Origin of the sequence: Haloferax elongans ATCC BAA-1513 (assembly GCF_000336755.1) — an archaeon.
GTDB lineage: Archaea > Halobacteriota > Halobacteria > Halobacteriales > Haloferacaceae > Haloferax > Haloferax elongans.
Window position 1 is genome coordinate 57,672 of record NZ_AOLK01000023.1, and the last position, 115,343, is coordinate 173,014.

108 protein-coding genes and 1 tRNA gene (1 of these 109 only partly in view) are annotated in these 115,343 nt (G+C 58.6%); 48 read left to right on the top strand and 61 right to left on the bottom strand.

The window, feature by feature from the left end; translation table 11 throughout:
• Window positions 1-56: 56 nt before the first annotated feature.
• From C453_RS16915 to C453_RS16925, 3 genes are all read left to right on the top strand, one after another.
• Window positions 57-332 (top strand): hypothetical protein, encoded by a 276-nt coding sequence (locus C453_RS16915; RefSeq protein WP_008326403.1) that lies wholly within the window; start codon window positions 57-59, stop codon window positions 330-332.
• Window positions 333-334: 2 nt separating this feature from the next.
• On the top strand, window positions 335-1,933 hold the full coding sequence (locus C453_RS16920; RefSeq protein WP_008326406.1) for a methyl-accepting chemotaxis protein: 1,599 nt from the start codon (window positions 335-337) through the stop codon (window positions 1,931-1,933).
• Between the two features lie 114 nt (window positions 1,934-2,047).
• Window positions 2,048-2,527: a cupin domain-containing protein gene (locus tag C453_RS16925; RefSeq protein ID WP_008326407.1), complete on the top strand. Its 480-nt coding sequence runs from the start codon at window positions 2,048-2,050 to the stop codon at window positions 2,525-2,527.
• Between the two features lie 16 nt (window positions 2,528-2,543).
• Here C453_RS16925 and C453_RS16930 read toward each other — a convergent pair whose 3' ends face one another.
• From C453_RS16930 to C453_RS16955, 6 genes are all read right to left on the bottom strand, one after another.
• Entirely contained in the window at window positions 2,544-3,317 is a 774-nt protein-coding gene (locus C453_RS16930; RefSeq protein WP_008326409.1) for a CPBP family intramembrane glutamic endopeptidase, read from the bottom strand.
• Window positions 3,318-3,398: 81 nt separating this feature from the next.
• A complete protein-coding gene (locus tag C453_RS16935; RefSeq protein ID WP_008326410.1) occupies window positions 3,399-3,947 on the bottom strand; it encodes an NUDIX hydrolase in 549 nt (182 codons plus the stop codon).
• Window positions 3,948-4,086: 139 nt separating this feature from the next.
• Entirely contained in the window at window positions 4,087-5,355 is a 1,269-nt protein-coding gene (locus C453_RS16940; protein ID WP_049907828.1) for an aryl-sulfate sulfotransferase, read from the bottom strand.
• 103 nt (window positions 5,356-5,458) lie between these two features.
• On the bottom strand, window positions 5,459-6,190 hold the full coding sequence (locus C453_RS16945) for a hypothetical protein (RefSeq protein ID WP_008326413.1): 732 nt from the start codon (window positions 6,188-6,190) through the stop codon (window positions 5,459-5,461).
• A gap of 112 nt (window positions 6,191-6,302) precedes the next feature.
• On the bottom strand, window positions 6,303-6,806 hold the full coding sequence (locus tag C453_RS16950; RefSeq protein ID WP_008326415.1) for a hypothetical protein: 504 nt from the start codon (window positions 6,804-6,806) through the stop codon (window positions 6,303-6,305).
• A 41-nt stretch (window positions 6,807-6,847) separates the two neighbouring features.
• Window positions 6,848-7,315 (bottom strand): hypothetical protein, encoded by a 468-nt coding sequence (locus tag C453_RS16955; protein WP_241430787.1) that lies wholly within the window; start codon window positions 7,313-7,315, stop codon window positions 6,848-6,850.
• A gap of 397 nt (window positions 7,316-7,712) precedes the next feature.
• Between C453_RS16955 and C453_RS16960 the strand changes: the two genes are divergently transcribed.
• Both C453_RS16960 and C453_RS16965 read left to right on the top strand, forming a co-directional pair.
• Window positions 7,713-8,012, top strand: a complete 300-nt coding sequence (locus tag C453_RS16960) for a hypothetical protein (RefSeq protein ID WP_008326419.1) — start codon at window positions 7,713-7,715, stop codon at window positions 8,010-8,012.
• A 612-nt stretch (window positions 8,013-8,624) separates the two neighbouring features.
• Entirely contained in the window at window positions 8,625-9,644 is a 1,020-nt protein-coding gene (locus C453_RS16965) for a tyrosine-type recombinase/integrase (RefSeq protein WP_008326423.1), read from the top strand.
• Between the two features lie 98 nt (window positions 9,645-9,742).
• Here C453_RS16965 and C453_RS16970 read toward each other — a convergent pair whose 3' ends face one another.
• Window positions 9,743-10,333, bottom strand: a complete 591-nt coding sequence (locus C453_RS16970; RefSeq protein WP_008326425.1) for a hypothetical protein — start codon at window positions 10,331-10,333, stop codon at window positions 9,743-9,745.
• A 392-nt stretch (window positions 10,334-10,725) separates the two neighbouring features.
• Here C453_RS16970 and C453_RS16975 point away from each other — a divergent pair, with 392 nt between their 5' ends.
• Entirely contained in the window at window positions 10,726-11,148 is a 423-nt protein-coding gene (locus C453_RS16975) for a DUF1643 domain-containing protein (RefSeq protein WP_049907830.1), read from the top strand.
• 167 nt (window positions 11,149-11,315) lie between these two features.
• Here the strand turns inward: C453_RS16975 and C453_RS20045 are convergent, their stop codons facing one another.
• Both C453_RS20045 and C453_RS16985 read right to left on the bottom strand, forming a co-directional pair.
• Window positions 11,316-11,759: a hypothetical protein gene (locus tag C453_RS20045; protein WP_152418089.1), complete on the bottom strand. Its 444-nt coding sequence runs from the start codon at window positions 11,757-11,759 to the stop codon at window positions 11,316-11,318.
• Window positions 11,760-11,816: 57 nt separating this feature from the next.
• Window positions 11,817-12,377 (bottom strand): hypothetical protein, encoded by a 561-nt coding sequence (locus C453_RS16985; protein WP_008326436.1) that lies wholly within the window; start codon window positions 12,375-12,377, stop codon window positions 11,817-11,819.
• An 841-nt stretch (window positions 12,378-13,218) separates the two neighbouring features.
• On the opposite strand from C453_RS16985, the gene C453_RS16990 reads away from it, so the two are divergent.
• Window positions 13,219-14,154 (top strand): hypothetical protein, encoded by a 936-nt coding sequence (locus C453_RS16990; RefSeq protein ID WP_008326437.1) that lies wholly within the window; start codon window positions 13,219-13,221, stop codon window positions 14,152-14,154.
• A gap of 14 nt (window positions 14,155-14,168) precedes the next feature.
• On the opposite strand, the gene C453_RS21140 is transcribed toward C453_RS16990, so the two are convergent.
• Window positions 14,169-14,585: a DUF7344 domain-containing protein gene (locus C453_RS21140; protein ID WP_449404893.1), complete on the bottom strand. Its 417-nt coding sequence runs from the start codon at window positions 14,583-14,585 to the stop codon at window positions 14,169-14,171.
• A gap of 174 nt (window positions 14,586-14,759) precedes the next feature.
• Here C453_RS21140 and C453_RS16995 point away from each other — a divergent pair, with 174 nt between their 5' ends.
• The 6 genes from C453_RS16995 (at window position 14,760) to C453_RS17025 (ending at window position 25,697) form a co-directional block, all read left to right on the top strand.
• Window positions 14,760-15,920: a metallophosphoesterase family protein gene (locus C453_RS16995; RefSeq protein WP_008326438.1), complete on the top strand. Its 1,161-nt coding sequence runs from the start codon at window positions 14,760-14,762 to the stop codon at window positions 15,918-15,920.
• Complete coding sequence (locus tag C453_RS17000) at window positions 15,917-19,189, top strand: AAA family ATPase (protein ID WP_083881627.1); 3,273 nt, start codon at window positions 15,917-15,919, stop codon at window positions 19,187-19,189. Before C453_RS16995 ends, C453_RS17000 begins: the two co-directional genes overlap by 4 nt.
• Window positions 19,190-19,191: 2 nt before the next feature.
• Window positions 19,192-20,469, top strand: coding sequence for a DNA double-strand break repair nuclease NurA (locus C453_RS17005; protein ID WP_008326441.1), 1,278 nt, complete (start codon window positions 19,192-19,194; stop codon window positions 20,467-20,469).
• The gene (locus C453_RS17010; protein ID WP_008326442.1) at window positions 20,466-22,352 is read left to right on the top strand and encodes an ATP-binding protein; all 1,887 of its coding nucleotides are present in this window, start codon (window positions 20,466-20,468) and stop codon (window positions 22,350-22,352) included. Before C453_RS17005 ends, C453_RS17010 begins: the two co-directional genes overlap by 4 nt.
• Window positions 22,353-23,531: 1,179 nt before the next feature.
• Window positions 23,532-24,170, top strand: coding sequence for a tyrosine-type recombinase/integrase (locus C453_RS17020; RefSeq protein ID WP_008326444.1), 639 nt, complete (start codon window positions 23,532-23,534; stop codon window positions 24,168-24,170).
• A 471-nt stretch (window positions 24,171-24,641) separates the two neighbouring features.
• Window positions 24,642-25,697 carry a hypothetical protein gene (locus C453_RS17025; protein ID WP_008326445.1) on the top strand — a complete coding sequence of 352 codons (1,056 nt, stop codon included), beginning with the start codon at window positions 24,642-24,644 and terminating at the stop codon, window positions 25,695-25,697.
• A 744-nt stretch (window positions 25,698-26,441) separates the two neighbouring features.
• Here the strand turns inward: C453_RS17025 and C453_RS17035 are convergent.
• The 8 genes from C453_RS17035 to C453_RS17080 all read right to left on the bottom strand — a co-directional run bounded on the left by C453_RS17035 (window position 26,442) and on the right by C453_RS17080 (window position 39,045).
• Window positions 26,442-26,822, bottom strand: coding sequence for a hypothetical protein (locus tag C453_RS17035; protein ID WP_008326446.1), 381 nt, complete (start codon window positions 26,820-26,822; stop codon window positions 26,442-26,444).
• Window positions 26,819-28,780 (bottom strand): AAA family ATPase, encoded by a 1,962-nt coding sequence (locus C453_RS17040; protein WP_008326447.1) that lies wholly within the window; start codon window positions 28,778-28,780, stop codon window positions 26,819-26,821. The genes C453_RS17035 and C453_RS17040 overlap by 4 nt, the downstream gene beginning before the upstream one ends.
• A 181-nt stretch (window positions 28,781-28,961) precedes the next feature.
• Window positions 28,962-31,049 (bottom strand): DEAD/DEAH box helicase family protein, encoded by a 2,088-nt coding sequence (locus C453_RS17050; protein ID WP_008326448.1) that lies wholly within the window; start codon window positions 31,047-31,049, stop codon window positions 28,962-28,964.
• A 200-nt stretch (window positions 31,050-31,249) separates the two neighbouring features.
• Window positions 31,250-32,071 (bottom strand): hypothetical protein, encoded by an 822-nt coding sequence (locus C453_RS17055; protein ID WP_008326449.1) that lies wholly within the window; start codon window positions 32,069-32,071, stop codon window positions 31,250-31,252.
• A 6-nt stretch (window positions 32,072-32,077) separates the two neighbouring features.
• Window positions 32,078-33,166 (bottom strand): hypothetical protein, encoded by a 1,089-nt coding sequence (locus C453_RS17060; RefSeq protein ID WP_008326450.1) that lies wholly within the window; start codon window positions 33,164-33,166, stop codon window positions 32,078-32,080.
• Window positions 33,163-35,427, bottom strand: a complete 2,265-nt coding sequence (locus C453_RS19675; RefSeq protein WP_083881629.1) for an ATP-binding protein — start codon at window positions 35,425-35,427, stop codon at window positions 33,163-33,165. Before C453_RS19675 ends, C453_RS17060 begins: the two co-directional genes overlap by 4 nt.
• 384 nt (window positions 35,428-35,811) lie before the next feature.
• Window positions 35,812-37,944 carry an N-6 DNA methylase gene (locus C453_RS17070; RefSeq protein WP_008326452.1) on the bottom strand — a complete coding sequence of 711 codons (2,133 nt, stop codon included), beginning with the start codon at window positions 37,942-37,944 and terminating at the stop codon, window positions 35,812-35,814.
• Window positions 37,945-38,583: 639 nt separating this feature from the next.
• Complete coding sequence (locus C453_RS17080) at window positions 38,584-39,045, bottom strand: hypothetical protein (RefSeq protein ID WP_049907841.1); 462 nt, start codon at window positions 39,043-39,045, stop codon at window positions 38,584-38,586.
• 682 nt (window positions 39,046-39,727) lie between these two features.
• Here C453_RS17080 and C453_RS17085 point away from each other — a divergent pair.
• Window positions 39,728-41,233 (top strand): hypothetical protein, encoded by a 1,506-nt coding sequence (locus C453_RS17085; RefSeq protein WP_152418091.1) that lies wholly within the window; start codon window positions 39,728-39,730, stop codon window positions 41,231-41,233.
• Between the two features lie 315 nt (window positions 41,234-41,548).
• Here the strand turns inward: C453_RS17085 and C453_RS17090 are convergent, their stop codons facing one another.
• From C453_RS17090 to C453_RS17125, 7 genes are all read right to left on the bottom strand, one after another.
• Entirely contained in the window at window positions 41,549-43,285 is a 1,737-nt protein-coding gene (locus tag C453_RS17090) for a DUF262 domain-containing protein (protein ID WP_152418092.1), read from the bottom strand.
• 474 nt (window positions 43,286-43,759) lie between these two features.
• Window positions 43,760-44,110, bottom strand: coding sequence for a hypothetical protein (locus C453_RS17095; protein WP_008326456.1), 351 nt, complete (start codon window positions 44,108-44,110; stop codon window positions 43,760-43,762).
• A 547-nt stretch (window positions 44,111-44,657) separates the two neighbouring features.
• Complete coding sequence (locus tag C453_RS19680; RefSeq protein ID WP_008326458.1) at window positions 44,658-45,650, bottom strand: restriction endonuclease; 993 nt, start codon at window positions 45,648-45,650, stop codon at window positions 44,658-44,660.
• Between the two features lie 700 nt (window positions 45,651-46,350).
• On the bottom strand, window positions 46,351-46,968 hold the full coding sequence (locus tag C453_RS17110) for a hypothetical protein (protein ID WP_008326460.1): 618 nt from the start codon (window positions 46,966-46,968) through the stop codon (window positions 46,351-46,353).
• Window positions 46,969-47,081: 113 nt separating this feature from the next.
• Window positions 47,082-47,567: a hypothetical protein gene (locus C453_RS17115; protein ID WP_008326461.1), complete on the bottom strand. Its 486-nt coding sequence runs from the start codon at window positions 47,565-47,567 to the stop codon at window positions 47,082-47,084.
• A gap of 333 nt (window positions 47,568-47,900) precedes the next feature.
• Window positions 47,901-48,902, bottom strand: coding sequence for a hypothetical protein (locus C453_RS17120; protein WP_008326462.1), 1,002 nt, complete (start codon window positions 48,900-48,902; stop codon window positions 47,901-47,903).
• Window positions 48,903-49,595: 693 nt separating this feature from the next.
• Window positions 49,596-50,168 carry a metal-dependent hydrolase gene (locus C453_RS17125; RefSeq protein ID WP_008326463.1) on the bottom strand — a complete coding sequence of 191 codons (573 nt, stop codon included), beginning with the start codon at window positions 50,166-50,168 and terminating at the stop codon, window positions 49,596-49,598.
• 308 nt (window positions 50,169-50,476) lie between these two features.
• Between C453_RS17125 and C453_RS21145 the strand changes: the two genes are divergently transcribed.
• A complete protein-coding gene (locus C453_RS21145) occupies window positions 50,477-50,641 on the top strand; it encodes a DUF7344 domain-containing protein (protein WP_449404894.1) in 165 nt (54 codons plus the stop codon).
• A 375-nt stretch (window positions 50,642-51,016) separates the two neighbouring features.
• On the opposite strand, the gene C453_RS17130 is transcribed toward C453_RS21145, so the two are convergent.
• Together C453_RS17130 and trmY are read right to left on the bottom strand one after the other, a co-directional pair.
• Window positions 51,017-51,089, bottom strand: a tRNA-Pro gene (locus tag C453_RS17130).
• 75 nt (window positions 51,090-51,164) lie between these two features.
• Window positions 51,165-51,761 (bottom strand): tRNA (pseudouridine(54)-N(1))-methyltransferase TrmY, encoded by a 597-nt coding sequence (gene trmY, locus C453_RS17135; protein WP_008326464.1) that lies wholly within the window; start codon window positions 51,759-51,761, stop codon window positions 51,165-51,167.
• A 142-nt stretch (window positions 51,762-51,903) separates the two neighbouring features.
• On the opposite strand from trmY, the gene C453_RS17140 reads away from it, so the two are divergent.
• Window positions 51,904-53,787, top strand: a complete 1,884-nt coding sequence (locus C453_RS17140; protein ID WP_008326465.1) for an ABC transporter ATP-binding protein — start codon at window positions 51,904-51,906, stop codon at window positions 53,785-53,787.
• Between the two features lie 94 nt (window positions 53,788-53,881).
• Here C453_RS17140 and C453_RS17145 read toward each other — a convergent pair whose 3' ends face one another.
• The 4 genes from C453_RS17145 to C453_RS17160 all read right to left on the bottom strand — a co-directional run bounded on the left by C453_RS17145 (window position 53,882) and on the right by C453_RS17160 (window position 57,627).
• Window positions 53,882-54,874, bottom strand: a complete 993-nt coding sequence (locus C453_RS17145) for a DUF4350 domain-containing protein (RefSeq protein ID WP_008326466.1) — start codon at window positions 54,872-54,874, stop codon at window positions 53,882-53,884.
• Window positions 54,861-55,757: a S49 family peptidase gene (locus C453_RS17150; RefSeq protein ID WP_008326467.1), complete on the bottom strand. Its 897-nt coding sequence runs from the start codon at window positions 55,755-55,757 to the stop codon at window positions 54,861-54,863. Before C453_RS17150 ends, C453_RS17145 begins: the two co-directional genes overlap by 14 nt.
• 143 nt (window positions 55,758-55,900) lie before the next feature.
• Window positions 55,901-56,677 (bottom strand): ABC transporter permease, encoded by a 777-nt coding sequence (locus tag C453_RS17155; RefSeq protein WP_008326468.1) that lies wholly within the window; start codon window positions 56,675-56,677, stop codon window positions 55,901-55,903.
• Window positions 56,674-57,627 carry an ABC transporter ATP-binding protein gene (locus tag C453_RS17160; RefSeq protein WP_008326469.1) on the bottom strand — a complete coding sequence of 318 codons (954 nt, stop codon included), beginning with the start codon at window positions 57,625-57,627 and terminating at the stop codon, window positions 56,674-56,676. The genes C453_RS17155 and C453_RS17160 overlap by 4 nt, the downstream gene beginning before the upstream one ends.
• 342 nt (window positions 57,628-57,969) lie before the next feature.
• Here C453_RS17160 and C453_RS17165 point away from each other — a divergent pair, with 342 nt between their 5' ends.
• The 4 genes from C453_RS17165 (at window position 57,970) to C453_RS17180 (ending at window position 61,313) form a co-directional block, all read left to right on the top strand.
• Window positions 57,970-58,215, top strand: coding sequence for a hypothetical protein (locus C453_RS17165; RefSeq protein ID WP_008326471.1), 246 nt, complete (start codon window positions 57,970-57,972; stop codon window positions 58,213-58,215).
• 12 nt (window positions 58,216-58,227) lie between these two features.
• Window positions 58,228-59,265 carry an isocitrate lyase gene (aceA, locus tag C453_RS17170; RefSeq protein ID WP_008326474.1) on the top strand — a complete coding sequence of 346 codons (1,038 nt, stop codon included), beginning with the start codon at window positions 58,228-58,230 and terminating at the stop codon, window positions 59,263-59,265.
• The gene (gene aceB / locus C453_RS17175; RefSeq protein ID WP_008326475.1) at window positions 59,258-60,559 is read left to right on the top strand and encodes a malate synthase AceB; all 1,302 of its coding nucleotides are present in this window, start codon (window positions 59,258-59,260) and stop codon (window positions 60,557-60,559) included. Before aceA ends, aceB begins: the two co-directional genes overlap by 8 nt.
• 271 nt (window positions 60,560-60,830) lie before the next feature.
• Window positions 60,831-61,313 carry a DUF4112 domain-containing protein gene (locus C453_RS17180; RefSeq protein WP_241430792.1) on the top strand — a complete coding sequence of 161 codons (483 nt, stop codon included), beginning with the start codon at window positions 60,831-60,833 and terminating at the stop codon, window positions 61,311-61,313.
• 11 nt (window positions 61,314-61,324) lie between these two features.
• Here the strand turns inward: C453_RS17180 and C453_RS17185 are convergent, their stop codons facing one another.
• Window positions 61,325-62,617 carry an RNA-guided endonuclease InsQ/TnpB family protein gene (locus tag C453_RS17185; RefSeq protein WP_008326477.1) on the bottom strand — a complete coding sequence of 431 codons (1,293 nt, stop codon included), beginning with the start codon at window positions 62,615-62,617 and terminating at the stop codon, window positions 61,325-61,327.
• A 389-nt stretch (window positions 62,618-63,006) separates the two neighbouring features.
• Here C453_RS17185 and C453_RS17190 point away from each other — a divergent pair, with 389 nt between their 5' ends.
• Window positions 63,007-63,651: a hypothetical protein gene (locus C453_RS17190; protein ID WP_008326479.1), complete on the top strand. Its 645-nt coding sequence runs from the start codon at window positions 63,007-63,009 to the stop codon at window positions 63,649-63,651.
• 144 nt (window positions 63,652-63,795) lie between these two features.
• On the opposite strand, the gene C453_RS17195 is transcribed toward C453_RS17190, so the two are convergent.
• Window positions 63,796-64,773: a DMT family transporter gene (locus C453_RS17195; RefSeq protein WP_049907847.1), complete on the bottom strand. Its 978-nt coding sequence runs from the start codon at window positions 64,771-64,773 to the stop codon at window positions 63,796-63,798.
• 181 nt (window positions 64,774-64,954) lie between these two features.
• Here C453_RS17195 and C453_RS17200 point away from each other — a divergent pair, with 181 nt between their 5' ends.
• The 3 genes from C453_RS17200 to rnhB are packed head-to-tail and all read left to right on the top strand — an operon-like array spanning window position 64,955 to window position 67,547.
• On the top strand, window positions 64,955-66,238 hold the full coding sequence (locus tag C453_RS17200; protein ID WP_008326481.1) for a tRNA pseudouridine(54/55) synthase Pus10: 1,284 nt from the start codon (window positions 64,955-64,957) through the stop codon (window positions 66,236-66,238).
• Window positions 66,239-66,277: 39 nt separating this feature from the next.
• Window positions 66,278-66,859 carry a hypothetical protein gene (locus tag C453_RS17205; protein ID WP_008326482.1) on the top strand — a complete coding sequence of 194 codons (582 nt, stop codon included), beginning with the start codon at window positions 66,278-66,280 and terminating at the stop codon, window positions 66,857-66,859.
• Between the two features lie 40 nt (window positions 66,860-66,899).
• Window positions 66,900-67,547 carry a ribonuclease HII gene (gene rnhB / locus C453_RS17210; protein WP_008326483.1) on the top strand — a complete coding sequence of 216 codons (648 nt, stop codon included), beginning with the start codon at window positions 66,900-66,902 and terminating at the stop codon, window positions 67,545-67,547.
• 46 nt (window positions 67,548-67,593) lie between these two features.
• Here the strand turns inward: rnhB and C453_RS17215 are convergent, their stop codons facing one another.
• The 3 genes from C453_RS17215 to secF form a co-directional block, all read right to left on the bottom strand.
• Entirely contained in the window at window positions 67,594-67,830 is a 237-nt protein-coding gene (locus C453_RS17215) for a DUF7511 domain-containing protein (protein WP_008326486.1), read from the bottom strand.
• A 239-nt stretch (window positions 67,831-68,069) separates the two neighbouring features.
• Window positions 68,070-69,650 carry a preprotein translocase subunit SecD gene (secD, locus tag C453_RS17220; RefSeq protein ID WP_008326488.1) on the bottom strand — a complete coding sequence of 527 codons (1,581 nt, stop codon included), beginning with the start codon at window positions 69,648-69,650 and terminating at the stop codon, window positions 68,070-68,072.
• Window positions 69,647-70,525, bottom strand: coding sequence for a protein translocase subunit SecF (gene secF / locus C453_RS17225; RefSeq protein ID WP_008326491.1), 879 nt, complete (start codon window positions 70,523-70,525; stop codon window positions 69,647-69,649). Before secF ends, secD begins: the two co-directional genes overlap by 4 nt.
• A 107-nt stretch (window positions 70,526-70,632) precedes the next feature.
• Here secF and C453_RS17230 point away from each other — a divergent pair, with 107 nt between their 5' ends.
• Window positions 70,633-70,992 (top strand): hypothetical protein, encoded by a 360-nt coding sequence (locus C453_RS17230; RefSeq protein WP_008326492.1) that lies wholly within the window; start codon window positions 70,633-70,635, stop codon window positions 70,990-70,992.
• A 19-nt stretch (window positions 70,993-71,011) separates the two neighbouring features.
• Here C453_RS17230 and C453_RS17235 read toward each other — a convergent pair whose 3' ends face one another.
• Window positions 71,012-71,485, bottom strand: coding sequence for a DUF5812 family protein (locus C453_RS17235; protein WP_008326493.1), 474 nt, complete (start codon window positions 71,483-71,485; stop codon window positions 71,012-71,014).
• A 114-nt stretch (window positions 71,486-71,599) separates the two neighbouring features.
• On the opposite strand from C453_RS17235, the gene C453_RS17240 reads away from it, so the two are divergent.
• The 4 genes from C453_RS17240 to C453_RS17255 all read left to right on the top strand — a co-directional run bounded on the left by C453_RS17240 (window position 71,600) and on the right by C453_RS17255 (window position 74,364).
• Window positions 71,600-72,184, top strand: coding sequence for a GNAT family N-acetyltransferase (locus C453_RS17240; RefSeq protein WP_008326494.1), 585 nt, complete (start codon window positions 71,600-71,602; stop codon window positions 72,182-72,184).
• Window positions 72,185-72,290: 106 nt separating this feature from the next.
• On the top strand, window positions 72,291-72,989 hold the full coding sequence (locus C453_RS17245) for a CDP-alcohol phosphatidyltransferase family protein (protein WP_008326495.1): 699 nt from the start codon (window positions 72,291-72,293) through the stop codon (window positions 72,987-72,989).
• Window positions 72,986-73,684, top strand: a complete 699-nt coding sequence (locus C453_RS17250; protein ID WP_008326496.1) for a CehA/McbA family metallohydrolase — start codon at window positions 72,986-72,988, stop codon at window positions 73,682-73,684. The genes C453_RS17245 and C453_RS17250 overlap by 4 nt, the downstream gene beginning before the upstream one ends.
• On the top strand, window positions 73,681-74,364 hold the full coding sequence (locus tag C453_RS17255) for a TVP38/TMEM64 family protein (RefSeq protein ID WP_008326497.1): 684 nt from the start codon (window positions 73,681-73,683) through the stop codon (window positions 74,362-74,364). Before C453_RS17250 ends, C453_RS17255 begins: the two co-directional genes overlap by 4 nt.
• 12 nt (window positions 74,365-74,376) lie before the next feature.
• On the opposite strand, the gene C453_RS17260 is transcribed toward C453_RS17255, so the two are convergent.
• Window positions 74,377-74,910, bottom strand: a complete 534-nt coding sequence (locus C453_RS17260) for a hypothetical protein (RefSeq protein ID WP_008326498.1) — start codon at window positions 74,908-74,910, stop codon at window positions 74,377-74,379.
• Window positions 74,911-74,982: 72 nt separating this feature from the next.
• Between C453_RS17260 and C453_RS17265 the strand changes: the two genes are divergently transcribed.
• Window positions 74,983-76,275 (top strand): hypothetical protein, encoded by a 1,293-nt coding sequence (locus C453_RS17265; RefSeq protein WP_008326500.1) that lies wholly within the window; start codon window positions 74,983-74,985, stop codon window positions 76,273-76,275.
• A gap of 9 nt (window positions 76,276-76,284) precedes the next feature.
• Here C453_RS17265 and C453_RS17270 read toward each other — a convergent pair whose 3' ends face one another.
• Both C453_RS17270 and C453_RS20055 read right to left on the bottom strand, forming a co-directional pair.
• The gene (locus C453_RS17270) at window positions 76,285-77,334 is read right to left on the bottom strand and encodes a DHH family phosphoesterase (protein WP_008326502.1); all 1,050 of its coding nucleotides are present in this window, start codon (window positions 77,332-77,334) and stop codon (window positions 76,285-76,287) included.
• A 6-nt stretch (window positions 77,335-77,340) separates the two neighbouring features.
• Window positions 77,341-77,526 (bottom strand): hypothetical protein, encoded by a 186-nt coding sequence (locus C453_RS20055; protein ID WP_152418093.1) that lies wholly within the window; start codon window positions 77,524-77,526, stop codon window positions 77,341-77,343.
• Between C453_RS20055 and C453_RS17275 the strand changes: the two genes are divergently transcribed.
• On the top strand, window positions 77,513-78,250 hold the full coding sequence (locus C453_RS17275; protein WP_008326504.1) for a CPBP family intramembrane glutamic endopeptidase: 738 nt from the start codon (window positions 77,513-77,515) through the stop codon (window positions 78,248-78,250). The two genes, C453_RS20055 and C453_RS17275, sit on opposite strands and share 14 nt — an antisense overlap.
• 43 nt (window positions 78,251-78,293) lie before the next feature.
• On the opposite strand, the gene C453_RS17280 is transcribed toward C453_RS17275, so the two are convergent.
• Entirely contained in the window at window positions 78,294-78,491 is a 198-nt protein-coding gene (locus tag C453_RS17280; protein WP_008326506.1) for a hypothetical protein, read from the bottom strand.
• 224 nt (window positions 78,492-78,715) lie between these two features.
• Between C453_RS17280 and C453_RS17285 the strand changes: the two genes are divergently transcribed.
• Window positions 78,716-79,387 carry a helix-turn-helix domain-containing protein gene (locus tag C453_RS17285; RefSeq protein ID WP_008326515.1) on the top strand — a complete coding sequence of 224 codons (672 nt, stop codon included), beginning with the start codon at window positions 78,716-78,718 and terminating at the stop codon, window positions 79,385-79,387.
• Between the two features lie 618 nt (window positions 79,388-80,005).
• Here the strand turns inward: C453_RS17285 and C453_RS17295 are convergent.
• Both C453_RS17295 and C453_RS17300 read right to left on the bottom strand, forming a co-directional pair.
• The gene (locus tag C453_RS17295; protein ID WP_008326519.1) at window positions 80,006-80,464 is read right to left on the bottom strand and encodes an NOB1 family endonuclease; all 459 of its coding nucleotides are present in this window, start codon (window positions 80,462-80,464) and stop codon (window positions 80,006-80,008) included.
• Window positions 80,465-80,468: 4 nt separating this feature from the next.
• Window positions 80,469-80,714 (bottom strand): PRC-barrel domain-containing protein, encoded by a 246-nt coding sequence (locus tag C453_RS17300; RefSeq protein WP_007541830.1) that lies wholly within the window; start codon window positions 80,712-80,714, stop codon window positions 80,469-80,471.
• Between the two features lie 224 nt (window positions 80,715-80,938).
• Here C453_RS17300 and infB point away from each other — a divergent pair, with 224 nt between their 5' ends.
• Together infB and C453_RS17310 are read left to right on the top strand one after the other, a co-directional pair.
• Entirely contained in the window at window positions 80,939-82,741 is a 1,803-nt protein-coding gene (infB, locus tag C453_RS17305; RefSeq protein WP_008326521.1) for a translation initiation factor IF-2, read from the top strand.
• 104 nt (window positions 82,742-82,845) lie between these two features.
• Window positions 82,846-83,190, top strand: coding sequence for a hypothetical protein (locus C453_RS17310; RefSeq protein ID WP_008326522.1), 345 nt, complete (start codon window positions 82,846-82,848; stop codon window positions 83,188-83,190).
• A 13-nt stretch (window positions 83,191-83,203) separates the two neighbouring features.
• Here C453_RS17310 and C453_RS20485 read toward each other — a convergent pair whose 3' ends face one another.
• The 7 genes from C453_RS20485 to C453_RS17340 form a co-directional block, all read right to left on the bottom strand.
• Window positions 83,204-83,365: a hypothetical protein gene (locus tag C453_RS20485; RefSeq protein ID WP_008326524.1), complete on the bottom strand. Its 162-nt coding sequence runs from the start codon at window positions 83,363-83,365 to the stop codon at window positions 83,204-83,206.
• 93 nt (window positions 83,366-83,458) lie between these two features.
• A complete protein-coding gene (locus C453_RS17315; protein ID WP_008326528.1) occupies window positions 83,459-83,938 on the bottom strand; it encodes a cupin domain-containing protein in 480 nt (159 codons plus the stop codon).
• 131 nt (window positions 83,939-84,069) lie between these two features.
• Entirely contained in the window at window positions 84,070-84,453 is a 384-nt protein-coding gene (locus C453_RS17320; RefSeq protein WP_007541821.1) for a DUF5811 family protein, read from the bottom strand.
• 67 nt (window positions 84,454-84,520) lie between these two features.
• Window positions 84,521-85,450 carry a sensor histidine kinase gene (locus C453_RS17325; RefSeq protein ID WP_008326530.1) on the bottom strand — a complete coding sequence of 310 codons (930 nt, stop codon included), beginning with the start codon at window positions 85,448-85,450 and terminating at the stop codon, window positions 84,521-84,523.
• A gap of 82 nt (window positions 85,451-85,532) precedes the next feature.
• Window positions 85,533-86,006, bottom strand: a complete 474-nt coding sequence (locus tag C453_RS17330; RefSeq protein WP_008326549.1) for a pyruvoyl-dependent arginine decarboxylase — start codon at window positions 86,004-86,006, stop codon at window positions 85,533-85,535.
• Window positions 86,007-86,171: 165 nt separating this feature from the next.
• On the bottom strand, window positions 86,172-87,410 hold the full coding sequence (gene pan2 / locus C453_RS17335; protein ID WP_008326551.1) for a proteasome-activating nucleotidase Pan2: 1,239 nt from the start codon (window positions 87,408-87,410) through the stop codon (window positions 86,172-86,174).
• Window positions 87,411-87,704: 294 nt separating this feature from the next.
• Window positions 87,705-88,196 (bottom strand): deoxyuridine 5'-triphosphate nucleotidohydrolase, encoded by a 492-nt coding sequence (locus C453_RS17340; protein WP_275039782.1) that lies wholly within the window; start codon window positions 88,194-88,196, stop codon window positions 87,705-87,707.
• A gap of 231 nt (window positions 88,197-88,427) precedes the next feature.
• Here C453_RS17340 and C453_RS17345 point away from each other — a divergent pair, with 231 nt between their 5' ends.
• The 8 genes from C453_RS17345 to C453_RS17380 all read left to right on the top strand — a co-directional run bounded on the left by C453_RS17345 (window position 88,428) and on the right by C453_RS17380 (window position 97,006).
• Window positions 88,428-90,395, top strand: coding sequence for an aconitate hydratase (locus C453_RS17345; RefSeq protein WP_008326555.1), 1,968 nt, complete (start codon window positions 88,428-88,430; stop codon window positions 90,393-90,395).
• Between the two features lie 120 nt (window positions 90,396-90,515).
• Window positions 90,516-91,004, top strand: coding sequence for a ribosomal protein S18-alanine N-acetyltransferase (rimI, locus tag C453_RS17350; protein ID WP_008326556.1), 489 nt, complete (start codon window positions 90,516-90,518; stop codon window positions 91,002-91,004).
• 75 nt (window positions 91,005-91,079) lie between these two features.
• Complete coding sequence (locus tag C453_RS17355) at window positions 91,080-94,310, top strand: GAF domain-containing protein (RefSeq protein ID WP_008326557.1); 3,231 nt, start codon at window positions 91,080-91,082, stop codon at window positions 94,308-94,310.
• A gap of 183 nt (window positions 94,311-94,493) precedes the next feature.
• Window positions 94,494-94,880, top strand: a complete 387-nt coding sequence (locus tag C453_RS17360; RefSeq protein WP_008326558.1) for a HalOD1 output domain-containing protein — start codon at window positions 94,494-94,496, stop codon at window positions 94,878-94,880.
• Window positions 94,881-95,044: 164 nt separating this feature from the next.
• A complete protein-coding gene (locus C453_RS17365) occupies window positions 95,045-95,572 on the top strand; it encodes a DUF5810 domain-containing protein (RefSeq protein WP_008326571.1) in 528 nt (175 codons plus the stop codon).
• A gap of 24 nt (window positions 95,573-95,596) precedes the next feature.
• Complete coding sequence (locus tag C453_RS17370) at window positions 95,597-96,037, top strand: DUF5809 family protein (RefSeq protein WP_008326572.1); 441 nt, start codon at window positions 95,597-95,599, stop codon at window positions 96,035-96,037.
• Between the two features lie 45 nt (window positions 96,038-96,082).
• Entirely contained in the window at window positions 96,083-96,676 is a 594-nt protein-coding gene (locus tag C453_RS17375) for an NUDIX hydrolase (protein WP_008326573.1), read from the top strand.
• Window positions 96,677-96,679: 3 nt separating this feature from the next.
• Window positions 96,680-97,006 (top strand): rhodanese-like domain-containing protein, encoded by a 327-nt coding sequence (locus C453_RS17380; protein WP_008326574.1) that lies wholly within the window; start codon window positions 96,680-96,682, stop codon window positions 97,004-97,006.
• Between the two features lie 114 nt (window positions 97,007-97,120).
• Here C453_RS17380 and yciH read toward each other — a convergent pair whose 3' ends face one another.
• From yciH to C453_RS17410, 6 genes are all read right to left on the bottom strand, one after another.
• Complete coding sequence (gene yciH, locus C453_RS17385) at window positions 97,121-97,414, bottom strand: stress response translation initiation inhibitor YciH (protein ID WP_007541796.1); 294 nt, start codon at window positions 97,412-97,414, stop codon at window positions 97,121-97,123.
• A gap of 66 nt (window positions 97,415-97,480) precedes the next feature.
• Entirely contained in the window at window positions 97,481-98,548 is a 1,068-nt protein-coding gene (locus tag C453_RS17390) for a hypothetical protein (protein WP_049907850.1), read from the bottom strand.
• Window positions 98,549-98,695: 147 nt separating this feature from the next.
• Complete coding sequence (locus C453_RS17395) at window positions 98,696-99,928, bottom strand: helix-turn-helix transcriptional regulator (RefSeq protein WP_008326576.1); 1,233 nt, start codon at window positions 99,926-99,928, stop codon at window positions 98,696-98,698.
• A 40-nt stretch (window positions 99,929-99,968) separates the two neighbouring features.
• The gene (locus C453_RS17400) at window positions 99,969-102,248 is read right to left on the bottom strand and encodes a transglutaminase TgpA family protein (protein WP_008326578.1); all 2,280 of its coding nucleotides are present in this window, start codon (window positions 102,246-102,248) and stop codon (window positions 99,969-99,971) included.
• Entirely contained in the window at window positions 102,245-103,264 is a 1,020-nt protein-coding gene (locus C453_RS17405; protein ID WP_008326580.1) for a DUF58 domain-containing protein, read from the bottom strand. The genes C453_RS17400 and C453_RS17405 overlap by 4 nt, the downstream gene beginning before the upstream one ends.
• Window positions 103,261-104,217 (bottom strand): AAA family ATPase, encoded by a 957-nt coding sequence (locus C453_RS17410; protein ID WP_008326582.1) that lies wholly within the window; start codon window positions 104,215-104,217, stop codon window positions 103,261-103,263. The genes C453_RS17405 and C453_RS17410 overlap by 4 nt, the downstream gene beginning before the upstream one ends.
• Window positions 104,218-104,394: 177 nt before the next feature.
• Between C453_RS17410 and mutS the strand changes: the two genes are divergently transcribed.
• Together mutS and mutL are read left to right on the top strand one after the other, a co-directional pair.
• Window positions 104,395-107,229 (top strand): DNA mismatch repair protein MutS, encoded by a 2,835-nt coding sequence (mutS, locus tag C453_RS17415; RefSeq protein WP_008326584.1) that lies wholly within the window; start codon window positions 104,395-104,397, stop codon window positions 107,227-107,229.
• A 52-nt stretch (window positions 107,230-107,281) separates the two neighbouring features.
• Entirely contained in the window at window positions 107,282-108,934 is a 1,653-nt protein-coding gene (mutL, locus tag C453_RS17420) for a DNA mismatch repair endonuclease MutL (RefSeq protein WP_008326587.1), read from the top strand.
• Between the two features lie 16 nt (window positions 108,935-108,950).
• On the opposite strand, the gene C453_RS17425 is transcribed toward mutL, so the two are convergent.
• A complete protein-coding gene (locus C453_RS17425) occupies window positions 108,951-109,229 on the bottom strand; it encodes a DUF7573 domain-containing protein (protein ID WP_008326589.1) in 279 nt (92 codons plus the stop codon).
• Between the two features lie 95 nt (window positions 109,230-109,324).
• On the opposite strand from C453_RS17425, the gene C453_RS17430 reads away from it, so the two are divergent.
• Window positions 109,325-109,540, top strand: a complete 216-nt coding sequence (locus tag C453_RS17430; RefSeq protein ID WP_008326606.1) for a hypothetical protein — start codon at window positions 109,325-109,327, stop codon at window positions 109,538-109,540.
• On the opposite strand, the gene C453_RS17435 is transcribed toward C453_RS17430, so the two are convergent.
• Together C453_RS17435 and C453_RS17440 are read right to left on the bottom strand one after the other, a co-directional pair.
• Complete coding sequence (locus tag C453_RS17435; protein ID WP_008326608.1) at window positions 109,521-110,501, bottom strand: 5,10-methylenetetrahydromethanopterin reductase; 981 nt, start codon at window positions 110,499-110,501, stop codon at window positions 109,521-109,523. The two genes, C453_RS17430 and C453_RS17435, sit on opposite strands and share 20 nt — an antisense overlap.
• Before the next feature lie 21 nt (window positions 110,502-110,522).
• Window positions 110,523-111,287, bottom strand: coding sequence for a coenzyme F420-0:L-glutamate ligase (locus tag C453_RS17440; RefSeq protein ID WP_008326610.1), 765 nt, complete (start codon window positions 111,285-111,287; stop codon window positions 110,523-110,525).
• Between the two features lie 123 nt (window positions 111,288-111,410).
• Between C453_RS17440 and C453_RS17445 the strand changes: the two genes are divergently transcribed.
• Entirely contained in the window at window positions 111,411-111,797 is a 387-nt protein-coding gene (locus C453_RS17445) for a homing endonuclease associated repeat-containing protein (RefSeq protein ID WP_008326624.1), read from the top strand.
• Window positions 111,798-111,840: 43 nt separating this feature from the next.
• Here the strand turns inward: C453_RS17445 and C453_RS17450 are convergent, their stop codons facing one another.
• Window positions 111,841-112,335 (bottom strand): metallophosphoesterase family protein, encoded by a 495-nt coding sequence (locus C453_RS17450; protein ID WP_008326625.1) that lies wholly within the window; start codon window positions 112,333-112,335, stop codon window positions 111,841-111,843.
• A gap of 61 nt (window positions 112,336-112,396) precedes the next feature.
• On the opposite strand from C453_RS17450, the gene C453_RS17455 reads away from it, so the two are divergent.
• Window positions 112,397-113,659, top strand: coding sequence for an NUDIX domain-containing protein (locus C453_RS17455; protein WP_008326626.1), 1,263 nt, complete (start codon window positions 112,397-112,399; stop codon window positions 113,657-113,659).
• 83 nt (window positions 113,660-113,742) lie between these two features.
• On the top strand, window positions 113,743-113,898 hold the full coding sequence (locus C453_RS20490; protein WP_008326627.1) for a hypothetical protein: 156 nt from the start codon (window positions 113,743-113,745) through the stop codon (window positions 113,896-113,898).
• A 434-nt stretch (window positions 113,899-114,332) separates the two neighbouring features.
• On the opposite strand, the gene C453_RS17460 is transcribed toward C453_RS20490, so the two are convergent.
• Window positions 114,333-115,343: the 3' portion of an HsdM family class I SAM-dependent methyltransferase gene (locus C453_RS17460; protein WP_007541764.1), read on the bottom strand. It continues 1,203 nt past the right edge of the window; only the last 1,011 of its 2,214 coding nucleotides appear in the window; the start codon falls outside the window, past its right edge; it ends in the stop codon at window positions 114,333-114,335.

The following is a 115,343-nucleotide window of genomic DNA, read 5'->3' on the forward strand; positions in this document are numbered from 1 at the left end:
AATCCGAATATTTGGACGACCAATTTAAAAATGCATTCGTGGAACAATGCGAAGGAATGTTGGCTGAACTATCACCACTCGAAGTAACTGGCCTGGTCGTGTCCCTGGTGGGACTCATACCGGTTGTCACGCAGTACAGGAGCGAGACGAAACTGTTCACCGCGGGCTACGTGTTGCTCGTCGTCGGGATGCTGGCGACGAACCTCGAAACGTTTGCCCTCGAGCCAGTGTTGAACATGGTCGAACACGGCATCGGAATCGGCTTAGCGGGCGTCGCGTTCCTCGCAGCGGCGTACGTCCGTCGTAAAGAAGTCATCACGGCGGGTGAATAACGATGGTCGGAATCGCTCCAATCTTCGACGCCATCGGGATGCTCGGCTTCGTCGGTGCAGCAGCGCTGGGGTGGCTCAACTACCGCGACAGCGACGCAGAAGCGCCATTCTGGCTCACGTTCTCGTTCGGGTCCATTCTGGGCGTGATGTGGACGTTTAGCCTCGCCTTGGAGAAGGCTGGCATCTACGAAGAGGTGTTCAACCTCGTGACGAGCCCGCTTATGACCTCGACCGTCGCCGTGTTCGCAATCGGCGGCACTGCGACGCTCGCCATCGTCGAGGACATGAAGGAGCTCGTCGCGGACGCGGAGGCAAAGAGCCAAGAAGCCGAAGAGCAGCGCTCGCAACTCGACGCGCTCACGTCCGACCTCGAACAGCAGGCCGAGGTGTACGGTGAGGCGATGGAGAACGCCGCAGCCGGTGACCTCACCGTCCGCGTCGACGCGGAGAGCCAAAACGACGCGATGCAGCGCATCGGTGAAGGCTTCAACGAGATGATGGACTCCATCGACTTGGTCATCACTCAGATACAGACGTTCGCCGAACAAGTCGACGACGAGAGTTCGGACGTCACCGCGAGCGCGAACGCGGTGAAAGTCACCAGTGCCGATGTCGCCGAGAGTATCGAAGAAATTTCTGCAAGCAACGAGACGCAACACCGGAATCTCAACGCCGCAGAATCCGAACTAAGCAACCTCTCTGCAACCATCGAGGAGATTGCGTCGTCCTCCGAAGAGATTGCTCACGAGTCGCGGCGGACCGTCGACCGCGCAAAGGAGAGCCGAGAAGCCGCCAGTTCGACCATCGAGAAGATGGAACGACTGGAGTCGCGGTCGGCTGAAACCGTCTCCGAAGTCGAAGACCTCCAGCAGTCCGTCACGGAGATTGGCGAAGTCGTCGAGCTAATCGACGATATCGCCGAGAAGACGAGCATCCTCGCGCTCAACGCCTCTATCGAGGCGGCGGGCGCTGGCGATGCGGGCGAAGGGTTCGCCGTCGTCGCGAGCGAAGTGAAGACGCTCGCCGAAGAGACCGCAGACGCGACCCAAGAGGTCGAAGCCCTCATCGAAGACATCGAGACGTCTACCGAAAACGTCGCCGAGGACACCTTCGAGACCCGGGCTGAGGTCGAATCTAGCCGTGAGACGGTCGGCGAGACCGTCGACGTGCTCGAAGAAATCGTCGGCAAAATCGAAGAGAGCAACGACGCCATCCAGTCTATCAGCAGCGCCACCGACGAACAGGCGCAGTCGACCCAAGAAGTCGTCACGACGATGGACGAGATTACGAACCTCAGCGACAAGACGGCCTCCGAGGCGCAGAACGTCTCGGCAGCGGCCGAAGAGCAGACGGCGACGACCCAAGAGATTGCATCTGCGTCGGAAGCGCTCTCGGAACGCGCACAGCGACTCCAGTCGCTCGTCGGCCAGTTCGACTCCAGCGACTCGCCATCCGATGTCAGCATCGGTCAACAGTCAGCTGGCTCCGACGTGAGCAGTCAGCAGTCGACGTCGGGAGACACCACCAGCCAACAGTCGACCTCCACGACGACGGAGCACGACGAATCGGCGGCTAACGGAGAGGTCACGCTGAATAACTGACCTGACCTCGGGTGAGGGCACCCGAACTGAACCGGAATCCCGCAGCCAGCGACCACACGGTCCCTGCTCCGATAGCCCACAAACACTTTTTCTCGACGCCGCGGGACACCCCGTATGCAACCCCGAAACGAGTCCGACCTCGACTGGGTCGAACACGAGGGCGTCGAAGGCACGTTCAAGCAGAAACAACTGGGCGACGCCGCCGGGAGCGACCAACTCGGCTGTAGCCTCTACGAACTCCCGCCGGGGAGTCAACCGTGGTCGTACCACTACCACGCAGCCAACGAAGAGGCGCTGTACGTCCTCTCGGGGACCGGCACGCTCCGCCTCGGCGGCGAGACGTACACCCTCCGCGAGGGCGACTACGTCCCCTGTCCGGCCGACGAAACCGGCGCACACTGTGTCGTCAACGATGGCGACGAACCACTCCGGTATCTCGCGGTTTCGACGATGCGCGACCCGGACGTGACGCTTCACCCGGACATCGACAAAGTCGGCGTCTACGTCGGGTCGCCACCGGGGAGCACTGAAGACAGTTCGTACTCCGGCTTTTTCGACACCGACGATGCAGAATACGAGTCGGGAGAGCCCTAACCTCGGACTCCGAGACTCAGAAGAACAGGATGGAGGGCATCGCGTCGGGGTTCATCTCCATCACCTTGAACGCGATGTAGGCGATGGTGAACAGCGTCGCGTTGTACGTGCCGTGGATGAGCGCGGGCACGACGAGGTTGTCGGTCAGTTCGTAGGCCGTCCCGAAGACGAGACTCGGGAAAAAGAGGATGCCGATAGTGACGAGGCGGGCACTCGCGCCGCCGGTCAGCGCGACGAAGTGAATCGCGGCGAAGATGGCGCTCGCGAGGGCGATACCCGACACGGGACCGAACGACTCACGGATACGGTTCTGGACGACGCCCCGGAACAGTAGTTCCTCGCCCGGACCGATGAGGAGGAACGACGCCGGAACGAGTAGGAGGAGGACTTCAGGGTCTTGGGTGGCGATTTCGGTGACTTGGTTCGACCCGGCTTCGACGCCAATTGCCTGAATCAAGAAGGCACCAGTGAAGGCCGCACCGAGTGCGAGGACGTACCCGAGCACGATGGCGACAATCCCACGGGGCGAGGGGACTCGAACGCCGAAATGGTCGATGCCGAAGCCGCGGAACCGTGCGTAGAGAAGCGCAACGCCCCCGAACGCGATGCCTTGCAACAAGATAAGCGACATCACGATGAGCATGAAGGGTGTCAGTTCGATGCCAACACTGACCATCGCGAGTTGCGTCGCGATGACGAGTACCGTCCCAACGACGAGCCCACCGCCACCGACGGTGAGCGCCGCAGCGAGGGACCAAACCGAATCGAAGAGGCGCGTCGTAGTAACCACGAGCGAGTGGTAAGACCCCTGTCGTGAAAATCCTTCCCGCATTGGGCGACGGTGCGCCCGACTCCGTCGTCGCGGACGCGACTACTCCTGTGTCAACTCGTAGTGGAGGACACCGAGCGCGGTCCGTCCGTCTCGAACGTCGCCGTCTCTGACCGACTGCAACAACTCGTCGTACGCGACGGTCGTCGGGCGAATGCTCTCGTTGAAATCGAGTTTCTGGGCTTCCTGTTTTTCACACCCGTGGGCGACGAAGTAGTGAAACACCGAGTTGGCGATGCCGTTGGCGGGTTCGACGGTCACGAGCGGTTCCATCGTCTCGGCGACGTAGCCCGTCTCTTCGGTGAGTTCGCGGTGTGCCGCGGCTTCGTAGTCGTCGTCACCAGCCTCGGTGCCACCGGCCGGGAGTCCGCGGTTCGTTCGCTCGACCGCCTGCCGCCACTCGTCGATGACGACCACGTCGCCGTCGGCGGTGAAAGGAAGAATCACCACCGCAGGCGGTTCTTCGACGTAGTGAAAGTCGGTCTCCGTGCCGTCGGGAAGCCGAACGTCGTCCATCCGGATGTCGAACCCCGGACACGTGTAGTCGATTCGCGTGTCGGTCGTCTCCCACGCGAGGTCGTCGTCTGCCATGGGGGGACGTGGCCGCGGCGGGTGCAAAAGTGTCGCGGTCACCCCCATGAGGGCGGTGACTGAGTGGCAGTTACCAGTCGGGTCGATTCGGAATTATCAGTCGATTCGGTTCCGAATTACCACTCGATTCGGTTCCGAATTACCACTCGATTCGATTCCGAACGACGATACCGGACCCGGCGCACATCGAAAGCAGTCCGAAGAGGACGCCCGCGAGGTGCCCCTCGGCGAGCCAGTACGGAAGTGGATAGCTCGCGCGAATACCCGTGAGGAGCGGCGAGAGAACCGGAACCTCCTCGGACTCGTGTGCGCCGTCCGGTACCACATCGGACCGTGGGCCGCCGACCGTCTCACCGATTGGGAGGCGCTCTGCCTCGTACGGAATGAGGTCGGTCTTGACGCTCCAGACGACCGCTCCGGTGCGGTTTACTTCGACGATGCGCTGGTTCGCCGAGTCGGTGATGAGCGTGTTGCCGTTCGGCAGGCGGTCGGCGTCGCGGGGCCATCGGAAGGAGACTCCCTGTGCGCTCCGAACCGACCACGCGATTTCCCAGTCGCCCGCGTCGTTCTCGTGGAGTTCGATGATGCGGTTGTTCTCACTGTCGGCGACGAGGACGGACCCGTTACCCAACCACTGCGGGTTGTGCTGGCGGAGCATGACCTCGGGGTCACCCTTGCCGTCACCGTCATCGTCCTCGTTGATGACGTCGACAACGCCCGACCCGCGCTCGATGATGACCAACTGGTTCGCGTTTCGGACCGAGACGAGATACCGGTCCTCGCCGATGACGTCCACGTCGTTGATGTGGAGCCAGTCGGTCTTGGTCGGGTCGGCGGGCGCGTCGTACATCGACGAGGCGTTCCACTGCCACGTCACCTCACCGTCATGGACCGTAAAGACGCGCTCGCGGTCCATGTCGGTCATGAGAATCTCGCCCGAGTCGAGGATTTCCACGTCGTGGACTTCGCTGTTCGCGCGCGACCGGACGGGGAAACTCCACTCCTCGACGGTCTGTGCGCCACCCTCTGCGTCAGGGTCGATAATTCGATACCCGGTGTGGGTACACGGGGACTCGTACGGGCCACACTCCTCGTAGCCGCTGTGCATGAAGCCCGCGGCGATGCGGCCGTCTTCTAATTTCGTCACGTCGAAGTAGCTGTCGGCGTCGGCGACGCGCCACGAGACGGAAGTATTGTTGAGGAGGTAGACGCTCCCGTCTTCGTGGAGTCCGGGTCCACCACCCTGAGACCCGACAAGCGTCATTCGGGCTTGCTGCGCGTCGTCGCTGTTCGTCGCGGCACCGATGTCGGGTGCGAGGGCTGCACCCAGACCGAGTGTCGCCACGACGGCCACGACTCCGACGAGGACGAGCGCAATTCCCACTCGTCCATTCGATTGACTCGCCATCGGTGTTGATGTGCGAAACGAGGGCGATAAGCGTTCGGAAATACAGCGCAGGCGATGGGTTCGGCAGGACCCAAACACCGCCGCACCCTGACCTCAAAATGCGTTACGTCGCGTCTTCGAACGAGACCGTCGCCAAGTCAGCTTCCAACTCCTCGACGTACTCGTTGTACGCCTCGACGAACCCGACGAACCCCTCGGCGAGTTCTCGCACGTCCGGTGCCGACGGTGGCTGGTACTGCGAGACCAGATAGACGCCACCTTCGCCACCAACCCGGAGATACGACGCCTGCGGGCCGTCCCATTTCAGCTCCCAGCGCGTCCCGTTGACGCGCTGTGCGAAGGTACCGTACTCGCCGTCGAATCGCGTCAGTTCGCCCGCGATGGTGTTCGAAATCTCGCGAATAGTCGAGACGATCCGGTCGCGCTCGGAGACGAGTTCCTCGGTCGTCGTAATCGACGGAAACTCGGTCGGCACGTCGTCGAGGACGCCGTCGAGCGATTCGACGTGTTCGTTGTACGCCTCGACGAACGCCGGGTAGTCCTTCATCGCCGTCGCCAGCGGCTTCGGCTCGGGGGGTTGCTTGGTCGAGACGACGTAGGTCTCGCCGCCGGATTTGCCCTTGAATCGAAGATACTGGATGGCACCGGCTTCGTACTTCAGCGTCCACGTTCCACGGCGCGTTTTGAACGTCTCCTGTCCGTAGTCGCCGCCCTGGAGGATGGCGAGTTCGCGCGCGATTGTCCCGGCGTGGGCCTGCACCGCCGAAACGACTTCGTCGCGGTTGGCGGCGACGTCCTCGACGTTGGTTACGTCGAAGGAGAGGGCGTCAGTCATCGTCGAATGGAGGGGACAGGTGGGGATAAACGAGGTGGTCGAAGGTGAGGCCTCATTCGGGAGTGAGGACGGTGGTCGAAAGCGCGATATGAGTGCCGGGCGGTACGTGCGTCTAGAAGTCCTCCAACTCGCCACTCCAAAGCAGCGCCCAGCAGTCCACGAAGAGTGAATACGCACCGATAGAGAGACTCGACAGGATTCCGAGTACGACCGTATTGTTCGGCCGCAGTTCGACGTTGAGCGACCAATCGAAGAGCGATTCGAGGACGATGGTGTACACTCCCGGGCGGAATATCAGCTGTACCGCGCCGACGAGTTGGAACAGACAGAACACGAGCACGAACCCAGCATAGAACACTTTCTCGTTCGGTTCTGTGATGAGCCTCGTTCTGTGTTCGAGTTGGTCAGCGACGAACCGAGAGATGCGAAGCAGTTGCGAGAGGACGATAGACACGGCAACGGCAACGATGAACTGGACTTGCAGCGAGAGCACGTTGTCGACGACGCCTTCGTGTCCGAGGTGGTCGATGAGCACATAGTAGACGCGCAGAAGCAACGCGGCCGCGACGACTGCGCCGAGGAGGACGAAAAAACGAGAGACGGTTCGCTCGTTCATGTTCACGACTCGGACGTGTAGAGGCGATGGGATAAATCGAGCTATAGGAGAGCCCACGAGTGGGATGGGTCGAGAGCGTCTAGATAGAGGTAGTGTGTTCCAGAGGGGGTCGACTCGCGCTGGAGCCCGAATGTACTCGTCTGGCCGCGTTCGACGTTCGAGTACACGTTTCGAGTCGCCGGATATCGCTTTCGTGAAGCGCCACTCTCGAAGTCATGGGCCAAGACGATGCCTCCCGGATACTCGGAGGCAACAGCGGCGTCAGTATCACTCGCTTGTTCAGTTTTGCGAACCACCCGGCCGCTTCTGACGATACGCTGGAACCCCGTGAGTGAATTATCGAGGCCCGTCATGATGACGACAAAGTCGCCAAATTGGGTCGCGTTGAACAGCGCTCTGTCAGTAGCGTAGTGGATGACGTCGCCCGCTTCGGGTGCGTTTCGGAGTCCGTCGTATCCTTCGTGGCGAATCGAAACGTAGCATTCCACGTCGTCGTACGCCTCAGACACATCCTCGTACGTCGAGTCGTTCAGAACGAATCCGATAGGTGCGCCGGTCGTTTCTGGACTATCCGAGGCGCTTCGGGGACTCTGATTCACGCTCCCGATGCGAACGCTTCGCCCCTCACGCTGACCAACGACAGTTCGACCAATTACTGTCCCTCGTGGGGGTGGAAGCGGATGCCCACTACACCCAGACAAAAGTGAAATCAAACTGAGTGGGAGGACCTTAATCAGAGACCGCCGATCCATACGAAGAAGTGTGAAATGAGTGTCATAAACTTGTTGGTAGCCGTCATTTCATCGCGGAGAAAAGTGGATGTACACTGTTGCAACTGTCGAGTCCTGTGGTGAAGAAGAAGTCAACACACCTACTATTTAGGCCTCGAATTTGAGTACCTGTTTGATGCCCTCCATAATCACGGACGTTGTGTTCAGTGAACCCTCCGGCCGTCCAAATGCGCTCATTCAGTTCTCCGGAGCAGTCATCCACTTGGGCATATACCTGTATTTCAGTCTGCCCCCGAATTCCACATCGAGCAGTTGGATACTCGTCCTCGTCGCCGGGTTCACCCTGTCGGGGATGGCTGAATCCCTTCCAAAACACCGACGGAAGACGGCCGGTGTGCTTCGCCTCACAACAATGTTCTTACTGGTCGGGTTTCTTGCTGCCACGTTCATCACTCCGGAATTCGTTATCGGGTGACTGGATAACGATTTGAGACGAGAGAATTCTGGAGTATCTTGTCGAGAGCAGCGGTGGTTTCCAGCGTCTATTTCGGGGAATTTGGCGACGAAACGACTACGACAGGTGGGGGTGGAGATGGGCCACTGTGACTCGCTTCGCTCGTCACAAGCACCCACTCACTCCGTTCGCGGGAACGGCTCAGATTCGAACTTCCCTCGCTGTCGCTCGGGCGTTCGAATCTTCGGTCGCCCATACAACCGCATTCGGAGTGCGAGCGACAGAACAGTCGCTCGCGGTCGTAGAATAGGGGTAGAAATGGGCCGGCTCAGATTCGAACTTCTCGAAGACTGACACTTGCTCGCTGACGCTGCGCGTGTCAGCCTTCTTTGATGACACTCGGCCTGACGGCCTCGCGTCATTGAGCTTACGGCCTATCGGTTCTCGCGCCTACGGCGCTGCGCTTCCGACTCCACGAAGGAATCGAGCTATCGCTGGCTGGCCCGCAATCGAGCCATCGCTACAACCAGTCGACGTCGCGCTAGCCGACCAGCCGACCGGCTCCGTGGAGCCGTCGCACCTGCGGGGAACCTGTCTCGGAGATTCTGGAGACCAACCCCAATGAGACAATCCATGAGGAACCCAGACGAACTCGAACCCCTCGAACCAGTTGAAGCAGTCGAGATGTACAAACAACAGCGCCGTGACGAAGTCTCCGAGGCCACGCTCCAGAGCCATGGCTACCGACTCAAGAACTTCGTCAAATGGTGCGACAACCAAGGCATCGACAACCTGAACGACGTCGGAGGACGTGACATCCACCGGTTCAGACTCTGGCGTAGCGAGCAAGTCAACCAGACCACGTTGAAGTCACAGATGGACACACTGCGCGTGTTTATCAGATTCTGTGAGAATATCGACGGCGTGCGTGACGGCCTCTCCGAAAGCATCGACTCACCTGCTGTCGATCGCAAACCAGTTCGTGAGAAAGACGTCGTACGGGAAGCGAAAGCGAGCGACATTCTTGCCCACCACGACAAATACAGTTACGCAGGGGCTCATCATGCCATCACGCGCGTCCTCTGGGAGACCGGAATGCGTGCTGGAGCTGCCCGCAGTATCGACCTTGACGACCTCCATCTCCGCGAAGAGTTTATCGAACTACACCACCGTCCCGAACAGGATACTCCTCTTAAAAACAAGGAGAAAGGGGAGCGGTCAGTCGCAGTCTCAACGCGCACCGTCAACATTCTCCGAGACTACATCAAAGAGCATCGCCACGACGTAACCGACGACTATGACCGAAAACCACTGTTCACCACTGAGTACGGTCGGATCACGAAAAACACGTTCCAAGCCTACGTCTATCGTTTGACGCGTCCGTGTATGTACGGACAAGAGTGTCCGCACGATCGTAACCCAGACGACTGCGAAGCCGTTCAAGGACGCATGTCTGCCAGCAAGTGCCCAGACAGTGTCGGCCCACACGCGTTCCGTAGAGGTGCCATCACACACTTCCTCGGGATGGACACCCCGGGCGAAGTCGTCAGCGACAGGCTCGATGTCTCAAAAGACGTCATCGACGAACACTACGACAGTAGGACGGAACGCGAGAAAATGGAACTGCGGCGGCGCTACCTCGACAACATCTAACCAAGTTTTGTTGAAATCCTCTAGCCTTGACAGGAGCTGCGTGACACAAAGAGTGTATTCAGAAACCCTGTCTCAGGGAATTGGGACTATTAATGGCACTATCCCATATTTTCCAGAATCTGAAGGAAGCGATAAGCTGGAATACCACGGTTACTCACATCGTCTTTTGCTCTGTCGCGCAATTTACTGATATGGTTGTTGTACTTTTCATTGATAAATAGTTCCAGCTCCTCGTCCGTTTCTTTTTCAAACTCCTCAGAAAGCCTGTCAAGACCCTTGATGAGCGGCCCTGTTGTTTTCGCTCCTTTCACCACCGGTGCCCAGAACTCGAATGAGTACTTATCCGCATGAGGAAACGTCTGCCGCACGTAATTGTGGTCGTCTAAGAACTTCTTCCATAACTTTTCCAATGAGCGATGGTAGGCACTTGTGTTGGAATACTCCATCCACCATCCCTGTTCATCTTTTGGTGAGCCAGAATACAGATTCCCCTTTAAATGCGTTACTACCTCACAAACGTAGACATGCTGCTCTCCGCTCTCTCGGTCGTTGTCTATTCCAAGTACGTCGGCTTCCATCTGGTTCCCGGGCTCTTCTGATCGGTTGTTGTAGCTGACAACCTCACACTCATTCTCTAATCGATGGTACGCGCCGACCAGGAGTTCTCCCCAACCAGCATTAATTGGCATACAAAATGCGAGTTCTGAGGTGTAATAGTATCCACCCAAAATACAGAGGAAAACTTGTGAATACGCGCTCGCTATCGAGTACAGGCCGTTCGAACTACTAGGTTCGTGTTATGAACGTCATGACCGACTCAGAGGGAGTATTCAGCAACCATTTCTCTTTGTTCCATCGGTGAGCAAGTGGATTAGCCGATAAGAAGTTGTTTCGTTGATACAACCGACATGTTTATACTGAAACCAATAGCCTTTGAAATGTGAGCGAACGAACTCAAACTAGTTTTGAGGTTGTCCGAGAGAATCCTAACCCCGGCCCTGAATACACCGAGAAGGATGCCGTACTACTCAATGATGGGGAGTATCGATTTTCGCTCCGGCGTAAATGAAAGGGTGGCGACATGACCGCATGTGTTGTGATGGTGAATCCTAGTGTTGCTGATAAAGATGACCCTGACAGGACAGTAACAACGCTTGCGAGGGCACTCCACATGCTTGGGTTTGGGGAGATGATTGTAGTGAACCTCTTCCCAGTTGTCGACTCAGACAAAAGTGTCATTAAATCGCATCCAGATCCGCAAGGAGAGGACATTGACGAGGACAACGATCAACATATTTCAGAGGCTGCGGGAGCCTCGGATGCTGTATTCGTGGCTTGGGGACAGGCCCCTGACGCGAAATACAGTGAGGAAATTGAAGAGTTACTTGACGTGCTCCCAGTTACCCCATATGTATTGGCACAAAACAAGAACGGTAGCCCGAAGCATCCGGGTGCTCGGGAGAACTTCTACAAATCTCTGAACCCAGTACCGTACGAGAGATAACTAAATTCGGGAGACCCACAGTAGTGTAGTGTTTTTGTATTGTATCTGTCAACGCAACCGCTCCCCCTCTAGACACGATCCCGCTGGCCGAATCGCACCCTGTGTTCAGCACGGCCCAAACAAACAATCAGTAACTGGGGATTTCAACAGAGCTCTGACCTCTACTCTTAGTCTTCTTCATAGTACACAGCGACAGTGCGACTATCTCCGAATTTGATTTCGTCAATAAATTCGACCTCGTTCCACCAACGCTGTTTCATTTCTTCCCAGACTTCTTCAACAGCGTTGTTGAATTCTGGCGTGTTCAAAATCTCTTCTTTGCGTTCGTAGGTAATGTTCGGATACCGATCTATCTGAAAGACTGTTGTTTCAGCGTCAGCCTTTGTTGGCCACGTTTCTCCATCGATATGTCGAATGAGTCGCTTAGGGCTGAGACTGACCTCGAGATATTCGTGCGGTTCCTTCACTTGAGCATGTTGATGCCCGGTCAGGCCATCAACTACAACACGTACTGGATTACCTGGGAATTGATTGTGTTCATGCGCTTCTTTGATTTCTTCACGCGATGGAATGGTAATAGAATCTAGATTGGCAGCGTTGTCTGAATTCATACTCTCGGTTTTGGAATGGTTTGTCAATACACTTGTTCATAACCAAATCAAACAGGACTATTCCTCGAGTAACTTATCCAGTAGCTTGACTGCTGTCTCGCCAATGAACTCTGCACGTCGCGCACCAACCGACTCATCTACATCCAATAGCGCTTGAGACTCCTCGTGCAGTAGTTCGATTTTCTCCTTGACAGTCTGCACGTCTTCCGCTCGAACCGTACCTGCGACGTTATCAGAGCCAATTTCATCGGCTGTACTAGCCGGTTCGTTGATTGCGGCACAACTTTCGGCATCGGTATCGTTGGCGAGATTGCCGATCCCGAGGAGGGCAGGTTCGATAGCGGTCTGGATTTGGTCGTTGAGGGCATCATTGATTCGTTCGTCGGAGTATGTTCCGTCGCGGGCTTCACGGAAGGTTCGAGAGGCATTCTCGTAGCCGGAGCTGATGAGTCCGGCGTCGGTGAGGGCTTCGTGAACGTCGTTGACAATGGCGTCGGGGCCCACTAAGTGGCGGGCGTTGAGGATGATGTCTTTGTCTGAGATGGTGTTGAGCGGGGATGTGTCGGAGTCGGTGTCTGGCTCTGAGTCTTCGCTGAGGGAGTCTTGTTGTTCAGTCATGGGGCTGTTGGTTGTATAGTTGTTGGGCGTGGTACTTAGTTGGTGTCGATGCAGAGGTTGGTGTCGGCGAGACAGCTTAGGGCCGAAACTGAAACTGAAGATGTCATAGGTTGAAACAGGGAATTACTGAGTTTCGGGGGATTTGGGAGCCTTGAGTTGGGACAGTGTATTTAAAAATTGGGTCGTGGTTGCAAACTGAAGATGAAGGTTCGTCGTGGAGAGTAAGCAGGGGGGGTGTCGGGCTAGCCGATCGTGTAGGCGGTGCTGGCACGGGTTAATCATCCTCGGCTAGTCCACAATTTAGTCCGAGAGGGTTTCTATGAGTGTTTTTTCAGTAGTTCGTCTGTTTCTCGCGGTTTGTTTTATGTGTTGTACAACAGTAGGACAAACATTTATATTCCCACACAACATATCTAACCGTAGGCTGTCCTGTTAGGCAAGAGGAGGGAGAGTCATCGACCGAATTCTGCCTTATTCGAGGCGGCATATGGCTGTCGACCCGTAATCTAACTTTGCGGCGTTGTGCGTGGCTGTTGTGTCTACAGGCGCTTGGAGTTGTCTTGACTCCTCCCCCGGGGGCACCCTTTCGCCCGCGTTCTCTTCATCTTCAGTTTCATGGAGAGGGACGTTTTTTATATGTTCATTCCAGATTTCACAGCAGTTTTTAGAAAATTGGCCCTGTGGGGCGTTGTAGTTGGTGTTTTCTTTTCGGCATAGGTTTTTCAGTTTTGTAGAGTGAATCAGTATGTTTGGGTTAGATTGCCTTGTGTCTCATTTTCAGTCGAAGCTAGAACTGATGCGGAGGCTTATCCGTCCCTGTTGTGTTGTATCTGAACACTTTATGGGTGAAGACACGAAGCGCCGTCGCATCGATGCGAAGGCAGACACGATTGTTGAGAAACACGCGCAGCGCCGTGGCGTAACGAAGCGTGAAATGCTCGAAGAGATGATTTATACCTACGATGAGCGCGATGATGAGTTGTTGGATGAGACGAAGCACCAGACAAAGATGCTGGAGGAGCTGTGTGGCGAGGTGCTCGCCGGTTCCGAGGGGGCGGCTGGGAATACCTCGGCGACGTCCTCTGAAAGCGCTGAGACCTCCGACAGCGGTGAGGGTAGCGGCGAACCCGACCACCATCCGAATGACCTGCCGGTCAACCATGGAGTAGAGTTTGACCCAGATGCCCGTGAATGGAGTGAGGAAGTGAAGTCAAGGAAGGTTCCTGGTATGGCAGCGGTTCGCGGATTTCTGAACTATAAACTGGCTGATGTGGATGTGATTCCGGAGCGTCTCCTTGAAGAATCAATGGATGGATTGGAGTTGCATGCGTCGTCGCGTCGTCGGTATAAGTTCGAGTACGGGTCGAGCCTCGATGTCTGGTATCCGTACCCGTCGCTTGACCCGGATTTCGACGAGAATGCGGTGTATGAGCGGATTATCGAGGCAAAAGAGGCTGGGAAGACTTTTAATAAGGGGAAGGTTCGTGAGGAGCATCCGTCGTTGCGCTCGTGTTTCCCGGGCGCAGAAGACGAAGAGATGCCGTTCGTTGCGAAAGACATCTTCCTCTCAGATGATGATAAGCGCGACGAGTGGGTGGCTGAGTTGGTTGACCGTACGACTAACTACATCAACAACCATAGGTCGAGAAAGGCCGGTGTGATCTACCTCTCGTACTTGATGCACTATGCTGATAAGAAGAGCGTGAAGAATGAATCTTGGCGGGCGATGGTGCGGGAAGAGTGGAACGATAAAAAGTACTGGGTTGAGGACTGGTAGCGAGAACTAGTCGGCTAGCGTGACAGCTCTATCTGGAACGCTTTGAAGGCATCCCAGACTCGCTGCGCTTCAGTTGGCACGACTACTTGACGATTAGAGTCATACTCAACGACAACTCCGTTAAGCTGAGGCATGTGTTGTTGTTGCAGGGAAATATATACTCGTTTGCGCTGTTGTGAGGTGAGTTCGCTAACGGAGCAATTGTTCTCCTTCGCGGCTACCTGCTCGGCCAGTTTGGATAGCGGTATAGTCTCACCAGTGGGTTCTGAGGCGAGAAGTTGGATGACCCAGCGTCTCCGATCCGAAGTGAGCAGATTGAGTACATCGCTGTATTCAATGTCTGTTGCATATGGCTGTGATGTTTGATCGTGAGTTGAGGGTGCGGTTATTTCTCTAAGCCGACGGATGAAATTGGTGAGTTCTGATCTCATATGGTGTCTCGGGCGTGTCGCCCGCAGCCCCTCAATATCGTCCCGCGGGCGACCGCAGACTGGTCGGCTAGCACGAACTTGCCAAATTTGGAGGAAGACCGGGGAAGCTACGGTTTCACTTTCAGGTTGGTATACCGAAACTTATCAGGATAGCAATTGTCACATTCAATCTGAATGCCAACTCGTCTTCTCCACATCAGCGATACTCACCTCGGGAACCGGCAGTATGGGAGCGATCTCCGCCGGAATGACTTCGCTGATTCATTCGAAAAAGCCATTGAGTATGCCGTTGAGCAAGATGTCGACGCTGTCGTACACACAGGCGATCTATTCGACTCGCGCGACCCGAGCCTTCCCGACCTAAACCGATGCATTGACACCCTCCAGCGCCTCGAACTGGCTGGAATTCCGTTCTACGGCATCGTTGGCAACCACGAACGGAAGATGGACGACCAGTACCTCGACCTAATCGAGAAGACAGGGGCAGCCGAACGCCTAACGAGACACCCCACGCAGGTCACAGATGAGGTTACTCTATACGGCATTGACGCCGTAACAAAGCCAGCGTGGCACGCGGAGGACTTCCAGCTCGAAGCACCACCAGAGGACACGTTCACGATCCTATGCATGCATCAGCTCCTCGATCCGCCGGTGCCGGACATATTTGCCGACCACCCCCTCAGCGACGTTCTCGAACAGGTCAACGTCGATCTTGACGCTCTTGCACTCGGAGACTACCACGAGACCGTCGGTACAGTCGAAACCGGGACGAAGGTCTGGTACGCCGGGTCTACGGAGCGATGCGCAAAGGATGAGATAGAGCCCAGGACAGTGAGCCTCCTTGAGATCGACGATGGTGAGTTGACCCGGCGGGAGTGGGAATTGGACACACGAGACTTCATCACCATCGGAATCACGTTTGCTGAGGGCGACGACCACTCGTACGCCGATGATGTGATTGACCGCCACAACGTGGAAGACAAGGTTGTCTCAGTAGCACTTAACGGGGAAGCGACGTCAGTCACCTCCCGCGACGTGCGCAAGGCCGTTATCAACCGTGGCGCCGCAGTATGTCGGGTTGACGACCAGCGCGGTGGGCCAAACATCGACCTTTCCGGGAGGCCGAGCGGCGGCATCGAGAGTGCCGACCGTCTTATTCAAGAAAAACTAGGCGAACAGAACCTCAGCGAAATCTCGCTGGAGATTGAGGAACGCGTTCGCACCGGAGATGTCGCACGGTCTGGATTCGACAACGAGGTGGAAGAACTTCTCATAGAGGCACAGGACGAGGCGTTCGACGGACAGCCAGCAACAGGAGCGGAGGGCCAAGAATGAGGGTTCAAAAAGTCTGCCTTCAGAACATCCGCAGTTACGCTGACCAGACAGTTGAGTTCCCCGAGGGCACGATTCTCATTCACGGTGACAATGGAGCGGGAAAGACATCGCTCCTAATGGGTCTGTTTGGGGGCCTCTTTCTCTCGGAGATTCGGAGCGTCGGCAACAACTCGTTCAAACTTGAGGAGTTCGTCCGTCGGGGCGAGACCAAAGGAACCGTTGACCTCGTTTTTGAGGTCGACAGAGTGGAATATTCCGTTGAGTGGGAAATATACACAACAGGTACACAGAACAGCGCGACGCTCACCTCCCCGACACTGTCCGAACCCGTGTCCGGAATCGAGGACGTTCACGACGAGGTGGAGCGCATCATCGGAATGGACGAGGACGACTTCGCCAACTCAGTCTACGTCAAACAGGGTGAAATCGACCGCCTGATAGACGCGAGCGACCGGGCAGGGATGATTGACGGTCTCCTTGGGCTCAACGAGATTGACGACTACATCGAGACGATGAAGATGGCCCGTCGGGGGGCCAGACGCGTGAGGGATCGGAACCGTGACAACGCCGAGAGCCGCCGCGAAGACCTCCGAGAGAATTTCGAACGCGACGAGGATGATTTCGAAGGTGAAATCGCCAAACTGAGTAAAGACATCGACCGCCTCGACTCGCAGGTCAACAAGGTGGAAGACTACCTGGATGACCTTCGAGACACGCGTGCCAACCTCGCAGGTGACATAGACGACTACGAAGATGCCGTCGAGCAGAAACGCGAGAAGGAGCACCAAATCAAGGAAACAAAACAGAAGCGAACCGAGAGGCAACAGCAAATCGAGGAATGTGAGTCTACAATCGACAACCTTGGTGCAGTCATCGATGACTTCGAAGAAGACATCGACGAACTCGCCGCCAATCTCGACATGGGTGTCGGCACGGCTGACACGGCCAAGACTGTACTCAACGACACACAAGACGCACTCCAAACGGTTTCGGTCGAGAAGGCAAACCGGGAGAACGACCTCGAGCAGGCGACGGAGACACTCAACGAACTTGAAGCGGAGTTGGACGGGACACAAGAAGAACTAGAAGAACTTCGGGACGGACGTGATGCATTCGAGAGAGAGCTTGACGCTCGCGAGGACGACCTCACTGTAGCGAAGGACGACCACAAAGACGCCATCGGAAAGCGAGACGAGATGGCGGTGGAATTTGTGCCTGATGTCGACTCAGGCGACGAGATTGACGCTAAGACAATCGACCATGTGGAAGAGCGAATCGACACGCTCGACGACCGACACGGAGATACTCAGACCGAACTAGCACAGTCCGAGACCACGCTCTCCGAACGCGAGAGCGACCTTGAGGACGAGCGAGAGGAAGTAGACGACGCACGGAACGCCCTCAAGGAGAAGCGACAAGAACACGACTTGCTCGCTGACGACATCGACGCAGCTGAGCGCCGACTTGATGAGGCCACTGAAGAGTTCGAGAACCAGCTTTCATCGCTGGTCGAACGCGCTGTCGAGTACGATATTGAGCTAACTCCCGACGAGCTACAGGCCGCTGCTGACACCCAGTTGCCCGACCGGATCGAGGCGCTAAACGACGGTCTCGATGAGGTCGGAAACAAGATATCAGCACTCGAGGAGCGCAAGCGCAATTTGGTCGAGGAACGCGAAGAGCTGCGCGAACTCGACCAGGAGGGCAAGTGCCCACGATGCAGGCAGCCTGTGGACGAGACCCACATAGAGATTGAGATCGACGAGATAGAGACCAAACTAGAAGAAACCCGCGAGGAATTGGACGAGCTACGTGGAGAACGAAAGACGCTCCAGCAGGAGAAGGCAGCTATCGGCGACCTTCGAGAAGACGTCCTCGATGTTGTGAAATTCCACAGCGAAAAGGTCGAGACTGCCGAAGACGAACTCGACGGACTCCGCGACGAAAGAGACGAGCTCCAAGCAGACATTGACGACCTTGAGATAGAGGTTGAAACACACGAAAACGAAATTGAGCAGCTCGAAGACAATATCGCTGACCTCAAGGACGAGATTGAGCAGCTCGAAACCGACGGTGACGAATTGGAAGAAGCGATTAAACGCGGTGAGGCTGTCGTCGAGCAGTTCGAGACGGTCGTGGTACACCATGAGCGTGTAGAGGACATAGAGGAGGAAGTCGACCAGTTCCGCACGGTAGTGGAAGAGAAAGGGAACGAGATCGCCGAAACACGCGACAGGATTGAATCGCTCCAGTCAGAGATCAACAACCAAGAGGGTACCGTCGAAGGCTGCAATGAAGCGCTCAACGAGGCTAACTCGGAGGTCGGCACCCTCGAAGAGCGAAGAGAGACGCTGGAGAAAATCGTTGAACTCTACGATCAGATTGACGAGAAACAGTCTGATATTTCTGATGAGCAACAGAGTATCGAGGCCCATCGCGAGATGATCCAGACGTTCAACGAACAACTCACTGACCTACGTGAGGATCGTGACGACCTCGAGGAGCAACTGGGCGGCACCGGTCTCGAGGAACTCGAAACCAAGCTTGAACAGGTGGAAGACAAGGTCGAGAAGCGAAAGGAGACGCGAGACGAGCTACAGGCAGAGGCCAGCAAGCTCAGAGAGGAGCGGGCCACGCTCCAGAACGAGTTGTCGAACTTGTGTGACCTGAAAGAACGTATCGAGGAGTTTGAGCAGCGGGCGGAGTGGGCCGACGCTGTTTACGGCGAACTCGACACAACGCTTGATGTCTATGAAAATGTCAAGTCCGAACTCCGTGAAAAGTACCTCGCGTACATCAACGAGTACACAAACGACATCTTCCAGGACATCTACCTGAACAATAGCTACCAGCGAGTGGTCATCTCCGAAACCTATGACGAGCGCAGCGATAGCTACGACTACGATATCAAGCTTCTGTGCGACGACGGCACTACCGAAGACCCGAGCAATGCTAGTGGCGGGGAGCGGGCCATCGTCAACCTCGCGCTCCGGGCGGGCATTTACAAGCTCATCGCTGAACTGGAGGGAGGCGACCGTGGTCGACTTCCCCCGTTCATCCTCGACGAACCGACTACCTTCCTCGACGAGGGTCACGTCGGCCAGCTCGAGGAAATGCTCGACCGAATCCGAGAATGGGATGTCCCACAAGTTATTGTCGTCTCGCACGACGAGACGCTGATTGACGGAGCCGACCACGCTTGTCACGTCGAAATCGACGAGGCGACGAACACTAGCCGTGTCACGATGCGCTCTGCGGGGGACGACTGAAGATGGATTCCGAAGCTGTTGGCACTGTTCGGGAACTGTTCGCCGAGATAGATGCAGCAGTTCCCCGTGAATTAGAGTCGCAGGCCGAACACGCGCGCCGAATGTTCGAATTTCTCGGGCTCGATGGGGGCGTGGTGAAGCCGATAGGCGACCCGACCTACCAGCGGACGCGCATCGATGAGCTTGGAACGTGGGCTGAAGATCCGTGGAGTGGCCAGAGCTACGGAGTCGACGCCAGCACGACCCGTCCGATGGAGTACAACAACGGGATGGTCATCGATGCTGCCCACGCCAAGACTGCCGCAGTTGGCGAATCGGCTGACCGTACAGTTGAACAAGTAGGACAGATTGTCGGCGTAGCATTCCTCGACGACACTGATACGACTCTCCACCGGAAGACCATCGAGGGGGATTACGTCATGGGCGAGTTGGTACGTTTCCCTGAGTCAACCGAAGAGCTACGCAACATCTCTAAGTCGGTGGGGGCAGTAGCCCAGCGCCTAAGCGAGGGGCAGCAAGCGGTCAACTCGCTTGACAGCATCGACGGGGCATTGTTCCTTGACGGGTCTGTCCTGCCACTGGGAATCATTTACTGGGTGCTACTCGACTACGCAGGCGGAAGGTCTCCAGCCGGATCGTGGGGACTCCCAGCCGATATCGTCCGCAACTACGTCGAGATTATCGACCAACAGTACGAGCGCAACCAACCCGTAATTGGCATTGTCAAGACATCGACGATGTCACAGGTGGTCTCCTCACTCAACGAGAAGCTTGATCAGCACGACATCACTGAGGACGGGCAACAGCCAGAGGTGCCGTGGATTCGAGACCATCAGTTCCTTTCCGAAGTGCTTCGATTCGAGAATCTAGACTACCTCACCTACACGTCGTGGTTCGTTAGTGAAGGGCAGAAGATTTCCGGCGAGGTCTACCGACTTCTGGAACCACTGTCGGATGACTTGCAGCACGGTAGCCCAGATGACTACCGGCGAGCGTTTTGCTTTGTCCGGCTCCCAAAGACTGGCGATTTGCTCCGGATTGAAACACCCTACCTGATGGTGCGGGAAGAAGAGATGCGCCGGCAGATTCAGCTGAAGGCACTGAAGGCCATCGCGCAGCGGCGTGGTGTACCGCGTGCCATCCACCGAGCTGACCGACTCGCCCGCATCAGCCAAGAGAACCGAGAGAAAATCCGCGACATGATCAAGCGCACTGAGGCCGCGTACGACCACAATTGGGATGGTCGCTGGCGTAACCTCACCGATGACACAGACCTATGACAGACGACGTAGACGAACTCCTCAACAACGACCCCATAGCCGACGAACAGCAACCCGACCAACCGATTGACTCGGACGACAGCGGCGGAGAGGAAGACTCCACGCTGCGGGAGGATACCTCCATTCCTGAATCTCCTGTGCCCAACGACGGATCAGAACCCACAGATGGAGAAGTTGGGCACGTGCTCGCGAGCGAAGAAATTCGCGTTGCTCGCGACGAGTACAACGTCAACACCTTCGTGACCACTAGCCGGCGCGATGACGTACGGGTGGGCGACTATGTGGAGATTCCGTACCCTGGCGGTGACGATAATTTGTTCTCGGTCATCGACGGCCTGCGATACGAGCCGTATACCGAACTGGACGACAAGTCGGACACGCACAACATTATCAGCAAGGCACGCACCCTCGACGAGTCCGAGTACGTCCTCGTGGCAGAACTCGACCCGATAGCAATCCTCCGTGATCGGGCTGGTGAGTTGGAGCGAGGCATCGTGAACCGTATACCCAAACCGAACACTCCGGTTAACCTCTCTCGCGACGACGAGCACCTCCGTACTGGGCTCAACATCCCACAGGAGGGTATCTTCGCTGGTTACCTCTCGGTCGGTGGCGACCGGATGGAAATCGACGGTGACCCGTTCCCCTACTACATTCAGAACCCCGGCATTGAACCCGACACCGGCGAGATTGAGGACGGTGAACCGGCGGTATTCCGGCATGCGCTCATTGCAGGGTCGACTGGCACCGGCAAGACCCATTTCACAAAAAACCTCCTGAGGCAGTTCGTCAGCGGCAAGCGGTATCCCGTGGATGTTGGCTCGGACAGCGAAGTGGAGCGCAGCAGGCTCAATGTCGTCATCTTCGATCCGGAGAACGAGTACTGGGAGATGCGCGGCAACAACCCGGCGCTGACCGACGATCTGCGTCAACGGCTGCGCAACCAAGACATCGAATTCGACGGTGTCGACGACTTGGAGGTGTTCGTTCCGGATGTCGACCACACTCGAAGCCCCTCGACCGAAGAGAGTCAACAGCTTACTATCCCGTTCTCCATTGCGAAGCACGAGCCACAACTCCTGATGCCGTTCGACCAGATGTCGGACGTCACTCGTGGGGCCATCACTAGCTGTCTTGACGCGTACTTCAGTTGCTTCGACGAGGACAACGACGACTGGTCTACACGCACCATTCCCAAGCCGACGTACGAGGACTTCGTCCAGTTCCTCGACGAGCATGAACACGAGGACAGCCAGCTCCGCCAGTGGAACAGTATCGGCGACGGAACGTGGGACGCAATGTGCCGGCGCACAAAGCAACGCGAGTATTTCGATGTCTTCGACACGGGTACGAACCCCTTCCCCGAAATCTCCGACCAGATCTTCCGCGAGGGGCAGGTTACGGTCATCCCTACGAGCCATCTCAGAGGGGAGAAAGAGTATCTCGTCGTGCTGTCGATTCTCTCGTACATAATCGAGAACAAGATTGACGACTTTGGTGTTGACCCCGCAGTCAAGAGCACGCCAATGCTTGTGGCGGTTGACGAGGCCCACAACTACTTCTCAAGTCCATCGAACATCCGTGAGGCCTACATTGTGGGGAAGGCCCGGGAGGCCGTCAAGCAAGGTCGGAAGGACAAGCTAGGCCTGTTAATGATTACGCAAAATCCCGGCGACATCGACGGGGACATTCTCAAGCAAGTCAACACCAACGTCTTCCTACAACTCCGCAACGAAGTCGTTGAGGATGTGCCGTCAGTTCCGCGCGGTTTCCGAAAAGACATCCCGAAATTCGCCAAGGGTCAGGCCGTCGTTAAGGCTCCTGACGTGGAAGCAGTGGAAGTCGTCGGACTCCCTTACTGCCTTACTCGTCACGACAACTGAGCCGCTTTACCCAAACTTCCAGCTTAGGAATCCGCACGGAACTATACGAAAAAGATACGAATCCTCTTTTCAAGGTGCCATTTACCAGTAGTTCTAGCCGAGCAATGGTGGCGGTCAAGGGCGATGTCGCGCACGATGCTGAGCAGTGGTGTGCGGATGTGATCTTGAAGTGTGAGTCGAGATAATGACGTGGCACTGCGAGTTGGAACTGTGATGTGAGAGTGTGAGCTGTGCAGGTCACAACTGACTGTGGTGTGTGAGAGTCACATGTGCGTGTGGCAGGACACTATGACGTGTGGTTGTGACCTGTGTCCTCGCCAGTAATGAACTGAGGTGCGTGTGTCGATTTCATTTCGATTGTGGAGTCTTCATTTCGACGACTGCCCCTTCATTTCGAATACGGTTCCTCACAGTAGCGAAGCGAGGTGTGTTGACTCTATCGTGAGCGGGGCGGGCTAGCCGGCTAGCGCGACAACGGCTGGAATTCTATTGTTCCCCTTGGAAATCTTGTTCGTTGATTCTCTACCCGTAGGTATGACTGGCGACGACATCGACGGCGGTGACCCTGATATCCTGTGATTGCGAGTCAATCAAATCGATCATATGACGCATCAGCATGTGAATCTCATTCAGCAGCTGAGTCACGAAGCTGTACCGGCTGACTCGATTCCTGTCCGCACAATAGAGTTGCTGGTCGAACTTGGTCTGGTTACTATAGACGACGGTCAAGCGCGACTGGTTCCGGATGGTGTGGTGTTCGAGTCGCTCGTCAGCCCCGATGGCGTGACCTCAAGTGTGCATCGAGACTTCTCTGACTCTGAACGCTACGGAGGCTACAACAAAGAAGTGGAGCTCAAGAACGCCGATCTGACCCCAGACCGGAAACCACGCGATGAGTAAGTGTGTCGCATTACTCTGTCTGTTTGTCGCGCTCGCCGGTCTTACCTGTTCGAAGAGTGGGCGTGGCGCGGTATTGGTCGGGTTAGACGCGTCTGTGTGGCGATTATCGCATGTATCGAGGAAAAGCCGACATTCTCAGTTTGGGTTTCTTCTAACAGAATCCAAAACTGAAGCGCCTTTTCGACGTTATTTCGAGTCAAACCCCGGAGTCAAACACCCAACTTTGCAGATTCCAAAACTGACCCGGCTAGTTAAGTTGTTCCAGAAACAACAGAATATATGAGCAAAAAAGCAACAGTACACCGGTACATTCACCTCGACGAAGTAGATCCGCTCCGCGACGCTGCCCACGACAGAGACCTCAGGTACGACAGTCTCGGTCGCCGAATTCGCGACGAAGTTCTCATCGTTCTGGCCATTGACCTCGGACTTCGCGCCGCAGAATTGCGCGGGCTCAAAGAGTCGATGTTCCGGCTGAACGCCGAAGAGGTACAGATTCCGGGGCATGTCCAGAAAGATTACCCGAACGAGGACATCAGCCCCGGCAGCGTCACGATGCGGCTAGACCCTTACAACCACTTCGGGACGGTGCGGCTCTTGAAGAGCTACTTCAACTCTGAGTGGCATCGAGAACGAGGCAGCGACTACGTCTTTCCCTCGCGCCAAAGCGACCAGATGACAACGGAATCGATGCGGAACATCGTCGAAGACCTTGCAGTTCATGCAGACACCACGGTGCACCGGAGCGATGGGGAGTCAGCTGACCCATCGGAACTCCATCCACAGGCACTCAGGCACTCGCTGTCAAACTATATGTTGGGTGACCCAGATACCCGGCTTGTAGACTTGCGGAACAGACTTCGCCACCGTAGTATATCGACGACAGAACGAGTTTATGAGCACTTCCAACGTCGTTGAAGCTCACCACACGTCGTCACCTGAAGAGCGAATTATTCTACTAATCTGATAGCAACCGTTCGCAATCTACCAAGAATCATCCGTCTGCCGACCCCCACTTGCACGGCAAGCTACCAGACTAGCGGCTCCAAACAAGAATCTACCCGATAGATCGGGTACGCATAAACAACGACCCACCACGGGTGGTTGTCTATTTAGTTTTATATTTGTGTGAGCTTTTATTTTGCATGGTGGGTGTATATCTTCAGTTGTTGTAAGATGGTCATTTTGGGGTTTGAGGCGTGCTCGCAGCGAAAATCTCCGGAGAGATTCCGTGTAAGAATGAGGGGTTACAGATAGGTATTTTTGTGACGGGAAATTGTCTGTAAGACTCGTTGAAAAAGCGTGTAACACCGGACTGGGCCATATTGTTCGAGTCACTTGGAAGTCTTCCGCTCAACCTTTATTTACACAGCACAAATTGTTGGTAAGATGTCGGGTTTCCCTAAACAAAACGTCCAGTTGGCGAGCCACGAGAAGCTATTCAACCATCCACAATGCCCAACCGAGTTTCGGCGAGCGTCTGTTGTCCAGACTATCCAGGCAGGGCAACACAAACGGGCGAGAAGACAGCTAAAACGTGCATACAAACAGCTGTTCGCCTTAGACGACTATGATTTCCAGTTTTTGCTCTATTTAGCGGATCTGCGCAATCAGATCAACGCGTTCTCCCCTGTCAGCAAAACCGACCCGGACACAGGTGAGGTTTCTCACGGATGGACACAAACGCTCATGCAAGGCCATGGAGCTCTAAGAGACTACTTCAACGCGGACATCGAGAAGCTAATCGAGGCCGGATTACTGTATTATCCTAGCATCGATGGAATACAGCGAAAGCGGCTGATTCGCAAACCGTACTATTGCATAACGAGGGAGGCACTGGATTGTGTCAACAAGAGTGTGCAAGGGCCCGACATTGGGGACTTAGGGGAGTCAGTGACCCACTCGCTTGGATGTCGTCTCGTAGCTGAATATTTGCGGCGTGCAGTTGAGCAACAGACCGGCGACTCAGTACGCGTCGAATACTTCGTAGAGAGATTAGTAGATGAACATACCGTTGACGTTGTGGCGTTGAAGGAAACCCCGGACAACCAGGGAATGAAGGTGTTTGCTGTCGCCGAGGTCGAAACAGGACTCAACAGAGAGAACGAGGTGCTGGCGGACATGGCGAAGTTGGGGCAGGTTGATTCTCCGAGAAAGTTATGGGTGGCACCGACGCGCCAGTTGGTGAACCGGATGCTGAACGTTGTGTTGAAGCGTGACTGGTATGATATTGACCCGGTGCCGCAGGATCTCCCACTTTTGACTGGTGAGGGGATTCTACACAATACTAACAGGCGGTTGCGAGATGCCGAATATACGCCGGAGGATGTACAGTGGACAGATGTCCCGCATACACCGGTGACTGATGTATTATCGTATATGGATTTGTACGATATATTGAAGAACCAATTTGATGCGTCGATGTTCGATACACCGTGCGTGTAAATGGTTGTCTAGGATGACGAGGTTACATTTCTATTGAGGAAAGCGGATGCGTGTTGCCTGAGAGAGCTAAGGGCGTAGCTCTAATACTCCCGAATTCAGGGCGTCTCGCACAGGTTCTGGTGGATCGCCATCCTCCCATACGTACACTTCTATTTCGACGGCTGACGCGAGATCGTCGTAGAGTCGATACTCGATGCGGCCAAGGATATCTGAATCGGGGATGTCCTGCCAGCCGTCCCATTCTTCGTCGTTTTGCGGTCGTCTGATGGCTAATCGCATATCAGATGGCTATACAACCAACACCATATATTTTCCGAAGAGAAGAGTCACACAAAAAAGTCACACATCGCACTCATGTATCACAACCACAGGTCACACTCACGTGTGACTCCAACACATCACAGTGAAACATCACAGACAAAACTCACACTCGCGTATCGAATTAACTAGACACACTCTGCTTCATCACTGCCTCTCCTACCGAACTACAGCGGACGTAAATCCCGCCATCGCAAATCAACAACCTCCCTACTGCCCTCCAACTCAACATGGTATAGCACTGAATCTCGAACATCACCTGTCTCAAGACCGGCATCATCTTCTAGTACTCCAATCACTGTCCCGTGATGTCCATGGAGGCGTTCATGATCGACGTCATCCTTGTTAGGGATATCAACTCGAACTTCGTCACCCACGTTAATCCAATTCATATATTTATATTGACTGAAAGAACCAGCAAAAGAATTAGAGGAGCCTCTCGTAATCGAAGTAATCGTTGTTGTCTATGTCGTTGGCGATGATATCGACACCACCAGCATAATACTCCCTCAAGAGCGTTACGAGTTCCTCGCCGGACTTCTCGGGGTGCTTAATTTCGATGAGCGTTTTCAACACACCCTGAGGATCGAGAGACCCGATACTCGTTCGGTCGGCCCCATCCAAGCTGTGTTCACTTCTGTTATCCACCTCTAAACCAACAGCAACTGCGAGGTCAATAATACGACTGACAGCGAGGTCATTCTCGTCTTCGTTTCGGAATTCTTCGTTGACGTGCTTCTTGATTTTAGTGAGCTTTTCGCTGTCAGCGTGGATGGTGGCTCCGCCTTCGATATCGTCGAAACTCATTGGTCGACCAACTCCATTGTCGAATCCATGTTCTTGTCGGGTTTGATAACGTAATGCACCCCAATATGATTCTTAATCGATTCCTCGAGTTGTTGGAGTTCGGCGTCGGTCACCAACAACACAATTGGTTCCTCAAGCGTCGTAAAGAACTGCCCCTGCGCACGACTGTTGTCAAGGTCTAGCCGGCCAGCTACGGTGTCGAAGACAATCGTCGTGGAGTACTTTGCATACTCGTTTAGCCCGAAGATGAACGACAACGCAGTCAGTTGGGTCTCGCCTGCCGACGGCGGGTGGTCGTTCATCGCCTTCTTCGAGCCGTTGTTTTTCACTAGCTCAAGAACGAACGAGTCGTCATCCTCGGCATCACCAGCGAAGTCGATCCCTTTGTAACGTCCTTTGATGAACTCGGACTGACTGACCTGATTGAAGACTTCATCCATCTTCAGCTTGATAGCCTCGCGTTTCTGTTCGATGTGGGCCTCGCGAATGCCATCTAAGTGGTCAATGGCTCGTTCTGCGGCTTCGATTTTTTCGATGGTGTCGTCGATGGTTTTCTGCCCCGACTTTTTCTGTTTCTCCCGCTGGATACGACTACGCTCACTTTGTAGTTCTTGGATTTTTTCCGCCTTATCGTCGAGCCCGTCTTGAATGTCACTGAGGCGCGATTCTAATCGATTGATGTTCTCCTTGTACCGTTGTTTTTGCCCTTCGGCATCGGTAGGGCGACCGCCAAATTCCTCCATCAACTCCTGGCGTTTACTCTCCTCTTTCCGGATCTCGTTTCGGAGGCGTTGAATTTCGCCCATCACTCCACCTGGGATGCGTTTCGGAGAGGTAGCGCTATTCAGGGTGTTGATTCGCTGACGTAGCGAATGGATTTGATCAGTGAGCGAATCTTCCGATTCAACGTCTTCACCGCCATTCGCATGTACCTCGGGAACAGCATCGACGTGTTCCTCACCACAAATGGGACAACGCCCATCCAGTGCCTCCTGCTGAAGCTCTTGGACAATCTCTTGCTTGTGTACTGATGACCGGAGTTCGGTCAGGTCATCGGCACGTTCCTGCAAGTCGTCGACGATGTCGTCGATCGTGTCTTCGAGGATGGCATATGGAAGTTGAGTCCATGCATCGCGGAGCTCGTCGAGTTCGCTCGCTTTATTGGCCTTCTGTTGCGCGATGTTATCTTCTCGAGACTGGAGTTGTTGGGCGAGTTCGTCGTCATATTTTTCGAGCTCCTCACGCGTTTCCTCGAGAGTTCTCTTCTTGTTTCCACGCTCGTCACGGAGCTCATCCCGCTCTTTTTCCAACTCGGTGATCTCGTCGCGAATCTTCTTGTATTCCTGGTTGAGCTCCTCACGCTCACTCTTCTCCTCGCGTGCTCGCTCCAGTTCTGGGTCGTACTTGTTGTCGATGACGTACTCCAAGTCTTCCTTGGCGTGGATGATGGCTTGGTGCTTGAGGATAGTCTCGATATCCTCCTTGACCTTTCGACCCGTTTCGTCATCGATGAGCTTGCGAATGCGCTCGCCGTCGAGGAAGAAGAAATCCTTCAGCTGCTCCGGTAGAAGTTCATTGATCTCATCTTGTGCTCGTTCCCCCTCGTATCTGTTTTCACCGTCTATGACTAGCTTGAGGTCTTCATAGGCACGCTCGAGGTCGGGATTGAATGTGGAGATTTCGCGCCGCAGGAGATGATCGATGTTGTCTTCGGTGAACTTTATTTCGACAAACAACTCGCGTTCGTCTTCCTCTCGTGCAGTTGCATTCCAATTTTGGCGGAAGTTGTCGTACTCGGAGTCTCCGTATAGTCCCCATTGAATTGCTTTGTGGAAGCTGGTTTTCCCAGCGCCTTGGGGGCCTTCGATGATATGGATTTGACCGTCTGAGAGGGTAAAATCGACTTCTAGGTCTCGATATGGGCGGAAATTCCGCACTTTAACGCGCTCAAATTTCATTCGTGTTAGTCTCGGTCGTTAAGATATTCGTTAATGAAGTTGTCCATGTGGCGCTTTTTATTTTGGCGTGTGCCGTGGTGTACACGTGGGTTTTCCCACTCTAGGATCTTCGTAACCAACTCGCGCTCGTGGGCGTCGTCAATTTCCTCTTGGACTATTTCTCGTAAGTCCCTATCGAGAGTCATTCGTATACAGCAACCTGATTGCGGAGTCTTATAATATCTAGGTCATTTTGCTCTCGGTTCCATGCGGCCTCGTTCATTCGCTCAACCCGAAGTAATTCCTTATTGATCAGGTTAACTTCGGCAGTGCTCAAGTCCGCGTGTTGGAATTCAATCTCTGCCTGGGCGACAGGTAGTGTGATGAAGTCGTGTATTTGCGCACGGGTCTCCTCCTCAGCTTTCCGTAGCACTCGTCCCCGTCGCTGAACGGCCTCTCGTTCCGACATTGAGTTTGCGACCAACACTGCCGAGTCGCATTCTGGAACGTCGATTCCCTCGTTGAGAACGTCGATGGAGACAAGCGTGTCGAGGAACCCGTCTTCGAAGTCGGACATGAAACCATCCCGCTCATCGGACGAGAGAGACCCAAAGAACAGCCCAATGTTGCGTGCCGAGGATTCGTCGATGACGGATTTTACCCTACGAGCATGGTCTCGAGTGTTGCAGAACACCAACGTCTTGTCTCCCAACCCTTCGATAACATCAGCGGTCACCACGTCTTTCGCTTGGCACTCTTTCAGCACACGAGCTCGCTCCATGATTGCACCGCGCAGCGGTGGGTTTCGATCAGCCACCTCTGTAATGGGGTCGTTCTCGGAGCTCCGGTATCGCAGGTATTTCTGAGCAATATCCTTCGACAATTCGTTGTACTCCTCACGCTCAACTGGGTTTAGCGTCACAACGTGGACATGGTACTCGTACTCGCTGAGTACACCATAGTGTTCAATGGCATCCTCAAGCGTGATGGTGTCGACGACATCACCGAAATATCGCTCGATGAATTCGTCGCCGTCGTCACCGCGCTCTGGTGTTGCACTCAACCCGATCCGACCGCCGGTCGGTTGAAACTGATCGAGCACTGCTCTCCTGCGTTCTGAACCCACATTGTGCACCTCGTCGGCGATGAGAATCTGCTCCGACGGGTGTGTTCGAGAGCCGACCATCTCGAATATTTTTTCCATCGTATCCGGATACATGGTTGAGACAACGACCAACGGCGCATCCCGGTCGGAGAGTAGCATATCGTAGAGATTCTTCGACCAGTCCTCGTCTCCAGTGCACTCAATCACAACCGAATTAGGGAAGAACTGCCCGACGTTATCGGATGAAGCCCATTGTTTGACTAAATCAGTAGTTGGAGCGAGAATGACGATAACAGAGTCATCCGTGGCGACCTCTGAAGCAGAAAACAGGGACGTCCAGGTCTTCCCGGTGCCAGTTGCGTGCTCTAGGAGAATTCGGCAGCCATTTTCGAGGAACAGGTCAATAGCATCTTGTTGGTACGGACGTGGTGTTGGGCCTTCGTCCTGTTTCTGGGCTGCACTTGTAATCTCATCCCAATCGGGTTCGTATCTGGGCTTGTACTCCAAAATATTCGATTCAACGGCTTCAGGAAATTCGAAGATTCGGGCGCCAACAGCACGATCGTCCCACAATGACCCGAACTCGCTCTGGTGACTTTCGACCTTGGCGGCTTCATCCCAGTCCTCCGTCGGGTGGGTAACCCAGCTTCTGTTCAGGTCGAGAGACTCTCGGTTTCTCTGAAGGGCCTTGAACGACTCATTTGGCGACCCCACAACTGAGATGCTTGTGTTGTCATCCGAGAATATCGCGACTTTCTGGTGCCACTGACCATAGTCGCTACTTCGTGGCCGTTGGTTCTCATCGACGATTGCACCGACCTTGATGTCCAAGATATCGTTGGCAATCAACCACGCCAACGCCTCCAATACTTCTTCGGAGCTACCGTTCTCTACCTCCTCCCAGTCGATCTTGTCGACCAACACGTCGTCTGTCTTACCGCGTTCAATCGCCTCAATGTCGGACGGAAATAGTTCTATCCCGGTGATTAGCCGAATCTTCCCGTCGTTGTCGATGAACTGCTTCAAACCCTCCGAGAATATAGAAAGCACTGAGGATGAGAAATCGCCTGTAATGCGATCGTAGGCGGTGCTGCGTTGGAGGGCAGGGATGAAGAACTCTCGTAGATGGTCGGTACTGCCGGGATAGTACCCGTCCCACTGATAGTCACGGAGAGACACTTTCATCGGAAATCGACACGTCGCCTATTGAATCCTTTCCACAGACGGCTGCACACGTGACACTTCTTCTTTATGGCTGTTCAGAATCTGACCCAGGTACTCATCGATCCAACCCCTCACTGTGGTCTCGTCTTTGTCCTCCGCCTGAGCAGCCTTACACAATTAGTCGAACAATTCAGCTAACCGGGCTTCAACCAGCACGTCATTTAGATGCTGTTTGAGAAGCTATTCGTAGTCCGTGTGGCTACCGTTTTTCGGGAGAGATTACTATTCTCACTTGCATGAACATACCACCATTCAGGCAACATACACTGATTGCTTTGAGGTTCAGGTTCGTAGCATTCATCTGGATACTTTGGTAGCTTCTCCAATTCACCCGCCAATTTACCAGGCCACTCAACCTCCTCTGGAAGCTCTTTTGTTAACATATATGTGAGGCCTCCAACATCCACTGGCGCACTCGGTATCCTGGGGGAATCTAGAACCTCTATATCAACTATCTCCTCATTTTGAATGGCATATTGTTGTTCCAGAACGTCTAACTCGATTGATTCTGGGTCGTACTGCACATGGAATATCGGATGTCCATCGTCGGGTGGGAACTCAAAATCAAAATGATATCCATTCTTTATTTCGGCAGGGAATAATCCTGTACTCGGGTTGCGACCGTCTAACACTTTCAAATAGACAACCCTCATTGTGGACTTGGAAGTCTGATAAACGATTCCGTCATCAGTTTCTCGTCCAACGATAGTTTGTTCAAATACTGCCCCAATATGCAATTTCTGAACTTCTAATCCATCATCTGAAGGATATGGGATTCCTGTAAATTGGAACATCGCCCCTGGTGGGCTCTCTACTTCTAATCCTTCCTCACTCTTGTTAATATCTATCAAAAGGTCAGGGTCGTTACTCACAGAGACGTTCAAAACATTCTTCAGTTGGTTACAAAAGCTATTGAATTTAGAGAATACCTCTCCCTGGTGATCTCCACCTAGCTGCTTGAACTCTAAGTCTCTGTCAGCCATTGTCACCTACTGCATCCACGGGTTATACTCCGCATGCTTGGCCACACTTATCCGCGATCGAGTAGCCCCCATGGGCAACCAACCACCACCATCTTTTGAATGTTCCTTACATACCGGTTTTTGAATCATCACTCCATAATACCTTGCCTCATGATCACCACCCATCTCCTCATCGTGACATTTAGAGGTATTAATTGGGTCGCAGTCAAGACGCTTAAATAATTCTGGCCCATCTGGAATTCCACTATCCTCAGCAGTCATGTGGTTCGCCCGAATTTGATCTATTTGTGGCTTCCACCACCATTGACCCATCTCTGAAAATGGGCCCTCATACAATGCGTCGCTAAATGGCTCCTGATACTGCTTGTCATCCTCAAATGCTTCGTAATCCACGTTGAGATAAGCAGCTGTGGCGACCGGATTCAATAAGCCACCTGGGAACTCCAAGAGTTCATTATAGATCCAATATCCGAGCAACGTGGTGAATTGACGGTCTTTCTCAGCTTCAGACATCCCGTCAATCTGTCCAACTATTGTTCTCGGATTCCCCCATTTGTATTGATCCATCTGCGACCTGACTGCTTCGTCCGCACACAAGATTTCAGCAATTGGATGTTGCTGTTCAGCCCCCTTTAACGAGAGGTACTTTGTCCGAATTTCTCGAAATGCCCGCGCAATATTAGCTGCATCTGCCGCTAACCGCTCGTAATCACGACTTGGGTCAAGTTTGACAACATCTTCTTCATATTCTTCGATACGTCGTTTCGTTTCGTCCTCTGAAGTCCGTTCTCGGTGATAGATACATAATGGAATATTCTTTTCATCACATACCTCACGGACATCCTGTTGTCGAACACCGTGATCAGTATCCTCGGTCAGATCTTCATCTAATATAACTAAAAGTGGAGATTCTGTATCACCTAATTCTTCCCTTAATGGCTCTATCACATCAAATGTCTCGAACTCAGGGCCTGGGTCAAAACCTTCGATATTCAAGTCTTCTCCGACTGTCTCTTCTTCCCAAGCCTCCTGAAACTTCTCAGAACGCTCTGGTCTATCCTCGAATAAAACGACTCGTTGCGTGTTGAGTGTCATCTAGGATACCGTACTTCGAACGCCGTTTCATATGGCTCTGGTGGTTCTACCAGTTCAATTTCGCCACCCTGTGTCCCCACAACATTCTTCACAATATACAAACCAAGTCCAGCACCAATACTGCCTGGGCCTTCTACATTTGTCGTCGAGTATAGCGGATCAAACATTTTATCCTTCTCGTCCTCGCTAATTCCGCTTCCATTGTCGATAACTCGGAGTTTATGATAATCAGGTGTGTTCTCGGCCTCGAACCTGATCTTGTTCCCCTCTTCCGGGGCAGCATCTTCAGAAACAGCCTTAATTGCATTAGTGAAAAGGTTTGTCACTACTCCAGAATATACAGCGACATTCATCGTCGGCCCCTCTAACGAAAAATCAATTGTGTTTTCAACCGTAATTGAACGCCGCTTAGTGTAAGACTCAAACCGATTCACGACGTGTTTGACTTGCATCTTCGGATTGAGTTCCTCAGTCTCATCCCCCTCTGACAGACCCTTCATGAAGTTCTCAGCATACCCCAAATGCTGTTTATAGTCCTCTATTGTAGATTCCGTCTTCTCAACCACCTCCTGCGTCTTCTCATCTCGTTCTTCAGTTGGTATCGATTTCCAGTGCCGAACCAGTTCCTGAGCGTTGTCCAAAATCATTGATGACTCATGGCTCATAAACGCGGATACTGCTCCGAGTAAGTTCATCGACTCGATGGCTTTTCGCGCCTCACGCTCAGCTTCTACTGACTCCTCTGCTTGCTCTTTCAGATCTTCGACTTCTCCAACTAGCTCTTCTTTCTCTGAAGGATCAACACTTGACGAGGACTGGATTATATCCAACGTCGACTTAGCTACTTTGTCAAGCTTCGATCGACTCCGATTCGCTTTCTCGATTCTTTCCTTTCGCTCAGCCTGTTTATGGATAATTCCTACTCCTTCGAGTGCACCGCGCACGATAGCTTGGAGCTGATAGAAGGCAGCATTTTTGATGAATCCTTGTCGATCCATTGCTGGTACTAGCCGATCTATTTCGTCCTCTTCAGCCCCTTCTCCAGGTCGGTAACTGGATACTTCCACAGATCCCAAGAGTTGGTTCTTCCGCGGTAGACTCAGCTGGGCACTAACAATATCAATATTCAATTCTCCGCTTGGGAACAACACTTCTGTAATTGGAGAACGCCAATTTCGTTCACGTCGAGCATGGGATTCAGAAAGGTTCAGCCAGTCATTCCCTTGGTCACCATACGGAGGCATGCGGAACCCTTTATCCATCACTCGCACACCTCCGTTCTCTCGAAGCCATGTTCGAACTTGACGACCGTCTATTGTTTTCATCCCTCTAAATTGGCCTGACGACTGGTCGAAATAGCGAATTTCGCCGTCTAGTTCACCAACATTGTTCTCATCCAGCTCATAGGTATACTCAGAGGCCCCTTCAAATGACTCAGCTTGATGCTTGTACCGGTAAGTGAGGGTATTCCCATCAAGATTGATTTCGGCAACAGCAGTCCATCGATCATAAATCTCTTTGGCTGGACTCTCAGTGACATCCCCCTTACCAGGTGGAGCGAAATACACTGAAAAGCCAGGGTCTTCTCCAGATTCAGAAGCTACATTTGATGGCTCTGGCTCATAAGGTGCTGACACGATATCCAAGACACCATTTGAAACTTCCTCAAGGCCCGATTGCGACCAATCATCTCGTAACGCAGATATCTGGAGACGAGTTCCTTCATCAGATTCGTCAACATCGTCAAATAGACGGTATTCAATTTCCATCTCACTGAGCCCGGAACCACTTTCAAACTCACGCCAATCGAAGTTTGCTACTAACCGACGATGTTCGCCAGCGTTAGGATCGTATGCGACCGATTCTAACTTTAGTTCCAACCCTAAGTTACGAACTGCGAATCGACCAACGCCTTTGGAGCCCGTGACCTCGCGATTGTACTTCCGACTGGTGGGCTTTTTACTTCTGTTAGATGTCGCGATCGTCATCCAGTGATCACGGAATTCTTGTTCAGTCATCCCATGACCATCGTCTTTCACGACAAGGGTTTTACCACTATCAGCTAGCCAAATATTGCACTTTGTTGCATCTGCATCATACGCATTCTTAATGAGTTCGGCAAGCGCCACTTTACGCGAGGCTATCAGCCGCTCTCCGAGTTCAGACAACAACTGGCTATCACTCGAAAATCGAACAACCTCACGGTCGATTGGCTCAACTTGGGACACTGCTAATACTTTGTATTTTGAGAGGAACAGCATAAAGCTTCTCGGCTACGTCGCTCAATAACGTTCTTTGGTACATCCTCGTTGCAGGCCAACTGACGATAGTTAGTAACGGCTCTGCTTCTGCATCAACTCAATTAGAGAAACACGACTTCTGGGACGCTGAGTTCCTTGTCGATCAGATTAGCTATCGGACTGTTCTCGTTCAAGTAGGTTTGCGCGGTTAGGTCAACCACCTGATCGAAAGCTCATTAAGGAGTGTACCTCGAAATGCGTTGATCACTTCGATAATTCCTGGGCCAATAGTCACGCACACGCGGATAAATCAGTACCTGCCAAAGACGGCATTAAGCTCTCAGTGGAAAGAAAACCCATCGAGGAGACTGCGAATTAGATAATGACGTTCGTTTCTTATTGAATTCAATCCACAGACGACTGCACACGTGACACTTCTTCTTTATGACTGTTCAGTATCTGGCTCAGGTACTCATCAATCTCAGCCATTACTGTGGTCTCGTCTTCGTCCTCCGTCCGAGCAGCCTTACACAATTGGTCGAATAATTCAGCTAATTGGGACACCTGTGTGTTGGTTAGTTCGTTCGGGTCGATGACTGGAATCTGCTTAAGCTCATTCGGCTCGATTTTTTGCAAGCCCTGCGCGTACGTCCGGCCACTCTGTGCCACGATCTGGTCAACAATATTGCTGTTGAGATACGCACAAATCGCACGTATTTGTCGGTCTGAGTAATCTTCGAAATAGATACTGTGGAGGTTATTGAGGTTCCGAGCGTCGGTTTTGTTGTGGATGAATCGAAATCCACTCTGAGTCATGTATGTTGCCCAAACGTCAGCGGGCTCACGGCGGTCTACACGGTACCAGACCGCTCTAGATTGGGCAAGGTAACTCTCGTCTGCTCCCTGTTTGAGGCCAGATTTCAGATACTCACGTACGCCGTCTCCACCGAGTGAACTCGTCTCGCCATTGACGTGGTACAACAACCACGTTTCTTTGTTCTTTTTTCGCCACTCGTCGAAATCCAGTTGTGTACAGTCATAGTGTTCTACGCTGGTTGCATTACGGATGAGCGGAGAGAGATATTGATCGTCGATGTCCCACTTTTCAACCTGTTTGTCAGTCAGACAGAAGTAATCATTATTCCCTGTAGCAATGCCGCGCTTTAGACTGCCGATATCACTGAGTGGTTTGAGATCTGGGAAGCGTGTGACAGGATCTGGATCGAAGTACTTTGTCCACTTCTCATCTGGGTCTAGCTGACCCTGTTCGGTGACCCAGACGGTTCCGAAGTCGCATTCTGATGCGCCTGTTTCGATTACGTTCACAAGGTCATCTGCGTCCGGCCATTTGTCAAGTTCGATGAAGCGTGTGTGGTTCTTCTCATTGGGGTTGTCCTGACGTTCGAGCAGGGTAATACAAGATGTGGTGTGGACATCCTCGAAAGTGAGTGAGTCGTGGTCGTGGAGGATGACAGCGTTGATATTGAAATTGTCCAGAAGATACTCCTTGAGCGGGGTGCCGTAGTTCGTCTCGAGAAACTCTGACGGTGTTAGGAATGCCATTCGTCCCCCTTGCTTCAGGAATTGTGTTGCGTGGATGTAGAAGTAGAGATACATGGGCGACTGCCCTGACAGTGAGAGACCGCCAGCTTCCTCTTGGACTTTCTTTTTAATCCAGGCCTTGTCTTCTTGACTCAGTTCGTGGTGGCGAGAGTATGGAGGGTTAGAGACAAGCGAATCCATTTTCTCAGGTACTGACGGAGAGGGCTTGCTAATGTGTCCTTTCGATTCGGGCAAGTCGATTTCGAGAAAGTCGCGATGGTAGAAATTCGGAGTTCCATCTCCGTTGATGAGTTTGATTGCGGTAGTAGACATCACCACTGCAAGCGGATTGACGTCCACACCATACATCTCGCGAACACTGCTTTTGCCACAGTGGCTTTGTTTCCGTTTATACGCTCTCGCTGTCAGTGCGCCTGCACCCATTCCGGGGTCAAATACGGTGTCATCAGCACTGGTTATTGCCCAGTTGGATAGCACCTCGGCGACGTGTTCTGGTGTGCGAAACTGGCCGAGCTTCCGTCGGGATTCCTGTAGGATGATAGATTCAAACAACCATCCGATTGTTTCGGCTGGATCGTCTGCATCGACGAGCAGTTGACGTAGTTCGATAATCTCTCGTAGTGTATCTGTATCAGCGGTGAATGCTACCTCGTCGAGGATGCACTCTTTGAACGCGTTATTGCCGATGATGGATTTTGCCTCCGCAAAACACTCGCGAATGTCGTTGTCTTCGTTGAGGCTTTTTAATTCATAGCCGTCAAGTCGGTATTGGGAGTAGAGTGTGCTTTTAAGCAGGACGTTGAATGCAGCTTGGCGCGCAACGGTCAATAGCGGTTTTTCCGTTCGGTCGAGACCATGATATGATGTCCAGTCATTGAGGCGAGCCTCAATGTCGCTGTCTGCTGGTTCGAATTGAGCATAGATAGCGTCTCCACCTTGGAAAATGGCATCTATTAGCGTCGATTCCTCAGACATTTGTTTATATATGTGATTGTGAAGTACACGGGAGTTTTTATAGTTATTCACCAGCGTCGGGTGCCGATTAGTAGTTGTCGACGTGACTAAGACATTGATGATTGGAACTTGCCGTGCCACAGTTTAACGTGGTCGCCATCACACTCACACCTCACAGCGACAAGTCACAGTCACGCATCACACCCACACCCCTATACACGTTTTTAACATTTTGAGCCCATATCTCACTATGACCGGGATGACCGAGAAAGAAGCTCGTGAAATTATGGAAGAGTCCATCGAAATGGGTGATACCGGGGCTGTCACGACGGTTGACGGGGTGTGCAGTCGTTGTGGTACAGATGCAGCGTGGTGCGACCCAGAGACTGACGAACTGTTCTGCTCGGATCATGCAACGGAGCAATTCACCGGTCGACATGGCTGACATCGGCCCCTGGCAAGTGTCGATAGTGATGATTGGGGTGTCGATGATACTGTTCGGAACATCAGGACTGATTGGTTTCGTGACTCCTTCCTCTCGCGTCGGTGCTGCTTTGCTGGTTGCGGCGGTTATTCTTGCGTTCGTATTGGGGCGAGCGTCCGCCAATCTCTGGTAATTCCCGAAGCGGAAGACCGCCTCTCATCGGAGTGGTAAGACAGTCAGTTCTCGTCGTCCGGCGTACGCGGCTCCCGGTCTGGAGGCAACTCAACGCCCTCCAATTCTTCCTCCTTGTCATAGCCTCCGTAGCGCTCAGAGTCAGGGCGGCACCGATACGCCTTTGGTAAAATCACTTCGTCGGGGCTGACAAGCGGTTCGAACACCACACCATCCGATTTCAGACGCGCGTAATCGCCACCGACAGCAATCACGCCCAGTTCGATTAGCCATTCCAACGTGCGCTCAGGAATTGATTCCACCGGCACATCCTCCTCTGCTAACTGCTGAATGAGATTGACATCCGCGATCGTCATATGGTCGATTTGTTCGACTCGAAGCGTCAGGATATCGGGGTCTCCGTCTTTGATGCCGTCCACAACGTCTTCCTTCCCAGCCATATCTCGACGTTTCGTAGCGTCGATGCCTTCTTGGAGTTCGTTGTGGGGATTGTCCCTGTTGGTCATGCCTATGGATAGGGTTTTATCGCACAAGACTTCCACGGGCACGAAAAACAGAGACAGTCGTCGCGCTCGCCGAGGTCTGCAAGGCTACGCCTCGTTGGGGGTTGCTTCACATGGTTCTATAGGGGAGACGAATCCTACAGCCGATTTAGCCGGCTAGTACTCGCCGTTCACCGGTGGTCGTTGCACGCACCTCGTTTCGCCACTGCCAGAGAAACACCGTGGTCGAAATGTGGACTCCGTTCTCGAAATGGAACCGTACACCTCGCTTCATCATTGAACAGGACACAGCCCCAATTCATACGCACACATCACAGTCACGTGTGACTCCATCAAGTCACAGTCTCGGTTCACTGCCACACCTCACACTTCCAGATCACAGTCTCACGTCACTGGCCAACGTCGCGCGCGATACCACTACGCGACCGCCACCGCTGCTGGGCGAGATAGTCTCGGTGGATTCACACCACCAATAATTCACAACGCTATCTGGTGGACTCTAATATTGTACAATTCTTCCTAGGTCATCTTCGAATCTCTCTTCTCGGTTCGGTTACCGGGAACGACGACTGTTCAGGTGATTCTAATCCCGTGAGCCCAAATCACCACTAAACCACTATTGGAATTCCAGATCCATTGACCGCCCCACCGGAACAAATACTAGTATCGACGATTGCCTTCCTGTATGGCTGAATTATTCGTTTTTACTATACTTGCTGCGGTTGTGACATTCTACTCTGTCCTGCCAAGTCACCGTCAGTTGCGAATCCAATTTGCCTTCCCTTCATCAATGAAGTGGGTATTCGGAGCAAGTGGCGTTGGGATCATATTGCTCTACATTGTTGATCTTTACTTAGAAACAGCATCTCCCGCATTCTCTTGGTACTGTGATTCTTTCTGCCTCCCGGCAAGATTTTGGGTTGGTGGCACTCAAGTTGCAATCGTAACGACACTTTCAGTATACACTGCTACAATATTTTTGCGGAAGTCAGTTCCCGTTCACAACGATAGTGCGCTTGAAACTCGAATTCGCAATCTTTTCGCAACTCAGCAGTTCAATACACTTTCTTCGTTGTTAGAGGACAACTACACACAACTCCTATCGAAAGAGACCGAATCTCGGCCCTTGCATAGTCGTGAGGCGGCAAAAGAAGTGCTGACTGCGAAGAATTTCATGGAACACCACAGTGAGCTGAATCCTTCTCTGACAACTCAGATAATTATAGATTCTAACTCCACGCTAAACCGGGAAGTGTTTGCTCGTGAATACCTGAAAGCCCTTCACAAAGACCCGATGAGTCTTCTCTATCACGAGGTTGAAGGGATAGATGGGAGGCATGGAAACCGAAAGATTCCGGACTCAAGTCAGTTGTTGTACTCTCTCTTTGATGACGTCAATATCGCTGTTGAATTGCAGATTTGGAATCCAATTCGCGAGAGTACCAAATCGTTCCTCCGTACTCAGGCTGAACGACTGAATGATGAGTACATTGGCCGTCCGGAAGATTTCTCACTTAACGGGCCAGACCAACCGTCGCATGATCCAATCCTTGTCGGTATCGAACTCTTCGATTTATTCGCATCTCAGGCTCTCCGGCAAGGAACTTCACGTCACATTTTCCTGCATTTTCTGGCGGAGGTTGTTGAAGAGATTTGTTCAAATTTCCAACTTGGGACATCTGCTGACCCGACGGAGGAGTTTCCAAATGCATATGGCTACTTGTTGAAGCACACAATCGCTGTCTATCGAGGTCTAGTCACTTTACCTGCCCAACCTAATCCAGGAATCCAGATGGGAATCAGGCGGGTGAATACCGAGCACGAACAGGACGTATTGAAGAACGGAGTGTGGAGTTTTGTGCGTGCTCAGAAAGCGATTCTGCTCACAGACACGATCCCGGATCAATTCAAAAACGACGTAGTGAGGAACCTTGTCTTAGCGTATATTGAATTAGGGAAAACACCCCACAGGGATAGTCAGATGTATTTTGCAACTCTACATAAGCATATCCTCAGTGACGGTATGAATGGTAGCGCACCGAGTGATGAGTATATGGAATTCCTCCAAGAACTAAACACACAAATCCGTCGCTTAGACCAAGGGAGGTTTGCTCTATCCCCAGATGCAGAACTTTATCGACGCCTCTCTGCCGATATTGAGTCAGTACTCAGGACGAATCAACATCCGTAAGTCGATTTGGAGGCCAGAACCCCGGGAGTTTGAAGATTTCGTCGATTCGGTGTTGAGGAGTGCTCAAAGGTATGGGCATCGGCAAGAGCTGCAAATTAGGAAATCTGGCTTGTTGAGACAGTAATCACTTTGAAAGCACACCTCAGCTTAACAACCACCAGCATCGTCTTCGACGAAGCCGGGGTCAGAACTGCATCCACAACCACAGTTCGCAGTCTTAGGTCACCAATCTCGAGGTACCGCCTATCTCGGTTAGTAAAGGGCAGCAACGTCCTCTAAAAAGAGAATTTGCTCCGACCTACACGACGGAGGGCATCAAATGTCGAAGTTCCAGATGTTGGGGCAGGCGTTCGCTAGTGTCTCCGTTCGCTTGTCAATCTCGCTGGCGCCCCATTCATCATGCTCGCACACAACCTTCGTCATTTCGTAGTCCGAAGACGCGTACTCCTTCTTTTTTTGGTCAAATGGATTGTCCTGCGCACGGGCGTTCACGCGCTCATCAAGAATAGTGAGGTTACCAATCTTGTCCGAGTATTCCTCGAATTCTTCCGGTGACATATTTAGATAAGCCGGCCACGTGCTGTACTTTTTCGCCGAGAATGCCTTCCGCGGTGCGATGTGTTCGATGTCGATTGTGCTGGGGTCGACTCGCTTGTTTCCAGACGAGTAGTACTCGTTTTCCATCCGAGTGAGGATGTACCTGGTTCGGGCGTTCCGGGTGAAGCTCTCAGTGCGGATGGCTAGCCGCACCTCGGGGTCATCGGGAGCAATGGAAGATAGACGCTCCCGAAGTCGTTCGATTGGTTCGGGGTCGTTGAAGATTGTGGAGCAGAGAGTGGCGTGGATCTCGTCCACGTCCGTCCCAGTTTGTTGCCCGGTCATCCGCCAGCGGAACACGAACGATTCAAGAATCTTCAACGCCCGCATCAGGCGGTTGGGGTTGTCAATCTCGGTGAACAAGCGGAGAAGGAGTGTCCGTTCCTGCGTGATACCGAGCGTGTTCAGGTTCTCGAGCTTCTGGTTGATGGCACGGTTACCCTTTTGGCCGAAAAGGTCGGTGTCAGCCTGAACGATGTCAACGTATAGGGACGCCTTCTCCTTCATATCGGCTACATAGTCTTCGACGGTGGTGTTGGATGCCGGAATCTCCTTGTCGAGAACCTCGCAAAAGCGGTCGTATAGCTTGTAACTGGAAATTGGGTCGGTTACGTCTGGTTCTTCAGTTGACATAATGTAGTGCCTGAAGAATCGTCCATGTTTCGTCAATTCTGGTTTGATGATCTTGATTATGTCTTCCCAGTCCCTCCGCACCAGTTCGTAGTTGATCTTCTGACGTGGTGCCTCGTGGGCAGTTTTGAACAGGTAGTTCTTCATGAGGTCGACCGCACTCAGTTCCAGTCCCCGGTTGTTCAGGGTCTCAAAGAGCTTGAACGCAGATCCCTCACTGTCGCACTCGATGGTGACCAGGGTCATCGAGTTCACGAGCCGCTTCCGAATCTCGTTCACCTCTTCAACTCCTTTGGTGGCGATCTTCTCGTGGAAAAACTCTGCCGACTCAACGAGTTGGCTGTCATCGTTCGCCGGTAATCGCCCGTTCAGCAGCTGCGTGTACTCCTCATCGTCGAACGTACTCATCGTGAGATTCGGCTGCTCGACGAAGTCCTCGTCCTCCTCCCACAGGTAGTTGCGGTCGATTCCCTCGGCTGGGTCTGATTCGGTATCGAGTTTGTCAGCATCTTTCCGCAATCTCTGTCGGATAATGCAGAGGAGCACAGAAATCGTCGCCAGTCGCTGTTGCCCGTCCACGATTTGGAGAACCGCGAGTTCGTCGAGGCCCTTGTCCTCCTTCACGACGACGATAGAACCGAGGAAGTGAGTCTCTACTTCACCCTCGTTCACCGACATCAGGTCGTTCCAGAAAGCCTCTAACTGGTCTTCCTGCCAAGCATATGCACGCTGGTATTCAGGGACTTGAAATCGGTGCTTGTCACGGGAAAGAACAGAACTTACTGTATCCTCAATGGCGGTGATGTTCAGACCTTTAGATGACATTATATTGCTACCAACATAGACCAACATAGAAAAGATTACTCAAGAGTACGACGTTTTCAGCTCGGGTTTTAATGTTTCGGACAATCAGAAAGACGGATTTCGGGCCGAGACTGGCCATCAAACCGAGTCGACAACCTTGAGCCGAATAGTTAGCCTTCCTGGCTTCGCTTGTTTGTGCATACCCCGTTTATTGGGTGGAACAAACCTCAATAGAACCCGATCCCCGAGATTACAAGTGATAGTGTCGCTCCCACTTTGTGCTAGCCGGATAGCCCGATCTGCCAGTAGGCAATGCTGTGTACTCCGTCGTGTTTTTGTCCCGTCGGAAAACGCTCTCCATACCGTTTTCTGGCTAACTTCGGAGAGGAGAGTTATGAGAATAGGGATAGTGCTCGTGATTAATCTGTTTCGGGGGGGAGAGCGTTGATAGCTGTGTGGCGCTGGGTTTGGTCGCAGTTTTGGTTTTTAGGTCGTTTAGAAGCTTGAACTGTGAATTTTGATTCGAAGAACGACTGCTCCAAGAGCTGCACCGGCATAGATAATCCAGTCAGTGAGCCCAATGAAGTCCGTCTGAGAGAGCATCGGGAGTGCCAAGAAAACGCCGATGACGAACCCTGCGAGATAGCCAAAAGACCAGTATCTTGACGCATCAACGGTCATTACGATGCTGACAATCGAGACAACGATAATGCCAGAAAACAGTCCTCGAGGAAGCAAACCAGCCTCGACGAGACGGGGGACAACTTCTCCGATGAAAACTGCTACAACCAGTGCCCCGACGACCATTGAGATACCCCGGTCGTACCCGTGTTCGATTCCAGGCATATGTCAGACGAAGAAACAGGGGTGAATAAGTGTGTTTCCTGTAGTACCTGTGAAGACCCGACCGCTACGCTGACCCCTCACGGACGCACATTCATTACCAGAAAACAATCCAGTTCTCAAGTACACTAACAGCTACTCATCATCGCCAGGGTAAACAATCGGTTCGATCACGACGACTTCGTGCTTGGAAGAAACCATGCCACTCTCGACCTGGCCACGTCAAGCTCAGTCAACCACTCCAACTTCCTCTCTGAGATTTCACTAGCCGGGATGTTTTCCCGGTTCAGTCGCTCAATCAACAACAATTCGTCCTCCCCGATGTGATCAATCTGACTCCGTCGCAACACCAGCACATCAGTCCATCCGCGCGGTTCAACGCAGATGAAAATTCATCTATCGTCATTAACGGCAGTGTACACCTTCTAACGACAATAACAACCGGGTCGAGCCTGCGACGTAACAGGCTTGCAAGTAATCCCTGGATGCTCAATCTTCGAAAGAGGCAATGACTGACCTCGAACCACCCTTTTGATGACCGGCTAGCAACTCAGTTCAAACAAATTTGATCAATTGGTAGGCTTTCTGGGAGAGAATTGAGCTTCTCTCGAATCGATTCGTCCATGTGTATTGTGATTCTTTCTTTACCGTCACTCTGGTTGTCATCTCCATGGGAGTGGAGTAGTTTGGTTGTGTACTCTATCTTCTCCGGATCAAACCATGTTTTATAGATAACAACTATTCTTGATTTGGAATTTGGTTTGATATCGTGGTTCTTGCCATTATTCCACGGTGTATATTGACCAGACCGACTTGACCAAGAATTATCTTGATGATTATCATAAGAAAACCCATCTGATGCGGTTACTGCCAAGTGATTATATCCAAAGAAATTCCACTCGTAATCTGTTTTGTTCCGGACATACATGCAGATTACAGTGTATTTCCTCTCTTCATGTATATTTTCATCACGGTCTTCAAACTCAATATATCGATTATCGAATCCAACCACCTCTATTTCCAAGCAGTCACCTTCACCAACGACAAAACTTTGTTCAGATTCTTTAGTATCTGGACTATCAGGCGATCGCTTTTGTTTTGGTGTTTGTACGCTGTCTCCCTCAGCATATGATTCCACGAGGTCAACGAGGCCCTCTCTTAGAACCAAGTTAGCCAAGGTATTGCCACCAATACATTTTATTTCCTCTTCCTCTGCGATCTCCCGTGCTTGTTTGGTAAATCCTCCTGTGCTAATCACTAATACTGTATCAACGCCATCTTTCCCACTAAGGCGTCCATACTTCTGCATTTCTGGCCCTGAAAGGGTAGAACCAGCACCATATCTTTTGGCTTGTATTAGAATAGTTTCCTCGTATGGAAAATCACGAGTAGCAACAATGTCAATTCCTTTGTCACCAACAGATGCTGTAACTTCCGTATTGTACCCTATGTATTCCCAGATGTCAGATATGAGCTGTTCAAAAGAATCAGGATCGATCAACCGAACCGTGGAGAGGACACTTTCGGGATCTATATTTTCCATGAATAATCCATCCAAGTATCTACAGATAGGGATTATGTTTTCAATAATATCTTGACACAGTTTCCTCAGGAAGTCTGTAATAAGTCACATGTCTTGAGTCGTAGTTGGCATAGATGTGGTGACCATTTGCCCTTGTAGCACGGTCTAATTCGGTTGTAATGCCCACATATCGCACCGGTGCTGATGCTAACCCCCACTCACAACGAGGCTAGACGATTGTCGTTGCTTTCCGGGCTAGCCGGCCAACCTGCGGTCGCCTGCGCGACGAGATTACGTTGTTGCGGGCGAGACGCCCGAGACACACCTTCTATATATACAATTCAGCAACCACGTCAGATGAGTCAAGCTAGTCATCACAACACCGCATCACAGTCACACATCACAATCACTTGAACTGCCGCAAACAGCACCCAGAGACGCCTAGTCCGCGGATTTATTGGTTCCCTCCGACTCTATAGAGTAGGTGAAGATGACTGGCAACACCCACAAGAGCGACGATGATACCGAAGAAGTAGCAGCCAATATCATCGAAGAGTCTGCTGAGATGGGTGACCGAGGTGCAGAGTCCCCACCAGAAGGTCAGACATGTGCCCGCTGCGAACGAGACGCAGTCCCCGGGCCAGGTGACGAGTGGTTCTGCGAGGAACACCAAAGAGAGTATTTCGAGGAACGACACAGCTAATCAACTCACTCTCAGTAACTACCGCCACGGATTCTTCATAAAGCTCCACCTGTGCTCCGACACGTCCGTCCCTGGGTGTGGATACTCACGATACTGCTCTAACGTCTCCGGGATTTTACCCAACGTGTCAGGGTTGCGATGGCGAACGCTGATCGCATGGCCCACATCAATTGGTTCCCTTCCCTGCCAGTCGTGTCTCTGTTTATAAGTGGAGAACAGTTCATTGACGACATCCCAATTCAGAGACTCTTCATCGAAGTGTTGTGGGCCGAGCCACGCGACGGAATAGTCCGCTGAGACGTAGTCATAGGTCACCTTCCGGAGATCCTTGTCCTTATTCCGGTACTGGACTTCGATGACGAGTCCCGTTCCAAAGTAGCGGTTCCTCGAATCGAACTCGAGAAGAACATCAGCTGTCCGACGGTTAGGCCCATCAGGGGTAAACGCCACTTCCACGTCTTCTTCGACACCACATCGGCAGGCTATCGACCCAAATTTCTCCTTCAGCGCTGCTAGCGCGAGTGCTTTACAACGGTGGTGAACATCAGACTCTCCAGCGTACTCACAGCCACCAACGATATCAACGTTCTCGTGGTAGAAGTGACGAGCGACGTTCTCTCCTTCGCGTGGATACATTGCTCCACCACACTCGGGACAACGCACAGCTTGACCATCCTCTACGACGGTCGGCGCAACAACCTCTCTATCTAAGATTGCACGAAATGGCATTTCCCACCAGTTATCCTATCCTACATCAGGTGTGACCGCAACAACTCTTCCGGCGATCCATCACTGACCATCTGCTCAACATCCTCTCGAACCCAACCAACCATCTTCGGATCAGTCTTCGATTGCATCAACTGCTCCGCGCCAATATTTCGCTCAGACGTGAATCCACCCATACTGACGAAATAGCACACCTTGCACGAAGCAGTCGCCATCGAGACCTTATCGTGAAACACGCTAATATCATCAGTACCAGTCGGCTTCCCACGCCACTTGTTCTCCAACAGTGTTGCGTCACCTACCAGTCTATGTAGCCACTGCGGAGCGTCTAAACACGCAACAAAAACATCAATTTCTCCTGTTGCGACCTCACGACCAATCACCACATCCACACCGGGCAACTGATTGAACAGTAACCCAACGAAGTAGTCGAAGTACCGACCTCTAGTTGCACTATCGTCGATTGACTCCAGCTCGTCGAACTTCGTCTGGAAATACTCTGGACTCAAGCTCTTCGCGGAATCTACGAAGGTCTCGAACTCCAGCTTGAGGTCAGAAAAAAATCGACGTCCTCCACGAACTCATACACAACCGACCAGTTCGTCTTCTCGCTCGGATTGAACTCCTCGCCACAAAAGCAGTGCATCGGCTCACTCGGTACGTCGCTACGCGAAGAATACGTCCCATGTTCTTGGTGGCAGTACGGGCACCGAACCTTCAGCTTCGCCTCAACCACACCTTCATCGCTAAGCTCACTAAGAAACACAAGTACTTGTGACTCATCGACCCCGGAACGCTTCGCTAGAGCCGACCGAGTGAATCGGGATTTCTCGGTCTTAAGTTCACTCAGGGACGTTTTCAAATCCCTGAAGTTTTTGTTGGGGATATCCTCCACTTTGTCTGAGAACATCATCGATGAGCTCCTCGATCTCGTTGAGTCGTCCTTCTCGTTCGTAGCTTCTGAACCAAATTTTGCTTTGGGGCCGATTCAGGTATAGCGCGAAGTCGCCGTCATTGAGCTTGACGTAACCTTTCGATATCTCGCCGCCCTCTTCATTAAGCTCCTGCTGCACTTGGCCGTCCTCAAGCAAATTCATGTACTCCCCAGTTTCATCTTTCTTCGAGGTGTACCGAACTGAGCTTGCTGTTCGACCGTTGCCTTCACTCACAATGACGTTTAGATTAACGTACTTCTCTATCTGATCGCTGAACTCGTCGACGAACGCTTGGTCGAAGCTTGGCTTGTAGAACACATCCTCGTTGTGGTAGTCTATCCCGACTGAAGACGCGATCTTCCTGCAAATTCTTCGAGCCAACGGAACCTCGGCAGTTCGTACATGCACCAGGTCGGTGTTTTTGTTGATGACAGCCACACACTCGTCCGGTTTCAGGTCACGTTGTGGTTTGCCTGTTGATGGATCGACTGTCTTCATCGATACATACCGGCCTAGAATGACGTACAACCGGTCATCGAATTCCTCGGAATCAACAAAGAACGGTTCGCCTTTCTGGTCTTGAACCTCCTCCGCTCGAGGGAACTCTCGGACGACGCTAGACGGTATGTTGTCGAATTCGTCGGAGATTCCCGTGAGAACAAAGAAGTTCAGGCTCTGTTTCCCTCCGAACCGGAATTGTTTCCGGAAGTCAGTGAAGTCATCCTCGTCGAGGACTTTAGCCACGTGTTCCTCAAGGTCGATGTCTCCGTTGGGTAGGTTTCTGTTGTGGTTTGTGAGGAAGGATCTGAGTGCCGTGTCTGCTATTTCTCGGTCTCGAATCCACTGCGTCCGTTTCTGGACGGTCTCCAGGGACATTGGTATGGTTTCGCTACTCTCTCCAGCACCCATTTTCTCATCCGTTGGGTGACACGACAGATAAAAGCACTCCCTCAAACGATCCAGATCCACACTTTCAAACCGAATGGCTCTGTTGAAACCCTCTGACCTTGACAGAACTGGTGTGACACAGACAGAGGGTGTGTGCAGCAATTTGGCGTCCTGAATATTACTCAAATATCCGCATTTGATACGGTCGCACGGACGCCGACATATGCCCCCAAGATGAGTCCGACGATTCCCCACACAAAGCCGGGGCCGACTGGAAATCCTGCCTCTCCTAGCAAGACCCAGAATAATCCACCGACGAAGAGTCCAAATAGGCTAAAAGCAATTGTGAGTGCGTCACGAGAGTCTATTGACATAATCCAGACTACAACCTTATCAGATTAAATTGTTCGCTGAATTTTCACTTATCGTTCCGACGTATCAGTTTGACCGACTTGCGCTCTCTATTCAGCACGACCGTTGAAACTTATCCAAGTGGTGTCAGAAAACACGTTTTGAACGTAGAGAGGGCGTTCGGCACGGTTACTGGGATTCTGCGGTTTTCATAGTGATGTCGGCTGAACGAAAGCGATTCACGAGTTGTGACCTTCGGAAATCGTGTCTGCCCGGTGCGACCGCACAGCTTCTAATTGAACAGAAGGCACACAGCACTACCATTTCCCAAACTTGTCCGATAACCCGCTTGCCCGACCCACGCTACATCCTGTCAACGACTTTGATATGCACCGCTGGCCCGGCGACCGATGCGACAACAATCACGGCAGCAATCACTCTCGGCAAATCCAGATACAGATGCCCTGCACCAGCAGCAACAATTCCTAGTACAGCCCAGAAATACACACTATGCAGAAGCCCCCGATGCGTCGACAATTCATCCAGCCCATACCCAGCAGACTTCGCCAGACCGACTGCACCCACAACTAGGACACCACACCCAATCACTACCGGTGGTACATCTCCCAACCCGACGAGCGCTAAAACTTGCTCACCGACTGATACTGCAATACTCGGATCAGTATACACCATGTATAGTGCGCCTGCCGGCAGCGAACCAACCAGTACATACCCGAGATACCGACGTGGAATCGAGGACGAAACGTCAATATCCGGCGCGATACCGAGCACCACGACCAACCCGAACATCACGGCACTCCCGACGCTAACCATCTGCACCGAATACTCACGCGAATACAAAACGTATCCAGCAATTCCCGCAAGCACAACCCCGGCTAGAATCGCGGCACGAAGATGCTCTGAGTAATCACCCATATCTCCGCCTGTTTTCATTGACGCGTTGAGAACTTTTGGGTCACCATACCTCTCGCGCTAGCCGGTCAGCCTGCGGTCGCCCATGGTGCTATTCGGATGCTGCGGGCGACACGCCCCAGACACACCCAAACAATGCAAGTTCGGAATCTCACCAGTTGGTTCAAAGCGGCCATCACATCTTCGGATCACACTCACAAATCACAGTCACACGTCACAGAAATCGATCACAGTGACGCAATGGACATCCTATCGTCCGAACGCAGAAGATGGGCGATTGAAAACTTGGCTGTCACCCACCAGACGCCACCGTGACCGTATCTACCATCGCCGAGGAAGTTGCTGCACGCGAGAACAACTGCACAGTAGCAGAATTAACTTCGACGCAACGTAAAAGAGTCTACATCTCGCTGGAGCAGAACCATCTCGTCACGATGGATGGCATCATCGACTATAACGACGACAAAAAACGGTGACTCCCACGGAAACTCCATCCCGACTATGGCGCGCGTACAGTACCTTCCGGCGCAGCCTGAACGGCTAGAGCGACCTCCTTTACCTGACTGCCATGGAAACGAGGCGAGGGCGTCTACTCATTAGAACACCCACCAGTGAGCCAATTTAATCAGATAGTTGATGTTGGATGTGACAGTGCGTTCGTGAAGATGGCTGGTACGAGGTTTTATCTAGGTTCGCAAGCGACAGCCGTTCGGCTCCAGAAGATTCGCATGACAGTGGGAACCCGTGGTTGCGACACAGTTCAAATCAACCCCCAGCGTAGCGCAACTGCTCTACCGAACCAGTCGCTGTCTGGCGATTACGTCCGAATGCAAAATGGGGGTAGCAACAAATGGGCCGGCTCAGATTCGAACTGAGGTTACGGCCACCCGAAGGCCGAAGGATACCAAGCTACCCCACCGGCCCGCATTCTGACGCAAGCCACGGTCGGCTTTAACAGTTGTGATTAGCTACAACTGACAGACCGTGTAGCACACCGATTCAGTACTGCGAATAGCCCGCCGTATCGAGGTAATTGTGCGCCACCGTAATCGAGTGGTCGGCGTGCAGCACCTCGGGTCCGAGTCGAACCCGCTCGTCCGACGCCTCGGCCAACAACTCGGCTTCCGCCTCGGTGAAATCGTTGTGGTCCGAGAGCACGAACAGCGGATTCTCGGGGGGTTCCACGTCCACGACCGGGTCGCCATCTTCGTGCAACTCCACCACGGTCGCGTCGCGCGCGGCGTCCTCCAGCGTGGTCTCGAAGCCCATCCGACGAATCGAGACGCCCGGCGACGACTCCGCGGGCATGTGGCCGATGGCCTCGTCGCGTTTCTCCAGCGCCTTGCGAATCAGGGCGGCCGTCGAGCGCTCGTCGGGGTTGAGCCGCCGCAACTCGGAGCCCTCGAAGCGGACGGTGTACTCGTCGCCGAGGACGAGGTGAACGCGCACGTCTTCGCGAATCGCGTGCGAGAGGAAGAACGCGGAGTTGACACAGCGACAGAGCACGTCGAGGCGGCCCGCACCGCCCGCGATGTCGTCGAGCGAGAACTCGGGTGTCGTCGGGGCGTCGTGGCCGAGGAGGATAAATTGGCGCATAGACGGAGTCGGCCCGAGAGCGTCTTAGGGTTGTTCACTCGGTGCTGGGGGCGAGGTGGTCGGTCGGGTGAACCCACCGCGCACGTCATATCTACTGGACGCTAACCTCCGGTAAGTGAGCCACCAATCTGGACGTGACCCGATGGTCCGTCTGTTCAGCGAATACGGTCGTGAGAACCTCCCGTGGTTCGTCGCCGGGCTGGTAGCGAGCGTCTTCGGTCGGCTCGTCGGCGTCGTTCCGGCACTGGTGTTGGGCGTCGCCATCGACGCCGTGTTCTTCCAGAACGCACCGTACCGACTCCCGCTCGTTCCAGCAGGGTGGATTCCATCGACTATCGCCGGGCAGTTCTGGCTGAGCTTCTGGCTCGTCATTGGGGCGTTCGCCGCCGGTGTCGGCCTCTCGTGGGTGCAAGGACTCGGCCTCGCAGTGTATTCGAACCGCGTCCAGCACGCCGTTCGCGTCGATACCTACGACGCACTCCAGCGACTCGATATGGCCTTTTTCGACGACAAGCAGACCGGCGAACTCCTGTCGATTCTCAACAGCGACGTGCGCAACCTCCGGACGTTCCTCGACAGCACGCTCTCTGGTGGCCTGCAACTCGTGGTCGCCGTCGTCGGTATCGCGGGCGTGCTGTTCTATCTCAACGCCCAACTCGCGGTGGTGACGCTCGTGGCTGTCCCCCTCTTGGCGGTCTTCACCGTCTGGTTCATGCAGACGATTCGGCCGATGTACCGGTCGCTCCGCGAGAGCGTCGGCGCGCTCAACACCCGCATCGAGAACAACGTCGCCGGAATCGAGGTCATCAAAGCCTCGACCACCGAGGCCTACGAGACCGACCGCGTCGCCGAGGCGTCGATGGACTACTACGAGCGCGCCCTCGCCGTGGTCAGACTCGACTACCTCTACCAGCCGTCGATGGAACTCCTCGCAGGCGTGGCGTTCGCGGCGACCTTCGCAATCGGCGGTATCTGGCTCATCTTCGGCCCGCCAGGGCCCTTTACCGGCGACCTGCTGGTCGGTGAGTTCGTCACGTTCCTGTTTATGACCCAGCGCTTCATCGACCCCCTCTCGGGTGCGGGCCGCATCGTCAACGCCTACGAGAACGCCCGTGCGTCAGGTGAACGCATCTTCGACCTCGCCGACCGAGAGGTAGTCGTCGCCGACGACCCCGACACCGCGGCTCTCGGCCACGTTGAGGGCCGAATCGAATTCGACCGCGTCTCGTTCGCCTACGCCCACGGCCGCGAGGTGCTCGAAGACGTGTCGTTCACGGCCGCACCCGGCGAAACGGTCGCACTCGTCGGCCCCACCGGTGCGGGAAAGTCGACCGCCGCGAAACTCCTCTTGCGGTTGTACGAGGTGACAGACGGCGCGGTCCGAGTCGATGGACGAGACGTTCGAACCGTCCCCATACAGGACCTCAGGTCGGCACTGGGCTACGTCAGTCAAGACGTCTACCTCTTCGACGGAACGGTTCGCGAGAACCTCGTGTACGGCACGTTCGACGCCACGAGCGAGTCCGAGATGGTCGCGGCCGCGACAGCGGCCGAAGCCCACGAGTTCGTCTCGCGGCTTCCGAACGGCTACGACACCCGAATCGGCGAGCGCGGCGTGAAACTCTCGGGCGGCCAGCGTCAGCGACTCTCTATCGCCCGTGCGATGCTTCAAGACCCGCGGGTTCTCGTCCTCGACGAGGCGACGAGCGCCGTCGATACCGAGACGGAACTGCTCATACAGCGCGCACTCGACCGATTGACGGCAGGTCGAACCACGCTCGTCATCGCCCACCGTCTCTCGACGGTTCGACACGCAGACCGCATCGTCGTCCTCGACGAGGGACGAGTCGCCGAATCCGGCACGCACGACGAACTGGTCGCACGAGGTGGCCTGTACGCGACGCTCTGGGGTGTCCAATCGGGTGACGTGGAGGCGATTCCACCCGAGGCGCTCGACCGTCTCGTCGACCGTCTCAAGGCGAGCGACGGATTCGACACGGCGACAACTGACGGCGGCAACGAGTGAGGTATCGTACCTACGTCGCAGCGTCCGGCCTGAGCGTCCGCTCTGCGGTCGGGAAAATGAAAAATGATGGCTGCGCGTGTTTCAGAGAGCGAGCTTACGCGGGAGCGCGCGGCGGACCGGAGTTCTGGCCGGTCGAGACCGGTGCCGGAGCGCCCTCGGTCTTGTCACCAGTGACGAGGAAGTCGGCGAGGTTGCCGATGAGAACCTCGTTGTCGGCCTCGTAGGCCGATTGGGTGGACATGAAGTCGGAGTCACCGATGGCGACGACGTTGTCACCCTGCACGGCGACGGTGAACGGCCCCGACTGACGCGAGGTCTCGATTTTCGTCTGGGCGCCCGTGGCGAGGACCGCCGAACCGGCGTCAGACGAGAGGGAGACCGGTGCAGCGTCGCGGAAGACGACCTTGTCGACGCCGTCCGTCAGCGAGCTGTTGCTCTGCGGCGTGGCGTAGACGTTCTGGTGGTTCAGATAGTAGTCGTGCATGTTGTACAGCGACGACGACCCGAACGTGATACCGTAGTCCGAGGTCAGTCCAGCATCACCGCCGGACTCACCTCGCGGCATGGGTGCGAAGAGGCCGAAGAGGCTCATGCCTTCTGCGGACTGCGGGTCACCGATGAGGGCGACGCGGCCGCCGGCGTCTTCGAACTTCCGAAGCGCGTCGAGCTGCTTGGTCTCGTAGGTCCGTTCGGGGTTGACAACCACGAACGCGTCGGCCTTGCGGAGCGTGGAGTTGAAGTTCTGCCGCGCGTCGTCGCGGGTCAGATACTTCACGTTGTGTCCGTTGGCAACGAGTGCATCGACGAGGGGCTGGATGCCCTTCTCGCTCACGTCGTTTTCGTGCGCGACGTCGATGACGACCGTCTTGGACTCGGTGTTCGAGTCCATCGTCACCGTCCCGGAGTCGGGAGCGGGTGTGACGACGAGTTCGCTCGCGTCGTACTGCTGTTTCGCAATGTTAGTCGTATTCTGCTCTTCGCTACTCGTGAACGCCTGTGCGTACGGCACGATGGCCGCGCCGACCACGATGAGGGCGACGACAACCACGAAGACGGCCACACCGCCGAGGAGGTTACGCTGAGACATTTCCAATCACCTCATCTTCGTACTGAACCTGACCGTACACCATCAGGAACTCCGACGTTCGAACGCCGTCGTATCCGACGGGACTCTTCTCGACCACAACGGTCGCGTTACCGTTCCGTTCACTGAACAGGAAGATGCCGAAGCGGTTTGCTGGCTCCTTCTCGACGACTTCGTAGTTGTCGAGACCAGCTTCGTTGGCCGCGTGGTCGATGGCCTTCTGCAGCGTGCCGATGTCGTCGACGTACCCGTTCTGGGACGCGCGAGCACCAGTGTAGACCTTCGCGTAGGCGACTTCCTGGCGGGACATCGTGAGCTCGTCACTGCGGTGTTTCATCACACTGCCGACGAAGCCTCGCTTGAGGGTCTCGATTTGAGCCTCACGCTGGTCCATCGTCGTCGATGCCTTGTCTGGGCCGGTTCGAATCTCGTTTCCGCCAGATGGCATTGGTTTCGACCCGCGGACACCGACGCTCCCGACCATGGACGATGGGGTCGCGTAGATGTGCTCAGACGGCAACATGGTGTAGTACGCACCGGACGCGCCCATTCCTTGGACGCTGGAGACGACCGGCATCTCCTTTGCAGTCCGGTTCACCGCGAGGTACATCCGCTCAGAGGCGGATGCTGAGCCACCAGGACTGTCGACCTTTAGGACGACAGCCTTGATGGATTCGTTCTCTCGCACTTCTTCGAGATCCTCTTCCAGCTGGTCAGCTGTGTTAGAGGAGATGTACCCATCGACCGAGATGACCGCAACCCTGTCGGGTTCGGGGGCAACCGCATCGGAAACGATGGGGGCGAGGAATGCTCCAACTAGGACGGCCGCGACGAGAGCGAGGACGTATACCGTCTTTCTCGTCGCGTTGGAGGATTTGGATACCATACAGCGACCCAAACTACCAAACCGACTGTCAAAATACTTGTCATTTGTAAAGGCAAAATTGTAGAAATAAACTGGTTACTCGTGGTCTGCGAGTGGTAGGGTACCAAAGGCCCCAGTGGAGGTTAGTCAGTGGGAGCGAGCGATTAGTCGGTGAGGCCGTACCCACGCCGGAACAGAGCGACGTTCACCGCGACGACGACGAACGTGAGTGCCGAGAGGACACCCAAAGAGAGGTTCGGGTCCACTTCGGTGACGCCGAGGAAGCCGTAGCGGACGCCGTTGACCATGTAAATCATGGGATTGAGGAGCGACGCCTGTCGGAAAGCTTCGGGAATCTCGTTGAGCGAGTAGAAGACGCCGCCGAAGAAAACCAACGGCCGGAGGATGAACTGGTTCATCATCGTCAGGTCGTCGAAGTCGTCCGCCCAGAGACCGCCGATGACGCCGAGACCCGCGAACAAGAGCGTGATGACGAGCATGAAGGCGACCAGATAGAACGGTTGGGCCACCCCGACGGACGTGAAGAACACGCCGATGAGTGCGACGAGCACGCCGACGAGAATCCCGCGGGTCGCACTGGAGAGGACGTACGCACCGACCATCGAGGTATACGACAGCGGCGACGTGAGTGCCTCTTCGATATAGCGGTTCCAGCGGCCGTGGAAGATGGAGAAGGAGGCGTTCTCGAAGGCGTTCGAGACGGCTCCGAGGACGATGAGACCGGGCAGGATAAACAGGATGTACGGAACGCCCGCAATCTGGTCGATGCGCTCGCCGAGGATGACGCCGAACACCGAGAAGTACAGCACGTTGGTGATAAACGGTGGGACGAACGTGTTTCGGGGTCGGCGGACGAACCGGAGGACTTCGCGCCGAAGGAGGGCATAAAAGCCGGTCACGTCGAGACTCGTGAGGCTCACTGTTCGACCTCCATCGTCGCGCGGCCTTCGTCCTGTCTCGTCATCTCGACGAACACCTCTTCGAGCGACGTGCGAGAGATTTCGAGGTCGACGATTTCGTGGGCGTCGCGGTCGAGGGCCTGCACCACGTCGGGAGCCACGAGGCCGCCCTGTTGGGCCGTCACGACGAGACGCGACCCATCGAGTTCGACGGCATCGACCCGGTCGTCGTCGGCCGCAAAGTCGGGAACCGCTGTCGGCGGGTCACGGAGTTGAACCACGATGTCGTCGGTGCCGCGGTCCATCAGTTCGTCGGGACTGGCGACTTCGAGGACGCGCCCCGAATCGAGGATGGCGACCTCGTCACAGAGGCGCTCTGCCTCCTCGATGTAGTGGGTCGTGAGCAGGATGGTCGTCCCGCGGTCGTTGAGGTCCGTAATCGTCTCCCAGAGTTCGTGGCGGAGTTGGACGTCCACCCCGGCGGTCGGTTCGTCGAGGATGAGCAAGTCGGGGTCGGTGATGAGCGCTCGCGCGAGCATGAACCGCCGCTTCATCCCGCCGGAGAGCCAGTCGAATCGCGTGTCTCGCTTGTCGTGGATGCCGACGCGCTTGAGGACCTCGTCGGCCCGCTCTTTGGCGTCAGCCTGTGAGATGCCGTGATAGCCAGCTTTGTGTTCGAGAACCTCCCGAATCGGGAAGAAGCGGTCGACGTTGAACTCCTGTGGCGCGAGGCCGATACAGTCGCGTGCCTCGCGGTAGTCGGCTTCGACGTCGTGGCCGAACACGCGTGCCTCGCCGCCCGACTTTCGGACGAGGCCAACGAGGATGTTGATGAACGTCGTCTTTCCTGCACCGTTCGGTCCCAACAAGCCGAAAAACGAGCCCTCGGGAACGTCGAGGTCGACGCCGTCGAGCGCCCTGACATCCCCGTAGGATTTCGTCAAGTCGCGTATCTCTATCGCCGATTTCATTCGTTGCTGGGGAGTCTGGTGTGGACCCGATTAAGCAGTGTGGACGCGGAACCTGTGGCCCACTGTTGCAGTCCCATATACACTCGGAGCGTGGGCCACCGTCGCCCCAGAATTATCTAGTGTGTCATGAAGTACCAAATTAAGGCCTAAAATTCGACTGCACAGAATAAAGTCATTAACGAATATTATCATTATAAATCATTAACTTTTAGTATTACTCCCGACTCCCACCAAGCGAGGCAACGAACAATGGCAGTATCCGTACGCTCCGCAGCATCTCACCGCAGTTCGACCACCCAGAGAATCGCCCGCTACCGACCGCCGACACCACCGACGTAACCGATGACGAACCCACGAAACACGACCCGAACCGACACGACGACCCGCCAGACGACTACTACTCGCACGCCCCGTCCCTCGCGGCGCTACCCCAACAACGAGGAGAACATGGACGCGCCGCTCGTCCCCTTCATCCAAGAACCGGGTGAGGAAGACGAGATGACGGATATCCGGCGCGAACTCGCCGCCCTCCGTACTCAACTGAACCGTATCGAGCGAGCGATGCAGAACCCGACCGACACGCAGTAATCCCCTCACCCAATGAATCCGACAGAACTCGACGACGACGTCTTCGCACAGGATGTTGACAACCAGAAAGGCCGCGAACTCCGCGAGATGCTCAACACGCAGGACTTCGTGTTCGCGCCCGGCATGTACCACGCCCTCGACGCGCGACTGGCCGAGATGACCGGCCACGACGCCGCGTACATGTCCGGTTACTCGACTGTCCTCGGGCAGTTCGGCTTCCCGGACCTGGAGATGGTCACGATGACCGAGATGGTCGAAAATGCCAAGCGCATGGTCGAAGCGACGAACCTCCCGGTCATCGCCGACTGTGACACCGGCTACGGCGGCATCCACAACGTCCGACGCGCCGTCCGCGAGTACGAGAAAGCCGGTGTCGCCGCCATCCACATCGAAGACCAGACGACGCCCAAGCGCTGCGGTCACATCGCGGGCAAGCAAATCGTCTCCCGCGAGAAGGCTCGCGCCCGCTTCGAGGCCGCTGTCGACGCGAAGCAGAGCGACGACACGGTCATCATCGCCCGGACGGACGCCTACGGCTCCGCCAACGGTGACTGGGAAGAACACCTCGAACGCGGTCGCATCTACGCCGACGCCGGTGTCGACCTCGTCTGGCCAGAGATGCCGAACCCATCGCGCGAAGACGCGGTCAACTACGCCGAGACCATCCACGAGACGCATCCGGACCTGAAACTCGCGTTCAACTACTCGTCGTCGTTCGCGTGGTCCGAAGAGGAAGACCCGCTTACGTTCCAGGAACTGGGCGACCTCGGCTACAAGTACATCTTCATCACGCTGTTCGGCCTGCACTCCGGCGCGCACGCCGTCTACGAGGACTTCAAGAAGCTCGCCGAACAGGACGAAGAAGGCCAGTTCGACCTCGAACAGCGCTATCTCGGCCACCCGACCGAGAGCCACCACGAACTCTCGTTCGTCTCGCGCTATCAGGACATCGAGACGGAGTTCGACCCCGAGGCGCGCCGCCGCATCGAATCCTCGGAGGGATTCAGCGAGGAACAAGCCGACCCCATCACCACGAACGACGATGACTGAACGACGACACGACCGTGAATTCGTGCGGACGTTCTTCACCTCGCCCACGGCGGTCGAAGGCGAGGAGGACTCCGCCAAGATGCTCCGCCGAGCGGCCCAACTCCGCGGGATGCAGGCCCCCGACGTGTGGGTGCCGGACAACGAAGACGCCACCGCGCCCTCGATGCGCGACGAAGGCGTCGAAAATATCGTCGAGGTCGTCTCCGAACACGGTGCCGACTTCCCCGGCGAGATTCACCCGCGCATGGTCTGGCACCGCGACAGCCCGACCACTCGCTATCAGGGCTTCCAGCACATGCTCGACGTCGCCGACCCCGAACGGGGCGCAATCGAGCACATCGACGGCTTCGTCATCCCCGAAGTCGGCGATATCGACGACTGGAAGAAGGCCGACGAGTTCTTCACCATCGTCGAAAACGAGCACGGCCTCGAAGAAGGGAGCCTCAAAATGTCCGTCATCATCGAGAGCGGACAGGCAGAACTCGCCATGGGCACCCTCCGCGAGGAGATGGGGAAGCCGACGAACAACCTCGAACGCCTGTTCCTCCTCGTCGACGGCGAAGTCGACTACACGAAGGACATGCGCGCTATCACGCCGACGGGCGCACTCCCCGAGTGGCCCGAACTCCGGCACAACACCTCGCGCGGTGCGAGCGCCGCTGGCCTCATCGCAGTGGACGGCCCGTACGACGACATCCGCGACATCGAGGGCTACCACGAGCGCATGCAGGACAATCAGGCGAAGGGGATGCTCGGTATCTGGTCGCTGACGCCCGGACAGGTCGTCGAGGCGAACCAGTCGCCGTTGCCGCCGAAGACCGGCAGTTGGCTCCTCGACACCGGCGACGGTGAAGTCGAACTCGACTCCGAGGATGGCGTGGAAGTGTACGAGGGCGACCGCGTGTCGCTCTCGGAGACCACCGACGGCTACGAACTCACCGTCGGCGGGTCCACGCAGGTGCTCGACAGCGACGAGTTACACGAGGAACTGCTGAACATGACCGCCTACATTCCGAGCATGGACGACATCGTCGACTCCATGGAGGAGTTCGAGGCGGCCAAAGAGGCCGGTCGCGGCGCAATCGCCATGGAGCGGTCGACAACGCTCCGCATCGGCGACACGGAAGTCGACATCGCCACCGACCGCATGTGGGACGAAGCGACCTACCAGGCCGCGATGACGCCTATCAGCCTGTTCCAAGACGTGTACGAGAACCGGCCGGACCAACACGAGGAACTGGTCGAGATGTACAGCGAGGGCGTCGTCGAGCGCGCCATGGAGGTCGGTCTCTAACTCCTCGCATCCCGGCACGTGGTCGGTATCGACCGCGCTGCCGGACACGGCTGCCTGATTCCTCGCTGGTCTACTCGGCGTGACCGCCCAATACCGTGGGGGGCGGTGCGCCACGCTCATTTTTGCTGTTTTCGACGCTCCGCTCGGTTCGACCGTTTTCGACGCACCCGACACCACGCTCAAGTTCGCGCCGCGCGACTCGCGTCCTGTGGACGACCCCGTGAACTCGACACAGGCAGACGACCGCCGACATCTCGGCGACGCCGACGCAATCGTCGACAGTGCCGACGAGGACGTAGCAGCGACTATGGAACGCCTTCGGACGGTGAGTTACTACCTCGACGAGGCGTTCGAGATTCCGGGGACGAACTACCGGGTCGGCCTCGACCCCTTCTTGGGTCTCGTTCCGGGCGTCGGCGACGCAACCGGGTCAGCACTGTCGGCGTACATCCTCGTCGAGGCAGCACTACTCGGCGTTCCCCGAGAGACGCTCGCTCGCATGTTCGGAAACGTCCTTCTCGATGCGACTGTCGGGTCGCTCCCCCTCGTCGGCGACGTGTTCGACGCCGCGTGGAAAGCGAACAGCCGGAACGTCCGGCTCCTCGAATCCCGATACGACACACCCGAAGCACGCGAGGCCGACCGCCGGTTCCTCCTCGGCGCAGTCCTCGTCGTGACCCTCCTTCTCGTCGCACTCGGTGTCGCCACTACCCTCGGGGTGCTCTGGGCACTCGGACGGCTCGGACTCTTGTGAACTACCCCACCCTACCGCTCGCCTGACGGCTCGCGCTTGAGGGTGGGGCTTCCTGTTTCTACGACGCGCTTTGCAGATACGGACGTATCCACAGGGAACGCAGTCTCCACAGGCGTTAACGAATCGCTCTGCGATTCGTTCGCACACCAGAAACCTTCGATTTCTGGGGACGTTCGTTCGGAGTATCCCACTCCTACGTCTTCGAGGCCGCGAGAAAGAATGTTCCACGCCGCGTTCGCGTCCCTGTCCGCCTCAAACCCGCAGGCGGGACAGGAGTGGTCACGGACCCACAACGGCTTGTCCGTCGAGACACCACAGGACGCGCACTCCTTGGTCGTCCCTCTCGGGTTGACCGCCACGAAGTGCGTCCCCTCCCGCTCACACTTGTATTCGAGCAACGAGAGGAACGTCCGCCACGCGGCAGACGCCGTGTTGCGACTGTTCGACGGCGACTCCATCATCCCCTTCACGTTCAGGTCTTCGACCGCTACGAGGTCGTATTCCCGAGCATAGTACGCCGAGAGTTTGTGCAAGAAGTCGCGGCGCTTCCGTCGGAGGTTGGCGTGACACTCCGCGACTCGACGCCGTTGCTTTTCGTAGTTGTTCGACCCGTGTTGCTTCCGCGAGAGTTTCCGTTGCTCGCGCTCCAAGCGTTCACGCTCGTCGGAGAGGTCGAGCGACCCGACCGCCGTACCCTCCGTGTCGTGAGCGTACTTGAGAATCCCAACGTCGATACCGACGTACTTCTCGGGATTCTCGGGCGGTTCGGGCGGTTCACGGTCCAATTCGACGCCGAAGGTGGCGAACCACTCACCCGTCGGCTCTTTCTTGAGCGTGACCTGCTTGAGCTTCGCGTTGTCGGGGATGGCGCGGTGGAGCCGAATCGGTATGTCTGCGAGTTTCGAGAGTGACAGGACAGCCTGACCGCCCTTCTTGTCGAGCTTGAAGCCAGACTGACTGTAGGTGAAACTGCGGAACTTCCGTGGCGACTTCCACTTGAGGTGGCCGACGCCGTAGCCGTTCTCCTTGAGCTTGGAGAGGCCTTTGATGTTGTCGAACAGGCGTTCGACGACGGTTTGGAGAACCTTCGAGTACACGTCGGAGAGGTCGTCCCACCACTGCTTGAGGTCGGGGAGCTCCGACCGGAGGGTAGTCATGGACGGCAGTTCGCCGTGTTCGTCTTGGTACTCGTTGAGGCGGTAGAGCGTGTGGTTGTAGAGTTGCCTACAAATGTCTCGATGGCGGTCCAACTCCTCGCGATGGGCGTCGGATGGCTTGAGACGGTACTTGTAGGCGTAGTACATGGCGCTACTCTCGTTCCTCAATTAGTTCGTCCAGTTTCTCGCGGACGAACGACGAGAGATTGAGATGTTGGTCCTCAATCCACTCGTCTTGGTCTTCCCGAATGGTGATTGTCTTCCGTTTCACCGTAATGCACGCTATGCACGTTACACGTATAATAGCTTCGATGGTGTGGGCCTGTGGGCCGAGTGCCGAACGTATCTGCGCCTCGTGCGGCGCTGTATCCCCTCCCTACGCCCTCCCTTCGGTCGGGCGTTGAGGAAGGGGGCTTAGCGCCTCAGTTCAGCTAATTGTCTATATCACGACATTGTTACTCACGGCCTTGGGAAAGGGTATCTACCCACAAAATATAAAATAGAAGACATTTATACTCCCTCACAAAATCCGGCGTATGGAACGACGAAGATTCCTCGCAAGCGCTACAAGCGTTGGAGCTCTCCTCACCGCCGGTTGTCTCGGCGGTTCCTCGCCGTCCGGCTCTGAGAAGACCGAGACGAGCGAAACGACGACTGCCGAACCGGCTCCTGTGCCTGAGTCTGACATCTCCTTCATGCTCGAAAGCGGCGTTCTCCGCGCTGTCCACATGGGCGGCGACAAAATCAAAAGCTCGCACACGTCGGAAGTCTACGTGACCGTCGACGGCGAGCGTGCGACGACGTGGGTCGCAGACGAGAAAGAGACGCAACCGTACCCCGTCTCGGTCGGTAACTTCGTCGAAATCGAATCCGCCGAGTCCGGTTCGACCGTCGAGGTCGTCTGGGTCGGCCGCGCCGGAACCGAGGAAGTCCTCGCCACGCACGAAGTGGGTACCCCGACGCCCGAGGCGACGACCGCAACGAACGAGACGACGACGGCCAATGAGACCGCAACCGAAACCGCGACGAACGAGACGGTCACGTCGACCGAGACGACCGCGGTGAACGAGACGGCCACGTCGACCAACACCACAGCGACGACGACGGCCAACACGACGACCACGTCGACCAACACCACGACGACTGCGACGAACGAGTCGACGACGACCACCGACAACTAACGTCGACCGCAGTCGATTTCAGTATCAACCCTGCCGATAGCGCTGCCCCGCTGTCGGCGATTCTTTTTGTTATAACGCGACACCAGTACCGTAGAGTCCTACCGATGGACGCGAAATCGAACAGAAACAGCCAGCAGTAGCGCGTCAGTCGTCTGCGGGAACGGGGTCGCGGTCCGATACGTGCTTCGGAGCGACGAGGCCAGCGCGGACGCCGATATCGCGGACTACCGGGCCGAGTGCGTTGTACTTCATGAACGCAAACCCGGCGAGGATGAAGAGGAAGCCGGTAATCGTCGCGGGGCCGATATCCTCACCGAGGACGGCCCACCCGCTGACTGCGGCGACGATGGGGACGGCGTAGCTGACGAGACTAATCTCGACAGCACCGATGCGGTCGAGAAGCACGAAGTAGATGATGAAGCCGACGGCGCTGCACAGCACCGCGAGAAACAGGAGCGCCCCTACGACCAGCGGGGACCACGCGACCTGTGCCAGTCCGGGTTCGCCGAGCAGTGGGCTGACGATGTGGAGCATACCAGACCCGAGAAGCATCATCCACGCCTGCATCGGCGCGACCGGCGGGTTCCCCGGCAATCGCTTGACGAGAACGGAGCCGAACGCCCAGCTCGCGGCCGCGAGAAAGAGCAAGACCACGCCGAGCAGTTGGCCACCGACGGACCCCGACGAGACGGCGATGACGACGGTCCCGACGAGGCCGAGGAAGACGCCGAGGAAGCCGAAGAAGTCCAGTCGCTCCTCGGGGAGCATCGTCCACGCGAAAAGCGGCGTCAGGACTGGCGAGAGGCTGAGGACGATGGCCGCGACGCCACTCGTTACGTACCGCTGCCCGGAGAACAAGAGCGTGAAGTGGACACCGATGAGAAGCGCCCCACCGACGAAGACCACGACCCACTCATCACGGCCGCGAGGACGCCAGTCTTCGGCGGCGACGAGAGCATAGCCGAACAAGACGAGACCGGCGATGTCGTAGCGAAGGGCGGCAAAGAGCGCGGGCGGCAGTACTTCCAACCCGACTTCGATAGCCATGAACGATGTCCCCCACAGCACGGCGAGCAGCGCGAACAATCCGACGTTTCTATGTGTTTGATTTCCTACAGACACGAGATATCGACCTTCGACCCAGGTGTTGCACGGGCTACCATCTCGGCGTACATGAATTTTCTCGGACCGGAGATAACACCTCTCGCGACACGTGTTGGCACACATCTCAGATGTGAGAGCAATTGACGCGCCGCCAGGACACAAAGTAAGGTAGTTACGGCCCCCACGAGTGAGTCGGGATATGAGCATCCTCGAGGACGCCCGAGCACTCGCCGAGAGTGGCCCGGTCTGTGACGCCTGTCTCGGCAGGGCCTTCGCCGACCGAAGTTTCGGGTTGACGAACGCCGAACGCGGGCGGTCGCTCCGAATCGCCGCCGCCCTCGACGACGACGAGCCGTACGAGGCAGTCGAGACCGAGACCTGTTGGGTCTGCGAAGGCATGTGCGCCGAGTTCGACGACTGGGCCGAACGCTGTGCCGAAGCCATCGAAGACGTGGAAGTCGACACCTATCAGGTCGGCACGCGCGCCCCGCCGCTTGTCGAAGAAAACGAGATTCTCCTGCGCGAAGGGGCCGGACTCCCCGAGGACGCGGGCGAACTGTTCAAATCCGAGTTCAACCGCGAGGTCGGAAAGCGCGTCGGTCGTCTCACTGGCACCGAGGTGGACTTCACTCGCCCGGACGTGCAGTTCCTCCTCGACCTCGAAGCCGACACCGTCGAGACGCAAATCAACTCGGCGTTCATCTACGGTCGCTACCGCAAACTCGAACGCGACATCCCGCAGACCGAGTGGCCCTGCCGCGAGTGTGACGGGTCCGGCTACCAAGGAAAAGAGCCGTGTGACTACTGCGGTGGCTCCGGTTATCTCTACGAACACAGCGTCGAGGGCTTCGTCGCCCCTGTCGCGATGGACGTGATGGACGGCGTCGACGCGAAGTTCCACGGTGCAGGCCGCGAGGACGTGGACGCCCTAATGCTCGGAACGGGTCGTCCCTTCGTCGTCGAAGTCATGGAACCCCGTCGCCGCAATATCGACGTGGAACGACTCGAAGGCGACGTGAACGCCATGGCTGACGGCGAAATCGAAGTCGAGGGGCTTCGCCTCGCCGCCTACGACATGGTCGAGCGCGTCAAGAAACTCGACGCCTCGAAGGAGTACCGCGCCGCCGTCGAGTTCGACGACGACGTGACTGACGAGGACTTGCAGGCCGCGCTAGACGAACTCACGGGCGCGACAATCGAGCAGTACACGCCACACCGCGTCGACCACCGCCGCGCCAGCATCACCCGCACGCGACAGGTCTACGACGCCACCGGCGAACTCGAAGACGCCCACCACGCGACTGTCGAAATCCACGGCGAAGGCGGGCTCTACATCAAGGAACTCGTCTCGGGCGACGAAGGCCGGACGAACCCAAGTCTCGCTGGCATCCTCGATACGGACGCGGTCGTCACCGCCCTCGACGTGATTGCGGTCGAAGGCGAGGACGAACCCTTCGAGGACGACGAGTTCTTCAAGAACTGAATAGAAGGCACTTGTTTCCGGGCTGAAGCTTTTCGGTCGATGCCCTCCACACACGAGCGTCGCACACTGCTTCGACTCGCGGCGAGCGGTGCACTCGTCGGCCTTACTGGGTGTTTGAGTAGTGGGTCCGAAACTAATTCGCCCACGACAGCGCCGGGAACGTCGGCGTCGGCACCGTCGGGGTCGTCAACGACACAGTCTGAGACGGCGACGACGACGACAAGACCGACGAACACCTGCGACGAACAGGCAATCACACCCGACGTGGTGGTCGAGAACACGCGCGACGAGTCGGTTGCAGTCACAGTGACCGTCGAAGACCGGACGACGGATTCGGTACTGTTGGACACGATATACGAGGTTCCAGCAGGTGGACGAGTCGAAGAAGACGACCCGCTCTTTTCGTCGCTGGACCCCGAGACGGACCACGAAATCTGGGCGACGGCAACCGTCAGAGGGTCGTCACCAGATTCGACCGACGAGGCAGACGTGTCGGTCGTCGCCCGGAACCCGACAGTCTACGGAATCCAGACGAGAGTCCACAAAGACGACGTTTCGGTCTTCGACTCCCACGGTGACCCCGGTCCCGACGTTAATTGGAACTGCTATCCACGGGACTGAATCGGTACGTTCAATCCCTTCCTCGAAGACCCGACCAGATATGCAAATCGGCGTCGACGAGGCCGGAAAGGGACCCGTACTCGGTCCGATGGTCGCCGCGGCGGTCCGGGCCGACCCGGAGACGCTGCCCGAGGGAATCGCCGACTCGAAGCGTCTCACTCCCGAGCGGCGCGAGGAACTCGCCGCGGAGTTGCGAGAGCGAGACGACATCTCGGTCGGCGTCGCGTTCGTCGAACCCGAGACCATCGACGATCCCGAAACGGACATGAATCTGCTCACCGTTCGGGCGCAGGTCGAAGCGGCTGCCGAAGTCGCGGCCGACGCCGACGAACTCGTCTGCGACGCGGGCGACGTGAGCGAGTCTCGGTTCGGGCGTCGCGTCCGCGACGGCGTCGCCGAGGCGGGCGCGTCTGTCGAGGTCCACGCCCAGCACCGCGCCGACGACGAACACGCCATCGTCGGGGCGGCGAGCATCGTCGCCAAAGTCGAACGCGACCGGCGTGTCGAAGCCATCGCCGACGAGTACGGCGAGGTCGGAAGCGGCTATCCGAGCGACCAGACGACCCGCGATTTCTTACGCGAATTCGTCCGCGAACACGGCATTCTCCCGGACTGCGCACGCAAGTCGTGGTCGACCTGTGCCGACCTACTGGCGGCGCACGAACAGGCGTCGCTCGGGGACTTCTGAGCCCTGAACAAAAGAGTCGAAAATTGAGTGGAGACGGCTGACCGGCTTACGCCATCTCGTCGAGCGAGACGTACGAACCTTCCTGTGCGGAAATCCACGTCGTCAGCAGTTCCTCCTCGGAGAGCCCGGCGGGGAAGATTGTACACTCGTCGGGCGCGTCGTCGTAGGGTGCGACGATTGCCTCGTACTCCACGTTGTCTGTCGGCATTCCGTGTCGCGACAGCCCCTTCTGCGTCGTCGTTTTCGCGTCCGTGTCGTCGTGTTGGAGAGGAGTATCGTCCATGGTTGGAGTGTTCGCACCGTGATTACCGACGGGCGGCGGCGTCTCAGTTACCTCTTCAATCAATAGTTTAGGTCGGCTCTATATTATTCTGTCGAAGGCTATACCGATGTTAGAATAACCGACATCGGATACCGATGCAAAACAAGGATGATTTTTGGGAGATAGTTCAGAAAACCGGCGTCGAAATAGAATCAGTAACCGACAGCCACTGACGGGTGATGCCGTCAGTGAGTTTGGGGTTATCTGTCCTCGGTCAGGAGCAGGCGCAGGATGTCACCGTACGCGGGGCGGGTGACGAGCACGCCGACGATGACACCGAGGATGGTGAAGATAGCGAAGCCCTGGAGGTCGCCAAGCGAGAGCACGGCAAGCGGGCTCATCGCGATGATGGTCGTCGCGGCGGCCGCACCGATGACCCAGAAGGCGCGGCGGAAGCGCGACTGGAAGACCTTCCGCGACGTCACGGAGCCTTCGGCCATCACCTCGTCGGCGATGATGATGAGGTCGTCCACACCGGTACCGATGACGGCGATGAAGCCAGCGATGACCGAGAGGTCGAGCGGGTAGCCGATTGCCGCGGCGAATCCGAGGAGGACGTACACCTCAGAGAGCCCCGTGACAATCATCGGAAGCGCGACCTCGGGCTTGCCGTAGCGGACGAAGACGACACCAGCGACAGCTAACACGGCGACGATACCGGTCAAGAGCGAATCGCTCTTGAAGCTCTCACCTTGCGTCGGCGAGATGAACGAGGTCGTGCCCCCGTCGTCACCCGAGAGGTCGAGCTTCGCCGGAAGCGCACCAGCGCGGAGGTTGATAGCGACCTGCTGTGCTTCGGTGGTGTTGCGCGTCTGAAGCTGGAAGCTCGGTGCTTCGGCCCACTCCTCGTTACGCATGGAGTCGGCCAGGTTCGGGCTCATCCCGAAGGCGTTGACGACCTCACCGTTGACGACGAGGAGCAGACAGCCCTCGGTCGCGTTGGGGTCGTCGTTGTAGGTACACCGCGTTCCGCCGGGTTGGGCGAGACCGGTCTCCTTGACAGCCTGCTGGAATTCTGGTGCCGGGTCGTCCTTGACCGAGACCGGGACGAACGAGCCGCCGCCGGTCTGCGGTTCTTGGGCGGTCCCAATAGAGGTGAAGTCCTCTTGCGTCAGGACAGCCTCTCGCGTCTCGTAGACGCGCGAGCCGTTCTCCGTGGTTGGGTAGTAGATGTCGATTTGGACTGTCCCCCGCTCGCTGACGAGTTCGCGGACAGACGAGGGGTCGCGGTTCGGCACTTCGATGAGGATGAAGTGCTCGCCCGTCGCGGTCGTCACCTGTTGGACGCTCCCGCCAGAGAGGCCAGCTTCGTTAATCTTCGATTGCAGGACACGGACCGTATCCTGTCGGGTCATCTCGGTGACGCCGTCTCGAATCTCACCGTGAGAGTACCCCGCCGCATCGAGGGCAGCAGCCAACTGGTCGGTCGTGACGTTCTCGATGGTCACTTCGACCGTGCTGGACTCGGCTCCGCGTCGGGCGATAATGTCCGCAGCGTCAGCACCCGACAACTCGGCGGCAACCTGCTGTTCGACGACGCGGTCAGTTTCGTTTTCGAACTCGACGTCTTCGGCCGTGATGCCCACGAGCGGTGCGCGGATACGCGTCCCGCCGTTGAGCTGAAGCCCGTACTTGACGTTCGTCAGGGAGTCTTCCTCGGCTGTGGGCTGGCCGTCGACTGAGGACTGACCGCCGACAGTGGGCGAGAACAGGGCGAACGTCGATGCAAGGACTGCAATGACGAGCAGGATGACACGCCAGTTGTCGCGGAGCGTGCTCATCGGGCCACCCCCTCGAACTTCCACCAGCGAAGGAGGGTCACGTTCAGCATGTAGGTGTTCATCAGGTCAGCAGCGAGACCGAAGACGAGCACCGTCCCGATGGCGGCGAGCAGTTGAATACCGAACAGCGTCGCCGTAATCGTCATGACAATCATCGCGGCGATGGACGTGAGCGTCATAGTCACACCAGTCCGCATCGCGCGGTAGGTGGATTCGTAGAAGTCACCCGAGCGCCGGAGGACGTGGTTGTTCAGGAGGATGTCAGAGTCCACAGAGTACCCGATAAGCATGAGGAGGGCAGCGACGGTTCCGAGCGACAGTTCGATGCCGAGGAGGTTCATCAGCGCCACCGGAATGACGATGTCGGAGAACGCCGAGATGACCACGGCGATGGAGGGGACGAACGTGCGGAACATCAGGAACACGAGAATGCTCATGCCGAGGAAGGCGACGCCGACACCACCGAGTGCGAGCAGTTGCGTGTCGGCTCCGAAGCTAGCGGAGACAGCGTCGATAGAGCGAACTTCGAAGCCCGCAGCTTCGGCTTGTGCTTCGATATCCGCTGTCGTCGCAGCCCCCGACTGGAACGTCACGACGTAGGTGTTACTGTTGGCGCTCCCACCGGCGGCGACGGACCGAACCGACTCGGGAGTCGCCTCGAAGGCTGCACTCACTTCGTCTTGTGAGGCGTCCGTCGCAATTCGGAGTTCTGTGCCACCGGTGAAATCGACACCGGGTGTGACCGGCGCACCGGTCATAGCGTACCACCCGGCGATGACCAATAGGGCCACCGCGAGGACCGTGAGCGGTACGGCCGCGAGTTGGCGATTCGTGTACCGGGTGAAATCTACCTCCGGTACCGTAAACTCGACCATGCGTTCCGGTCCAGAGCGATGCTGAATAAGGCTTCTTATCCCGCGGTCTGACGCACACCCAGCGAACCCGCGATAGACCCATGCTCTTTGACCGATAATCGTGATACATGTCTCTCGAAACGACGACTGAATCGGTCGCGAGCACCATCGTCGTCTCCTTTCCCGACGAATTGAGCGCATGGGGCCACGACCAACTGACCGCCGACCGGTTCGTGAACTATCTCAAACGCGTCCACGACGAGGTCGCCGTCGGCGACGAGTGGGAGGAGTTCCTCGACGTCGGGTGCTGCGGCGACTCCCTGACGCTGACGCTCCGCGTCGAAGGCCTCACTCCGTCCGGTGCGACAGCGCCCGCCCCGGAAACAGACCTCGAATTCGTCGAACGCGAAGGCAGCGTCAACGGTGGCTGGTGCGTCCAGAGCAAAGACGGTCCAGCCTCGTCCACTGGAACGCAGCGAAAACAGTAACCGTCAGTTAGTCGCCTAGTCAGGGCATGTAGCGGACGGCCACGACGCCCGGTGCAGAGCGGACCTCGACCCGGTTCACGTCGAGTCGGGCGGCCCGCGAGAGCAGGCCTTCGCGGTCGTCGAGGACGTCGTCGACAGCCTGGTCGGTCAAGTCGTCGGGGACCGAGAGGACGTGAATCTCGCCCGTCCCAGCGCGCTCTTGTTTGACGAGTTCGCCGTCAGGGTTGTCGCTGGCAATCTCTTTGGAGTTCGCCGTCGGCGACTCCGACGAGCGCTCGACAGCGACGGTCCAGCGCGTCTCGACATCGACGAGTTGCCACGAGACGTTCATCGGCGGGTCGGGCGCGACGGTTCCACGGACGGCTTCGTCCTCGGAGACCCCGGGGTTCGACGAGAGCGTGTGTACCTGCCCGGAGTGGACGTCTTTCAGCACTGCCGATTGGTCGTCGGCCGCGGTTACGAGGAACGTCCCCGTTTGTTCGGACTCGGTCATTACCCGCCCTATGCAATCGTGCCTTTTCCCCGTTTCGGGCGCTGTCGACGTGGTTTGTGATACGTACTCATCCGGGCGGTGGGCTTTTCTTGCGCCACTTCGACCCGACAGACGATGCCCGCGCTCTGGCGGTTGACCCGGACCGAAACGGCGCGCAGAGTCTACGAGACGCTGAAATCCCTCGGTATCACCGGGACGCAGATGGACGAGTACGTCACCGAGACGGCTGCCGACCGCCCGAATCGCGAACCGGACGCCGCCATCGACATTCGCGCGCTCGCGCCCGACGACGCCCGACCGCACGAGCAAACGTACGATGCGTTCTCCGAACTCCGAGACGACGAACAGGCGGTCTGTGCGTTCGACGGCGACGACCTCGTCGGCTATCTGTTTCTCGGAGACCCCGGGCTGACGTACCACGTCAAACCGCTGGAAAAACGGCTCCACATTCCGGGTGGCTACATCCGGCGGGTGTTCGTCGACCCTGCTGCACGGAATCAGGGAATCGCCACGGCACTCGTCTCACGCGCCGTCGCCGAAGCCGAGAACCGAGATGCAGACACCGTCCACGCGCTCGTCGCTCGTGACAACCGCCCGTCGCAGTGGACGTTCGAGGCGAACGGGTTCCGCGTCGAGCGCACGCGGTCGTACTACCGAATCGGCCCATGGAATCGGCGGTCGGTCTCAGAGAACCCATAGCTATTGAGCGCTCTATTCGGGAACGTTGGTATATATTTCTTAGTCGAATATATACTATGGAGATTAAATTTATACTGAATCGGTCGAGAGAGTCGCGTAGAGAGGCATGACGGACGAACTCAGGTCAGCGCTCCGCGGGGGATTGGACACACTCGACGCACGCGCGAACGAGGTCGTGCGGTCGTCGACGGGAGACAACATGATTTCTCGGCTCGGGACCGCCGATTGGTTGAGCCTCGGCGCGCTCTTCTGGGCGTGGGTCGGCGCGATTTTGTTCGTGTCGAACGAACCGAACTGGGCCATCCTCGCCGTCCTCGTCGGCTTCGCCTTCGACAAAGCCGACGGCTACTACGCCCGAAAGACCGGGAGCACGTCGGCGTTCGGCCGACAGATAGACTCCTTTATCGACATCTTCACCTACCTCGTCTCGGGCGCGCTCCTGTACCACGTCACGTTGGCACCGAACGCCATCGTGAGTTCTGTCGTCGGATTCGTCGTGCTCGCGTTCGGCGGCCTGCGTCTCATTCGCCACAACAGCGAGGGCTTCGGCGACGACTCGGGCACCTCGTACTACCACGGAACGACCGTGGTCCACACCCACCTCGTCGTGCTGGCGAACTACTTCCTGTTCCAGTTCGTTCCCCTCTGGAACGGCTGGGTCGCCGGTGCGACCATTATCGCCGTCTGTCCGCTCATGACGTCCGATTACAAGGCGTACAAGACTGACGCCGGCCACCTCATCGTGGGCGTCGCCGGCGCGATAACTGTCGCCCTCTGTCTCGCGTTGGAGTTCGGCCTCGTATGAGCATGGGCGACCACGGGACGACCGTCTCGGTCGACCTCCACGTGCACACGGAAGCGTCGTACGACTGCCACACGTCGGTCGAGGCGGTCCTCGACCAGGCGGCTGCGGCCGGTCTCGACGCCATCGCTATCACCGACCACGATTCGGTGGCCTCCCTCACGCGGGCGTTCGAAATCGCCCACGAGTACGGCGTCCACGTCGTCCCCGGCGTCGAGGTGTCGACCGCCGACGGACACCTGCTCGCGCTCGGTATCGACCAGTTGCTGTCACCCGGACGACCACTCGCAGAGACGACACGCGAGGTTCACGACCGCGGCGGTCTCGCAGTCGTCCCACACCCATTCCAGAAGTCCCGACACGGCGCTTCCCGACGAGCCATCCGGGCGGCCGACGTCGACGCCATCGAGGTGTACAACGCCCACACACTCACGGGATTCAGAAACGGACAGGCACGGCGGTACGCTCGGCGACACGAGCTTCCGGGGACGGGTGGAAGCGACGCCCACAAAGCCTCGCTGGTCGGCCGTGCCTCGACGATGGTGTCGCTTCCGAAGGGCGAAGACCTCACGACCGCGGGGATTCTCGACGCGATTCGTGCTGGTCGAACCGTCGCCAACGGGACGCGAACGTCGGCGAAGCAATACTTGAAGAAGTACGCGATGAACGCCCGCGTCAAGACCGTGTCGTTCCTGTGACTCGCCGCGTCTTCGACTCCCGCGAGGATAGAAACGAGGCCATCGTTCGCCTGTCTGCGCTCGCACTCGCGCTCGTCGTGGGAACGCTCGCCATCGCCGAGTTCGCACCATCGCTCACGGACCCGGCGTGGGTTCGAGACGCCATCGCCGCGACGGGGCCGTTCGCACCAGTCGTCTTCATCGGAATCCAGACCGCACAGGTAATTCTCGCGCCGATTCCGGGACAAGTACTGGCCTCCGTCGGCGGCTACCTCTTCGGCGGCGTCGCTGGCACGGTCTACAGTATGATTGGCGTCGTCCTCGGGAGCGCCGTGGTGTTTCTCGTCGCACGGCAATTCGGCCGCCCCTTCGTCGAGCGCGTCGTCGCCGCCGACGTTCTCTCTCGCTTCGACGACTTCGCACAGCGGCAGGGCGTCGTCGGCCTCTTCATCCTGTTTTTCCTGCCGACGTTCCCGGACGACGCGTTGTGTGCCATCGCCGGTCTCTCGCCGATTCGACTACGCACGCTCCTCGTCCTCGTCGCCGTGGGTCGGTTGCCGACGTTCGCACTCGCCGCTGTCGCCGGAGAACAGGCCGCCAGCGCCAACTACGCGACCGTCGCCGCGCTCGTCGCCGCGGCGCTCGTCGGTTCGGGACTCGTGTACGTCTACCGCGACGACCTCGCAGCTATCGGTGGCTGAGAAATCGTCTCGTCAGCGAAGAATTCGGTGGACGCCGTAGACCAGCAGGGCGCACGCGGTCGGTGGAACGAGGCCGTACAGCGGCGGGAGGTCGTAGAGCAGTTCGACGACCGGGACGAGTGTGGAGATGGTGACCGGACCGAGCGTGAAGGGCTGAGGCGCGGTCTGGAGGTCGGTTGGCACCGAGATGACGAGGCCGACGTAGATTGACACCATGAACACGAACCCAGCGAGCGCGAGGCTCAGGTCGTAGCGACTGTCCGACCCGCTTCGGCGGTGGCGGCGCGCGACGAACAACACCGGAGCGACGAGTGGGGCAACGAGAAACAGCCCCACGAGCACGTAGAACGACCGCGAGAGGGTGAGCGAACCACCGGGGACGGCGGCAGTCTGTCCGATGAGCACGACCAGTCCGAAGACGACGAACAACGAGACGATGACCGACGCGAGCGCACCCACGAGGACGTAGAGTTTGAACACCCACGACTCGCTGTGCCGGAACGCGTACGGGAACGCCCCGAAGACGCCGCCGTAGTCGTCTGCCATTGGTCGCCCTTGGCAGCGGCCGCGATTAAAGCGACCGGTGTCGTTTTCACGCCGGACGACGCGCGTGTTCGCATGCACGTCGACCTCGGCAACGTCCTCGACACGGCATCGGTCCACGGCCTCTCTCGCGAGTCGCTCGAACGCCTCGACGAGCGCGTCGCCGCCGCCCACGACCGCATCCAACAGGGCCGCGCCGACAGCGAACACGGTTACGAAGCGCTGAACCTCCCGAGTCGCACCGACCCCGCCGCGATTCGTGACGCCGTCTCCCGATTCGACGACCCCGAGGCAATCGTCACCGTCGGCATCGGTGGGAGCGCGCTCGGCGCAGCCACACTCACCGACGCGCTCGACAGCGACGTGGACGCTTACTACCTCGACAACGTCGACCCCGAGGCGGTCGAGTCTCTCCTCGCCGACCTCGACCTCTCGAAGACGGTCGTCAACGTCGTCTCTCGCTCCGGCACGACCGCCGAGACGCTGGCGAACTTCCTCGTCGTCCGCGAGGCGATGGCCGACGCTGGCGTCGACTGGGCCGACCGAACCTTCGTCACGACCGGCGAAGAGGGCAACCTCCGCGACCTCGCCGAGAAACACGACCTCCCGTCGCTTCCGGTTCCAGACGGCGTCCCCGGCCGCTTCTCGGTTCTCTCGACGGTCGGCCTCGCCGCTGCGGCCATCTGCGGCCACGACATCGAAGCAATCCTCGAAGGCGCGGCCGCACAGGAATCGCGTCTCTCGGACTCGCTTTTCGACTCGCCCGCCTACGCCTACGGAGCGGTCTCCTACGCCCTCGCCGAGCGCGGGATGTCCGCGAACGCGATGATGCCCTACGCGGAATCGCTCGAAACGTTCTCCGAGTGGTTCGCGCAACTGTGGGCTGAGTCGCTCGGCAAGGACGGCCTCGGCCAGACCCCCCTCCGCGCGCTCGGAGCGACAGACCAACACTCCCAACTCCAACTGTACCGCGCTGGCCCGAACGACAAACTCGTGACGCTCGTCCGCGCCACCGAGCGCGACGACGTGGCCATCCCGGAGACCGACCTCGACGGCCTCGCGTACCTCGGCGGAGCGTCACTGGGTGAACTCCTCGACGCCGAGTTCGAGGCGACCGAAGCCAGCCTCGTCGCCGCCGGACGGCCAAACGTCCGCATCGAAATCGACCGCGTGGACGAGTACGGACTGGGAGAACTGCTCTACGCGATGGAGGCTGCCTGTGTCATGTACGGCGAACTCGCCAGCGTAGACACCTTCGTCCAGCCGGCGGTCGAGTGGGGCAAACGCGCCGCCCGCGGCCTGCTCGGTGGCGGCGACTTCGAGGAAGCCGACGCGGTTGCCGACAAGGAAGAACTGGTCGTCGAGTAGTGACAGGCCTCACTCCCCGTCGTCGTCCGTGGGAGCACCGCGTGCTTCGGCCTCACCGTCGAGGCCGAACGCGCGAAAGAGACGCGCCGTGACGACCGATTCGACGATATCGACGAGCGTGTCGTCATCGGTCGTGTAATCGGCGAAAATACCGAGTGGAATCTCGCCGCCAGCGGCGTCGTAGTGACCGCCAGCACTCCCGACGTCTTCGAACGCCGAGTTGAGGACGTCACCGACGTGGGTTCGCGGGTCCGGTGACCGAGCGCTGAGGTGAATCGCGTCGCGGATGATGCCGAAGACGATAGTCGTCTGGACGCCCTCGAGGGTCGTGAGATAGTCTGCGGCCTGTGGGAGCGCGTCGCGCTCTCTCGTCCGTCCGACGTTCGAGATAAGCACCGAACGGAGTATTCTGCGGTTGTCGATGGCCGTCGCGATGGCGTCCACCGTCGCGCCGGTGACAGACGGCGACGACAATCGGTGGAGCAGTTCGCGGTCCGCGGCGTCGTGGAGAAACGTCGCTGCACGGTATTCGTCGGTGGTCACTCCCCGGAGGAAGTCGAGCGTCTCGCGACGGATTGCAAACAACAACGCCGTCGCAAGTGTGACATCGAGTTCGATGTCGAGTTCGCGGAGGTACTCGGTGAGAATCGTCGCGGCGGCACCCACCTCCACGCGATGGTCGACGAACCGGGCCTCGATGTCGTCGGCGGGGTGGTGGTCGATAACGACGTCGATGGGGGTTCCCTCGGGGACGCGGTTGTTCGCGCCGGGTATGGAATGGTCGACGAACGCGAGCAGCGACCCCGACGGCCGGTTCTGGACGTGCGCCGGGTCGAGTTTCTTGAGGTCGATGCCGAGGAGGTTGACGAACGCGCGGTTCTGTTGGTGAGAAATCTCGCCGTTGTAGAAGATGTGCGTCTCGTCGATGTCAGCCGCCACGGCGATTCTCCCTAACGCGAGGGCGCTCGCGAGACAGTCCGGGTCCGGGTTGTTGTGGCAGACGACGTAAAGCTCGGAGCCGTCTTCGAGGAGGTCGAAGAGCTGTCGTGCCGCGCTCATTCGCTACTATACGGGCGCAGTCGTGTTAGCTTGTCCGCCGGAGATGATGACTGCGGTCGGGAGGACGCGACCGAACGCAGTGTGCCCTGCCGTCGGTTTCGACCGAGCCCCGTTTGCGACGACGCGGAGGCGAATCGACCCGAATCGGTTATCCGACCCGCCTTCCAAACGGACGGTAATGGCACACGACACCGCCCGCTCGTCGGCGACCCCGGCCGACCACCTGCAGGCGTACGGGGGCATCATCATCGTCGTCGCCCTCACCCTCATCGTCGGCGCGGTCTTCGGGTCCATCGCACACGGACTCGCCAGCGGATTTCTCGACTCTTCGGACCCGCTTCTCGACGCACTCCAGAGCGCCGGGACCTTCATCGGCTTCGGTGCTGTCGGCCTCGGCTACCTCGCCGCCCGCGACGATTGGGAACTCATCCGACTCGAATCGCCGTCGAAACGCGACCTGCTGTGGATTGCCGGCGGCCTCGTCGCGCTCTTCGGCGTCTATCTCGGCGGCTCGGCACTCATGAGTGCCCTCAACGTCCAAAGCGGCGACAGCGTCATCGCCCAACAGGGCGCGCAGAGTCCGATGTACTTCCTCTATCTGACCGTCGTCACCATCGTGCTCGTCGGTCCGGCGGAGGAACTCATCTTCCGCGGCATCGCATTCGGCGAACTCCGGCGGCTCTGGGGTCCGATTCCGGCTATCGTCCTGTCGAGCGCCGTCTTCGCTTCGATTCACGTCTGGTCCTTCACGGGGGCGGGCGCGCTCGTCTCACTCGTGATGGTGTTCGTCCTCGGCGGCGTCCTCGCGGCCATCTACGAGAAAAGCGGCAATCTCGTCGTCGCGGCGGTGGTCCACGGACTGTTCAACGCAGTGCAGTTCGTCGTGAGTTACGCACAGACGACTGGATTGGTGTAGTTCGGACTCGATTAGAACCCCAAGGAGCGAGAGAAGTGCGTCGTTACTCGTTCCCGTCGAAGTTCCTGGCCAGTTCGACGACTTGGACTTCCCAGTCGTGGGGCGAGCCGCTAGTCTGGAACTCCCACGCTCCGCGTACGTCTACGCCCTCGGCCGTCGCTCTCTCGATTGCTTCCGCGAGCACGCTCTCGAAGTCCTCAACAGACGTGACGGTGACGTCTTTCAATTTGTCGCGTGTCATAGTTCGGTTCCGCGATGTTCTCGACCCGAAGAGGGGGCACCTCCCCAGACCGTTCGCACGCCGATACGGCCTGTTCTCCGCGAAGAGCGTTCGTTCTCTGAAGCGAGGCCAGCCAGTGCAATAGACCTACCGTTCACCATGGTACACCAAGTTCTACCTCTTGGGGTGGTACACCAAGCCTCCCATACTTACCCCGTTCGCTCACGTACTCTATACGAACAGTAATGTCCGTCATCGCCCATCTTCGCATTCCGGCCTCCTCCTTCGAACTGGGGCGTATCCTCGAAATGGAGGGCGGGACCAGCATCGTCCTCGAAAACTTGGTTCCACTCGGTGAGAAAGCCGTCCCGTTCTTTACCGTCCACGACGCATCGCGGGACGCGTTCGAGAAGAACGTCAGAAAACATCCTTCGGTAGAGAGTATTCGAGAGGTGAGCAAACACAACAGCCAGACGTTGTACGCCCTAGGCTGGGCAGTCTCTCGTGATCTCTTTTTTCAGGCGATAGTGGAGGCCGACGCACAGTTGCTGAGTGCAACTGGGACGTCAACCACGTGGGAGTTCGAACTCCGATTTCCGACCCACACGGCGCTCAGTGAGTTCCAAGAATCCTGCTCGAACGGTCGCATCCCCCTCGAAGTAGGGCGAATATACAACCCGACGAAACCGGGGACTGGACCGTGGTATGGACTCACAAACACCCAGCGGGACACGCTGATGCGGGCCGTGCAGGGAGGGTACTATTCGATTCCACGGCGGATGTCGACCAAGGACCTCGCAGAAGCGTTCGATATTTCGGACCAGGCAGTCACAGAGCGGTTACGCCGTGCGATTATCACGCTCGTCGAGAACACGCTCGTTGCAGCCATGGACGATGAGTTCGAGGCAGTCGATTGAGGGTGCGGGCGGTTTCTAACAGCAGTACCGGATATTCCTTGTACACCATGCCAAACGCAAAGGTGCGTCCGGTGTCTGTTCTCTGTATGACCGTCGGCAACCAGATCGACCGTGCGTTGGATGCGGTGAGTCACACGTATCGCCGACGGCTGCTGGTCGCATTACTCGACCACAGCCCCAGGTACGGAATGGGGGCACTCAGAGCGGGAAACGGTGTAGGCACGGATTTGCAGGCCAGCGAGATACAGTTGTTCCATAGCCATCTCCCGAAGCTCGAAAAACAGGGATATATCACGTGGAATCGGGAGAGCGGCGAGTTTGGTAAGGGCCCGAATTGGGGAGAAGTCGAGCCACTGCTCCGACTGCTTCGGGATTACGAAGACGACAGACCCTGACTGCTTCGACCGTACCATGAGCGTTGAGGATACCTAGAGAGCCATCGCGTCGACGAGAGACGCCGCTGGGCTCTCGAAGTCGGGGACTCTCACGTGGTGCGTCGAGCTCGCGCGGTCAGGCTTGGTCTGACTTCTCGAACGCTCTGGGCGGGTCGGCGTCGATGCCGGACGCTCGGCTCTTGGTCGATGCTGAGCTGAATTCGGGAAAAACGCTCGCGCCGTCTTACGCCGGGTTCTTGCGCGAGAGGTCCATCCCGCAGATTGGACAGCGCTCTTTGTCTTCGTCGAACTCACGGCCGCAGCCCTGACACTGGAACTTCCAGTCGCGCTGCTCTGTGATGCCGTCCTGCGCGATGACTTCGACTTCGACGCCGAGGTGTTCGGCGACGTTCTGCATCGCGTAGTCGTCCGTGACGAGGATGGCGTCGAGTTCGAACGCGGCGGCGATGAGGCGCGCGTCAGTTTCGGAGAGGACGCCCTTGTCACCGGTTTCGCCACCGGCGCGGAGGACCTTGTCGACGGTTCCCTGTCCGGGGATGTGGACATACATGCCCGCCCCTTCGAGCGCGTCGAACCGGAAGGCGTGCTCGCCGGTGAGTTCTTCTTTGACGAGCGGGATAGACGCCGTCTCGTCGTCAGTGTGATACTCGTGAATGAACGCAGACGTGTCGAGAATTCGCATCTGCCTAGCGTTGGACGACGATGTAATCTTTCACAGCCTGCACGCGGTTGACCGGAATAAGGAACCGACCGTGGTCGTCGCGGTCGAATCCGACGCGGCTCGGCGCGATTTGCTCGTTCGGCTCGACGAGTAAGTTGTGAAGCTCACCCGACTTGAGATTCATCGTAATGTTGTACAGCATCCCGAGTTCCGTCCCATCAGACCCCATGACGGCCTTCCCAGACAGGTTCTCGGCGAGTATATCGGCCATGCACGGACCTACCTCGTCCCCTCACATAAACGCCACGGGGGCGTCTGACGAGTGACCGACGGGAAGCTCCGTATCGTCGAACAATCGGGGGCGAGAGTCCGTCTGCGGACCTCGGTGGAGTTCTGTGCTCCCACGTAACATGGATTACGGGCGTGCGTGACGATGGACTTAACTTGAGTCACCGACTCGATTCCCGTAAGGAACTTTCTCCGGGGCGATTCTTCATGTCCGATACTGATTCGACGTCACAATCCGATACGCTTCGCACACCCATCGTGGCGGTCCTGGGCCACGTCGACCACGGGAAGACCAGTCTCCTCGACAAGGTTCGCGGGTCGGCCGTGAGCGAGGGGGAAGCCGGTGCTATTACCCAGCACATCGGCGCGACCGCGGTCCCGTTAGACACGGTCTCGCAGATGGCCGGCAGCCTGGTCAACCCCGACGACTTCGACCTGCCGGGACTGCTCTTCATCGACACGCCGGGGCACCACTCGTTCAGCACCCTCCGCTCTCGCGGGGGCGCGCTGGCCGACATCGCCATCCTCGTCGTCGACGTGAACGACGGGTTCCAACCACAGACCGAGGAGGCCATCGACATCCTCAAACGAACGGGGACGCCGTTCATCGTGGCCGCCAACAAGGTCGACACGACGCCAGGGTGGAACCCACAAAAGGGTGAACCAATCCAGAAATCGCTGGAGGCGCAGTCCTCTCGCGCGAAGTCCAAACTCGACGAGAGTCTCTACGAACTCATCGGCCAACTCTCCGATAGAGGCTTCTCGTCGGACTTCTACTGGCGCGTCCAGAACTTCCAGAAGAACATCGGTGTCGTCCCCGTCTCCGCGATGACCGGCGAGGGAATTCCGGACCTCCTCGGCGTCCTCATGGGTCTCTCGCAGCGGTACATGAAAGACGAGATGGCCATCGACGTGGCCGGTCCCGGCTACGGAACCGTCCTCGAAGTCAAGGAAGAACGCGGCTTCGGTGCCACGCTCGACGTCGTCCTCTACGACGGGACCATCCGCGCGGGCGATACCATCGTCGTCGGCGGGGCCAACGAACCCATCGTGACGGAAGTCCGCGCTCTGCTCCAACCCCGGCCGAACGCCGAGATTCGCACCGAGAAGCGCTTCGACAAGGTCGAAGAAGTCGGTGCCGCGGCCGGTGTCAAGATTGCCGCCCCGGACCTCGAAGACGCGATGGCCGGCGCACCAGTGCGCGTCGTCGGCGACCGCGACGTGGACGAGGTCATCCACGAAGTCGAAGCGGAACTCGCCGACATCGAAGTCACGACCGAAGAGGAGGGTGTCGTCGTCAAGGCCGACACACTCGGCAGCCTCGAAGCCATGGCGAACGCCCTCCAAGAGGCCGAAGTGCCCATCCTCCGCGCCGAAGTCGGCGACATCGCCCCGCGTGACGTGGCTGTCGCCTCGACCGCCCGCGAACCCGAGCACAAGGTCATCCTCGGATTCAACGTGGACGTGCTCTCGAACGCACAGGACGAACTCGACACGAGCGACGTGAAACTCTTCGACGACGACGTCATCTACCAACTCATCGAGGAGTACGAGGAGTACGTCGACGAGATGAAGCGCGAACAGCAGGAGACGATTCTCGACAAAATCGTCCGGCCATGTCGCTTCCGCATCCTCGAAGACCACGTCTTCCGGCAGAACAACCCCGCCGTCGTCGGCGTCGAAATCATGTCCGGGACCATCAAGAACAACATGAACGTCGTCAAGTGGGAAGACGGCGAGCCGAATCGCGTCGGCCAACTCTCCGGGATTCAAGAACAGGGCGAAGACGTGTCGAGCGCCCGCGCTGGCTCCCGCGTCAGTGTCGCCATCGACGGCCCGACCGTCGGCCGCCAAATCGACGAAGGCGACGAACTCTGGATTGAAGTCCCCGAGAAGCACGCGAAGATTCTCGAACAGGAACTCCGCGACGACATCCCGGTGGACGAACTGGAGGCGCTTTCGGGCTACCTCGACAAGCATCGGCGGCGTGACCCCTTCTGGGGCAAATAGCGTTCGTTCGAAGCAGACGGACCATCCCGAAACCACCCCTAACCGCCCGCCCGCGCCGTAACAAATTTGTTCTATTATCCAATAGGGTACAGTGAGGTAGAATCATGCGCAAACGAACATCCCATAGCGACAGCATCGTCTCAGAGACACGCTACGACGTCATCCTCGCGGCGCTCCCGGTTCCGCTCTTCGTGGGAGTCACCGTGGGGGCATTGACCGGACAACCGCTCTCGTTGACGACCGGTGCCGGGGGGTTCGTCTCAGCGCTCGTCCTCGCCTATGGGCTGTTCGTCGCCGCACCGACTGACGCGGTGCGGTCGTCCACACCTGATGTCAGTCTCAACGCCAACAACATGAGTCTCGACGCCAACAACGTGGGCCTCGACGCGACACACGAGTCGGACAGAGACGAACCCACGACGACGGGGCGTCGATACCGCGGTATCTAACCGCCTGTGTTCCTCACGGTCGGTTCCACTCCCAAATCCAGTAGGCCGCGCCGAACAACATCAACCCCACACCGAATGCCGACGACGCGGGTTCGGGGATAATGACCAGAACCAACCCGATGAAAATAATCGCTGTCGGCCCAATCTCGTCTGCGTATTGCTTGAGTGGGTCCATACGTCACCTACGCGCTTCGGGGTGAAGTGAGTTGTTGCGATTCCGATGGGATGGTAAAAAGGAGAACGCCAGAAATCGTGTCTTCCGTCCGGGTTAGGCCGGAAGCGGCCCGAGGAACTCGAAGCCGTACTGCTCGCCGATTGCAAACAGTTCCTGCAGTTGCTCGTCGGTCACCTCCTGCGGTTCGGGAAGCGTGCGACCATCGGCCGGGACGCCAGCCTCGACGAAGAACGCTTCCGACCCACCGGGTGACATGACTGCGATGACGCGGCATACCTCGTCGGTTTCGTTGGCGAATCCGTGTGGGACTTCACTGCCGACGTAGCCGCTCATCCCCGGCGAGAGCGTCTGGTCGACGCCGTCTACATGAAGTCGTGCTTCGCCCTCGATGACATGGAATACTTCAGACGGCGCGTGTGTGTGCAGACCGTTCTCGAACCGCGGCGGAACGAGCATGTCGAGAACTGTGTACTCCCCGTCTGTGTCGTCGCTTCCCGCGGTGACGCTAATGAGTGCGCCGAGAACCTGCAGATGCTGTGCGTTCGAAAACTCCCTCGTCGCGTGCTGTGACATTACACTACTCCGGGCGGAGAGACGGCTGCTGAGGATATAATCACGTATTGCGCGGGTACGGTATGTCCGGCAGAACGGACGCTCACGAGGCGAGGGTCGTCGGTAGCAAAAAGAGGAGAGTGCGAGCGAACTTATCGAGCCGCCGGGGTCATGTCGTCGCCGACGGCGCTCATCACCTGAAAGGCGGCGCTCGCGGCGAGGCCACGGGCGACCTCGTCGCGGTCTTCGTCGGTGAGACCGGTGTCGAGGTCCTCAGTGTCGGGAGAGAAGCCAGCGCTGACCGGGTGGCCGATAGGTGGGTGGACGGCCACCGTCGCCATCGGACCCCCGGTGGTCGTCGAGAGTTCGGACCCGACGGCGAACCCCTCGGGGAGATACGACTCGGTACGTGAGACGATGCCGGCGACAGCCCGCCGGAGCGAATCCATCTGCTCCGGGGTCAGCTCGACAGCATCAGACGTCCGGCCGGCACCAGGGACGCCGGGAGCGCCCGCATATGGGTTGTTCCCGTTCATCAGTCGTCATGGCTACGGGGAGGACGTGTAAAAACCCGTCGTCATCCGTGAGTCAGGGTACCACTGGTCAAAGAGACCACGCAGCCGTTATCGTCCCGAGTCCCACAGCCGACTCGTCAGTCGTTGTCGGGAGGTGAATCGAGACAATAGTCCCGTGCGGTGAGCGCGTCTCGACGTCAAGCGACCCGCCAGAGGCCTCGACGGCGGCCCAGACGAGCCACAGTCCGATTCCAGTCGTATGCGTTAGCTGCGTCTCTGTCCCGTTGATGATGGCGTCGCGCTCGATTTTCGGGATTCCGGGACCGTCGTCGGCGACGGCAACACAGACCTCTTCGCCGGTTCGCGTGACTGAAATCTCGATGGTCGGTTCGTCGTCGCTGTGGACCGCAGCGTTGTCGAGAAGTTCGGCGATTCCCCGCGGCAATGCCGGGTGTGCTTCCACGACGACCGCTGGTGGGATATCAACGGATACCGCTGCGTCTGGATGTTCGAGCTTCGTGTCTTCGACCGCGTCGGTGACGGCGCGAACAAGGTCGATTTCGACCTCGACTCCCTCCGCTTTTTCGACCGACCGAAGCAGCGAGACTTCGTTGCTCACATCGACTAATCGTTGTGCGCGCGCCTGAATCGACGCCACGGCGTCGATGTCGTCGGGGACGTCCGAGCGTGCTTCGACGAGTTCCGTGTATCCCAAAATCGCTGTGCAGGCGTTTCGGATATCGTGGCGGAGGACTCGGTGCAGGACGCTCGTCTGCGTCAGCGTCGTTTCGAGGCGGGCGGTCGTCTCGGCGAGTTCGGTGTGACTGCGATTGACGAGAACGTACACGAGACCAGCAGAGAGTACGACAAACAGCAACCCCTTCGAGGTCTGGAGGAGCGCGTGGTTCGGCATGTGCTCGACGAAGTAGTCGCTCACGAGGACCCAAACGAACCCGAAGACAGCGTAGACCGCCGCGATTCGCCCGGGTGAGTAGTCGAACGCGTCCTCCCCCTTCATCAGCAGTGGATTGTCACCACCCCTGATTAGTGCGTCGGTCACACGTCCGACAGGAAACGAGCGTCTCAGCGGTGACGACGACTCAGAAAATAGATTCGCTATCGCCGTACGCCGCAACCGTGACGACGGTCGTGTAGCCGTCACCCTCGTGTTCTGCCGCGGTAAGCGCGACCTGTTCGTCGTCGAACTCCCACTCTCGGAGCCCGCGACCGGCGTCGAGACCGTCGATGACTGCTGTGTGAACGGCGTCTTCGTCGGTTCCCGAGGCCTCGTAGAACAGACCAGGGCCGGGTCCAGTCGCCCACCCAAGGCCGGCGACGACCGTCTCACCGGGCGTGGACGTCGTCTCGCGGGCTTCGACGACCGTCAGGCGGGTGCCTGCCGGGCCGAGGTCGGGCGCGACATCGACTTCCTCGACCGTCGCGTCCGCGGGAACGACAGACGAGACAGCGACGAGGTTGTAGTTGTGGATGTTGGCGGCGGCGAGGGCGGCGTCGTAGGACGCCATCTCCGTCGGGGCCGTACCGACCCCGCGGACGACGCGGATGATGCTCATGTCTGAACGAACGCGCCAGCTAAAAAGGGGGTTACGGATGAGAACGGACAAATCGGAAGTAAAGCCGGGGGAGTCTCAATACAGAGTGCTGAAATCGGAGACGGCTCCGTAGTTCGGCCCCGAGTTAGTGCCGACTCCGTATCAGACGCCCCAGTTCGGGTCTGCTCAGTACTGGTAGTCGGTGAATCCGGAGATGGGGCCGGTGCCGGACTCTTCGACCTCTTCGAGTTTCTCGTGGGCCGCGTGGAAGTCGGCTTCTGTCACTTCGGTACGCTCGTCGCGGATAGCGAACATGCCCGCCTCGGTGGCGAGCGAGGCGACGTCGGCACCGGAGTAGTCGTCCAGTTCCTCGGCGAGCGCGTCGAAGTCCACGCCGTCGGCGACGTTCATGTCGCGGGTGTGGATGTCGAGGATGCGACGGCGACCTTCGACGTCGGGCTTGGGAACCTCGATGAGGCGGTCGAAGCGACCGGGACGGAGAATCGCTTCGTCAAGCATGTCGAAGCGGTTGGTCGCCGCGATGATGCGAATCTCGCCGCGGTCGTCGAAGCCGTCCATCTCCGAGAGCAGTTGCATCATGGTCCGCTGGACCTCGGCGTCACCGGAGGTCTTCGAGTCGGTACGCTTGGAGGCAACCGCGTCGATTTCGTCGATGAAGATGATTACTGGTTCGCGCTCGGCGGCGAGTTTGAACAGGTCGCGGACAAGGCGCGCACCCTCGCCGATGAACTTCTGGACGAGTTCGGACCCGGCCATCTTGATGAACGAGGCGTTGGTCTCGTTGGCGACGGCCTTCGCGAGCATCGTCTTCCCGGTACCCGGCGGGCCATAGAGGAGGACGCCAGACGGTGGGTCGATGCCGACCTTCTCGAACATCTCGGGGTTTTCGAGGGGTTGTTCGACCGCCTCGCGAACCTCCCGGACCTGCTCGTCGATGCCGCCGATGTCGTCGTAGCAGACGGTCGGCGAATCGACAACTTCCATCGCCTGCGCGCGGGCGTCCGTCTCGTCGTCCAGAATGGTCTGGATGGCAAACGAGTCGTTGATGGCGACGCGGTCGCCGGGTTCGAGGTCCTCGTACGTGAGGTTCGGCGCGAGGTCGGTCAGCACCTCCTGATTGTTGCCGTGCTGTTTGATGACGACGCCGTCGTCGGTCACCTCTTCGACCGTGGCGATGTAGTACGACGCGGTCTTCAGCGCGTCGTTACGCGCTTTTATCTGTTCGACTTCGTCGACCAACTCGGCCCGCTTCTCGTCTACCGCCTGAAGGCGCTCGTCGAGTTCGCGGTTGACCTCGACCATCCGTTCGAAATGCTGTCGGAGTGCAGAGAGACGCTCTGCTTCCGACATGTCGGGGTCCAGATCGAGATGAGGACGTTCTGGGAGAGATGGACTCCGTGACATCGGTTAGTGGGGGAAATTAGGCTCGTGCGTAAATGTGCCTTTGGGTCGGAGAACACGTGTTTGGAAATTTGGGCGAGCCTCGCCAGTGGGCGAGCACTGAAACAGGGAGGAAAACGCGGAGGCGGGTAGTCCACAGGTCGCCCCTCGCTCGGCCCGGACGTCTCCCCTCCGCACTGGTACATACGTGGCAAGCGAACTTGAAACGAGTTCGTCATTCTACGGAACGTCGGGGAAACGAGACGGTCGGTCTGACGCACCTGATAGACGGTCGAAAGTACCGAATCGTGTCAAGTGCTACTCGGTTCGCTCGCCCTGATAACTCCCGTCGTAGGTGTCGTCGTGGGTCGCCTCGGCCAGGACGATTTGAGCGACGCGCGCGCCGCGTTCGAGTTCGATCGGGTGGTGGACCTGTAGCAGCCCCTCACCCTTCCCTTCGTATCCGGCGTCCCAGACGGCCGTGTTCAGCATACAGGAGTTCCGCATCAGCGACGACCGGGGGTAGATGTAACCGACGTGGCCCTCGGGGATGTGGACCGTCTCGGCGTACTGAAGGACGTAGCCACCCGGTTCGAGGTGGTAGGTCTCTGTCACGGGGTCGCTGACGTCGAGCGCGCGACGCTCGCCGATGGTCTTTCCCTCGCGGCCGATACGCCCGGATTCGACCTGTTCGAGAATGGCGTCGAGTGTCAAATCGACGCCGTTCGGTTGGACCTGGTCCTCGGAGACGGGCGTGATGTGCTGTGCGACGAATGAACCGGCGCGGTACATACTCGAATGCGAGTCCACGGCGTCTAAAACGATGCCGAACTTCGGTGACCCAGTCGAGACGGCTCCTCAGGTCGTGATGGAGGTGGAACCTGCCACCACCACCTGTCTGATGACAAGTGGCATGGGGCAACCACCAAGGAGTTTAATCGTCCTTAGACGGTAGAAACCGTCAGACTGCGGTATCCTTCACGTTCGAAGATAGGGAAGTACGCGGGATTTATATTCGAGGCCCATCGACATTCGCCTGTTATGGGACAGACGCTCACTGAACAGATTCTATCGGACCATCTCGTCGAGGGTGACCTCACCCCCGGAGAGGAGATTGGAATCGAAATCGACCAGGTTCTGATGCAGGACACGACTGGGACCATGGTCTGGCTGCAGTTCGAGGCACTCGACCTCGACGAGGCACAGACCGAACTCGCCGCCCAGTACTGTGACCACCAGACCTACCAGTTCGACTTCAAGAACACGGACGACCACCGCTTCCTCCGTTCTGCGGCCGGGACATACGGTGCCCACTTCTCCCGACCCGGTAACGGTATTTGCCACAACGTCCACAAGGAGAACTTCGCCGCACCCGGCAAGACGCTCCTCGGCTCCGACTCGCACACGCCGACGCCCGGTGGCCTCGGTCAGCTCGCCATCGGTGCTGGTGGCCTCGACATCGCCGTCGCCATGGGTGGCGGCGCGTACTACGTCGAGATGCCGGAAGTCGTCAACGTCCGCCTCGAAGGCGAGCTTCCCGAGTGGTCCTCCGCGAAGGACGTCATCCTCGAGATGCTCCGCCGCGAGACCGTCAAGGGCGGCGTCGGCAAGGTGTTCGAGTACACCGGCCCCGGTGCTGAATCGCTCTCCGTGCCCGAGCGAACGACCATCACCAACATGGGGACGGAACTCGGTGCGACCTCGTCCATCTTCGAGACGGACGAGAAGACCAAAGACTACCTCGAACGACAGGGTCGCGGCGACGAGTACGTCGAACTGACGGCCGACGACGACGCGGAATACGCCGACGAAATCGTCATCGACCTCTCGGACCTCGAACCGCTCATCGCCTGCCCGTCGATGCCGGACAAGGTCGTTCCCGTCCGCGAAGTCGCTGGCAAGAAGGTCGAGCAGGTCCTCGTCGGTTCCTGTACGAACGGTGGCTACGAGGACATCCTCCCGGCCGCGAAGATGTTCGAGGGCCGCGAAGTCGCAAAGCACCTCGAAATGATTGTCGCGCCCGGTTCGAAGCAGGCCGGTGAGATTCTGGCCCGCGAAGGCTGGACGGCCGAGATGATGGCCGCCGGTGTCAACGTCTCCGAGGCGACCTGTGGTCCGTGTATCGGTATCGGCCACGTGCCTGCCTCCGACTCTATCTCTCTGCGTACCTTCAACCGCAACTTCGAGGGTCGCTCCGGTATCGAGGACGACAACGTCTACCTCTGCTCGCCGCAGGTCGCTGCCGCCGCAGCACTCAAGGGCGAAATCATCGACCCACGCGACCTCGCCGACGAACTCGGCGACCTCGAGTCGCCCGGTGTCGAACTCCCCGACAAGTACGACGGCTCCAAGACGGACCTCATCTACGCGGAAGACGCCATCGACGACGAACTCATCAAGGGCCCGAACATCGGCGAAGTCCCACTTCAGGACCCGCTCGGTGCCGACATCTCCGGTGAGACGCTCCTGAAGATGGAGGACAACATCACGACGGACCACATCATTCCGGCGACGTCCGACATCCTCAAGTTCCGCTCGAACATCGAGCGCCTCTCGGACTTCACGCTCTCGCGTGTCGACGAGACGTTCGCCCAGCGCGCCAAGGAAGCCGGTTCCGGTGTCCTCGTCGCTGGCGAGAACTACGGTCAGGGTTCCTCGCGTGAGCACGCCGCGATGTGTCCGATGTACCTCGGCATCGAGGCCGTTCTCGCGCAGTCGTTCGCTCGCATCCACAAGGCGAACCTGTTCAACTTCGGTATCGTCCCCCTCGCCATCGACGAGGAGACCTACGCGAAGATCGAACAGGGCGACGACGTCGAAATCGTCGACGACGTGGCTGCCGCAGTCGAATCCGGTCAGGAAGAGTTCACCATCCGCGTGAACGACGACTGGGAAGCGACGGCGGAACTCAACGCATCCGAACGCGAGCGCAACATCCTCGCGGCCGGTGGCAAGCTGACCCTCACGAAGCAGCAGGCCGAAGGCGGCGCTGCCCCCGCGGACGACTAACGCCACACCCAACACTTCTCACATTTTTCGACCGCCGAGCGACAACGTCGTCGCCGAGGCGCCCCCGTGTCTCGGAGTCGAGCCCGCGTGTTTTTGCATGCCCACCACGTAGCGGCGCGCGTGACGGGTTTCGACGACGCTCGCCCCGACGACGTGGTCGTCCGGCGGGCCGACCGCGCCGACTTACTCGACGTGCTCCGTATCGAGCGCACGTGTTTCGACGAGCCGTGGCCGTACTCGGCGTTCGAACTGTTCGTCGACGAACCCGCATTTCTCGTTGCCGCCCGCGGCAACGACATCCTCGGTTACGTCGTCGCCGACGTGATGCCGAATCACGGCAACGACATCGGCCACGTCAAGGATCTCGCGGTTCGACCCGAGGCCCGCGGACGGGGGCTCGGACGGCACCTGCTGGTCAGTGCGTTGACGAGGCTCGTGATGGCGGGTGCGACCGTCGTCAAACTCGAAGTCCGCGTCTCGAACGACCCGGCGCTCGACCTCTACCGAAGCGTCGGCTTTCAGGCCGCACGACGGAATCCCGGCTACTACTCGAACGGCGAAGACGCCTACATCATGGTCCTCGACCTCGACGAGTGGAAGAGTAGGTGACAGTATTGTAATCTGTTCCATGGTAGTCCTTAACATAGATTGCCCCGTACATCGACTGTGTCACCGTCCGCAACTGTGCTCTGTGTCAGCGACGACAGCGAGTTCGTCCAAACGCTCGAATCGTCGCTCCGGACTCGCATCGAGGACATCTCGGTACGTCACATCACAGACACCAGCGCGGCGCGCACGGAGTTTTTCGCTAGCCAAAACGACATCTACTGCGTCGTCTTGACGACCCCGCTCGCGAGCGGCGGTGGCCTCCAACTTCTGCACGACATTCGCCGCCACGACCGTGGTATCCCGGTTATGATCGCGAGCGACGACCAGGACCACGTGTCCGACGCCATCGACGCGGGTGCAACCGATTACGTCCATCGGTCCGATGACCCGGAGACGATGGCGTGGCTCGGGTTCCGCGTCGAACAGGCAATCGCCGACTACCGCGTCGAACGGTCGAATCGGACTCGCCTCACCCAACAGCAGGTCGTCTCCGAAGTGGGCGCGCTCGCGCTCACGACACTGGACCTCGACGGCGTGTTCGAACTCCTCGTGAATCGTGTCGGCGAAGTGCTCGGCGCGGAGTCCGTGCTGGTACTCGAACACGTCGAAGAGCAACAGCAGTTCAGTGTCGCTGCGGCGTCAGGGACAGGCACGGAACCCGTCGAGACGGTCCTCGACGACACCGGTGGAACGCTTGTCTCGGAGACGTTCCGCCGCGGTCGGTCAGTCGTCGTCGATAGCTTCGCCTCGGACGAGCGATTCGACCCGATTGAGGGCGTCGTTCCGCGTGGTGTCAAAAGTGGGATGAGTGTCCCAATTGGCGTCGATGCGGACCGGTGGGGAGTCCTGTGTGCCCACGCGACCGCCCCCGGGCAGTTCTCCGACGACGACATCCACTTCTTGGAAAACATCGCAGCCATCGTCGGGGCTGCAATCGACCGCCACGAACTCAAAAACGCCCTGACGGAAGTACTAGACCGCGTCGGCGAAGGGGTTATCGCGTTCGACACGGACTGGCGGTTGACGTACGTCAACGCACGGGCCAAAGACGTGATGGACGAACCGGCGATGGACCTCATCGGCCGACACCTTCGAGACCTCGTCCCGGAGTCCTCGTCGTTCCAACCGGAGTTCGAGGCGGCGATGCAGACACAGGAGCCGAGGGAGTTCGAGGCGTACTCCGAAAACACGGATACCTGGTACGCAGTCAGAGCCTATCCATCCGAGACGGGGCTGTCGGTGTACTTCACCGTCATCACCGAACAACGAGAGCGGAAAGCGAAGGTCGAACAGTACGCTCGCATGCTCGAAACCGTCGGCGACGCGGTGTACGCCTTAGACGACGACGGCCGGTTTACGGCCGTCAATCCAGCGTTCGAGCGTCTCACGGGCCGCACGAGAGAGGACATCATCGGGGTATCAGCCAGTCAACTCGCCGACGAACTCGGCTTGACAGAGCGAGAAGCGGTCGGCTTCGCTTCGTCGTCCGGTGAGACGGTCGAGTTCGAACTGCCAGCGCAGAACGACTCGACCGTCCGCGTCGAAGACCACCGGACACCGCTCGTCGTCGACGGCACAGCGATTGGCTCTGTCGGCGTCCTTCGTGACGTGACGGCTCGCTACCGCTACGAGCGACTGCTCGCAACGTTACACGAGCGGACACGAGAGATGATGACCGCGCCGGACCGCAATGCAGTTCTCGACGTAGCGGTCAGGGCCTGCGACGAAGTACTCGGCGACGCCCGAACCGAACTGTTCGTCTTCGACGACGAGCAAACGAAGCTCACGAGAGTCGGCGAAGCGGGGACGGGCCTCGGCGACAAACCACTCGGCAGCGGAATCACTGAAGGCAGCGTGTGGGATGCCTTTGTCGACGGTAACGTGCGCGTAGTCGAAGTGGCCCCCGACGGCGGGGTCGTCGACGGTGTCGAGCGTGTCATCGCAGCCCCGCTCGGCCGCCACGGAATTCTCGTCACTGGCCACCCGGGGACTGTCGCACCGACCGACGTGGACGTCGAACTCGTGAACTTACTCACGGCGACCGTCGAGGAGTTGCTCGAACGAATTCGGGCAGAAGAGAAGTTGCGTGAGCGCGACCAGCGACTCGCCGAACAGAACGAGACGCTCAGAGAACTCGACCATAAAAACACGACCATTCGAAACATCAATCAGTCGCTCATCAAGGCACCCACCCGTCGTGACGCGCTGGCCGCAGTCGGCGAACACCTCGCGCGCGCCGACCAGTACGCGGTCGTCTGGCACCTCGAACCCCACGAGGTTGGTGAGCAGTTCGAACCACAACCCGACGTCGTCCACGGTGCCGACTCCGCCTACGCTGACAGACTCGGCGAGGTTGCGAACGCCGAACCGCTCTCTGGACTGCTCGAACGGGCGATAGAGACGAAGTCGATGCAGCGGATCGACGACGTCCTCGACGACGACGCCTGGGGGAGCCACCGCGGCGACGCACTCACCTACGGATTCCGCTCGCTCGCCGTCATTCCCGCCGTCGCGGACGAGCGAGTCGAGGCACTGTTCGTCGTCCACGGAACCACGACCGACGCGTTCGCCGACAGTGACCGACTCCTGCTCGAAGAGTTAGGAGACACTGTCGCCCACGCTGTCGCGTCCACGGGGCGTGCAGGAGCGATGTTGGCAGACCGTCGCGTCGAAGTGGAAGTCAAGCTCGGCAGTGACCGCCTGTCTCTCACCCGACTCGCAAACCGCATCGACTCCGGGGTCACACTCACGGGACTTCTCCCCCAATCAGACGGCTCGCTCGTCGCGTTCGTCACCGCCGACGCAGACCACGCGGGAATGGTCGCTGCCGGAACAGATGTCGCGACGAACGTTCGCTTGCTCTCTGCGGACGAAGACGGCGGCCTGTTCGAACTCCGTCTCCCGCGGGAAGCGCTCTTCGAGACCCTGTACGCGTCTGAGGCGGAGCTACGAGAACTCCGGTCAGACGGCACACAGACGACGGTGACCGTGGACGTACCGGAACGGATTCACGTTCGGTCGTTCGTCGAGGCGATAGCGGCCGACTATCCCGGAACCGCACTGCTGTCTCGGCGGACGAAGACGAAAGAAGCCGAGTCGCCGGCGACGTCCTCCACGATGATGCGCGACGAGTGGACCGACCGCCAGTACGAGGCGATTCGGGCGGCGTATCTCGCTGGGTTCTACGAATGGCCCCGACAGAGTACCGCAGAAGGGCTCGCCGAGACACTCGACATCAGCGCGCCGACCTTCCAGTACCACCTCCGCGCCGCAGAGCGAAAACTGGTCGACGAACTGTTCGACTGAGTGCACAGCGGGGCTCCCGTTCGCCACGTGCCACTCACATACCAGTATACCACGTAGTTCTCACCTTCGACTCTAGGTACCTAGAGTGCGACGTTCAACCAGTACTAGCCAGATAGCAACGAACCATATATCCTACACCTGTGTTGGGCTACCTGTCGGCGAGGCGCCGACGCGAATCGAACCATGGACGAGGCACGTGTGATACAGAACAGCGACGAGGGATGGAATACGGGCACAACTAACGAAGTCGTCGCACGGCACGACTGGAACGGGCAAGATACGCTAGCTGTAACTATCGTAACAGCCACAGCCGAAGCGACAGCCGTCGACGCACTCGACCTTCCACCACTCACGGACGTAGTGAACCCCGATGCTCTCGGCCGGCTTTTTCACTCGCCGGTCGTGGCATCGATGTCAGAGGCAGCAACTGACCGTGAGACGCAGATGTCAGAGGCAGCAACTGACCGTGAGACGCAGTCGCCATCACACGGACGCGTCCGGTTTCGGTACGCATCCTGTGACGTAACCGTCTGGGCCGACGGAACGGTTATCGTCACACCTGCAGCGTAGTATCGCCAATCGGTATCACCATCACCACCACAACCACACACTCCAACACTAACTCGCGGCCCGTCGGCAACCTGTGCGCCTACACCACGCACAATGGCCGCGACTCCCTTCTCACCCTGACGGACGACGACGCATTTTGGTACGTTCACGCACTACCGGTGAGCATGGGATATGCCTGTCCGGTCTGCGACGCGCCACAACGCGACGAGACACATCTCGCGAACCACCTCGCGTTACAGGCCATCGTCCACGGTGACGACCACGAGACGTGGCTCGACGAACACGAGCCCTCGTGGGCGTCGATGAACCCCGACACGCTCGGGCCACTTGTCGCCGACGAAGCCGAAGAACGCGAGTTCGACGAAGTGTTCGAAGATACCGTCGACCGCCGCGAGTCGAGACCGTCACCCTTCGACGACGGCCACGGTCACGAGCACATGGCCGGCCACGACCACGACCACACACACAGTCACGACCATGGCAGACAGCAGTTCGGCGGTGGTGGCGAGCCGAACCTCACGGGCGACGCGGCACGAATTTTCGAGGAGGCCAGAGCCATGACCGAAGAGATGCGCGCCGGTGAAGACGAAGGGGACGAAGCCGCAGCGTCTGGCGGCGACGACGCGACAGATTCCGCTGGCGACGAATCAGGCAGCGACGGCGACGACGCCCCCGACGAGAAAGAGTCGTAAGTCCGGCACCCAAACCAGAGGCTGATGGAGACCCACGGGACAATCTCCCCCGAGACACTGGACGAAGCCGAGCGCGAATTCGACCGCGTCGGCCCGACCGCACAAGTCGTCGTCAGAGAGACGGCGAAAGCGATGGACTTCGACCGCGAGGAGTACCGCGACCGCGTCACGGGAGACGTCATCGAGACGGTCCGAAACGCGCTCTTCGCCGAGTCCCTCGCGGTGCACGTCGGCTCGCGCGAAGCGTTCGACGACTGGTGTGCCGACAACGCGGCGTACGAGGTCGTCGAACTGGGCAACCCCGACGTCGACCGCGTCGCGTGGCACGCGATTCCGTTCGCCGAGCAGGTCGTCGCCACGACCTTCCAAGAAGAGCGCGACGCCGCCGTGAGCACGCTTCGGCGCAACGCCTTCGGTCGCGTCTACCGCGACGCGATTCTCGGCGAGGAATCGGCCGAGAACTGACAGCGTCCCGTCGGCTACAAGTCCATCGGCGACCCACGAAGACTAATGACCGACGACGGTTCCCAAGACAATCTGCACCCCGACGACGGCCGCCGCCACGAACCTCTCCCTGACCCCGAGTGGACGGTGTTAGAGTCGAAAACCGAGTACGAGACCGGCTGGTACACCGGCGGCTACGACCTCGTCGAACAGCCGAACGGAACGACGAAGCAGTACTACTGGGCGGAACTGGCGACTGCAGTCGTCGTCGTCGCAGTCGCGGACGACCAGGTCGTGTTCGTCGAGCAGTACCGCCCGACGATTCGACAGACGCAACTCGAACTTCCCGCCGGTATCGTCGAGAAAGGAGAATCCTTCAGCGACGCCGCCGTCCGCGAACTCCGTGAAGAGACCGGCTTCGCTGCCGACTCCGCCTCCGTCATCGGCGACGTGTGGTGTTCGACCGGCGTCCTTCGACACCGCCGTGGATTCGTCTTCGCCGAGGGACTCACCCCCGTCGAGCGCGACCTCGACGAAAACGAGTTCCTCTCGGTCCACGCCGTTCCAGTCGAGGAAGCCCTCGACCGCGCGCTCGAAGCCCCGACGAACGACGCGACCATGGAAGGAATCCTCCTCGCACGCGAAAAGGGGGTGCTGTAGGCGGTGGACAGCGAAATCTCACCCGAGAAGGTGGCCGAGCGCCTCGACAGCGACGACCCGCCGCTCGTCGTGGACGTGAGCACGCCGCCCGAGTTCGCACTGAAGCACATCCCCGGCAGCCTGAACGTCCCGCTTTCGGACCTCTACTCGCATCTCGACCGCCTCTCGGAGGCCGACCACATCGTCACGGTCTGCCCGCGAGGGGAAGCAAGCCTCCAAGCGGTCAGACTGCTGTCCGCCTACGAGGGGACGAACGACGCGACAATCGAGAGCATGGCCGGCGGGCTGGATGCGTGGGACGGCCCGCTCGAATCAGACGCAGACGACTAGCTGTCTCCACCACAGACCGGCGCAGACCGATACAGACCGATACAGACCGGCGCGGCCGCTCTTCGATGGTGACTTTCTGAAAAGTACTCGACGACGGGCGTGGTTAGAGTGCAGTCACGCGACGTTGAATCCCTTTCCGCGGAGGAAGTCCTCCACGCGGCCGCGGTGGTTGCCTTGGAGTTCGATGGAATCGTCTTCCACCGTCCCACCGCAGGCAAATTTCGACTTCAAGTCCGACGACAGGCTATCCATGTCGACGTCCTTGGGGTCGAATCCCTCGATGACTGTTACCTCTTTTCCGTAGCGACGCTCGTCGATGCGGATGACGATCTCCTGAGACTCTTTAGCGACGTCCTCACAGACGCAGAGCTCTTCAGGGAGCCCGCACGTCGAGCAGACTTCCGACATTACAGTGTGGAATTACAGGATGGGGATATTAAACAGTATCGGGAGCCACTGTCACGGTCGCAGAAATCAGGTGGCCGAACCGTCGTCGGTGGTCGTCTCAGTGTCGTCTGTCGTGGACTCATCTGACGAGTCGTCGCCAGTGGCCGAATCGCTCTCTTCGCTCGCCGACCCCTCGTCACTCGCCGACCCGCCAGTCTCTGGGTCTTTCGCCTGTTTGTCCTGTCCTGGCGGCGTATCTGGTGCGTTGTCCTGTCCGTTTCCAGAGCTCGAATTCGACTTCTCCCCTGCGTTTTCACCCTGTCCGGGGTTGTCGTCGCTGCTGGAGTTCTCGTCAGACGCACTCGCGCCGTTGCCAGCACCGTTTCCGTTGCCTGCATCGGAGCCGTTTCCGTTGCCGTTACCCCGCTCACGGTCGCCGTTCTTTCGGTTTTTCTCGGCTCGGTCGAGTCCCTTACCAGGAGTGTCGCCAGTGAGGTTGCGCGCGATTTCAGCCACTTCGGGACCGGTGAGTTCGCTGGCGTTGTCACGGAGTCTGTCGAGTTCCGTTTTGTTCACGCCCGTCTTCTGGAGGTCTTCCTCCGGAATCGTCGCCGCAGCGTCGGCCGTCTGATTCAGGATGGATTTCGCTTGCTCGATGTCGGCGACGACGCGGGTTATCTGCACGCGGTAGCGACCCTCTGGAATCGACCCGTTTTCGTGCCGCGCTTCGAGTCGGTCGCGGCGCTGTTCGAGTTCCGTCAGTCGCTCGCGGACCGTCTCGACCTGTTCGGCGACGACACCGGCTTTCGAAGCGTTCGAATTCGCGTTCGACAGTCGCGTCTCGAACGCCCGGCGCTCGATGACACCGTCTGTCTCGGAGCCCTGGACGCCGATGACGCCCGCGAGCCGTTGTCCCGGCGGGACGAACTCGCCGTCGTTCGTCTCGTTTGGTGCAGTCTCGGTGGCAGTTGCCGTCTCGTTACGTGTCGTCTCGTTACTCGGCCCGTCTTGGGCGGCCGGGGAAACAGCCTCGTCGGTCACGGCGGCACCGTTGGATGCGTGGCTCACGCTTGCATAAGACGCGAGCGCGAGCGGTGCGCTCGCGCTCACAATCAGCACCGCAGCAACGACGAGCACAGCAAATCGTCGGCTCATTACACCACCGTTCGTCCCACATTCTGATATAAACGGATGTTCGTCCGTGCGAATCAACGCGGTTCAACACCGATTCGACGCGTCGAGAAGATGCACCGCAGTCGGTCGGTTAGGGGCGATGAAACCGAGTAAATGGTCGTGATATTTTTAAGCGTCCTCGGGCTCGTCGTCCTCCGGCAGTCGGAGGACGTTCTCCCGACCGAGGCGGAACCCTTCGATAGTCCCTTCGTCGCGCATCCTGCGGACGACCTTGCTGGTCTTCGCGTCGGTCCACTCCAGCGCGCTCGCGACCTCCTGTTGTTTGATTCGGCCGCCACGAGACTCGATGAGTCGAAGGACGCGCTCTTCGTTGCTGAGCAGTTCCGAGGGAACGTCTTCGGTGTCGGCGTCGTCGGTCGCAGCCGCTTCCTCGGCCGTCTCCGCGTCGTCCGAAGTGACCTTGCCTGCCGATTCGCCCGGCGCAGTCTGCGACACGTCAGTTTCTGCATCCGTGTCGCGAGTGGCGGACGCTGCGACTGCCGCTTCGTCCCCACCGGCTTCATCGCGTGCGCCGCCACTGCCGAAGACGCCGCGCGACCGGAGATAGAACCCGGCACCGACGACGAGCACCCCGACGAGCGCGAGTGCCGCAAGTGCGCCCGTCGTCAGGAAGGGGTCGTCAGCGGTCGCAGGCGTCTGCGCCGCCGTCTGCGTCGCAGTCGGACTCGTCGCGGGTGCGCCGCCGCCGACTTCGAGGACGACACGCGGTTCGCCGGAGACGAATTCGGTGTCGGCACCACGCCAGATGACGGTGTTTTCACGCGTATCGTCGGCCGTCGGGGCGACCGTCGTCGGGCCGTACTCGTCGGGCCACGAGAGGATGAGCCGCGAGCCCGAATCGAGGAAGAAGCCCTCGATAGCGTCGCCGACGACGAGCGAGTCACCATCGACCGCCGCGAAGTTGGACCACTCGAACGAGTAGGTGACGACGCCAAAACTGTCCGGCAGCGACCGCGTCTCCGCGGCGACCGAGACGTTCGTCGCCGACATCTCGCGGCCGGTCGAGTTCGATGCCGCACTCACCGTGCCGTTGATTCGGTCGGAGAACGCCGAGGTGTAGTCCGTCGGGTTCGCACCGATATCGTCTTCGAGCGAGGCGAACGCGTCAGTCGTGTTCTGGTCGTCGAGGCGCGTCCAGTACTGAATCTCCCACCGTGCGTCGCCGTCTTCCGCTACCTCGACGACGATGCGAGTGCTATCGGGCTCGACGCCTTGCTGGACCAGCGGTTCGAGACCCGGCCCGGTGGCTGCGTCGTCGGGGGCTGCTATCGCGGGGGGGACAGCCGCGAAGACGCAGCACACGGCACACAGGAGTGCAACGACCGCCTGTCGTGTCGCCATTGAACCACAGTCTGAACACAGGGATGAAAAAGAACGAGGTTCAGGTCAGCACTCGTCTGACGACCGGCAGACGCGACCGAACCGCGGCGTCGGCGACCGACATCGCCTCGTCGGCGTCTGCTCGGGCGACGCCGTCGCCGTACTTGGCACGCTCGTAGAGCTGACCCACCTGTCGGGTGCGCTCGTCGAGGCCGACACGCGAGAGCGCATCGAGGTAGTGGCGAACCGTCTCGCCTTGGCGTCGCGGCCGGTACTCACGGCCAAGCACGTGTTCGAGGCGGTCGTAGGCGCGAAACACGTCTCTCGCCGGTGAGTCCGTCCGCCGCTGGTAGACGAGAAGCGCCGCGAGTCGGATGTGCGCTGGCGCGCGCGTCCGACGCGCCCCGGCGACGATGCCGACAGCAGCAGCGAGGCCGACGAGCATCGTCTCACGCGACGGGAGCGTCGGGACGAGTCCGTCTTCCGACTCCTCACCCGGTGGCGTCTCGACCGTCGGCGTAATACCGAGTCGCTCGCCGACACCCGGCGCAATCGAGTCAGTCGTCGTGTTGTTTGCGGTCGTCCCGGTTTCCGACTCAGGGGCGACCGGCGTAATCTCCTGTGAGCTGTTCGCCTGCAGTTCCGTCTCGTTAGTGTCGATTCCGGATTGTCCTTCTTCGCGAGCATCGGTGAGCGCCTGCGACTCGGCAGATTGGCGCGGCGCGGCGGGCGTGGGGTCGAAGCGGACCCAGCCAGTGTCTTCGAAGTACACCTCGACCCACGCGTGCGAGTCGAGGCCGCGAACGACGTACTCGTTGTCGCCGACGCGCTCGCCCGTCGTGTAGCCGGTGACGAATCGCGCTGGGACGCCCTCCGAGCGGAGGAGGACGACCATCGTCGACGCGTAGTAGGTGCAGTAGCCCGCGTCCATCTCGAACAGGAACGACTCGGCGATGTCACCCTCCGGCCGCGACACCTGCAACGAGTACCGCTTGTTCTCTTGTAACCACGTCTCGACCGCGACAGCCTTGTCGTACGGCGTCTCGGCTTCGGCCGTGATTTCGGCGGCACGCTCACGGACCCGGTCTGACGTACTGTCCGGCAGTCCGAGGTAGCGTTCGCGTATCTCGTCGGGGTAGTCGGTTCCCGTGCGACGCAGTGAGGCTGGCGTGTACTGCGGCACCTCGCTCGTCACAGTGTAGTTTTCGTCGGTGCCGACAGTCCGCGTCGGCCGGAAGTTCCCCTGTTGGGTGACGACCGTCTCCGACTCCACGTCACCGCTGACGGCGACCGGTCGCCACGCAGCAGGCATCGAGTCGAGTGGCGTCTCCGGGGTGACTGTCTGTTGGACGAGCCTCGATGGCCCCTCCGGACCGCTGAGTCGGCCGCCGGTGTACGGCTTCGTATCACCGGTTCTGACCCACCCGTCACCGGTATAGCGGTCGAACGAGGCAGTCTGCCAGTACGACGGGGCGGTACTCTCGACGTTAAACCGCACGTCCGGCGAGAGGCTGATGCTCCCGACGACGGAGATTCGGTCGGTCGCGCTCACTAGGTTGGCCTCGACAGTCGGTTGCTCTGCGACGCCGTGACTGGGGAGAATAGGCGACCCACCGGTTCCGGGGAGGACCGTGATAGTCGCCGAGAGGACAATCATCGAAGCGAGGGCGATGGCGAGCACGTCGAGTTGCCCGCCACCGACGCCGTAGCGGTCGAGACTGTCGAATCCGAGTGCGGCGATGCCCGCGGCGACGCCAGCGAGCGTGAGCGCCCCGCTCGCGTCACCGGTCAAGACGAACATCCCGAGTCCGCCGCCAGCGACGGCGACTGCCGGAGCAATCCGACCGCGGACGGCGAGATACCACGCGAGGAACGTCGGCGCAGGCGTCACGGCGAGCGCCCACACGTCGGCCGAGAGCAACCGCAGGACCGACAAGCCACTCAAGAGCGCGACGGAGTCGGCGACGAGTTGCTCCGGCGAGAGCAACGCGAGTTGGCTCTTCGGAAGAGCGAGAATGTACGCGAGGAAGCCGACACCGAGCAGGACCGCCGTGAGTCCGAACGCGGCCCGCGGGCGGAAGAGTCGGGCGACGGCAGTGGCAACAACCACCGTCACGCCCGCGATGAGGAGGAATTCGCTTCGCCCGCCGACGACGTCCGTCACCTCGTAGAGTACCGAGAGGAACGACCCCAACAGGACGAACGTGGCGGCCACTGCGAACATCGACACTGGGACGCCGAGGAGTGTCTGTTCTCCGGCCTCAGCCGTCGCCGAGTGAGCGCCGGGGCGACTCGGCGACGACTGGTTCGACCCTCGCCCAGTGCGTGTGTCGGTGCTCATGCTGTGGCCTCCCGACGAGCGTCGTCGTCGAGTTGCAGCGACGAGAGTATCTCGTCTGGCGCACCCGGTTCGGCGCGGAGTCGTTCGAACGTCGTCTCGTGTCCGCCGAAGACGATGTGCGTCTGGCCGACATCGCCGCGAACGACGACCCCAGCGTTCTCGTCTGGAACCGACCCGGCATCCATCTGCGCGAGGTGGGCGAAGACGTGGCGCTGGTCGCCGGGGGTGGCGTCGATGGTTCCGCCGGGCGACGTGAGGTGAATCGGCACGCCAGCGTCCAGAAGCGACCAGCAGAGCGAGGCGGTCGCTTCGGCCACGTCGTCGACGCGGCCTTCGATACTCCCGACCGAGACGGCGACTGCGTCGGGGTCGGCGTGGTCGGCGAACGCCTTCACCACGAGGTCGCCCGACCGAGCAGTCGATTTCCAGTGAACGTCCCGAAGCGAGTCACCGGGGACGTACGGCCGGAGGCGGTCGAACTCGCCGCGCTCGTCGCTCGCACCGAACTGCGAGAGCAACGAGAGGTCTCTGCGGGCCGTCGCGGACAGCGACCTGAGTCGCGGATAGACCAGTATCTCGGTCGTCCCGCCGACGGTGAACGTTCGGGTGAAAAATCCGAGAACGTCGGTCGCGACGATAGACGCCGGACCGATAGTCGCCAGCCCGCGAGACTGGTAGGTCACGTCGTACGAGATGGTCCCGTCGCCGACGAGCGACTGGGTTTTCGAGTCGCCGTCGAGACCGTCAGAGAGCGTGTCGGTCGTCGTCGCGGGGAACGGCCGATTCGACTCGATGTCGAGCGTGACTGTGTGGGTCTCGCCGGGGAACCCATCTTCCGGCGGTGAACGCACTGCTCGTGGCGGCGAAATACGCCACACCTGCACCGCGCCGACTGCGAGCGCGACGACGACGGGAACGACGACGGCGTCGAGCGCCCGCGGGCCGAATGCGATGGCATTTCCGACACCCAGTGCGACGACGACCAGCGCCGCCCAGCCTCGGAGTGTGGGTCTCATTCGACCGGGACGAAATCGAGTGCGCGTTCGACGACGTCTCGGCCGTCGTTGCTGCCGGTGGTTCGGATGCGGTGTGCCCAGACGCTCTGGGCCTCACGTTGCACGTCGTCGGGGACGACGTAGTCGCGGGCATCGAGCGCAGCGCGGGCCTGTGCGGCCCGAACGAGAGCAAGCGACCCTCTAGGGCTCACACCCAGATTCGCCCGGTCGCGGGTGTCGGCGGCGAGTCGCGAGACGTATCGGCGGACCGGTTCGCTCACCCGCACGCCCAAAATCGTCTCGCGGGCGGTGCGAACGTCGGCGGCCGTCGCGACAGGTTCGAGTGACTCGATGGGGTGGTGTCCGGCGAGTCGGCCGAGCAGTTCGGTCTCTTCGGCCTCGCTCGGATAGCCGAGATGGATTTTCTTCATAAAGCGGTCGAGTTCGGCCAGCGGGAGGTCGTAGGTTCGGTCGGGTTCGACGTCGTTCTGGGTCGCGATGACGGTAAAGGGGTCGGGAACCCGTCGTGTGACGCCATCGACGGTGACCTGCAACTCCTCCATGACTTCGAGGAGTGCGGCCTGCGTCTTCGGCGGAGCGCGATTGATTTCGTCGCCGAGGACGACGTTCCCGAAGACCGGCCCCTCGCGGAACTCGAACTCGTTCGTCTTCTGGTTGAAGACGTTCACGCCGGTCACGTCGGACGGCAAGAGGTCGGGCGTGAACTGGATACGTTCGAACGAGCCCTCGATAGACGTGGCGATAGCCCGGGCGAGCATCGTCTTGCCGACGCCGGGAACGTCCTCCAAGAGGAGGTGGCCCCGGGCGAACATCGTCACGACGATGTCTTCGATGGCATCGTGGTGGCCGACGATGACTCGTTCGACGTTCTCAGAGATACGCGCGGCGAGGTCGGATACCGCTTCGACCGACTGCTCGCGGTCGAAGTCGGCGTCTGCATGTACATCAGTCATTGATATGCGGGGTGTCCCGCCTGCCGCTCCGAGATGGTCGACGGGACCTCTGTCATGAACTATTGCGTCAGTCCACGTAACGTTGCTGGATGTGTGCATACCACACTCCAATGGAGACGGTGGGACCGAACGCTGGGTTCCCGGGTGCTTTTGTCGTTCGGCGACTCCGTACCGGATATGAACACGGACGCCGAGCGTGAGGAAGTCTACGGCGCGCCAGAAGCTATGCTGGCGGTCCGAGACGACCTGACGCCGATGCTCTCGCAGTACGCCGACCTCTGTGAGACGCACGACGACGCCCTCGTGTTGTTTCAGGTCGGCGACTTCTACGAAGCCTTCTGCGAGGCGGCCGAGACGGTTGCGCGGACCTGCGAGGTGACGCTCACCCAGCGTGAGGACTCCACTGGGACGTGGCCGATGGCGGGCATCCCCATCGACAACGCGGCGGGCTATCTCGAACGCCTGCTCGACGCGGGGTATCGCGTCGCGCTCGCCGACCAAGTCGAAGACGCCTCCGAAGCCTCTGGACTGGTGGACCGCGCCGTCACACAGCTCATCACCCCCGGAACCGTCGTCGACGAGGAACTGCTGGAAGCCGGGCGAGCGACCTACCTCGGCGCTGTCGCCCGCGACGGCGACGACTACGGCCTCGCAGTCGTGGATGTCTCGACCGGCGAGTGTCTCGTGACGGGTGCCGACCGCGCACTGCTGCTCGAAGAACTAGACCGACTCGCGCCCGCCGAACTCGTCGTCGGGCCGAACTGCGACCTGCCGGAGCATTCGTTCGACCCGATGGAGACACCGTTCGACCCCGGTGCCTTCGACTCCGAGGCAGCGACAGAGACGCTTTCGTCGTACGTCTCCCGCCCCGATGCGGTCGTCGACGCCGACGTGGAACGCCGCGCTGTCGGTGCCCTTCTCGCCTACGCCGAGTACGCACAGGGCGACTCGAAACTGGAGTACGTCACCCGAATCACGCGATTCGACCCGCGAGAGTTCCTGCAACTCGACGCGACGGCCATCCGCAGTCTCGAACTGTTCGACTCGCGAAGCGCACACGCGGGAAGTACCCTCTTTTCGGTGCTCGACGAGACGGCCTGCGCACCGGGCCGTCGTCGCCTCGAAGCGTGGCTTCGCCGCCCGCTCGTAGACAGAGACGCTATCGAAGCACGACTGGACGCAGTCGGCGAACTGGCCGACGACGCCCTCACGCGGGCCGACCTGCGCGAGCACCTCTCAGCCGTCTACGACCTCGAACGCCTCGTCGCCCGCGTCTCGCGAGAGCGCGCGAACGCCCGCGACCTGCGGTCGTTGCAGACGACGCTCGACCGCGTTCCCGAGATTCGTGGGACGCTCGACAACGTCGATTCGGGTCGCCTCGCCGACCTCCGCGACTCACTGGACGACCTCGCAGACGTTCGGGACTTGATAGACCGCGCTATCGTGGATGACCCGCCACAGGAGATTACCGAAGGCGGCGTCGTCGCATCGGGATTCGACGACGAACTCGACGACCTCCGGGGGACCGCCACCGAAGGCCGCGAGTGGGTTTCGGACCTCGAAGCCCGGGAGCGAGAGCGCACCGGCATCGACTCGCTCGACGTAGGCTACAATCAGGTCCACGGCTACTACATCGAGGTCACGAACCCGAACCTCGACAAGGTGCCCGACGATTACGTCCGCCGACAGACCCTGAAGAACTCCGAGCGCTTCTACACGCCCGAACTGAAGGAACGCGAAGACGAGATTCTCAGCGCCACCGAGCGGGCGGAGACCCTCGAATACGACCTGTTCTGCGAGGTTCGTGCCGAAGTCGCCGCCGAATCCGAGCGCATTCAGGCGGTCGCAGACGCCCTCGCCGACCTCGACGTCCTTCGCACCCTCGCGGACGTTGCCGTCGCCAACGACTACACGCGACCGGAGTTCCGCGAGGAGGGCACAGAGGCCCACGGCGGAATCGAAATCGAAGCCGGTCGCCACCCCGTGGTCGAGCGCACGCAAGACGAGTTCGTCCCGAACCCGACTTCGCTCCCGCAGGGGGGCGTCGCACTCGTCACCGGCCCGAACATGTCGGGAAAATCGACCTACATGCGACAGGTCGCGCTCGTCTGCATCCTCGCGCAGCTGGGGAGTTTCGTCCCCGCCAGAGCCGCCTGTCTGCCGGTCGTCGACCGCGTGTTCACCCGCGTCGGAGCCTCCGACGACATCGCCGGTGGCCAATCGACGTTCATGCGCGAGATGAGCGAGTTGACCGAAATCCTCCACAACGCCACCGAGGATTCCCTCGTCCTCCTCGACGAAGTCGGCCGGGGCACCTCCACGGCCGACGGCCTCGCCATCGCCCGCGCAACCACGGAGTTCATCCACGACGAAGTCGGCGCGATGACGCTCTTCGCGACCCACTACCACGACCTGACCGACGCCGCCTCGGAGCGGTCGGGCGTGTTCAACCTCCACTTCACGGCGGCGCAGACCGATGGCGAGGTGACCTTCCTCCACAGCGTCGCGGAGGGGCCATCGTCCTCTTCCTACGGGGTCGAAGTCGCGCAACTCGCGGGCGTTCCACCGGCTGTCGTAGACCGCGCTCGCGGCCTCGTTGACGCCGACAGCGCCGACGACGCTTCCGAGTCGAACGCCGGTGGTGTCGACGACGCACCCGATGCCGCCACCACTGAACCGACGCCGACCGAATCCGTCGTCTCGAACTCGACTCGAAACGAAGGGGTTGCTGAGGCGGCGCACGATGCCGAAAATGGAACCCTCGCGGCGTACGTAGATGACCTTGGTAACAACCCACATGCCTCGAATGGGGAGTCCTCCGGGGCTTCCGGGCCGAGAGCCGAACCCAACAGTAAAGCGACTTCGAGGGTCGGTTCGAGTGGAACCCACACCGCCGCCAGCGACGACACGCTCGACGAGGTGGCCGCCGAACTCCGAGACGCCGACCTCGTCGACACCACCCCACTGGAAGCGCTGAACCTCCTGTCGGACCTCAAAGGCCGACTCGAATGAGATGAGATGGTCGGATAGGGTCGAAGATGAGACGAAACGAAAATGAGATAAGATGATTCACGAACTCGACCGGCAGACACGGGCGCAAATCGCGGCGGGAGAGGTCGTCACCCGACCGGCGAGCGTCGTCGTGGAACTCGTGGAAAACGCCCTCGACGCGGGTGCCGAAACCGTCGAAATCGAAATCAGTGGCGACGGAACAGACCGAATCCGCGTCAGCGACGACGGAGTCGGAATGAGCGAGCGCGACGCCGCGCTCGCGGTCGAGCGCCACACGACCAGCAAGCTAGACGACGCGGCCGACCTCGAAACGGTCGAGACGTTGGGTTTCAGGGGTGAGGCACTTCCGAGCATCGCGGCTGTCTCCCGACTGGAACTGACGACCAACGCCAGTGGCCCACGCGGGACGCAGGTGGTCGTCGAGCGGGGCGAAAAGTCGGTCACTGCGGCGGGTCGCGCCCGCGGAACCACCGTCGAAGTCACGGACCTCTTCGCCGAGCGCCCCGCCCGAAAGAAGGCACTCGCGTCGGCGAAAGCCGAGTTCGCCCGCATCTCGCGTGTCGTCACCCGGTACGCGCTCGTCCGCCCCGACGTACGGTTCGTCCTCCGGCACGATGGTCGCGAGACGCTCACGACGCCGGGAACCGACCGTTTTACGGATGCCTTGCTCGCCGTCTACGGCCGCGAGGTCGCCAGTCACGCCTCGACGTTCGACGCCAGCCGCGAGCTCCGAATTGGGACTGAGTCGGACGAGATGGCCATCGACGGCGTCCTCTGTCACCCGCTCGTGAGTCGCGCCCGGCGGGACCACGTCCACGTCTCGGTCAACGGTCGCGCCCTCGCCGAGTCGCGGATTCGCCGCGCCGTCTCCGACGCCTACGGGACGCTCCTCCCGGACGGCCGCGAACCTGTCGCCGTCGTACGCCTCTCGCTTCCCCCGTCGTGGGTCGACCACAACGTTCACCCCGCGAAATCGGACGTCGAGTTCAGAGACACCGAGGTGGTCGCCGACGCGGTCGAAGCGAGTGTCAACGACGCCCTTTCGACTGCCGACCTGCGCCGGAGCGGCGAACTGGCGATGGACCTCGACTCGTCGCTGTCGCCGGTCGAGGCGGAGTCCGTATTCGACGACGTGCGCGTCATCGGCCAGTTCCGCGACCTCTACGTCCTCTGTGAGGTCGGCGACGAACTCCTCGTAATCGACCAGCACGCGGCCCACGAGCGCGTGAACTACGAGCGCCTGCGGGAAGCCGTCGAGAAAGCGGGCGTCGATTCCGTCCCGGTCGACCCACCAGTGAGTGTGTCGCTGTCGCCGCCCGAAGCGGCGCTTCTGGAGGCGAATCGAGACGCCGTCGAGCGACTCGGCTTCCGCGTCGCCGACTTCGGCGGCGGAACCTACCGCGTCGAGGCGGTTCCAGCCCCACTGGGCCGACCGTTCGCGCCCGACGCACTGGCAGACGTTGTGTCCGACCTCGCTGCGAACGACCCGCGGGACCCGCGCGACGAGTTTCTGAAGGACCTCGCGTGTCATCCCTCGATAAAAGCAGGCGACGACCTCTCGGTCGCGGACGCAACGCGTCTCGTCTCCCGACTCGGGTCGTGTGAGGCGCCCTATACGTGCCCGCACGGTCGGCCGACAGTCCTCGCCATCGACGAGGACGCCTTCGTTCGTGGGTTTGGTCGGCGAAGCGGGCGACTGGGATAAGAGCGTTCAGGCGGCGCTACCAGTCTTTGCAGTCGTGACAGACGTACTGCTCGCCGTCGAGCCACCGCTTTTGGACCGTGTCGCCGCAGACAGGGCACGCTGTTCCGTCAGGCGTCCAGCGGTAGGTGGCGAGGGTGTCGAGGGCGTCGCGGTCGGCTTCTGTTTCGGTGTCGTCGGGGACGGATTCGACGGTGTCGTCGGACACAGATTCGACCGAGTCGTCGGACACCGACTCAACAGCGTCGTCGTCATCGTCCGGGCCGCCAGCGAAGTCGTCGAGCGAGCGGTTCGACATGTCCCGATGTGTGGACGGGTGGGCCTTATCCGTGCCGACCTGCAAAATCGTGTGAAATCCACACAGTCTTTATCCCCGAATCCTCAGGGACATCTATGGCAACCCTCACGGACTTCATCGTGGCACTGTTGCAGAGCGTCGTCGAGCTGCTCGTGAACTTCTCCAGCGTAGCGCTGAACGACCCGCTCTCGCCGATTCTCGTTATCTTCGGCAACCTGTTTATCATCGCGGCAGTCGGCGCACTGGCCTACGTCGTCCTCGGCGCACTGGGTGCCGAACTCGGTCTCGGAACTACGCCCGGCTCTCGGTAAACGCCCGCGCAGCTAACGAAATCGCTTCTTCGAGGTCGGGTCCGATTGGTGACCCGACGACGATTCCATCCGCGTGGTCGAGCACCGCGGCCATCCGCTCGCTCACGTCATCCGGCGTGCCAGCCATCGAGAAGGCGTCTATCATCGCCGGGGTGACGAGGCCGAACGCCTCCGAGAACTCGCCCGCCGAAATCTTGTCGCCAATGTCGCTTGCGAGGTCAGCATCGAGACCGTGCCTGTCGAGGACCGGCGGGGCTGCTCCGGCGGTGATGAACGCGACAGGTGGGCGTGCCGCCTCGCGGGCCGCCGACTCGTCTTCCGAGATGGAGACGCTGGCGTAGGCCGCGAGCGTGAACTCGCCGCGCGAGTCAGGACGGTCGTCGCGGCCGATATCGACCTGTTCGCGTGCCCACGCGAGGTCGTCGGGATGGGAGCCGTTGAAGAGTAAGCCGTCGGCGTGCTTGCCCGCCATTCGGCACATGTGCGGCCCTTCGCCGCCGACGTAGACCGGAATCTCACCGGGAACGTCGAAATTGAGTCCAGCGTCGGTCGCTTCGAAGGTTCCGTCGTGGGTGACGCGTTTTCCGTCCCAGAGGTCCTGTGCGACTTTGAACGCTTCCAAGACAGAGCGGAGGCCGCGCTGGTCTTCGAGACCGAGGTTGCGGAGGGTCGAGGGGTCTCCAGGACCGATACCGAGGAGGCCGCGACCGTCCGAGGCTTCGGCGACGGTCGCCACCTTCGCGGCGAGCGTGACGGGATGCATCTCGTAGGGGTTGGCGACACCGGGGCCGAGGCGAATCTCGTCGGTCTCGGCCGCGAGTCGCGCGAGGACCGCAAAGGGGTCGCGGTTGTTGTAGTGACACGAGACGAAACACGAGTCGTAGCCCTCGCGTTCCGCCTGCGTTCCCAGTTCGACGAGGTCAGATACCGGATGTTCCGGCGTGAGTTCGAGTCCGAGCATGGTGTGAAAGTGAGCGTTCGGTCAGTTCGTATCGGGGTCGTAGGTCCACCCGCGGAGCGCCTGTCGGACGAAGTCGCCCTCGATGTCGCGGTAGTGGGCGTGGCTCTCGCCGTGGTCGCCCCACTCGAAGCCGCGAACGACGACCACGGGCGTTCCGTCGTCGCCCTCTCCTTGGACGAGGTTGGCGGCCGCGGCGAGTTCGTCCACGACGCTCTCGACAGTGACGCCGAGTTCGCGCCCGTCGCGGTCGGTCTCACCGCGCCAGTCGCGCGAGGGGGCCATGCCCGCCCAGCCGAGTGCGACACCCCGCTGGCCGTGACGGAAGGGCCGCCCCGACGTGTCGGAGACGATGACGCGGTCGGCGTCGATACCGGCGCGGATGCGCTCGGCCGACTCGCTGGGGCGCTTCGGGAGCAACAGGAGGTCGTGGTCGGGGACGTTCGACCGGTCGATACCGGCGTTGACGCCGACGTGGCCGAACCGCGTCTCCGTCAGGAGGAACGGTTCGGTCATCACGAGGTCGACGCTCTCTTCGAGGACCGCCTGCGCGAATCGCGGGTCCTTCTCCTCGTCGGTGAGTTCCGAGAGGCGGGCCGCGAGTTCTCGCGCCCGCGGACCGGCCGGGAAATCGTCGAGGTCGGCGAACCGCCCTTCGGCCTTCGAGACGACTGTCGAAGCGACGCACACGACGTCGTCGGGGCGGAGGTCGACGCGCTCGGCGATGATGCGCGCGAGGTCGTCGCCCGCGCGAATCTCGGGCACGTCGGGAACGGCGAACAACTCCATACGGGAGGGGACGGCGACGGCGGTGAAAAACCACGGGATGCTGGCGAAGGGGGCCGGTATCGGGACCGCCCGACAGGGAGGAACCCGCGACATTGTTAAGATGTGTCAAACACAGGTCAGCGCATGGACGACCGACCGATAGACCCCATGGGGAGAGACACGGTCGAGGAGTACCTCGAATACGTGGGGCGCGTTCCGCAGGAGATTCGCGACCGCGTCGACAGAGACGTCCATCCGCTGACTGGCGAGAAGACCTCGTTTCGGCTGAACAATCACGTTCTCTTCGCGGAACTGTATCTCTTGGCCGAGGAGTCGGAGACGAGTCCGACGCCGGTCGATATGACGAAGTTCGGCGCATTCCACGTCTCCTTTTACCGCGACCGCTTCGGGACGTTCGCCTGTGGCGTCGAGTTCGCCGGTCTCGAACCGAACTTCCATTCGCCCGAAGAGCGATTGCGATACGACGAATACGACGTCTCGGAGTTCTACACCCAGCCGAGAGACGACTGACTGAAGCCGAAACCAGGACCGACGACCTCACCGAGACAGGTCGTCAGTCCCCACTGACGACATCGACTTCGAGGTCCCCGTCCTCGACGGTTCCGACCATCATCGTCGCGTCGTCACTCGGGTCCGGCGCGGTCGCCGTTCCCGGATTGAGGACTCTGACGCCGTTGGCGACCTCGTCGACGACTTCGTGTATGTGACCGGCGATACCGATTGCGTCCCGTCCGGCGGCGTCGATGACCGTCTGCGCGACCCGCGACACGTACCCGGTTCGCGTCCCCGTCCCGTGGGTGACGACGAACGTCGCCCCGGCGGCCTCGACGATATCCACGTACGGCAGGTCGATACGCGGCGGGTCGACGTTTCCGCGGACCCCGACGAACTCCGTGGCGAGGTCGCGAATGTGTTCGAGCGTCTCCGGCGAGTCGAAGTCGCCCGCGTGAATCACGAGGTCGGCGCGTTCGACGCGAGTTTCGACCCACTCCGGAATCGTCGACGCTCTCCCCGGGACGTGCGTATCGCTCAGGATGGCCAGATACATGTCTCTCACATAGCGCGACGGTGGAATAGTCATTTTGTCACTGCCGAGCGTACTTCAGGATATGGCACACGTCGTCACCGCGTTTCTCCGCAACCGGGGACGCATCCTGCTCACCCGCCGCAGCGACGCCGTCGGCACCTACAGCGGTAAGTGGGCTGGCGTCTCGGGATACGTCGAGGGCGACCCTAACGACGCCGAAGACGACGCGCGAAGAGAACTCGAAGAGGAAGTCGGCGTCACCGAGGCGACGCTGGCCAACACCGCCCAACCGATGCACATCACCGACGGCGAGCGCGAGTGGACCGTCCACGCGTTCATGTTCGACGTGAACCACCGCGACATTGCTCCGAACGAGGAACTCGCCGCGGTGGAGTGGGTCCACGCCCCGGTCATCTGCGAGCGCGACACCGTCCCCGAGTTGTGGCCGACGTACCGCCGAGTGGCACCAACGCTCGAAACCGTCCAGACAGACGACGCCCACGGCTCTGCGTGGGTGTCGCTTCGGGCGCTCGAAGTCCTCCGGGACGCCGCCTCAGACGCCGAATCGTGGGAAGTACTCGTCTCGTTTGGCCGCAGCCTACGCGACGCCCGGCCCAGCATGGCCGCCGTCACGAACCGCGTGAACCGCGTGTTGGCCGACGCCGCAGGGGACACGGAGGCGCTGTGCCAACGAGCTGCGGCGGAAATCGACGCCGCAGCAGAAGCCGACGACGTCGCCTCGGCGGAGGCTGCGCAACTGCTTCGAACAGAGGGCTACGACCACGTGGCGACGCTCTCGCGCTCAGGGACCGTCCGCGCAGCACTCGAAGACGCGGGGCCGAGCGTCCTCGTCGCCGAGTCCCGGCCGGGGCTCGAAGGAGTCACCGTCGCCGAATCGCTGGCGAAGAAGGGTCTCGAAACCACGCTCACGACCGACGCCGCGCTTCCCGGCCTCGTCGCGGACGGGGCTGTCGATGCTGTCCTCGTCGGTGCCGACGCTGTTCTCTCGTCTGGAGACGTGGTGAACAAGGTCGGAAGCTACCCCGTCGCACTGGCGGCCGCCCGCGCCGATGTGCCCGTTTTCGCCGTCTGCGCCCGCGACAAGATTCGCGGCGACGACACCGTCGTCGGCGAGGAAGGCGGCGCGTTGTACGACGGAGACCTGCCGATTACGGTATCGAATCCGCTGTTCGAACTTGTTCCGTCGGACCTCGCCGATGGCGTCGTTACTGAGGAGGGGAGGCTGGATTCGGACGGTGTCGAGCGCGTCGCGGCCGAGCACGCCGAACTCGCTCGGTGGGACGAGTCCACGTCGTCGGGAGCGGACGCGGGCGGCGACGGCTAAGAGATACTTGCGGGTCGTCTCGCGCGGCCGCCAAATTGATGCTACCGTAGGGAGAGCACCGTCACAGGGCCCCGTTCCGAACGATGGCAAACCCAGTCGAAGTGCTCAGTTTGTTGGTGGTGCTGGAGTTCGTGATTATGTCCGCGATAGTGCTGGTCTTGGTTCCGCTGGAAGTTGCAGCCCCGATTATCCCGCTTTTGCTCGTCTTCTTGGTCGCGTTGCAGTTGTATCGTTCGTGAGGCTGTGACTGTATTCCGAGTGGGAGTAGGCAGGTTAGTTCACGAACTTGGTGTGTCGATGTCGATTCGGCCGTCGCCCGTGACTCGCACGGCGACACTCTTCACGGCGACAGAAGTCGATTCTTGTTGCCATTTATATGATTAGTTAAGTGTATGTTCGGGCTCTTCTTTCAGCAACGTTTGAGAATATTGCTGATTTGGTGTTTTAGCCGAGTTGAATTAAAATGGTTTTACTATATGACTTGATAGTCAACAAAGGCATCGCTGAAGTCAGGTATTCGCCGATAGCTTCACCAGAGAAGTCAACAATTTGTCATCAAGAATGTACTGAACTAATTCGTGTTGGCCCTCTGATGTACACCCAATGATCCGTGAAGAAATGCTGCCCTACTCGTAATCCCGGAGTGCCATTAATTCAAACGCCGCCACTTAGTCTACTGAATGCTTCCCACAGTAGAAGGTTCAGAGTCAATTTGAATTTCCTGATGGAACATGTCGGCGAGGTATGTATCGATCTGTTTGATGACGTCTTCCTCGTCCTCAGAGTCGCTACGTGCAGTAGTGCAGAGGTCGTCGAAGAGACTAGCAAGAGTGGTAGTTTGTTCATCCGTGAGGTCTCCTGGGTCCATAACGAGTGCCTCTTTCAACTCGTTTGGTTCTACCTTTTTAAGTCCAGTAGCATATGTTCGGCCTGCTTTTCGAACAATTTCGTCGGCAACACTGCTGTTGAGATACGAAAGAAGCGCTTTCGTTTGCTGTTTGTCGTATTCGTCAACATATATGCAGTGCAGGTTGTTCAGGTTCCGAACTCCGGCTTCGTTGTGGGTGAATTTGAAACCCTGTTTTGACATATAGGTCGCGAGAATGTCTGCCGGTTCTCGACGTTCCACAAGGTACCATGGGTCACGGTTACTAGCCAAGTAGCTCGTATCTGCTCCTATTTCTTCCCCATACCGTAGGTATGCGTCAAGCGCAACGTCGTCGATCTCGCTACGGTTCTCATTGACGTGGTATAATAACCAAACTTCCTCACCATCAGCTGTCCACTCCTCAAAATCTTCGTCGGTGTAATTGTAGCGAGGTTTGCCTCGCGACTTCCGAACTAGAGGGGACAAGTATTTCGTATCGAGTTGCGCCGCTTTCACTTCGTGTTCTGTGAGGCAGAAGTAATCATTCTTACCTGTTGCAATACCTCGCTTTAGAGTCCCGATTTCTCGGAGAGGCTTTAGATCAGGACTCTTGGCGATTGGATTGGTTTCGGTGTCTGGTCCGAAATGGTGAGTCCATTTCTCATCTGGTGATAGTTTAGTTTGGTCGACCAATTGGATGTGACCATAATTTGTGACTCCTTCGGCACCGTTCTTGATATCGTCGAGTAGTTCGTCGCCCAGTGACCAATCAGATAGCTCAATGAACTGGGTATGGCCCGAATCTTCGTCACCTGT

Bases quoted from the DNA above. Each gene is read 5' to 3' on its own strand.
- C453_RS16915 (WP_008326403.1), top strand. From the start codon at position 57: ATGTTGGCTGAACTATCACCACTCGAAGTAACTGGCCTGGTCGTGTCC.
- C453_RS16920 (WP_008326406.1), top strand. From the start codon at position 335: ATGGTCGGAATCGCTCCAATCTTCGACGCCATCGGGATGCTCGGCTTC.
- C453_RS16925 (WP_008326407.1), top strand. From the start codon at position 2,048: ATGCAACCCCGAAACGAGTCCGACCTCGACTGGGTCGAACACGAGGGC.
- C453_RS16935 (WP_008326410.1), bottom strand. From the start codon at position 3,947: ATGGCAGACGACGACCTCGCGTGGGAGACGACCGACACGCGAATCGAC.
- C453_RS16940 (WP_049907828.1), bottom strand. From the start codon at position 5,355: ATGGCGAGTCAATCGAATGGACGAGTGGGAATTGCGCTCGTCCTCGTC.
- C453_RS16945 (WP_008326413.1), bottom strand. From the start codon at position 6,190: ATGACTGACGCCCTCTCCTTCGACGTAACCAACGTCGAGGACGTCGCC.
- C453_RS16950 (WP_008326415.1), bottom strand. From the start codon at position 6,806: ATGAACGAGCGAACCGTCTCTCGTTTTTTCGTCCTCCTCGGCGCAGTC.
- C453_RS16960 (WP_008326419.1), top strand. From the start codon at position 7,713: ATGCCCTCCATAATCACGGACGTTGTGTTCAGTGAACCCTCCGGCCGT.
- C453_RS16965 (WP_008326423.1), top strand. From the start codon at position 8,625: ATGAGGAACCCAGACGAACTCGAACCCCTCGAACCAGTTGAAGCAGTC.
- C453_RS16970 (WP_008326425.1), bottom strand. From the start codon at position 10,333: ATGCCAATTAATGCTGGTTGGGGAGAACTCCTGGTCGGCGCGTACCAT.
- C453_RS16975 (WP_049907830.1), top strand. From the start codon at position 10,726: ATGACCGCATGTGTTGTGATGGTGAATCCTAGTGTTGCTGATAAAGAT.
- C453_RS20045 (WP_152418089.1), bottom strand. From the start codon at position 11,759: ATGAATTCAGACAACGCTGCCAATCTAGATTCTATTACCATTCCATCG.
- C453_RS16985 (WP_008326436.1), bottom strand. From the start codon at position 12,377: ATGACTGAACAACAAGACTCCCTCAGCGAAGACTCAGAGCCAGACACC.
- C453_RS16990 (WP_008326437.1), top strand. From the start codon at position 13,219: ATGGGTGAAGACACGAAGCGCCGTCGCATCGATGCGAAGGCAGACACG.
- C453_RS21140 (WP_449404893.1), bottom strand. From the start codon at position 14,585: ATGAGATCAGAACTCACCAATTTCATCCGTCGGCTTAGAGAAATAACC.
- C453_RS16995 (WP_008326438.1), top strand. From the start codon at position 14,760: ATGCCAACTCGTCTTCTCCACATCAGCGATACTCACCTCGGGAACCGG.
- C453_RS17000 (WP_083881627.1), top strand. From the start codon at position 15,917: ATGAGGGTTCAAAAAGTCTGCCTTCAGAACATCCGCAGTTACGCTGAC.
- C453_RS17005 (WP_008326441.1), top strand. From the start codon at position 19,192: ATGGATTCCGAAGCTGTTGGCACTGTTCGGGAACTGTTCGCCGAGATA.
- C453_RS17010 (WP_008326442.1), top strand. From the start codon at position 20,466: ATGACAGACGACGTAGACGAACTCCTCAACAACGACCCCATAGCCGAC.
- C453_RS17020 (WP_008326444.1), top strand. From the start codon at position 23,532: ATGAGCAAAAAAGCAACAGTACACCGGTACATTCACCTCGACGAAGTA.
- C453_RS17025 (WP_008326445.1), top strand. From the start codon at position 24,642: ATGTCGGGTTTCCCTAAACAAAACGTCCAGTTGGCGAGCCACGAGAAG.
- C453_RS17035 (WP_008326446.1), bottom strand. From the start codon at position 26,822: ATGAGTTTCGACGATATCGAAGGCGGAGCCACCATCCACGCTGACAGC.
- C453_RS17040 (WP_008326447.1), bottom strand. From the start codon at position 28,780: ATGAAATTTGAGCGCGTTAAAGTGCGGAATTTCCGCCCATATCGAGAC.
- C453_RS17050 (WP_008326448.1), bottom strand. From the start codon at position 31,049: ATGAAAGTGTCTCTCCGTGACTATCAGTGGGACGGGTACTATCCCGGC.
- C453_RS17055 (WP_008326449.1), bottom strand. From the start codon at position 32,071: ATGGCTGACAGAGACTTAGAGTTCAAGCAGCTAGGTGGAGATCACCAG.
- C453_RS17060 (WP_008326450.1), bottom strand. From the start codon at position 33,166: ATGACACTCAACACGCAACGAGTCGTTTTATTCGAGGATAGACCAGAG.
- C453_RS19675 (WP_083881629.1), bottom strand. From the start codon at position 35,427: ATGCTGTTCCTCTCAAAATACAAAGTATTAGCAGTGTCCCAAGTTGAG.
- C453_RS17070 (WP_008326452.1), bottom strand. From the start codon at position 37,944: ATGTCTGAGGAATCGACGCTAATAGATGCCATTTTCCAAGGTGGAGAC.
- C453_RS17080 (WP_049907841.1), bottom strand. From the start codon at position 39,045: ATGACCAACAGGGACAATCCCCACAACGAACTCCAAGAAGGCATCGAC.
- C453_RS17085 (WP_152418091.1), top strand. From the start codon at position 39,728: ATGGCTGAATTATTCGTTTTTACTATACTTGCTGCGGTTGTGACATTC.
- C453_RS17090 (WP_152418092.1), bottom strand. From the start codon at position 43,285: ATGTCATCTAAAGGTCTGAACATCACCGCCATTGAGGATACAGTAAGT.
- C453_RS17095 (WP_008326456.1), bottom strand. From the start codon at position 44,110: ATGCCTGGAATCGAACACGGGTACGACCGGGGTATCTCAATGGTCGTC.
- C453_RS19680 (WP_008326458.1), bottom strand. From the start codon at position 45,650: ATGGAAAATATAGATCCCGAAAGTGTCCTCTCCACGGTTCGGTTGATC.
- C453_RS17110 (WP_008326460.1), bottom strand. From the start codon at position 46,968: ATGTATCCACGCGAAGGAGAGAACGTCGCTCGTCACTTCTACCACGAG.
- C453_RS17120 (WP_008326462.1), bottom strand. From the start codon at position 48,902: ATGGGTGCTGGAGAGAGTAGCGAAACCATACCAATGTCCCTGGAGACC.
- C453_RS17125 (WP_008326463.1), bottom strand. From the start codon at position 50,168: ATGGGTGATTACTCAGAGCATCTTCGTGCCGCGATTCTAGCCGGGGTT.
- trmY (WP_008326464.1), bottom strand. From the start codon at position 51,761: ATGCGCCAATTTATCCTCCTCGGCCACGACGCCCCGACGACACCCGAG.
- C453_RS17140 (WP_008326465.1), top strand. From the start codon at position 51,904: ATGGTCCGTCTGTTCAGCGAATACGGTCGTGAGAACCTCCCGTGGTTC.
- C453_RS17145 (WP_008326466.1), bottom strand. From the start codon at position 54,874: ATGTCTCAGCGTAACCTCCTCGGCGGTGTGGCCGTCTTCGTGGTTGTC.
- C453_RS17150 (WP_008326467.1), bottom strand. From the start codon at position 55,757: ATGGTATCCAAATCCTCCAACGCGACGAGAAAGACGGTATACGTCCTC.
- C453_RS17160 (WP_008326469.1), bottom strand. From the start codon at position 57,627: ATGAAATCGGCGATAGAGATACGCGACTTGACGAAATCCTACGGGGAT.
- C453_RS17165 (WP_008326471.1), top strand. From the start codon at position 57,970: ATGACGAACCCACGAAACACGACCCGAACCGACACGACGACCCGCCAG.
- aceA (WP_008326474.1), top strand. From the start codon at position 58,228: ATGAATCCGACAGAACTCGACGACGACGTCTTCGCACAGGATGTTGAC.
- aceB (WP_008326475.1), top strand. From the start codon at position 59,258: ATGACTGAACGACGACACGACCGTGAATTCGTGCGGACGTTCTTCACC.
- C453_RS17185 (WP_008326477.1), bottom strand. From the start codon at position 62,617: ATGTACTACGCCTACAAGTACCGTCTCAAGCCATCCGACGCCCATCGC.
- C453_RS17190 (WP_008326479.1), top strand. From the start codon at position 63,007: ATGGAACGACGAAGATTCCTCGCAAGCGCTACAAGCGTTGGAGCTCTC.
- C453_RS17200 (WP_008326481.1), top strand. From the start codon at position 64,955: ATGAGCATCCTCGAGGACGCCCGAGCACTCGCCGAGAGTGGCCCGGTC.
- C453_RS17205 (WP_008326482.1), top strand. From the start codon at position 66,278: ATGCCCTCCACACACGAGCGTCGCACACTGCTTCGACTCGCGGCGAGC.
- rnhB (WP_008326483.1), top strand. From the start codon at position 66,900: ATGCAAATCGGCGTCGACGAGGCCGGAAAGGGACCCGTACTCGGTCCG.
- C453_RS17215 (WP_008326486.1), bottom strand. From the start codon at position 67,830: ATGGACGATACTCCTCTCCAACACGACGACACGGACGCGAAAACGACG.
- secD (WP_008326488.1), bottom strand. From the start codon at position 69,650: ATGAGCACGCTCCGCGACAACTGGCGTGTCATCCTGCTCGTCATTGCA.
- secF (WP_008326491.1), bottom strand. From the start codon at position 70,525: ATGGTCGAGTTTACGGTACCGGAGGTAGATTTCACCCGGTACACGAAT.
- C453_RS17230 (WP_008326492.1), top strand. From the start codon at position 70,633: ATGTCTCTCGAAACGACGACTGAATCGGTCGCGAGCACCATCGTCGTC.
- C453_RS17235 (WP_008326493.1), bottom strand. From the start codon at position 71,485: ATGACCGAGTCCGAACAAACGGGGACGTTCCTCGTAACCGCGGCCGAC.
- C453_RS17240 (WP_008326494.1), top strand. From the start codon at position 71,600: ATGCCCGCGCTCTGGCGGTTGACCCGGACCGAAACGGCGCGCAGAGTC.
- C453_RS17245 (WP_008326495.1), top strand. From the start codon at position 72,291: ATGACGGACGAACTCAGGTCAGCGCTCCGCGGGGGATTGGACACACTC.
- C453_RS17250 (WP_008326496.1), top strand. From the start codon at position 72,986: ATGAGCATGGGCGACCACGGGACGACCGTCTCGGTCGACCTCCACGTG.
- C453_RS17260 (WP_008326498.1), bottom strand. From the start codon at position 74,910: ATGGCAGACGACTACGGCGGCGTCTTCGGGGCGTTCCCGTACGCGTTC.
- C453_RS17265 (WP_008326500.1), top strand. From the start codon at position 74,983: ATGCACGTCGACCTCGGCAACGTCCTCGACACGGCATCGGTCCACGGC.
- C453_RS17270 (WP_008326502.1), bottom strand. From the start codon at position 77,334: ATGAGCGCGGCACGACAGCTCTTCGACCTCCTCGAAGACGGCTCCGAG.
- C453_RS17275 (WP_008326504.1), top strand. From the start codon at position 77,513: ATGGCACACGACACCGCCCGCTCGTCGGCGACCCCGGCCGACCACCTG.
- C453_RS17280 (WP_008326506.1), bottom strand. From the start codon at position 78,491: ATGACACGCGACAAATTGAAAGACGTCACCGTCACGTCTGTTGAGGAC.
- C453_RS17285 (WP_008326515.1), top strand. From the start codon at position 78,716: ATGTCCGTCATCGCCCATCTTCGCATTCCGGCCTCCTCCTTCGAACTG.
- C453_RS17295 (WP_008326519.1), bottom strand. From the start codon at position 80,464: ATGCGAATTCTCGACACGTCTGCGTTCATTCACGAGTATCACACTGAC.
- C453_RS17300 (WP_007541830.1), bottom strand. From the start codon at position 80,714: ATGGCCGATATACTCGCCGAGAACCTGTCTGGGAAGGCCGTCATGGGG.
- infB (WP_008326521.1), top strand. From the start codon at position 80,939: ATGTCCGATACTGATTCGACGTCACAATCCGATACGCTTCGCACACCC.
- C453_RS17310 (WP_008326522.1), top strand. From the start codon at position 82,846: ATGCGCAAACGAACATCCCATAGCGACAGCATCGTCTCAGAGACACGC.
- C453_RS20485 (WP_008326524.1), bottom strand. From the start codon at position 83,365: ATGGACCCACTCAAGCAATACGCAGACGAGATTGGGCCGACAGCGATT.
- C453_RS17315 (WP_008326528.1), bottom strand. From the start codon at position 83,938: ATGTCACAGCACGCGACGAGGGAGTTTTCGAACGCACAGCATCTGCAG.
- C453_RS17320 (WP_007541821.1), bottom strand. From the start codon at position 84,453: ATGAACGGGAACAACCCATATGCGGGCGCTCCCGGCGTCCCTGGTGCC.
- C453_RS17325 (WP_008326530.1), bottom strand. From the start codon at position 85,450: ATGAAGGGGGAGGACGCGTTCGACTACTCACCCGGGCGAATCGCGGCG.
- C453_RS17330 (WP_008326549.1), bottom strand. From the start codon at position 86,006: ATGAGCATCATCCGCGTCGTCCGCGGGGTCGGTACGGCCCCGACGGAG.
- pan2 (WP_008326551.1), bottom strand. From the start codon at position 87,410: ATGTCACGGAGTCCATCTCTCCCAGAACGTCCTCATCTCGATCTGGAC.
- C453_RS17345 (WP_008326555.1), top strand. From the start codon at position 88,428: ATGGGACAGACGCTCACTGAACAGATTCTATCGGACCATCTCGTCGAG.
- C453_RS17360 (WP_008326558.1), top strand. From the start codon at position 94,494: ATGGACGAGGCACGTGTGATACAGAACAGCGACGAGGGATGGAATACG.
- C453_RS17365 (WP_008326571.1), top strand. From the start codon at position 95,045: ATGGGATATGCCTGTCCGGTCTGCGACGCGCCACAACGCGACGAGACA.
- C453_RS17370 (WP_008326572.1), top strand. From the start codon at position 95,597: ATGGAGACCCACGGGACAATCTCCCCCGAGACACTGGACGAAGCCGAG.
- C453_RS17375 (WP_008326573.1), top strand. From the start codon at position 96,083: ATGACCGACGACGGTTCCCAAGACAATCTGCACCCCGACGACGGCCGC.
- yciH (WP_007541796.1), bottom strand. From the start codon at position 97,414: ATGTCGGAAGTCTGCTCGACGTGCGGGCTCCCTGAAGAGCTCTGCGTC.
- C453_RS17390 (WP_049907850.1), bottom strand. From the start codon at position 98,548: ATGAGCCGACGATTTGCTGTGCTCGTCGTTGCTGCGGTGCTGATTGTG.
- C453_RS17395 (WP_008326576.1), bottom strand. From the start codon at position 99,928: ATGGCGACACGACAGGCGGTCGTTGCACTCCTGTGTGCCGTGTGCTGC.
- C453_RS17400 (WP_008326578.1), bottom strand. From the start codon at position 102,248: ATGAGCACCGACACACGCACTGGGCGAGGGTCGAACCAGTCGTCGCCG.
- C453_RS17405 (WP_008326580.1), bottom strand. From the start codon at position 103,264: ATGAGACCCACACTCCGAGGCTGGGCGGCGCTGGTCGTCGTCGCACTG.
- C453_RS17410 (WP_008326582.1), bottom strand. From the start codon at position 104,217: ATGACTGATGTACATGCAGACGCCGACTTCGACCGCGAGCAGTCGGTC.
- mutS (WP_008326584.1), top strand. From the start codon at position 104,395: ATGAACACGGACGCCGAGCGTGAGGAAGTCTACGGCGCGCCAGAAGCT.
- mutL (WP_008326587.1), top strand. From the start codon at position 107,282: ATGATTCACGAACTCGACCGGCAGACACGGGCGCAAATCGCGGCGGGA.
- C453_RS17425 (WP_008326589.1), bottom strand. From the start codon at position 109,229: ATGTCGAACCGCTCGCTCGACGACTTCGCTGGCGGCCCGGACGATGAC.
- C453_RS17430 (WP_008326606.1), top strand. From the start codon at position 109,325: ATGGCAACCCTCACGGACTTCATCGTGGCACTGTTGCAGAGCGTCGTC.
- C453_RS17435 (WP_008326608.1), bottom strand. From the start codon at position 110,501: ATGCTCGGACTCGAACTCACGCCGGAACATCCGGTATCTGACCTCGTC.
- C453_RS17440 (WP_008326610.1), bottom strand. From the start codon at position 111,287: ATGGAGTTGTTCGCCGTTCCCGACGTGCCCGAGATTCGCGCGGGCGAC.
- C453_RS17445 (WP_008326624.1), top strand. From the start codon at position 111,411: ATGGACGACCGACCGATAGACCCCATGGGGAGAGACACGGTCGAGGAG.
- C453_RS17450 (WP_008326625.1), bottom strand. From the start codon at position 112,335: ATGTATCTGGCCATCCTGAGCGATACGCACGTCCCGGGGAGAGCGTCG.
- C453_RS17455 (WP_008326626.1), top strand. From the start codon at position 112,397: ATGGCACACGTCGTCACCGCGTTTCTCCGCAACCGGGGACGCATCCTG.
- C453_RS20490 (WP_008326627.1), top strand. From the start codon at position 113,743: ATGGCAAACCCAGTCGAAGTGCTCAGTTTGTTGGTGGTGCTGGAGTTC.